Here is a 115,343-nt window from a genome sequence, read left to right as displayed (position 1 = left end):
GGTCATCTGAATGAGGGATTCATGGGCCTTTTTAGGCATCAAAGTCATAATGGAACGAATTTCAGGGGGCAAAATTACGGGAATGCTTTGACAATTCCCGGGGCATGCTGTGGAAGAAGGTTTGGGCGCAGCTCCCGGCGGGAAATTTTTGAAACTAGCCATGGTGGATGGTTTGCGGGCGGTTTTTAAGGCTCCTGAGAAAATTCGGTTTGGGAGGGTAGCAAATTTGTGTAACTTTGCATGACCTTACGGAAGTAATTTACTTGACAGGATACCACCATTACAGTCCCGGCATCACTTCCCTCTTTGGTCAAGTAAAAGAATCAGGAACTTAGTTTTTATGGCAAAATATATCTTCGTTACGGGAGGTGTTACTTCCTCATTGGGTAAAGGAATTATCGCTGCATCCCTTGCTAAATTATTGCAGGCACGTGGCTTTAAAGTGACAATTCAGAAATTTGATCCGTATATCAATGTGGATCCGGGAACATTAAACCCTTACGAGCACGGCGAGTGCTTTGTAACTGAAGATGGCGCAGAAACAGACCTTGACCTTGGTCACTACGAGCGTTTCCTTAATACGCCCACCTCTCAGGCCAACAACGTTACCACGGGCCGTATTTACCAGACTGTTATCAACAAAGAGCGCGAAGGCGCATACCTGGGTAAAACCGTTCAGGTAATCCCTCACATTACTGACGAAATCAAACGCCGCATTCTCCTGCTGGGGAAAGACAATAAATATGATATTGTAATCACCGAGCTGGGTGGAACCGTGGGCGACATTGAGTCACTGCCCTACGTAGAGGCAGTTCGCCAGTTGCAATGGGAACTGGGAGAAGAAGATTGCCTGGTAATTCACCTCACCCTCATCCCTTACCTCCGTGCGGCAAAAGAGCTTAAAACCAAGCCTACGCAGCACTCTGTAAGACTGCTCAGTGAAAATGGCGTTCATCCGGACATCATCGTATGCCGTACCGAAGAACCTATGTACCGTGAGCTGAAGAAGAAAATCGCGCTTTTCTGTAATGTACAGGTAGATGCGGTGATCGAGGCTAACGACGTGGGAACCATCTACGAAGTACCCCTGGAAATGATGCGGGAAAAACTCGACGTCATCACCCTTAAGAAACTGAACCTCCCCGTTGAGAAAGAGCCTGAGCTCACCAAATGGCGCGAGTTCCTCGATAAACTGAAGTATCCCAAAACCAAAGTAACCATCGGTCTCATCGGTAAATACGTGGAATTGCAGGATGCTTATAAATCCATTCTTGAATCATTCATTCATGCCGGTGCGGTAAATGAATGCAAGGTGATAGTGCAAAACATTCACTCTGAGCATATTACGCCCGATAACGTATGTGAGAAACTGAAAAACCTGGATGGCTTACTCGTAGCCCCCGGTTTCGGTCACCGCGGTATTGAAGGCAAAATCACGGCTATCCAGTATGCCCGTGAAAACAGTCTGCCTTTCTTCGGTATCTGCCTCGGCATGCAAATGGCCGTAGTGGAATACGCCCGTAACGTAATGGGCCTTCGTGAGGCACACTCTACCGAAATGAACCCGGAAACTCCTTATCCGGTGATCAACCTCATGGAAGAGCAGAAGAAAGTGACTAAAATGGGCGGTACTATGCGCCTTGGAGCTTATGCATGCGACCTGAAACCAGGCTCACAGGCTTCCGCCATCTATAACGGGGCAACCGCTATTTCTGAGCGCCACCGCCACCGTTATGAGTTTAATAACGACTTCCTCGACCAGTTTGAGAAAACAGGCCTGGTGGCTTCCGGTAAGAATCCGGAAACCGGACTTGTGGAAATGATCGAACTACCCGGTCATCCCTTCTTCGTGGGCGGCCAGTTCCACCCCGAGCTTAAATCCACCGTGGAAAGCCCGGCACCTCTCTTCGTTAGCTTTATTGCGGCTGCAAAAACCTATGCTGAATCCAGGAATGGAAAGGCTAAGCAGCAGGAAGAGAAAGTGGTACATGAATAAATTAATCTTGATGTAAGTACGATTTCTGTTAGCGGGATACTTTAACATTTCCGCTAACAGAAATCATGCATCATACCCGCCTTTATATTACCTTTGCTCCTTAAATTTTAATTTTCGACATGGATAGAAATTCGGTCATTGGTTTTGTGTTACTGGGCGCCCTACTTGTTGGGTACATCTGGTGGAACCAGAAAAGCTCGCAGGACGCAAAAATCGAAAAGGCCCGGCAGGATTCCATCGCTAACCTGAACAAGCCTAAAGCAGAACAAAGTAAGACTGTAGCGCTGGGAGACAGCTCTGCAGCCGTTGCTCCCCATGATTCTGCACGCCTCAGCAGCGAATACGGTCCCTTTACCCACGCGGCCACCGGCGCCGAAGCCACCACCATTCTGGAAAACAAACTGGTGAAAATCACTTTCACCAATAAAGGCGGCCAGCCTAAAGAAATCCAGCTGCTGGAATTCAAATCCTCTGCCGGCCAGCCTCTTATGCTGCAAAAAGGTTCGTTCAACCGTCAGGGTATTAAAGTGCCCCTGGCCAATAACCAATCGCTCAATACTGCAGATGTATTCTTTACCCCCGGTAACCTTGAAAAGCATCCTGATGGCAGCCAGTCTGTCAGCTACCGCCTTTCCACCAGCACCCCGGGTCAGTACATCGAGTATACCTATATGCTGAAAAACGACAGCTACCTTGTAGATTATACCATTAACCTGGTAGGTATGCAGAGTGTCCTGGGCAGCAAAAATGCCGAGCTTCAGTGGAACAGTCAGTCAGACCTCCAGGAGCACAGTATGGAACAGGAGCGCATGAACAACCAGATCCACTGGCGCGATGCTCAGAAAGACCATGACTACTTCACGCTGATGAACACCAGCGAGAAGAAGCTGGCCACTCCGCTGCAATGGGTAAGCTTCAAGCAGCAGTTCTTCAACACCACGCTCATCGCTAAAAAAGATAACTTCGCTTCTGCCGACATTCATTCGAAAGTACCGCAGAGCCCCAATATCGTTGGCCAGCAGATGACCACGCTCTTCATCCCGTACAATGGCGCCGCCAGCTATACCTTCCCCATCGAAGTGTATTACGGCCCCAATAAGTACAAGGCCCTCAAAGCCATGGATATTGAGCTGCAGAAGATCATCCCCCTCGGTACCGGTATTTTCGCTTTCGTGAAATATGTCAACATCTGGATCATCATCCCTGTGTTCGACTTCCTCGGTGGACTTACCTCCAACTACGGTCTGATCATCCTCCTGCTCACCATCTTCATCCGCCTCATCATTGCACCGTTCACTTACCAGAGCTATGTGTCGTCTGCCAAGATGAAAGTGCTGAAGCCTGAACTGGATGAACTGCGTGCCCGTTATAAAGACGATCAGCAGGCCTTTGGTATGGAACAGATGAAGCTTTTCCGCAGTGCCGGTGTGAACCCGCTCGGTGGATGTTTGCCTGCACTGTTGCAGCTGCCCATCCTTGTGGCGATGTACTCCTTCTTCCCCAGCTCCATCGAGCTGCGTCAGGAAAGCTTCCTGTGGGCGAATGACCTTAGCACATACGACTCTATCTATAACTTCGGTTTTGATATTCCGCTGTATGGCGATCACATTTCCCTGTTCACCATCCTGATGACGATCACGAGCCTTATCCTCGCGTTCTACAACAGGGGAATGGCCGACCAGAGCAATCCGGTGATGAAGTATATGCCTTACGTATTCCCGATCATGCTGTTGGGTATCTTCAACAAAATGGCCGCGGCACTCACGTACTATTACTTCCTGAGCAACGTGATCTCGATCCTGCTGCAATGGGTAATTCAGACGTTTATCATCAACCACGATAAGATCCATGCACAGATCCAGGCGAATAAATCCAAACCCCAGTCGAAGTCCAAATGGGCGGAAAAACTGGAGGATATGCAGAAGCGCCAGGCTGAAATGCAGAAAACACGCAAGAAATAATACAACCGTATAACACAAAAAGGCCTCGTTACAACGGGGCCTTTTTTATTTTTACCCGTATGAAGCAGATTGCTATATTGATTATCTGGCTGGCCGCAGCAGGAGCCGCCACCGCACAAGAAACCACCCCTTCACCTGAGCGCATTAAAGCAACGGTTGGTTACCTGGCTTCGGATAAGCTGAAAGGCCGTGGTACCGAAACAAAAGGAGGGGAGAAAGCAGCGAAGTATGTGGAGAAACAGTTCCGCAGCATTGGACTTAAACCCGCCATCGGAGGACAGTATTATCAGCACTTCGTATTTGCACGCGGCAATCATTACAATCTGCGCAGCAAGAACGTGATTGGTTTCATCGACAACGGTGCTGCCCGCACTGTGATCATTGGTGCACACTACGACCATCTGGGGCATGGCGAACTGTTTAACGGCCGCTATCCGAATGAGATTCATAATGGCGCCGACGATAATGCTTCCGGCGTTGCCGGGCTGCTGGAACTGGCCAGGCATTACCAGGGTAATGAAGTGAAGGAGCCTTTTAACTTCCTGTTCATCGCTTTTGGTGGTGAAGAGCTGGGGCTGCATGGCTCGAAGTATTACACCCGTTACCCCATTGATTCATTGGGCAAGGCACATTTCATGCTGAACATGGATATGATTGGCAGGTACGATCCCAAACGCGGTGTTGGCATTGGAGGATATGGTACGGCAGAAGAATGGCCGGCTATTTTTAAGGGTGTGCAGGATGGTGGCATTAAATTCTTCACAGACGGCTCAGGCAAGGGAGGCAGTGATCACCATAGCTTTTTCATAGCAGGCGTACCTGTTCTGTTCCTGCATACCGGCGGCCACGATGATTATCATAAGCCTACAGACGATACCCCTAAAGTGGATGCAGAAGCAGAAGCTGGTATTTTGAAAATAGCGATCCAGCTGATTGATAATTCCATGAAGTATAACCGGCTTACTTATGTGAAGCAGGATTAACCTGAACGGGCATCTTACTCATTGCATGAGCATGATAATAGTTTATATAAAAAAAGAGCGTGTATGTGAATACACGCTCTTTTTTTATAATCAGTTATTGCTTTTTGGTTTGGGAGGCATCTGTGCTTTGGGCTGCTGGCCGGAAGGCTGAGGCTCATCGCGCTTAGGGGCTTTTTCCTTTGGCGCTTCTTTTGGATCCTTTTGTTCCTTGGGAGTATCTTTAGGAGCTTCCTTCGGTTGCTGCTCTACCGGCTCACCGTATGCTCCTACATCAACACTTTCGTAGTCGCTGGCACCGCCATTACCTACGTCTTCCGCTTCTGCACCGGGCTGTATGTTAGACTCGTAGTTGAAATACAGATCGTTGTGCATATTGGCAGGAATCGGGAAGGTAGACTTAGGATCGATGCCAAGCGTTTTGTCTGCATATACTTTCTGCATAAACAATGCGAAGATAGGCAGACCGGTATTAGCACCCTGGCCCAGTGCGGTGCTGCTGAAGCGGAGGTAGTTGTTGTCGCAGCCTACCCAGGCGCCTGCAAGCAATTGCGGTGTGTATCCAAGGAACCAGCCATCGGTGTTATCGTTGGTAGTACCGGTTTTACCCGCTACTTCACCGGGGATGTTGTAACGGAAGCGCATACGTGCACCGGTACCTCCGGGAGCAGTAACGCCTTCCATCATCTTCACCATAGTATAAGCATCTATTTCGCTGATCACTTCCTTCTTCTCCGGAACATATGTTTCGAGGATATTACCAAAACGGTCTTCGATACGGGTAATGTATATGGGAGTAGTGATTACACCACGTGCAGGGAACATGGTGTAAGCTCTCAGCATGTCGTACAGCGAGAGGGTAGATGTACCCAGCGCAATGGACGGATAAGGTTCAATCTTGCTGGACTGGAAGCCGATCTTATCGTTCGCGAAATTGGCGAAAGATTTGGCGCCGAACTGTTTGATGAGGTATGCGCTCACCAGGTTCAGTGATTTGGCCAGTGCACCCGCCATTGAAATGGAGCCGCCCACACTGCCTTCTGAGTTGCGGGAAAGCGTCCAGTTGCCGATGGTAACAGGCTCGTTGGGGAGCATTGTATTGGGATTGAATCCATTCATAAGTGCAAACAGGTACAGGAACGGCTTGAACGTAGAACCTACCTGGCGGGTGGTTTTATATACGTGGTCGTTCTTGAAATACCTGAAGTCGGGGCCGCCTACCCATGCTTTGATCTCTCCGCTTTCAGGGTCCATAGCCATGAAGCCGGACTGTAAGATGGCACGGTGATACTTGATGGAGTCCAGGGGCGTCATTACCGTATCGATGTCATTGATCTCGGTATTGGTATAACTGCGCCAGGAGAAGGCTTTCATTTTAGTTGGTGTGTTGAAAGCCTTTTGTATCTCTTCATCAGTAGCTTCTTCTTCCTTCATGCTCCGGTAGCGGTCGGTATCCTTGATGAAGTTCTGCAGGTCCCTGGAAGCGATGTTGCCATTCCATACTTTGCCGGACTTGATATTAGCCTGCTGCTGGAACTGCTTCTGGAGGTCTTTCAGATGGTGGGCCACAGCTTCCTCTGCATACAGCTGCATGCGGGGATTGATGGTGGTATAAATCTTCAGGCCATCGCGGTAAAGGTTGTATTCAGAACCATCGGGTTTAGTATGTTCCTTGCACCAGGTTTTCAGTTCGCTGCGCAATACTTCGCGGAAGTAGGGGGCCAGGCCTTTGTTATGGTCGAGCTTATTGTAGCGCAGCACAATGGGACGGCCTTTGGCAGAACTGCCATCGGCACTGGTGATGTATCCTTCGCTTACCATGTTATCGATTACGGTATTGCGGCGGTTAAGTGCCATTACCGGGTTACGGCGGGGATTGTACTGTGTGGAGCCTTTCAGCATACCTACCAGCGTAGCGGCCTCTTCAATAGAAAGGCGGGAGGGGTCTTTGCTGAAGAAGGTACGCGCGCCGTTTTCTATGCCGTACACGTTATCGCCGAATGCAACCGTATTGAGGTAAAGCGTGATGATTTCTTTTTTGGTAAGGTTTCTTTCCAGTTTAATGGCGATCACCCATTCCGAAAGCTTCTGGAAAGAGCGGACTACCAGGTTGCGGGAACGGGTTTTACCCTCCCCATCCTGCTGAAGGTTAAGTGCCAGCTGCTGGGTGATGGTAGAAGAGCCACGCTTTTTACCAATCAGGAGGTAGAAAGGAATGGCCGCTGTAGCCTTGGCGTCGATACCGGAGTGACTGTAGAAATTACGGTCTTCCGTAGCGAGAAGTGCATTGATTACGTTGGGAGAAATATCCTTGTAGTCGACATTGGAACGGTCTACCTGCAGGTATTTACCCATAATTGTACCGTCTTCAGCGATCACTTCGGAAGCAAGCGCTGTACGCGGGTTTTCCAGTTCCTCCATGCTGGGCATGTGGCCGATGATCCGGAGATTGATCAACAGGAGGAGGATGAGGAATAAAGACACCCCGCATCCAAAGGTCACCCATAATATTTTTACGGATTTTTTCATATGTTAAAAAGTGTGAAACAGTCTGTTTAGCGCAAAAATATGCATTTTCCCCGCGTTTCATAGGCCGGGTTGCATGAGCTTACTGGTTTGTATTACAAATATTATTCCGTTATGTAGTTGTTGTTGAAGAATGTGCGGTAGCCGTCTATGTCTTTGGTATTATTTAACAGAATGAAGTTTTCGCGTGAAATGATGAACAACCGGTAGTCAGTAGGCCGTATCCGGGGGATAATGGTTTCACTGGCAACGCGGGAAATTTCATCGAAATAATCCAGGGCTTTGTTCTCATCAGGGAACAGGCGGACGATCACCATGATTTCCGTAGGCGTCAGCGCATAGGTGCTGGTTTGCAGCTGGCTGGCCGGGTGCTTGTCGGTATTGTATTTGGTGAACTGGGTCACCGCCTCATCAATCAGTACTTTGGAAACCCGGTCGAAGTGAACCACTACGAAATGGGGGATGGATGCTTTTTCGGCCCCCAGCTGGTACGGTGTTACAGGCTTCGCCGGCGGCGGAGGCGGTATATTGGCTGCTGCTGCGGCGGCGGAATCCAGTTTGGCTTTGAGGGCCAGGGAATCTGCCATATTCGGCTGCGGCGTTTGCCAGGGGTAGCGGATACGGATATTTTCGTCTACCTGCGTTACGCCGCTGCTATCACGGGTAATTTCGAGTTTGGTGAGGTATTCGGTCAGCTGCTGGCGGCGCTCCAGGGCTTCCTGGATGGATTTAGCCTGTGCCAGGATGGCAGCATCGCCCGGGTATTTGGTGATAACGGATGCAATGGCGGCTTTGCCTTCGTCTTCCGTACCGGTTTTGATGATAGCCATGGCTTCCAGCAGGTCGAATTTAGGCTGCAGGGAACTATAGCCAACGGTAGAGTCGGAAATTTTGCGCAGGACGAAAATAGTATCGTAATTCCCTTTCCTGAATTCCTCGTATGCTGCTTCGTAAATAGAAGCCGCTGCCTGGGTTTTAGCTTTGTCTTCGTTATTCTGCAGGCCGTGTGTCAGGATACTGGCGTACTGGGTTCCGGCATGCTGGGTAAGGATCTGTTGTTTGTATTTGGACGCCAGATCATTATGATTCAGCTTGTTATGCCAGGCGTACAGGCTGTACAGCACTTCTACCTTGCGGGGATGATCCGGGAAGCGGTTCAGCAGGGTATCGTAGGTGGAAATACCTTCACGGGTATCGTCCAGCTTATCGTTGTAGAGCTTGCCGAGGTCGTAATAAGCACTTTCCTGGCGGCCACGGGATGCCTGGAGCTTCTCAGGAGTGTCGGGCAGCTGGCCTGCGAGGAGGCTGGTATTGATGCTGTCTGCAGGAAGATCGGCGATAGAAGGGTTGGTATTGCCTGTATTTTCCGTCTGCCCTTCGGGAGTTGTATTATTGTTGTTTCCGGCAAGAAGGGCTCCGGATTGCTGGCTGCGGCGCCAGTTATCACCCAGAGCTCTGTTACCCCAGCGGCGGCGAAACTCGCTGAAACCGGTAGACTTATTATTCTGGTTATAGAAATACCATTCCCCGCCTTCATTACTGGGGCCAAAGGAGGGATTGTTGAAGTTATTGTTCGTGTTAAATCCGGGAGGTGTTTGTGCGGAGGTGCTGCTGCCTTTTTTGCCGCCTTCGGCTGGAGGCGGGGTTTTGGCGGCTTTGATAGCTGCCACCTGCTTCACGAGGAAGGAGTCGCGCATGGCGGGGGAGAGGCTGGCGATTTGCTGAAGGCTGTCTTCGTCGTGGATGATCTGCACTTTCTCAGCTACGGCACCCAGAGTTTCTTTACGGGCATTTACGAGTTCGGCGTCATGGAAATCGGGGCCCATGATGGAGGCGGTACTGTCGTAATAGCGCTGGGCATCGCGGTAGGATTTGCGGAAGTAGTAGATATCCGCCATCCCCTTAAAAGTCAAGGTTTTCTGCAGCATGTTAGCGCTTTCTACACGCAAAGCCTTCTCCAGGTAGCCGATGGCACGTTCCGGATCGTCGTTGGCGCAGAGTACGGCCATATTGTAGTAAATGGCATCCCGGAAGGAGATAAAGCGCTCTTTACGGAGCATGCTTTCAAGGGCTTTGATGCTTTCTTCGAGGCTGCCGCCGTTTATCCTGGTATTGGCTTTGGCGATCTGAACGCGGGCATTGAAGTCGATGGTGGCATCCGGCTTAAGGGAGATCACTTCCCGGAAAGCCGTCATGGCAGAATCGGGTTTGCTATGGTAGGCGTAGAGCTGGCCAAGGATGTAATACATCCGGGCTTTCTGATCACGGCCGCTGTTTCCTTTCTTAATAGCGATTTTCAGGGGCTCTATGGTTTCTGCATACATGCCCTGTTTATAGAATTTCCAGGCCTGCAGTTCGGCCAGCTGCCCGTCGAGGCGGCGGGGGAAGTAGGGGTCGGATTCGAGTATGTTCAGGAGAGACTGGGCTTCGTCATGCTTCTTTTGTTCGATGAGGGTACGAGCCTGCCAGAGGAAGGCATCGTTCCGGGAAGCTTTATGCCTGAATTCGCGGGCATACCAGGTTTTCTCTTTTTCGCGGCTGGAAATGGAGAGGAGATCGTCCTGACTGCGGCCTACCACGGTATTGTATTCCGATTTCTTTTTAGGGGCAAAGGTGGTATTGATGTACTGGAAGGTGTTGAAGGCATTCTCCCAGTCGCCTTTGTAATAGTAGGCCTTTCCCACGAGGAGGTAGCAATCGTCTATCCACCGGCCCCTGGGGTCGTGGATCTGAACGGCTACGGAGGCTTTCTGAACTACGGAGTCGAGTTCGTTGACATCGAGGTTCAGTTTATCTACGGTGAAAGGGTAGAAGGGGAGAAAAACATTATAGTTATCCTGCCGCTGGCGGTTGATGCCGGTAAGCACTTTTTCCAGCTTCAGTTTGGCGTGATAGTAATAGTTATACCGGGTCACGGTATTCTGAACCACCCGGCGGGTGACGGTGAAGGGCTTTGCGGCCATTTTTTCGGACGGGGGGCGCCGGTCTTCCACCTTAAGGGGTTTCTCGGGCCTGGCAGCAGGCTGATCCTGGCCGAAAACCGTAGTGGTGGCAGCGCAAACGAACATCCATCCCACCACTGCGGTGCGTAATAGAGATATTTTAGAACAATGCATGTAAAGCCAGGTCGGTAATAACTTCTTAATTAACTTTTTTATGGGAGAAAATATTTTAAAGATAGGATAATTTTTTTTCGGACTGCGCGTATATAGGCTAACTTGGGGCAAATCGGAAATCGTATTTACAAATTATGAATTTTTGATGGATATTTCGGTAATTTCTTCAATCTTTACATTTTTGCAGAAATATGGCTACGGAAGACAAAAATAAGGGAAGAAGCCTCGACCGGCTGAACCACAAATACCGGCTGGTTATCATGAACGATGATACCTATGAGGAGGTGACGGCTTTCCGTTTATCCCGCATGAGCGTTTACGTGGCGCTGAGCACCCTTTTTGTGCTCCTGGTGGCCATTACAGTAGCCACGGTGGTATTTACCCCGCTGCGGTATTACATCCCCGGATATGGCGACCTGAAGCAGCGGAAGGAATTCCTGCAGCTGAAAATGAGAACAGACTCCCTGGAGCGCGCCATTTCCACCCGCGACCGCTACCTGCAAAACCTTAAAGATGTTATCGGCGGCAACATACAGCTGGATACTACCATGCTGAAAGTCCCTAAAGTTGAGAATAGTACTTATTAAATATTTTTTCACTATCTTAGATTATCTTTATTAAAAGAAAAACCTTCTGACCTATGTTTAACCAAAGTAAGAAAAGTGAAGGCAAGAGCATTATGCCTTCCTCCAACATTAACCTTATTGGCAACGGAACCACTATTCAGGGAGATATTGTGTGTGAAGGGGATATCCGGATCGATGGACAGGTAACAGGCCTGGTTTCTACCAAAGCGAAGATAGTGGTAGGACCGGAAGGGGAGATTCTGGGAGACCTGATCTGCCAAAGCGCGGACATTCTTGGTAAAGTGACCGGAATTATTAAAGTGGATGACCTGTTGTTCCTGAAGGGCAACGCATTCATTAAAGGGGATATTTACACTGCGCATTTTGAAATGGAGCCTACCGTTAAGTTCAATGGCCGCTGCTATATGGACCCGGCTGATGCTCCTCCGGTGCGCACCGTTTCTGAAATCACTGCAGATGTAAAACATGGAAGATCCATCGTTCAGGAAGAAACAGAAACCGTCTAACCTGCTGCTGCGGTATGCCGGGCTGGCCTTCCAGATGATGGCCGGGATCGGTGTGGCGTTATGGCTGGGCTACCTGCTGGATAAAAAAGTGAACATCGGGTTCCCGCTGTTCATGATCATTTTTTCTTTACTCGCTTTAGGCCTACTTTTGTGGCAAATTGTAAAAGATACCAGCAGGCATGACCGATAAATTTATTTTCTGGCTGGCGGCAGTGTTCGCAGCCATTACAGGTACGTTGTTTATATTGAAGGAAGGATGGCTCGCTGCTATGGGCGTGCATTTTCCTATACTCATGATCGGCAACATCGTGCTCGCGCTCGTTACCCTGGTCAGCTATTCCACCAGCCGTAAAGGTCTTACGGCTGAAAACCCGAACGTTTTCGTTCGTTCCGTTTATGCCTCCACGCTGAGCAAACTGATGCTCTGCGTGGTAGGTATCGCGGCTTATGTGATTGCCAACAGGAGCCAGGTCAGCAAAGCCACCATCTTCATCCTGCTGTTCTTTTACCTTGTGTATACCGTGCTGGAAACCTGGCAGCTGTTTCGCGCCAGCCTCAGGCACAAGAAACCAGAGTAACCGTTGAAGCAAGAACATCCTTTACAGGCATTGGCCGCCTACCTGCCCGAAGGCACCTTTGAGCAGGTTATCGCATACATCACCGAATATAAGGTGCATCTCACCATCACCCGCGAGCGCCAGAGCGTACTGGGCGACTACCGCCACCCATACCAGGGCAAAGGCCACCGTATCAGCATCAATGGAGGCCTGAATAAATACGCCTTCCTGCTCACGATGCTCCACGAAATTGCCCATCTCACCACCTTTCTTGTCTACGGCCACAGCGTATCCGCCCACGGCCGCGAATGGAAGAACGAATACGCAAAGATCCTCCGCGAGTTCATCGGCAAAGGCTATATGCCCCACGACGTGGAGAACGCTGTTCGCCAGAGCCTTCACAATCCCGGTGCCACCTCCTGCTCAGACGAAGGCCTCATGCGCGTGCTCATGCGGTACGACCGCCAGAAGGAAAACCACCACCTCGTAGAATCGATTCCCGTGGGTAAATTATTTAAAACCAAAGACGGTCGTGTGTTCCGCCGGGGAGAGAAGATCCGGAAGCGCATCCGCTGCGAGGAAACCGAAACGCGCAGGGTATACCTCTTCAGCCCGGTATATGAAGTGGAACTTGTGGTGGATAACACCAGCATAAAATGAATTCAGGACACACTATTGTGCAAGGTTAGCGATTACACCCAACCGTAATTTTCCGTTGTATGCTCCTTGTAACCTGGGTAAAATTTGCTTGCAATCTGCTTATAATGTGATTGTTACATGCTTTAAATTACTTGTAACCTGCCCATTATTGCCCGCGTATCCTTGTAATCTAATGATAATCAGCGGTGTATTCCCCTTAAATCTTGTTGCATAAGACGCTAATCGGCCTGTAATCGGCCTCTAATTGGCCTGTAATCGGCCTTTGGCCTTTTCGGCTGGTCCTTGAATATGTTTACATAAATTCTTGGGAAATCATGATAATGTTTACATTGATCAAATCTATTCCTGAATATTGTGAAGGTATCCTTTGAAGGTTTTGATTCCGGTATCCTAATCGTGATTTACCATCTGCCGGAACATCATCCATTCCCCCCTTTTGTTTTTCTTCCAGACATTTACGCTTTTCCCGCTACCGGTTCCGCCCGCAGGATCATCTGCCGTATGCCAGCGCACTTTGTAAAACCCATTTTCCAGCACAATACCATTACCGAGCTCTATCATATTGGCATGCAGGATTTGAAGGGAGTCGATCGTCAGATTGTCTGGCCGCTCGTGGCGCACAAAATACGCATGTACGCTATCGATGCCGATGTGCATGTTTTCATAATAAGGCATATAGATGGCATCCTGTGCAAACAGTTTAGCGTGCGATACTCCATCTCTTGCAGTAACAAACCGCTTAATTAACGTGTTGCGTTCCGTAATCTGGGATACTGTTTCATTGTCAGCAGCAGAGGGAGGCGGTGCAGATGGGAAATCAGGGATCTGTGGCAATATAGAGCGCTCAAACCAATTTACGGACCCCCATACTTCCACTATAATCTGCGGGGCCTTTTTATCCCCAAGGTCCCAAACCCTGAGGTATTTGGCACTATAGGTTGCCGTGTCACTTCCTGTTTTCACAAACCTGTGCTGATAGTTGCCGGCTTCAATGGCATTTTGTCCCGCAGACTGAACATCCACAATTTTCCTGTTCAGCTGATTAAACGTAGTGCGGTTCAGCCAATGGGCATAGTAACTCCCGGTGTTTTTATGACCATACAGTATGTTGTGAAACTCAGGCATCACTACCACCTGCGGGGAATAGTATGTAAGCAGTTTTCCCTGCCGGGAATGTTGAAAGGCATCGTCCAGTTGTTGGCCTGCAGAATAAAGCAGAGCCTTTACGTCCTGCTGTGCCAAAGCGGGCCGGAACATGCCCGGTAAAAGCAGATACACTATGAGGAAATAAGGGGTACGCATTGAATAGGGGTTTATGTTAATGTAAGAAATGTAGTGTAGTTTTCCAAACTTACAGACCATTGTCAACAGTCGGAATGGAACATGCAAATAATCGTTGTCAGCGTGCTAAAGGCTTGAATTTGGTATAGATTGTAAATGAAAAAGCTTTTTCACATTATTTCAAAAACAGGGAATTGCTTGCATGGGAAGAACATGGCAAAAGCTGGTAGATTTGATACTAACACATTGATTATTAGTCATTATAAGCGTCTTTTAAGCTCGAAAGGGTTTTGCAAAACCTACTGACATCCTACTGCCATCCTTCAGTGATCCTTCAGTGGTGGTATAGGTTTGAGGGTGTTTGACTGAAGGTTCACTGAAGGATCACTGAAGGATCACTGAAGCATTGAAGTGAATACGCCAATATTTTCAGGAACTTTTTATGTCACAAATACCCCGCCTGATGACCTAATGGGCGTTTGAGGATATTGAGTGTTGATTCGTCGTTTTTGTGAAGTTTGTGTAAATAAAATGCTCTCCGGTGCTGGGTGCCGCCGGGGAAGCAGAGGGGTGGTTGCTGCTATCCTTTCAGTACGTCGATGGAATTGAGCTTTACCGGCGTTCCGGAGCGGATAGACAGGGGAATGTCTGCTGCCTGATCAACACTGCGGATGAGGTCTTCTACCGCTTCGCGGGGCGCGGAAGATTCCAGTTTAACGTCGTACCGGATATTGCGTGCCTGTGCAGGCTCACCAGCCCAGTCGCCATTGACGATTATCTCCACATGCGCCACGGGAATGTCTCGCTTCGCTGCTTCCTGGTACAGGCTGTTGCATACGCTGGCAGCGATCGACATCATAAACAATTCTTCTCCGCTAAACCCTATACCAAGGCCGCCGGCACGGGGCGTACGGTCTATCACCAGGCTGCGGGGCCCTGCCCAGCCTGCGGCTGCGCTCGTTTCATGGATGGTTTTGAGATGTACCTGCATAGTATGTTTAAAGTACGCAAAGTTCAGGGGAATAACAAATCCCCTTTATGCTAAACGTACGCGTTTTCTTCTTCGGTTTTGCGGATGCGAGCCTCCGTCTCCATTTCGAGGATGGCCTTCTTTTCTTTGCGGTGCATGGTGAAGGTGAACTCATGCTGATCGAGCAGATCATCGTAGGGGCCGCGGGGGGAGATGAGCTTTACCAGTACGGGAGCAGTTTCCAGTGCAATGAACAGCAGCATGATGAACCAGTTGGCCCATTGGATGGGGGCGCTCTTTTTAGTGATACGGCCAAGCGCTTCGAGGCGTGAGGCCATACCATCGGGCTTATGACGTTCAAGGGCGGTGAGGCGGCTGGCCAGGCTGTCGTCGTCGGCAGTGATTTCTGCGTTCAGTGCGGCACGTTGTGACTGAAGGGCCTGCAAGGCGAGGGCGGCGCTGTCTGCATCGGCTTTCTTGGCTTTATAGATGGGACCAAGGTTCTTAACGCGTGAGCCGCCGGTACCATCGGCTTCCTGCTGGGCACGGAGTTGTAAAGTATCTACCCGGCTAGTTTGAATCTGTATCTGGGACTGGAGGGCTGCCATCCTGGAGGCCAGTTCGCTTTTGCGGGCGGTGAAGGCGTTGCGGACGAGGGAGTCTTCGGCCTGGCGCTGTTCCTGTTCCATGAGGGTAAGTTCGGCGAGTATTTCCCGTTCGAAGATCTTCAGTTCCAGTGGTTTGGATATCACTACAGCGATCATGACGGCGAGGATGAGGCGGGGGAGGGCCATCCACAGCTCCTTGCCGAAGCGGTCGCGCTTCTTGAGGCTGGAAACGATGTAACGGTCGAGATTGAAGATCATGAGCCCCCACACAAGGGCGAAGCCTATGGCGGCCCAGGGATTACGGAAAACAGTCCATAAGGCATAGCCTGCAGCAATGGCGGCAAACAGGCCCGTAAAGAAAATAGTAGCTCCTATACCGGCGTACTTATTGGTTTCGGAAGGTGCGCGGCGGAGCAGGGGCAGGTGGGCGCCCGAGCAGATAAGGAAGAATTGACGGAGTCGTAACATGCTGTCTTGCTTTTACAGTTGAGCCGTCATGTTTTGCAGTAAGTAAGGATGGACTATAAAAGTAGTCTTTTTTTCGGGCAGGAGTGCATAATTACCGCGGGCGGCGGGGAACAGGGGCTGGCGGTGGAACTGATCGGGAGATGCGGGGAGCAGCAGCCATGTGCCGCTGAAGGGAGTGACACAACGGCGGCCGGGCCAGCGGAATACTGGCTGGCGGATAATGAAAAAGGACGGTCTTATGCAGACCGTCCTTTCCCGGAAAAATATGTGTAATGCTTTCGTTTAAGCGCTTACTGCTTTGTTTACGAGTGCTGCAGCTTCGCTCAGGAGGATGGCGGATTGAACTTTCAGGCCGCTTTCTTCGATGAGGGTTTTAGCTTCGGCAGCGTTGGTGCCCTGCAGGCGAACGATGATGGGAACGTTGATGTTACCGATAGACTGGTAAGCGTCGATCACACCCTGAGCAACACGGTCGCAACGAACGATACCGCCGAAGATGTTGATGAGGATCGCTTTCACTTTCGGATCTTTCAGGATGATGCGGAAGCCGGCTTCTACGGTTTGAGCGTTGGCAGTACCGCCTACGTCCAGGAAGTTAGCGGGTTCACCACCGGAAAGCTTGATCATGTCCATGGTAGCCATGGCCAGACCGGCGCCGTTTACCATGCAACCCACGTTACCGTCGAGCTTCACGAAGTTGAGGTTGTGTTTGCTGGCTTCTACTTCGGTAGGATCTTCTTCGGTGATATCGCGGAGGGCAACGAGTTCGGGGTGGCGGATGAGGGCGTTATCGTCCAGGTTCATCTTACAATCCACCGCGATGATTTTCTCGTCGCTGGTTTTGAAGAGGGGGTTGATTTCGAGCATGGCAGCATCGAGGCCAACGTATGCGTTATACAGGTTGGTTACGAATTTCACCATGTTTTTGAAAGCTTCACCGGAGAGGCCGAAGTTGAAGGCGATTTTACGCGCCTGGAAAGCTTCGAGCTTACCGCCGGGGTATACTCTTTCTTTGAAAATCTTGTCGGGAGTGTTATGCGCCACTTCCTCGATGTCCATACCACCTTCGGTGGAGTACATGATCACGTTCATGCCGGAAGCACGGTCGAGGAGGATGGAGAGGTAGAATTCTTTAATGGGGTTAGCACCGGGATAGTAAACATCCTGTGCAACCAGTACTTTATTGACAACCTTGCCGGCATCGCCGGTCTGGATGGTAACGAGGGTACCGCCGAGAATGTTACCGGCGATGGTTTTTACATCTTCCGCGTTTTTACCCACAGCCACACCACGTTGCTCAGTGCCACGGATCTTGCCTTTACCGCGGCCGCCCGCGTGGATTTGCGCCTTTACAACGGAAAACTCGTTTCCAAACTGTACTTTCAGTTGCTTGTAAGCCTCTGCAGCAGCTTCGGGCGTATCAACCGGGATACCTTCCTGTACTGGTACGTTATATTTTTTCAGCAGTTCTTTAGCCTGGTACTCGTGTAAATTCATCGGAATACAAATTTGGCCGCTAATTTAGGCAATTATTGTTTTAATCCGGGGATTTCTTTGGATAGGGCGGATGATATGCAACGAAGAATTAACTTTGCCGGGCATAAAACCCGGATATGCTGGAACAGATAAACGAATCGAAAGCTTACATACAGCAGTTTACCAAAGAGCGCCCGGCCGTAGGCATCATCCTTGGCAGCGGCCTGGGGAACCTGGCTGGGGAGATCACGGATAAGACGGAGATCCCCTACGACCATATCCCTCATTTTCCGCCGGCAACGGTGGAAGGGCATTCCGGGAAACTGATTCTCGGGAAACTCGGTGGTAAGCCGGTAGTGGCCATGGCAGGCAGGTACCATTATTATGAAGGGCTATCCATGCATCAGGTAACCTTTCCGGTAAGGGTGATGAAAGCCCTCGGTATTGAGACCCTGCTTATTTCCAATGCTGCCGGTGGTATGAATGCAAAATTCCGGGTGGGCGACCTGATGATCATCACCGATCACATCAACCTGCAGCCGGAGCACCCGCTGCGCGGTCCCAACAACGCCGTCCTGGGCCCCCGCTTTCCGGATATGAGTGAGCCTTACAGCAAAGTCCTCATTGCGGAAGCCAAACGCATTGCCGCCGGTAAAAACATACCTTTACACGAAGGGGTGTATGTTGGCGTACAGGGCCCTACCTTCGAAACGCGGGCGGAATATAAATTCATGCACATTATTGGTGGCGACGCCGTGGGCATGAGCACCGTTCCGGAAGTGATCGTAGCTATTCATAGCGGTCTCCGTGTTTTTGCCATGAGCGTGATCACCGACCTGGGCATCCGGGAAGAGGAAAACGTTATCACCCACGAAGAGGTACTGGCGGCAGCCAAATCGGCCGAGCCGCATTTAACTTATATTTTCAGCGAATTGGCCCGGCAATTGTAGCATATGCCGGACCTTACACGAATCATCCCGATGAGGCAATTCTCGATCCTTTTCCTTTTGCTGGTTTGTACCGGCACCGCCCTCAGGGCACAATTCAATACCGGCCGGCTTCCCATGCGCGGTGGCGGCGGAGGCAATACCTCCATGCAGCGCGATACCACGAAGCACGATCATGAGCCCGATACGCTCACACTCCGCTTCCGGTACCTCGGCGAGCCTACCGATTTCACGATCGACTCCTCCATCGCTGACTTTTCTCAGAACTACCTCGGCTATCCCGCTTCCTACATGACCCTGGGTAACAACGGGAACGCTGCCCGTAATCTCATATTTACACCCATCATGACACCCGGCTTCGACGCAGGGTTCCATGCTTACGATATCTACGGCTTCAATCACCAGAAAGCTAAATTCTATAATACCAACCGGCCCTATTCCGAACTGGGTTACCTCATAGGCGCCAAGCAGGAACAGATCATTAACGTACAACATACCCAGAACAGGGGCGAGAAGTTCAACTTCTCCTTCCAGTACAAGAAGATCAACAGCCCTGGTTTTTTCCAGAACGCATCATCGAACCACGATACCTATAATGTAACGGCCAATTACAACAGCCAGGACAAACGCTATCACCTCTTCGTTTCCTATTATCTCAACAAGATCAACGGCGGGGAGAATGGCGGTATCGTTAATGTGGCAGACCTGAAGAACCCGGAGTATACCCAGCAGCGGCTTATCCCCGTACGCCTCGGCGGCTCCAACCCCGGTTCTTCCTCCTTCTTTAACACTGCCATCCCCGTTAAAAGCTATAACCAGGAAGCCAGCATCCTCGTACGCCAGCAATACGACTGGGGTAAAGGAGATACAGTACATGTAAACGATACAACGGAGTATTATAAGTTCGATCCCGTTTTCAGGGTGGAGCATACCTTCACTTACACGGAAAATACTTACCGCTTCCAGGACAGTCAGCCCGATTCTCTGTACTACCGTACTTTCTACGATTTCAATATCCCGCTGGTGAATACAGGTGATACCATCCGCACAAGGCACCGCTGGCGTATTATGAGTAACGACGTATCGCTCATGCAGTTCCCACTGCGGGGTAACCAGGCCCACTTCATCAGGGTGGGGGCAGCTTTTGAGATCATCAAAGGCCAGTTCAATGCAGGAGAGGCATCGTTCAGCAACCTCCGGCTGCATGGTGAGTACCGGAACAAGACGCGCAACCAGCGGTGGGATCTTCAGGCGAGGGGGGAACTTTTTCCGGTTGGAGAGAATGCGGGTGATTATGCCGTTAACGGCCGCCTCAGCCGCTTCCTCAACGAAACATTGGGTAACATCAGCCTGATGGCTTCGAACGTGAACCGCGAACCGTCGTATGTATATAAATACTTCGGCACCGACAGGGGTAAAGTGTGGACGAATAACGCACTGAGTAAGGAAAATATCACCCAGATCCAGTTCAGGGCCGATAACCGCAAACTGAAGTACAATATCACAGCCAATTACTTCCTGTATACCAATTACACCTACTTTTCCAGCTTCACTACCAGCGCCCAAACCAGCTCGCCCTTCAACCTGCTGCAGCTCGTAGGTTACAAGCGCTTCGATGTGAAGAGCTTCACTTTTGATGGTGATGTGGCCTTTCAGCAACTGGCAGGTACTGCCCCTTTGCAGCTGCCTACCTTCTGGGCGCGCCTCCGGGTGGCTTACACTGCTAAACTGTTCAAGAACCTGAACCTTTATACCGGCCTGGAAGGGAAATACAATACGCCGTATTACGCCGACGATTATTCGCCCGTGCTCGGCCAGTGGGTATACCAGAACTTCCAGCAGATCAATAATAAGCCCGACATCGCAGCGTTCGTTCACTTCCGGATCAAATCGCTCAGCGCATTTGTAAGGGGAGAGAACCTCAATACCTTCCTTTGGGATAATAACTTCCATGCGCCTTTTTACCCTTCCAACGACTTTGCGCTCCGCGTAGGCCTCCGCTGGTGGTTCGTGAACTAAGGCCGGAGTGCGTAGAAAAACGTATATTTGTGATATGAAGAAATTCCTCACTATCTGTATTGCACTGCTGTACACGCTGATAACCAGCGGGTTCAGTGTAAACGTGCATTACTGTATGGGGGAACTGGCTTCGGTAGACCTGCACGATTCTCACGACGATGGCTGCAACAAATGCGGCATGCCAACGAAGGGGGATTGCTGTAAGGACGAAGCCCACTTCGTGAAGTACGACGATTCTCACCAGGCTGCCAAAGCCGGGACCGGTTTACCGGCCCCTTCTCCCGCTATTACGGAGCTGATTCAGCCCGAATGGCAGGCAGCCATTACCGCAGCACCCGTATTCTCCGTATGGGCACCTATTAACGCTCCACCGCTATCCGGTATACCCCTTTACAAGCAATTCTGCCTCTTCCTGATTTGATGCGGTTTCCTTTTAGGATAACCGTTATTGAATTTTTATGTATTCAACCGGCCATATGGCCTCAAATCAAGGAAAATGAAAACTATTCTTTTTGCGCTGGCGCTGACCGGCATTACGTTTACCGCCTCCGCCCAACAATATAAAAAAGCTTCTCTTCAGGCAGCAGGCCTCACCTGCGCCATGTGCTCCAACGCAACCCAGAAAGCACTTAAAACCCTGACTTTCGTGGATAAGATCGATACCGATCTCAATGCCACCACCTTCATCCTTCACTTCAAACCCGGCGCCAACGTCAATATCGATCAGATACGCCAGAAAGTGGAAGGTGCAGGCTTCTCTGTAGGCAAACTGGTTATGACCGCCGATTTCAACAATGTGAAAGTGGAAAACGATGCGCATATTCCTTTTGCCGGGCAAACCCTCCACTTCGTGAACGTGAAGCCCCAGACCCTTACGGGTGAAAAGGATGTAACGGTTGTAGACCGCGACTTCCTGCCTTCCAAATCCTTTAAGAAATACGCTGCCCTCACCAAAATGAGCTGCATTAACACCGGTAAAATGGAAGCATGCTGCAGCGAAGGGAAGAAAGGAGCAGGTACCCGGGTTTATCACGTTACTATTTAATCGCTATTCATGCTGAAGCAACTGACAATAATCCTCGCCCTTGCAGGCGCGGGGCTTTCTGCGCAGGCTCAGGAACTGTATGTACAGACTGAGCCCGCCAGTAATATGCCCGCCAATTCTGTTGGCATACGGCTGACTAATAAATTCTATCCCATGGATCATGCCAGCTATACAGGTTACCGCCTGCAGCCGGAACTGATGTTTGGGATCAGCAAAAAGCTGATGGTACATGCCAGCGGGTATTTCGGGAATGTGATGGAAAACCGGTTTAAAGCGGAAGGCGCGAGCCTTTATGCCAAGTATCGTTTTCTTTCCAACGATGATATGCATTCCCACTTCCGGATGGCCGCATTCGCAAAAGGCTCCATCATCAATAATGCCTATGCTCCCCCTATGGGGCCAGACCATGATCATACCGCCGAAGCGTTCAATAACCAGGACCTCGACCTCGATGGCATGACCTCCGGCGTAAGTGCTGGTGTGATAGCCACGCAGCTGGTGCATAAGCTTGCCATTTCGGGCACCCTGGCGTACGACAGGTATATGAACAACATGAAGCATAACCTGCCTTACGTGTCGCGCAATGCAGTGAACTACTCCCTGTCTGCCGGATATCTGCTGCTGCCGCGCAAGTATAAAAGCTATAAGCAAACGAACCTGAACCTGTATGTGGAACTGCTGGGTAAATCAAACCTCGATCAGTTCCGCAGCGGTTATTATGTAGACGTGGCGCCTGCGGTGCAGCTGATCATTAACAGCAATTCGCGCATCGATCTCAGCTACCGTACCCAGTTATTCGGGGATATGGCCCGTATGATGGACAGAAGCTTCCTCGTACGCTACGAGTATAATTTGTATAACATCTTCAAAAAATAGCATGAGCACGGTATTACATATCAAAAACATGGTGTGCCCGCGCTGTATCAAAATGGTGCGGTACGTGCTGGAGCATGAAGGTCAGGAAGTGCAGGATGTAACGCTCGGTAAAGCAGTACTTGATACCAATCCGGATGCGGAAGCCACCCAGCGCATTGCAAAGGCTTTGGAAGAAGAAGGGTTTGTATTGCTGGACGACCGTAAAACGCAGATCGTGGAAGCCATCAAGAACTTTGTGGTGGAAACGGTGCACTATGGCGAGCTGGATGAAATGAATGAGAACTTCTCGACACTGCTTTCCCAGAAACTGCAGAAGGATTATCACATGCTGAGCAAACTGTTTTCGGAAACAGAGAACACTACTATCGAACAGTTTATCATACAGCAAAAGATAGAAAGAGTAAAGGAGTTGCTGGTGTATGGCGAATTAACGCTGAGCGAGATCGCTTACAAGCTGGGCTACAGCAGTGTGGCGCACCTCTCCGGACAGTTCAAGAAAGTGACGGGGCTTACGCCGAGTCATTTCAAACAACTGAAGGAAGAGAAGCGCCGGCCGCTGGACAACATCTGATCAAACTGCATTACTAAATAATTCGGTCTGTGGTACATTCCGCCACAGCCGGGCATCGAAAGCCATACATATGTTGCGTATGTATGGCTTTCCTTTTTGGGTAACGGTTACTTTACCGGGTTCAACATCCACAAGTCCGTCGTGCTCCATTTCCTGCAGGCGCTGGAGGCCTTCGGTGATGGCGTCGCACTCAGTGTCCTGCCGGTTCCAGCTGGTCTCGAAGCGGCACATCAGGTTGAGGATGTGGCCGCGGAGCCGCAGGTCTTCTTTCGTAAGCATATGTCCCCTGAACACGGGGAGTTTGCCCTGCCTTACTTTTTCCTGGTAAGCGGCGAGGGACTTTTCATTTTGTGTGTATGCATTACCGGTATCGCTGATGGCGGAAACGCCGAGGCCTATCAGCAGGGAGGTGCGGTGGTCGGTATATCCCATAAAATTGCGGTGGAGGCTGCCGTTTTCCGCAGCCTTAAACAGCGAATCGTCGGGGAGCGTGAAGTGATCCATCCCTATTTCGGTGTAGAAGTAATTTTCGAGGATGGATTTGCCCATTTCGTACAGTGCGCGTTTTTCATCTCCTGCAGGCAGGTCTTTTTCGCTGAAGAGCCGTTGTCCGTTGCCTTTGATCCAGGGTACGTGTGCATAGCTGTAAAAAGAAATGCGCTCGGGCAGGAGGTGCATGCACTGTATGAATGTGCTTTTAATGCTTTTCAGCGTTTGAAGGGGCAGGCCGTAGATGAGGTCGAAGTTGATGGAAGTGTACCCGATGCAACGTGCTTCTTCCACACAGCGGCGTACATTTTCAAACGGCTGAATGCGGTTGATGATGGTTTGTACATTGACATCCAGATCCTGGATGCCCAGGCTCATCCGCCGGAAACCAAGGTCGTAGAGAGCCTGCATATGCTCTGCTGTGGTGTTATTGGGATGCCCTTCGAAGCTGTGTTCCGCACCGGGCAATACGTCTGCAGTTTCAAAGATGGCATTGAGCAGGCGGGTGAGGTTGGCAGGACTGAAGAAGGTAGGTGTGCCACCGCCAAGATGTACTTCGCGGATGCGAGGGCGCTCCGGGAAATACTCCAGGTACAGCCGCCACTCCTCAAGGATGGTATTGATGTAGGGGATTTCGTGATCGTGGTTAACGGTGATGTATTTATTGCAGCCGCAATAAGTGCAGAGGCGTTCACAGAAGGGGAGGTGGATGTAGAGGCTGATACCATCTTCCCCGTTCAGTGAAGCAAAGGAGGGCCCGAGCCCTTCCAGCCATTCGCTTTCTTGAAATGCACCTGTTTCCCAATAAGGAACGGTGGGATAGCTTGTATAGCGTGGCGCGGCAACCTGGTATTTTTTAAGCAGGGTCATAACACATCATTTATGGCATTTTTCGAAAACTCTTTCTGTATGCGGGTGCATTTCGGGGCTAACATATGGGATGCCGAGGTTGAGGCCCCGGAGAATGAGCAGTACGGCCATGAGGCTTACTACATAAGGCATGGCGCTGCGAATGGCTTTGCGGCCACGCAGGCCGAGGAGCTGGCTGAACCAGGTTACGGCCGCCATGGCAGGTAAAGTGCCTGCACCAAAAGCGCCCATAAACAGCATGCCGCCCCAAATGCTTCCTGATGCCACCGCCCCGGCAATGGCCATGTAAACCATGCCACAGGGAAGTAAGCCATTGAGGAAGCCGATGGCAAATAAAGTACTGGTGCTCCGGCGGCTGAGTAACTGCCCCAGCGCACGCTGCACGAAGCCTATTTTCATGGAAGGCATCAGCTTGCCAAAGAGCACTGCAGCCAGCAACAGCAGGCCGAGGAAAACTGACAGCCATTGCTGCCAGCCACCGAGGTAAAACTGCTGCCCCAGCCAGCCGAATACCATACCCAGCAACATATAGGTAACTACTCTGCCTGCGTTGTATAACAGAATGCCGCCCATTTTTTTCCATCCGCTGAGGTGCTGCACGGGCAGCGTCAGCGCAATGGGGCCACACATCCCGATGCAGTGGAAGCTGCCCAGGAAACCCAGCCCGAGGCCGGAAAGTAGCCATGCGGCGGTCATTACAGTGGTCATTGTACGTAGAATTGCGTTTCCTGGAAATAATCCTTCCCGTTAAACTGCCATTGCATTTTTATGCGGTATGGCCCTTTCTCGAACTGCGCACGGCTCACCAGCAACCTGCCGGTATCGTCGAGTGTGAGTGGGAGGGTAAAGTCTTTGCGGGAATCGGACGGACGGTAGAAGTGTACTTTACCCTGCAACGGCGCGCCTTTCAGCTCGCCGGGGAAAGCTAGTTCAATACTATCGCCCGGCTGGCGCACGCTCACCGGAGCGGACAAATCTCCGGTGTTGTTGCGCGCGTCAATGGTAGATTGATATTTAAGCTCTTCGGCATAGTAATCAGGTGTTACCATATCGATGCGGGTTTGCATACTGCGGGTAACGAGTGTAAGAATGCCTATGGCGAAGAGTACGAATACGATGATGATGGCATGACCCCAGTTCATAATGGTATGTTTTTTATTGGCTTACGGGCCCGAGGAAAGTAGTGTTCTTTTCTCCGATACGTTTACCGTTTTCATATAATCCCACTTTCAGGACTGATTTCCTTTTTTCAATGGCAGTGCGCGGCAGTACGATAAAGAATGTTCCTTCGCCCTGCGCTTCGGCTTTCACATGGATGGGCATACCCACCACTTCTATTTTACCTGCACCGCTTTCTATACGCAGCTCCACCGGTACATCCTGCAGCGTTTTGTTGACGAGCTTTATGCGGTAGAGGTTCGTTACACTGTCTTTCCCGCGCTCCTGGTACAGCATCCCTGCTGTGCGGAGGATAGACCCGTCTACCGGCTTGCGGCTAATGAGCAGAAATGTGATGGCGGTAACGATGAGGGTGAGGATAACCGTATATACTTTCAGCCTGCCCGTAAACCGCAGCGGTTGTTTTTGGGCAATGCCGTTTTCTGAAGCATAGCGGATAAGGCCCTGCGGCCGCCCTACTTTATCCATCATGAAATTGCAGGCATCTATACAGGCGGTGCAGTTCACACATTCCAGCTGCGTGCCGTTGCGGATATCGATACCAGTGGGGCAAACATTCACGCATTGCATGCAGTCGATACAATCTCCCAGATCGTTCGCTTCTTTCTTAAACTTACCGCGCGGCTCACCACGTTCGTAATCGTAGGCAACCACCACGGAGTTCTTGTCGAGCAACACGCTTTGCAGGCGGCCGTAAGGACATACTACAGTGCACACCTGTTCGCGTAAGAAGGCGAATACGGCATAGAACACAAATGAGAACCCGATCATGGCAATGAAGCCCGCGGCATGTGCGCTCATGGGGTCTGTTATAATGGACTGCAGTTCGCGGGTACCAATCACGTAAGCGAGAAAGGTATTGGCGATGATGACGGAGAGGAGAAAGAAGAGGGCATGCTTGCCGGTTTTCTTTATGATCTTTTCCGTATCCCAGGGCGCGCGGTTGAGCATCCGCTGTTTGGCCGCATCTCCTTCAATCCAGTATTCTATCCTTCTGAACAGCATTTCCATGAATATCGTTTGCGGGCATATCCACCCGCAGAATATTCTGCCGAAAGCCATGGTGAATAAAACGATAAACAGGATGAAGGCCACCATGGCGAGACCGAAGATGAAGAAATCCTGCGGCCAGAACACGGCGCCGAAGAGGATGAAGCGGCCTTCCGTTACATTAAAGAGGAACAAGGGCCTGCCGCCAATGTGAATGAACGGCAGGCTGAAGAACAGGAGGAAATAACATGCACTCAGGACCGTTCTGGCGGTATAGAGCCTACCGGACGGTTGCCTGGCATAGATCCATTTTCTTTTTCCTTTCTCGTCGATCGTTGCCAGATGGTCTCTGAATATTTCGTGTTCTTCCATTTTCTTCCTTGTTAATTTATTCTTTCACCTCAGTGCCTTCGGGCGCTTTCGGATTGGCAGGATTAGTGCCTTTGATAGAGTGGATATAAGCGCATAGCTGAGCGATCTGTTTGGGGGAGAAATCTTCTTTCCAGCTCTTCATCCCTTTCTCCGGTACGCCATATTTAATGGTGGAAAAAATCTCGCCTACTTTACCACCGTGTACCCAGAAGTTGTCAGTAAGGTTAGGGCCTACGAGGCCTTGTCCTTCCGGACCGTGGCATGCCGCGCAGTTGGTGGCGAACACTTTTTTACCGGAGGCGATATCATCTGCTTCGGTGAGCAGTTTCACAGTGTTTTCGTCGATGTTGTTGGCGGCATTTTTCAGGTATTCCGCTTTCTGTGCAGCAGCCTGTGCTTCTGCTATCGCCAGTTCCTGCAGCTGAAGGGGAGCCGTTTCTGAAATATGGAAGCGCCATACGTAGATGATGCCGAACACGATACTCAGGTAAAATGCCCAGCGCCACCAGGGAGGTGTGGGATTATTCAGTTCGCGGATACCATCATAGTCGTGCCCGAGATCCACTTCTTCTTCCGAAGCGGCATCGAGGCTGCGTGTATCGTTGAGGCGTTCCATCCAGGTTACACGCGGCTTACCGGGCTTGGCTTCTTTCACGGCTTTGGCTTTCGCTTTGGCCGCTTTTTTCATGCCCTGAATACCGGTGAGAATGCGCAGCGCCTGCAGGAGGAACAGCAGCACCAGGATTTCAAGACCAATAACGGTCAGCAGCATATACAGCGTAGTGTCAGACAGGCCGGAAACCATTGGGCCGGCAACTGTTTTCACAACTTCTTCAGCAGCTTCCTGTGCAAAAGCACCCTGGCCCACGGCCAGTAGTACCAGTATGAGGGGTAGCTTCTTCATGCGGTCGCGGAAAATATCCACGGCGCCGATTACGGTATGCCCGAGTACGCAAATGGCGATCAGCAGCCCTGCGGCGATAGAAATCAGCAGGATGGACACAGGATGCGACAGCTCTCCGTATGGATCAGGAGGCGCACCTGCGGCAGATGCCTGCAGGGTAATGATGGTGAGCAGAAATGTGAGAATGCGTTTCATGGGCTTACTTATTTTCAGGTGCATCGTTTTCGATCGGGAGATGGCTCATGGCGTCCATCGTTTGTTTGTCGGTCCGGAAGGCGAGCCATGCCGCGCCAAGGAAGAAAACGGAGAAGATGATCAGTGATGCCATCGGGTAGATGGTTACGTCTTCTATGCTTTTGAGATAATTGATGAATTTCATGGCAATTAGTTTGAAGCGGTTTCTTTGATGTCTTTACCCATTCTCTGCAGATAAGCGATCAGCGCTACGATCTCTCTGTCGGCAGGGATTTCTAGCTTATCCTTTTTCAGATTGGCAACAATGATATTGGCTTGTTTATCCAGATCTGCTTTGGATTGTGCTTCGTATCCTTCTGCATAAGGCACCCCTATTTTGCGCATCACATTAATCATGGCCGGTGTTTTTCCTCTGTCGATTCGATTGTCGAACAGCCAGGGGTATGCCGGCATGATGGAACCGGGAGACATTGACACGGGGTCGAGCATGTGGTTGTAGTGCCAGGAATCAGGATACTTACCACCTAGCCGCGCCAGATCAGGACCGGTGCGTTTGGAGCCCCACTGGAAAGGGTGATCGTAAATGAACTCACCGGCTTTGGAATACTCCCCGTAGCGGGCCACCTCATCGCGGAAGGGGCGTACCATCTGCGAGTGGCAGGTATAACAGCCTTCGCGGATGTAGATGTCGCGGCCATGGAGTTCCAGCGGAGTATATGGTTTCACACTGCTGATGGTAGGTATGTTACTACGTACCAGGAAGGTGGGCACCAGTTCGAGGATACCGCCGATGCCTACAACGATGAGGCTGAATACGGCCATCTGTACAGGTCTTCTCTCGATCCAGTTATGCCAGTGGCCTTTGTCTTTACTGTTGGCTTCAGGCGCTGCTTTTACCAGTGGTGCGGCTTCTGCAGGTTCGTTGGCAATGAAAGTGCCGCGGCGTACTGTTTTGGTGATGTTAACAATCATAAGGATTACGCCGGAAACATAGAGCAGTCCGCCGAGGGCACGCAGTGCGTACATGGGAACGATGATATTCACCGTTTCGATAAACTGATACTTCAGTGTCCCTTCTTCCGTGAATTGTTTCCACATCATACTCTGTGTGAATGCAGCCCAGTAGAGGGGGATAGCGTAGAATATGATACCGAGGGTACCGATCCAGAAGTGGGCATTGGCCCATTTGCGGGAGTATAATTGTGTGTTGAAGAGGCGCGGCAGCATCCAGTAAAGGATACCGAAAGTGAGGAAACCGTTCCAGCCGAGGGCACCAACGTGTACATGAGCGATGGTCCAGTCGGTATAATGGCTGATGGCGTTCACGTTCTTCAGGGAGAGCATAGGGCCTTCGAAGGTGGCCATACCATAAGCGGTGAGGGCTACCACGAAGAACTTCAGCACAGCATCTTCCCTTACACGGTCCCATGCACCACGCAGGGTGAGGAGGCCGTTAAGCATACCACCCCATGACGGAGCGATGAGCATAATGGAGAATACGGTACCGAGAGATTGCGCCCATTCAGGCAGGGCGGTGTAAAGCAGGTGGTGAGGGCCTGCCCAGATATAGATGAAGATCAGTGCCCAGAAGTGGATGATAGACCAGCGGTAAGAATAAACGGGCCTGTTGGCAGCTTTCGGTACAAAGTAGTACATCAGGCCAAGGTAGGGTGTGGTGAGGAAGAAGGCCACGGCGTTGTGACCGTACCACCACTGTACGAGTGCATCCTGCACACCGGCGTACCAGGAATAGCTCTTGAGAAGCGACAGCGGCATCTCGAAAGAGTTGACGATGTGCAGCATGGCGATGGCTACCCAGGTACCGATGTAAAACCATATGGCAACATACAGGTGGCTGACGCGGCGTTTGAGGATAGTACCCAGCATATTGGCGCCGAATACAACCCAGATAAGGGTAATGGCAATGTCGAACGGCCATTCCAGCTCAGCGTATTCTTTACCGGTAGTGTACCCAAGGAAGAGGGTGAGCGCGCCGCCGGCGATGATGGCCTGCCAGCCCCAGAAGTGGATTTTGCTGAGCAGATCGCTGAACATTCGCGCTTTACAAAGGCGTTGCAGGGAATAATACACCCCCATGAATATGCCGTTACCCACAAATGCGAAAATCACCGCATTGGTGTGTACGGGGCGGAGGCGGCCAAAGGTAATGGGTGCAAAGCCAAGGTTGGCGCCGGGGATAACCAGCTCTATCGCAGCCCACAGGCCCGCCAGCATTCCGATTAAGCCCCAGAAAATGGAGGCATAGGCAAACCATTTGACGGTGCGGTTGTCGTAAGAAAATTTTTCAAGAGACATATGAACGGGTGTTTATTCTTTACTGGTTTTATCGTCGAAAAGCATGCGGTGGGCGGGGGAATAATCGTCGTCGTATTGCCCGTCTTTAACGGACCATATAAAGGCGATCAGGAAGAAGATGGCTACGGCCAGACTGGCACACAGCAGCAGAATGATCACACTCATGATTCGGTGTTTTTGTTAATTATTTTGTAAAAGTATCGTGACGGCGATCCGTAACAGATGATGGGAGTCAAAGCGTCCGATGATGCTCATCAGCGGAGGAACCTCCTGCCGGTATATTCACTCATCCCCCAGGTCAGCAGAATAATACTGATAGAGCTGCTGGGCATGAGAATGGCTGCTGTAAGCGGACTCAGCTTGCCCTGTACCGCGAAAAACAGTCCGGTGAGGTTATAAGCGATCGAATACACGAAACTGATGAGGATAATGCGCTTATTGATCCGGCTCATGCGGATGAAGGATGGCAGCCGGTGCAGTTGCGCAGCCTCCAGAATGCCATCGCTGGCCGGGGTGAAGTTGTTGGAATCTTCGGTAAGACTGATCCCGGCATCGCTCTGGCGCAGTGCGCCGGCATCGTTCAGCCCGTCGCCGATCATGAGCACTTTTTCTCCTTTTTCCTGCAGCTGCACGATATGATCGAGCTTGTCATGCGCCTGCTGGCGGAAGAGCAGGGTGGCATTATCGCCCATCATTTTTCGCAGGTTACCGGCTTCGCCGGGCTGGTCGCCGGAAAGGAGGGTAAGGCCAAAATGATGCTGGAGATGCCCCAGCATTTCAGGGATGCCGGTGCGGTAAGCATGTTCGAGGAGATAATATCCGGCATGATCGCCATTGATATTTACATGCACTACGCTTGCTCCCTTATGTTCCGGCTCGCGGGCACCGGTATATTCTGCACTGCCCAGCTGCACGTGCATCTGATGCACCCAGCCCTGCAGGCCCTGCCCGGTTTGCTCACTGAAACGGTCAATGGTATGAATCACCGGTTTCCCTACAAATTCGCGCACCTGCCTGCTGGCGGGGTGCTGGGAATGAGCGGTTAAAGCCGCTACAGCACTTACCTCGGCATGCGTAAGCTCCCGGCCATGCCAGGATACGGTGGTGCTGGATTTGCCCGTCAGCGTACCGGTTTTATCGAATACGATGTGGGTAATGCCTGCCAGCCTTTCGATAGCCTGCGCATTGCGGAGGTACAGCCGGTGGCGGCTCAGGATTCTGAGCATGTGGCCGTTAGTGAAAGATGCCGCCAATAGCAATGCACATGGGCAGGCAATAATAAGAATCGCAGTTACCGAAGGCCAAATTTTAGCGCTGTCGTAAATACCCCAGTATATAGCAGTAACCGCGGCAATGGTAAGTACCACCCAGGTGAAGTATTGCCCCAGTAAGTGAATGAAGGATGGTTTGCCGGGGTTCTCGCGGCGCAGTTCTTCCCGGTTCCAGAGGCTGGTGAGGTAGCTCTGTGCCACTTCGCGGATGGTGAGGATCTCCATATTACCATCCAGCTGGCGGCCACCGGCGTAAATGATTTCACCCATCTGTTTACGAACGGGAACCGATTCGCCGGTTACAAAGCTGTAATCGATCAGTGCCGATCCTTTTACGAGCAATCCATCGGCCGGTATGAGCTCCTGGTGGTGGATGAGCAGGGTGTCTCCGGTTTTGACATCGGGGAGCTGTGTAGGCTTTTCTTCCCCGTCTTTCATCACGGTAACGGCAATGGGGAAATAAGCCGTGTAATCCCTGTCGAAGGAGAGGCCCCGGTAAGTTTTATCCTGTAACAGGCGGCCAATAAGCATGAACATAACGATGCCGGTCATGGAATCGAAGTATCCGCCGCCGGTGCCGGAGAGCACATCCACTACGCTGCGGGTGAAGGTGACAATGATGGCGAGTACGATCGGCAGGTCGATGTTGAGGAAACCATGTTTGAGACCTTTCCAGGCAGGCATATAGAAGGCCTGTGCACTATAAAAGAAGACCGGAAGAGAGAGAAGGAGATTGAGGTATCTGAAAACCCTGGTCATATTGCCTTCCATATGCCCTTCGCCTGAAAAGTATTCGGGAAACGACAGTAGCATGATATTAGCGAAGCAGAAGCCTGCCACGCCGAGCTGATAAATGAGTTTGCGGTTGGGTGCGGGCTTGCGGGCGCGGAGGTCCTGCAGGCTGATGTATGGTTCATAGCCGATGCTGGTGAGCGTTTCTGCTATTTTTCGTAATGATGTCTGATCGGGACTGTAAACGATACGTGCTTCCTTTTCTGCGAAGTTAACTTCCACCTGCTGTACACCGGGGTCGAGGCGGTGGAGGTTTTCGAGGAGCCAGAGGCAGGAGCTGCAATGGATGTGCGGGATGTGGAAGGTAACGTGAGCCTGCTTCTCATCAGCATACTGCAACAGCTGCTGTTGAGTTCGGGCATCGTCGAGGAAGGCGAATTTATCTTTCCGGACCGGCTGCCGCTGGGCCACGCCTGGCTTGTTGTTGATCTCATAATACCGGCAGAGGCCGTTTTCGTTCAGCAGTTCATAGACGGTCTGGCAACCCTGACAGCAGAACTGTTCGTCCGTGGGACAGGGCTCGCCGCAATGCGCGCATTGGTGGCTTACTTCCTGGGCTTGTTTGATCATGCCTCAAAAGTATCCGCCATTGCGCGCCCGGGCGATGAGTGGGGTCAAGCAGACAGATGATCGTTATCAGCTGCCTTTGATGGAAAGTATGAACCCCGTCACTTGTGCAATCTGTTTATCACTGAGGGATTTACCCCATGCCTGCATCCCTTTTGCAGGAACACCTTCTTTAATGGTTTTGAAGATCTCGTTCACACTGCCGCCGTGCAGCCAGGTATCGTCGGTCAGTTTAGGCCCTACCAGCCCCTGTCCCTGCCCGCCATGGCAAACACCGCATTTACCGCTGAAAATGGCCTTCCCGGCCTTAATATCGGCCTCTTCAGTGAGCTGGGGCACATTATTAGGGTCAATAGCCGGTTCGGGTACAGGTGCAGCTGCTTCGGCCACCACGGGCTGGCGGGATGCCTGCTTTCCTGCTGCGAATACGAGCCCGTAACCCAATACGGCAAATAATATGGAAGTGGTTACCCAGGCCTTCCGGCTTACCCGTATGCCGGTGAGGAAATGCAGGATGGCCAGCAGGGCCAGGATCACCAGTACTTCCAGTATAAGCACGGAGGATAGCGTGGCAAACATATCGTTAGGCAGGCCGGGTATGATACCCACGGCCAGCAACCCTTTGGTAAGTTGACTGTTATTGTTGTTGAGATGCTTGTCGCGGTAAACATCCATCGCGGAAATGACCGTATTCGCAAGCAATACGATGATGAGAAGCAATCCGGCTGCGGTGCAGAGCATCAGTAACGCTACCGGGTGCGTCAGCTCTATCCATTGAGAAAAATTCATAGGTCGTCGTTATTTACCTGAAAGCTACAACCGGTCATCAGTCACAATATTGAGCCACCTCACCTGGTGACCTGATTTTAGTCAGATTCCTGCCGGGAATGTTATAACAGAAGACCATAATTGTATAACACCCGGGCGGTAAGGCGGGGCTACCTTTGCATTATCATTCAAAATGCGCATTATGAAGATTATCAACAGCATACTCCGGTTTCTCGGGGCACTATTCACAAAGAAGAATTGTTGTAAGTAAAACTTATATATGAAACGATTTGCAGGGCTGACGCTTTTGCTCTCAGCCATCACCATATCCGCATTTGCGCAGCATGAGCACCACCAGCCGCAACCCGCGAAGAAAGATACTGTGCCCGCTCACGACCCGCATGCCGGGCACCGGATGAAGGATTCCTCCGCCATGGAGCACCAGGGGCACAGCATGGGCAATATGACGCATGCCTACAGCCTTAACCTGCCCATGAGCAGGAATGGTTCCGGAACAGCCTGGCTGCCCGATAACAGCCCTATGTATATGTACATGACCGGAAACGACCGTACCAACTTCATGTTCCATGGTAATGTGTTCCTCCGCTATACTTCTACCGACTTCACCGCCAAAGGCAGCCGCGGCGCCGCTAAGTTTGATGCGCCCAACTGGCTGATGGGGATGATGAACCACCGGGTAGGGAAGAAAGGGCTGTTTAACGCTACGGTTATGCTGAGCTTCGATAAACTGGTAATGGGCGGGGAAGGTTACCCGCTGCTGTACCAGTCTGGCGAAACCTGGGAAGGGCGCCCGCTGGTAGACCGTCAGCATCCGCACGACCTCTTTGCCGCACTGAGCATTGGGTATACCCATGCCATCAATAAAGACATGGATGTATTCGCGTATTTCGGTTACCCCGGTGAGCCATCCATCAGTGCTCCGGCATTTATGCACCGTGTATCGGCCATGAATAATCCGGATGCACCGCTGGGGCACCACTGGCAGGATGCCACGCATATCACATTCGGTGTGGGTACCCTGGGCTTCCGCTACAAACAGGTGAAAGCAGAGTTTTCCAGCTTCACGGGCCGTGAACCGGATGAGGACCGTTACAACTTCGACAAGCCGAAATTCGACAGCTACGCCTATCGCGTTAGCTACAATCCTTCCCGCCAGTGGGCTTTGCAATTCTCTCAGGCATTCGTAAAAAGCCCGGAGGCTGGTGAACCTGATGAAGATGTTACCCGCACCACTGCTTCCGCCATCCATACCGTTCCGCTGCGTAAACCCGGAAGCTTTATTGCTTCTTCCGCTGTATGGGGCCTCAACTCCAAAAGCGACGGCCACCGTGAGCATGCATTCCTCGCGGAAAGTAACCTTCAGCTGCAAAAGAACGCAGTGTACGGCCGGTACGAGTTCGTAGAAAAATCTACCCACGAACTGCAGCTGGAAGACAAATTCGGTGAGGATAAGTTTGGCGTTCATGCCTTTACGTTAGGATATGCCAGAACTCTGGCCACCGTCTGGAAAACCAACCTCGCCATCGGCGCTCAGGGAACGGTTCATTTCGCCAATACTGCCCTGGATGGTTTGTATGGAAAACAACCCCTCAGCGGCCAGGTGTATCTGCGGATCAGTCCGGCCATGCACCGGTAAAACCTCCAGCAGAATCTCCATACTAAAGTTGTTTCTTCATCCATCCTCCGGCTAATCACCAATGGGGGATGGATGATGTATATCAGTAAGTTCTGCACATCTCTCCTTTGCGGGAAATACGTATTTATGGCCGGTTTCCCCGTATTATGCCGGAATAACACTTTCATAGCAGCACGGTATTTGCTTTTATCACTACATTCGACCGTATTTTTAATCTGAGTCAGGAATGAAGTATCTGAAGTTCATACCGTGGATGTTGCTGATCATCATCACGGCCGCCTGCGGAAACAGGAAGGGCAAGCCCCGCCAGCAGGAAGTTGTGCAGAATGTGCAGCAGCTGGATGAAGTAGTGCCACAACAAATAGCGGAAAGGCTGGAGTATGTGGACGGGAATGAAGGGTGGATGGAAGACAGTGTACCTGTTTTCAGCGCACCCGCTTTGCGGACGGCTTATGCTGCCAGCGCGGGTAAAGCGATCTGGTCAAAGAACGGGGAAGCCATTCCCCAGGCCGATAGCCTGCTCCGCTGGATCGGAAGCGCCCGGCATTATGGACTGAACCCCGCTCACTACCATTCCAATGCCTTACTCGCGGCACAGGAACGCAGGCATACCGATAAAGACGCTCTGCGCGATGCTGCCCTCTGGGCGCAAACGGATGTACTGCTGACGGATGCATTCTTCAAACTCGCTAACCATCTTCACTATGGCATTATCCCGCGCGATAGTATAGCCCTGCGGAAAGATTCTCTGCTGACGGATGATGTACTCAACTCCCTCCTCCGCGATGCCATCAGCGGCAACCGCATCAGCGAAATTTTACAGGCACAGGAACCCGTGCATGAACAATATCATTTACTGAAAGCAGGTGTGGCTGCGTACGAAGAACAATACGGCAACCGCTCCTGGGATACGATAGCGGCCGATTATACCGACACTCTCGCATTCCGCAGGCAACTGGCGGCCAGACTTGTGCAAACAGGCCATTACGATACTTTGCTGAATACCCCGGATGATACTGTAGCACTTAAAAAAGCCATTAAACAATTTCAGCAGGACATTCATCTGTACCCCGATGGTGTTGCCGGCAAGCGCACCATTCAATACCTGAACCGCCAGCCGAAAGACTGGCTGGAGCAGGCGGCTGTGAGCCTCGACCGCTGGCGTAAAATGCCCGATACCCTTCCCGCAAGATATCTCATCGTTAATATACCCGCCTTCCGGCTGCAGGTGTGGGATGATTCTGCCGGCATGGTACTGGAATCGCGGGTAATAGTGGGAACTCCGCGAACCCGTACCCCGCAGCTCAGCTCGGTAATGACCAACTTCGTACTTTATCCTTACTGGCGCGTGCCCTACAGTATTGTGTTCAAAGAAATGCTGCCGCAGATCAAGAAAGACCGTGCTTACCTCACGCAAAAGAACCTCGAAGTGGTGGACCATCACGGCAATATCGTTTCCCCCGATTCCATTGACTGGAATAAGCTGGGGAAAGGGTACTTCCCTTATGTGCTCCGGCAGATGGACGGGCTGGATAACTCCCTGGGGATAATGAAATTCAACTTCGCCAACCGCTTCAGCGTATACCTCCACGATACCAATAACAGAAAACTTTTCGCTAACTCCAACCGTGCGCTCAGCCATGGCTGTGTGAGGGTGCAGGCATGGGACAGTCTGGCCATGTATATGGTGAGCAGCGACCCCAAGCCGGAGATGGCCGACAGTGTGCGTGCCTGGCTGGCCCGGGAAGAGCAGCGGGTGTACTCCCTGCCACGCCGGTTACCCATCTACATCCGTTACTTCTCCACTGAGTACCGCGACGGGAAGCTGCAGTTTTATGAAGATGTATATGGAGAAGATGCGCGTGTACGGCAATACTTCCATTAATCCCGTTCATTCCGTAAATACTACGATTCGCACCGGAGGACTTTGCTAAGGGGGCTATAGCATGCACTTTTGCATGAAAACAACCCCCGATGAAATTCTTTTACACGATGGGCCTGTGTTTATTGGCCATTTTGCAGGCTGCCGGGCAGGAATTGCCCCGGCAAACCGTAAAGGGCCTGATCACCGACCGGTCCACGCATTATCCCCTCCCCGGCGCAGCTATTTCCATACCCACACTCAGCAAGGGAGCCGCTACCAATGAGAAAGGCGAATTCCGCATTACAGAAGTCCCCGTTGGCCGCCATACCATCCAGATAACGATGATGGGCTATGAACCTGTGATCCTGCAGGGAGTGGAAGTGAACGCCGGTAAGGAAACCGTGCTGGAGATTCCGCTTACTGAAACGGTGATAACCCTGAAAGGCGCGGAAATCACCATGAAGCGCAGCGAAGGTCCGGGCAGTTCATTAGCCCTGGCCAGTGCACGCCAGCTCAGTATTGAGGAAGGCATGCGCTATGCCGGCAGCAGAAACGACCCTGCGCGGATGGCACAGAACTTTGCCGGGGTATCGGGCGCCAACGACGGGCGAAACGATATCATCATCCGCGGTAACTCACCCGCTGGCGTGCTCTGGCGTGCGGAAGGGGTGGATATTCCCAACCCCAACCACTACAGCACCTTTGGCGCAACCGGCGGTCCGGTTACCATCCTCAATACCAATACCCTTCGCAACTCCACTTTCCTGACAGGCGCTTTCCCGGCCGATTATGGCAACGCGCTGGCAGGGGCTTTTGATCTGCGCCTGCGTAATGGCAACAAAGACCGTTACGAAATGCTGGCACAGGTAGGCTTCAATGGTTTTGAAGCAGCGGTGGAAGGCCCGCTGGGCAAAAAGGGAGGAGCATCTTTCCTGGTGGATTACCGGTATTCCCTCGTAGCAGCCGTGCATGCATTGGGCCTGAACGTTGGAACAGGAGCAAGTATCCCCAAATACCAGGACCTTACCATGAAAGTAAACGTGCCTACCAAAAAAGCAGGCACCTTCAGCCTCTTTGCCATGGGCGGACTCAGTAATATCCATTTCATTCCCGGAGAAGATTCTACCGATCTGTATAATACAGGCGATTATGAAGTGCTGACTACCTCTAATATGGGTGTGGCAGGGCTTACGCATAGTTTTAACTTCTCACCCAATACATACGGCCGCGCCTTTGCAGCCGTATCTATGGCGGAAAGTAAAATGGATAATTTCGAATCGAAAGATGAGATCCGTGGCAAGCGGAGACTGGATCTGGATTACAACCTTATGAAAACCAGTTTCGGCTACCGGGTGGATCATAAGTTTAATCCGCGCAACCAGTTCAGCGTTGGTGTGTCGGGAGAAAGTATGCAGCTCGATATGCGGAACCGCCGAATCAAAGACGGGGATACCGAACTGAGTGACCTCGTGAACACCAGCAACAATACCTGGCTGGGTAAAAGCTGGATGAACTGGCAGCACCGCGTGAACAACGATCTTACTTTTAACGCAGGTGTTTACGGCCAATATTTTGGACTGAACGAACAGTTCCAGGTAGAGCCGCGTGTGAATATGAAATACGACTTTGCACGGAAGCAGTCTTTCAACCTGGGGCTGGGCATGCATAGCCAGCTGCAGCAGCTGGAAGTGTATTTCAATGAAACGGCCGGAAAGCTCAGTAATAAGGATCTTGCACCCACCCGTGCCCTGCATGCGGTACTGGGTTATGATGCGATGTTAGGTGAACGCCTGCGTTTTAAAGCAGAAACATACTATCAGCATCTGTACGAAGCTCCTGTTGAAATTACATCCTCCTCCTTCAGTTTGCTGAACTATGGGGCAGACTTTGGTTTCCCGGATAAACCGAACCTTTTCAACAATGGGAAAGGCCGCAACTACGGCGTGGAGCTGACGCTGGAGAAATTCCTGCATAAAGGGTTTTATTTCCTCTTTACCCAGAGCCTTTTCAGTTCAAAATATCAGGGCAGCGATAAAATCTGGCGTAATACCGCCTTCAATTCTCAATACGTTACCAACTTCCTCATTGGCCGCGAATGGACGATAAAGCCCGGATTCAGTGTGGGGGCAGATAGTAAGGTGAGTGTAGCCGGCGGGCAATGGTATACCCCGTTCAATGAGCAGGCTACTGTGGCTGCGGGGTATGTAGTGTACCAGGAAGACAAAGCTTTTTCACTCCGGAACGATATGTATTTCCGCTGCGACCTGAAATTCTCCTTCACCTGGGAACTGGGCCGGACCACTCAGAAATTCTTTATAGATTTACAGAACCTGACCGCGAGAAAGAATATCTACACCCGCACGATAGATGTGGAAACCGGCAAGATCAAGCAGGTGAACCAGATAGGTTTATTTCCGAATGTTAACTACCAGTTTACTTTTTAAAGCAAACAGACGAGGCATATGCGCAATAACGAGACGGCTCTCGGATTCAACGACAAATGGTTTGTACTGCTGGGCATCCCCCTGCTGGGGTTCCTGACGCCGATCATGTACCTGGGGGTGCGGTTTACCCGTGAGCCAAGGTATACCTGGCTGGCATTCGCCTTTTCGGTGGCTATCACGGCCCTTTTCTGGATGGGCAACCGCTGGATCATCATTCAGTTCCGGCGTAAGTTTCCGCTGCTGAGCCAGGCACGGAAAAGAATTGCCTTCACCGTCCTGGGAATGTTTGTGTTCACTTTCGCCGTGTCTAACTTCAATGGGGTAACACCTCCGTTCTGGTCTAATATTCAGCTGCCATACCCCGATCTGAATGTGCTGAGTATGATCAACACCCTGCTGATCGCGGGTATCTACGAAGTAATATGGTACCAGGCGCAGTTGCGCCTCTCTATGCACGGGCAGGAAGAATTGCGGAACGAGAGCCTGCAGGCGCAGATCAGGGCGCTGAAAAGCCAGGTAGACCCGCATTTTCTTTTCAATAACCTCAATACCCTCAGCTCCGTAGTACACAGTGACCCCGATAAGGCAGAGCACTTCATCCAGCAGCTGTCTAAACTATACCGGCATATGCTGGAAGTACAGGAAACAACCCTCATTTCCGTGAAGGAAGAGCTGGGGCTGCTGGAAGCATATGTTTATCTTCTTAAAACCCGCTTCGGAGATAACCTGCTGGTAACGATAGATGTACCTGATGCTTATCACGAACGCAAGATCATACCGTTTGCCCTGCAGATCGTAGTGGAAAACGCCATGAAGCACAACATTGTATCGGCCGCGAAACCTTTAAACGTGCGGATTGAAGTAGTGCAGGAAAAGATTGTGGTCACTAATAACCTGCAACGGAAGCTGCACGGGGTTGCATCTACAGGCAAAGGGCTGGAGAACATCAACTCCCGTGTTCGCCTGCTGCGAGGTCAGGAAGTAGAACATGTGATTACCGCCGATCAGTTCATCGTATTATTGCCCATATTTCCATCTGCATGATAAAAGTGGTGATTATAGAAGACGAAGCCCCTGCGGCACAGAAGCTCAAAACACTATTGAGCCGCCACGAAGAAGCCGTGGAAGTGCTTGCCGTGCTGGATAGTGTGGAAGAGTCCGCGAAATGGTTCCGGCATTTTCCCATGCCCGATCTGATTTTTATGGATGTGCAACTGGCAGACGGGCTGAGCCTGGAGATTTTCCGGCAGGTATCCCTCACCGCGCCGGTCATTTTTACCACGGCGTACGACCAGTACATGCTGCAGGCCTTCCGGAATAACGGAATCGAATACCTGCTAAAACCGCTCGATGAAGAAGAGCTGCGGCAGGCGCTGGCCAAGTTCCGCCAGTTCTTCCAGCCCCGGCAGGAAGAAGGCAACGGGCTGGAAGATAAGATCCGGCAGCTGCTACAATACGTGCAGCCGGCACAATACAAAGAACGCTTTCTCGTGAAAACGGGGCAGCAACTATACTATGTGAACACCGCTGATCTTGCCTGTGTATATGCAGAAGGGAAGCTCGTGTTTGCGGTCGACTTTGCAGGGAAGAAGCATGTGATGGAGGATAACCTGGCCACGCTGGAACAGCAATTGTCGCCCAGGGAATTTTACCGGGTGAGCCGTCACCTGATGGTGCATGTGAAAAGCGTACGCCGTGTTCACCCCTGGTTCAGCGGCCGCCTGAAGCTCGATCTGCAGCCTGCGCCGGATGTGGATCTGGAAGTAAGCCGCGACAGGGTAGCGGGCTTCAAGGAATGGCTGGGGAAGTAAAAAGAAATTTTGCTGCCAATACATACCATCTCTTACGAAAAAGGGCTGACGGAAAGAATCCGGTCAGCCCTTTATTATTGATCTGTGGTACGCTTATTTGATCACTTCCGCGAGTTTGGCGGTAAGTGCATCGCCACGGAGATTCTTGGCGATGATTTTACCCTGGGGATCGAGCAGGAAGTTCTGGGGGATGGAGCGCACGGCATACAGCTGTGCAGCAGCATTTTTCCAGAAAGCCAGATCGGAAACCTGGGGCCAGGTAAGACCGTCGTCGGAAATAGCTTTCAGCCATTTGTCTTTTGCATTGGGCTGGTCGAGCGATACGCCGAGGATGGTGAAGTTTTTGTCTTTGTATTCGTTATACGCTTTCACCACATGTGGGTTTTCTGCACGGCAGGGGCCGCACCAGGAAGCCCAGAAATCGATAAGCACATATTTACCGCGGAAAGAGGAGAGGGCGACAGGATTGCCTTCAGGATCGTTCTGGGTAAAGTCGGGAGCGATAGCGCCGAGGGAAACTGCTTTCACTTTTTCCAGCATTTCGGCATACGCTTTACCATCGGGGCTGGATTGTACAGCGGGAGCCAGCTTAGCGAACATGGGCTGGATGGTGTTGTAGTCAGGAGTAGAACCTGCGAATTGCTTCAGCGCATCGAGGCCGGCGAGGGATTTGGTATGCGTTTCAGCGAATTTCTTCATGATCGCATCTTCGTCTTCACCGATTTGCTTGCTTTCTGCCATGAGTACGGACATGAAAGCAGAATCTTTCTTCTGCTCTTCAGTTGAGCCATAGTAACGTGCCATGAGGGCTTTGTTACGCTCGCCGAGGGGCTTCATCTGTGCATCGAGTGCCTGCAGATCGGTGGTGTGGATACCGCCTTTCACAGTAGCCGTCTTCATAGAGTCGGCGCTCTTGATGTTAATGGTGCCGGGCTCGAGGAAGATTTTCACTGATTCGGACTGATGAATAGCACGGCTCACATTTGGGCCGTAGTTCAGGAATACCGTTGCTTTGGTAATACCGGGAACAGTGCCGGAGAAAGAGAATTCACCATTTTTAAGGAAGGAAGAATCGCGTTTCTGCTCACCGTCAACTGAATAAACGAGGTATGACTTAACGGGTTCATTGTAGTTCCCGATCTTGCCTTTTACCGTGTACTTGGTTTGGGCATGAACGAGTGCCGGCAGGAGCAGCACTGCTGGCAGCATCTGAAATCTTTTCATGATTGGTTTGATTTTTACGCTCTAAAAATAGGGAAAGAATTCGGTTGAGGACTTGCCGCCTGTCAAAAAAATGCCAACCGGAAAGGCGCTATCCGCCCTTTTGCTGGCGGTAATGGTTGGGAGACATGCCCATCAGCCGGGTAAAAAACCGGGAAAAGTAATACTGATCGCTCATGCCCACGCTTGCTGCCACCTCCTTGATCCTCAGTTCGGTATACAGGAGCAACTCACATGCTTTCTGCACTTTCAGGTTGTTGAAGTACTCAATGGGCGTATATCCCGTCTTTTTCTTAAACTGGTGTACAAAGTGAGAAACGGAGAGGTTGGCAGACTTTGCCAGTTCCTGCAGCGGCAGCTGGGAGCCGATCTGCTGCTTCATGAGAGCAGTGGCGGCAGCCACGATCTCCCGGCTGTCGGCCTGGTTGTCTGGTGTGTACCGCTCAGGGAATAGGAGAGAGGCAAGAAACTGGCCGAAGCAAAGATTGGCGTAAAAGATGTTGTCGAGGTCATTACCATTCTCCAGCTGCCGGTATATAGACCCGAAAAGGGTGATACGCTGATCCCGCCATGGCACAGTGCTTTTCAGCGATTCGGCTTTATTTTCCAAAGAACGGATCACGGTATCGGATGCACTCCCATCGAAGTGTACCCAGTAAATCGTCCACGGGTCAGCTTCATCCGCACTGTAGGAGTGCGCGGTTTTCCGCGGGATGATGAAGAAGTCTCCGGCACTTACGGAATAAGTTTGCCTGTTGAAACGGGCGCTGCCCTTGCCGTCTACGCAATAAATGAGAATGTGCTGATCCACCCCGTCTGGCCGCACGCGGTGATGGAACCTGGCTTTGGGATAGTATCCCATATCTGTGATGTACAGTGCAGCCATCAGATCGTTTTGGGCGCATTGCTCCTGGAGGATCTTGCGCGGGATAACTACGGCCTGCTGCCCGTCGAAACCATCTTTTTTCTTCATGAAGCTTCAGTTTACATCTCCGTAAGATTATCCATTTATTATTCCTGCTGCACGATGTTCCGGTGTATACAAATATATGATATACAAGGATATTTTTATCAATTACCCTTGCGCTTAGGCAAACCTTTCCGCATCAGCATAAAATCCATCACTTCCCCAATCATATCCATTTTTCATTTTAATACATCGATTTATATTTGATGCCGAACAGCATCAACATTAGACGCAATCAACCAAATTATTAAAATCTCTGGGCTATGAAAGTGATCCACGTTCACTCCATTCCAGGCGGGCAAGTTATTTCCCCGCCTCGTGAACTTTCTTTGTTGCATTATAAGGCTTCGTTACTTAAACTCCTTGTAGGAGCACTGCTTTTTATGTTTCTGCCATTAACTATGGCTGCACAGGAAAATGGTGGGCAGGTTACGATCACCGGTAGCGTGAAAGATTCTTTAGGTGTACGCCTGCCAGGTGTTACCGTATTGGTAGCAGGCGTTACAGGAAAGGGTACCACTACCAACGCAGACGGTAAGTTTGTGCTGGATGTAAGCCCTAACGCCACTCTCCAGTTCACACTCATGGGCTTTGAGACAGTAACAATCCCCCTTGCCGGCAAAAGAACTGTAGACGTTGTACTTCGGGAAAGAGTCAGCCAGCTGACCGACGTGGTTATTACCGCCTATGGTAAAAAGCAACAGCGCGAAGCGATTGTTGGAGCCGTGACCACTGTAAACCCTAAAGATCTTAAAATCCCGTCCAGTAACCTTACTACGGCACTGGCAGGCCAGGTAGCCGGTATGATCGCTTACCAGCGCAGCGGTCAGCCGGGGCAGGACAATGCCACCTTCTTCGTGCGCGGTGTTACTACTTTCGGCTACAAGCAGGATCCCCTTATCCTTATCGATAACGTGGAACTGACGGCCACAGACCTTGCACGGCTGCAGGTAGATGATATCGCCAGTTTTTCTATCCTGAAAGATGCCAGCGCTACATCCCTTTACGGTGCAAGGGGCGCCAACGGTGTTATTCTTGTTACAACGAAAGAGGGAAGAGCCGGAAAAGCGAAGATCAACTTCCGCTTCGAGAACTCTATTTCCCAGGCTACGAAAAACATCGAGATGGCAAATCCTGTGTCGTACATGGAGCTCTACAATGAAGCTATCATGACAAGGGATTCCCTCGGTGCTCCGCGCTATGATCAGAACAAAATCAACCATACCCGCAACGGAGATAACAAATTCGTATACCCGGCGGTAGACTGGATGGCGGAGCTTTTCAAGAAGCGTACCAATAACCAGCGCGCCAACCTCAGCGTAAGCGGTGGCGGTGAAGTGGCCCGGTATTATGTGGCGGGAGCTTTCAACCGGGATAACGGTATACTGAATGTGAACCCTGTCAATAATTTCAATAACAATGTAAGACTGGATAATTACCAGCTCCGTTCCAACGTAAATATCAATCTCACCAAAACTACCGAAATGGTGGTGCGATTATCGGGCAACTTCGATGAGTACACTGGCCCGGTTACACAGGATGCTTCCTATGGTACCGATCTGTATTCACTGGTGATGCATACCAGCCCGGTCGATTTCCCGGCGTTCTTCACCCCCGATTCTTCCACCGTATTCGAAAAGCATATTCTTTTCGGCAACAAACTGCGGGAAGACGGCACCCTTGGCGCTAACCCTTACGCCCAGCTGCTCCGCGGATACAAGAATTTTTCCCGCTCCCGTATGTCTGCACAGGTAGAGTTGACGCAGAACCTGTCGTTCGTTACCCCGGGACTTAATTTCCGCGGGATGGTGACCACTAACCGGTATTCTTTCTTCGACGTGGTGCGCCAGTATAATCCTTTCTTTTACCAGGTGGGAGATTACGACAGGAGAACAGACCAGTTCCGCCTTGTATGGCTGAATAACAAGCCCGGAGAAGCTACGGAATACCTTGGCTTTACACCAGGCAACCGGGTGATTTCCACCTTTGTTTACCTGCAGGGGGTGCTGGATTACAACCGCACCTTCGGGGATCATACGATCAGCAGCACCCTCGTTGGCACCCGCCAGCAAACGCTGAATACGGACGGAACTACCCTGCAGACCTCCCTGCCTTACCGCAATATGGGATTGGCAGGGCGTGCTACTTATTCTTACCTGAGCCGTTACTTCCTGGAGTTTAACTTCGGTTACAATGGCAGTGAGCGTTTTTCCACCAACAACCGCTTCGGTTTCTTTCCCACTATCGGTGCATCATGGGTGATTTCCAATGAGCGGATGTGGGAAGGGCTCCGCGATGTGGTAACGAGGGCTAAGGTGCGTGCGAGCCATGGGCTTGTAGGTAACGATGCTATTGGCTCACAGCGGTTCTTCTACATGTCTGAAGTAAATATGAACTCTGGATATGGCGCCACATTCGGGAGGAATAATGCATACACCCGCAACGGGGTATCCATTTCCAACTACGAAAACCGCGACGTAACCTGGGAAACCTCATATCAAACGAACATCGGGCTGGAACTATCGTTCTTCGATAAGCTCAATTTCATCGGGGAAATCTACCGCCAGCGCCGCACCAATATCCTGCAGGAGCGTGCTTCCATACCCAGCACATCAGGACTTGAGGCCGGAATTAGTGCCAATATCGGCGAGGCTATGTCTCAGGGTGTAGATCTTTCGCTGGATTACAAGCAGAACTTCGGTAAAGATGTATGGGCAGCAGTTCGCGGTAACCTGACGTACGCTACCAATGAATTCAAACAATACGAAGAGCCTAAATTCAATGAACCCTGGCGTTCGCGCATCGGTAATTCCATCAACCAGGTATACGGATTTATCGCGGAAAGATTGTTTGTTGATGACGAAGAAGTAGCCAATTCACCCCGCCAGAACTTTAACGGCTTCGTGACACGTGGTGGCGACATCAAGTATCGCGATGTAAACGGCGACGGGCAAATCACTGAGCGTGATATGGTGCCTATCGGCATGCCCACTGCACCTGAGCTGGTGTATGGCGCAGGTTTCTCCGTTGGTTATAAGAACTTCGACCTGTCTGCTTTCTTCCAGGGCCTTGGCCGGGAATCTTTCTTCATCGATGTATCTGATGTAGACAATGGAGGTACTTACCTGGAAAGCACCATGCCTTTCGTTGGCAACGCGCAGATTTTGAAAGCATATGCGGAGAATCACTGGTCGGAAGAGAATCAGAACATCTATGCCATGATGCCCCGTTTATCCCATACGCATAACTACAACTCCGCGCCCTCGCCTTCAGATAAGGTTACCATTCCCAACACCTGGTTCATGCGTAACGGCGCCTTCCTGCGGTTGAAAAGCCTGGAGGCGGGTTATACCATTCCGAAGCATATCACCAAACGTTATCACATCGAGAATCTGCGTATCTATTTCAACGGACTGAACCTGCATACCTGGAGCGCATTCAAACTGTGGGATCCGGAAATGGCCGGCAAGGGCATGTCTTACCCGGTGCAGAAAGTGTTCAACTTCGGTATCAACGTCAACCTGTAGTGTGTTAAAAATGCAAATCATGAAATTCAATATACGTACCTGGATAGTGGCGGCTGTGCTAATGGCAAGCCTGCCGTCCTGCAAGAAATACCTGGATGTAGTGCCTGACAACGTGGCAACGGTAGATTACGCTTTCCGTAACCGGAATGAAGCGGAGAATTACCTGTTCACCTGCTACGCTACAATGCAAAAGTCTATTTTTTATGCCTGGTCCGATCCGGCTTTCACCACCGGTGGGGAGCTGTTGCACCCGTTCCCGGTAGAGAACAATGCAGACATGGGTTTCCGGATGCTGCGCAGCGGAAATAACGTGCTGTCTGTAGAACTGAACTTCTGGAGCGGCGGTAATGCGGGAGTAAACCTTTATCAGGCTATCCGCCGTTGTAATATTTTCCTTGATAACGTAAGTAAGCCGGTAGACCTGTCTGCCAGCGAAAGAGCGCGGTGGACTGCCGAGGCGAATTTCCTCAAGGCTTACTACCATTATTGGCTGGTACGCATGTACGGGCCGATTGCCGTAATACGCAAAAATCTCCCGGTGAATGCATCTATCGAAGAAGTGCGTGTGAAAAGGGAGCATGTGGATACCGTTTTCAACTACATCGTGCAATTACTGGATGAAGCGGCAGCCGGCCTCCCGCGCATCATCACATCAGAGGCCAGCGAGTTGGGCAGGGTCACCCGTTCAACAGCATTGAGCGTTAAAGCAGAAGTGCTGGCCTGGCAGGCTAGCCCGCTGTTCAATGGTAACCCCGACTACATCAATTTCCGTTCAAAGGAAAATACACCACTGTTTTCTCCAACCGCAGATCCCAATAAATGGGCATTAGCTGCCGAAGCCTGTAAGCTGGCGATAGAGGAAGCACATTCCGTTGGCAGAAAACTTTATCCCTTTGTGCCGCCTGCGAATCTTACCGGCCTGAGCGATTCCACCATGCACCTGCTCGCTTTCCAGGGCGCGGTAACGCACCTTTTCAACGACGAAGTGATCTGGGGAGCCAATGCGGTGAACAGCGACTGGCAATATATCTGCATCCCCAAAATGGCAGCGGAATCTCAAACCAACGATGTGATCTGGGGAAGCCTGTCTGCCCCACTGGCTATCGCTGAACTGTTCTACACGAAAAACGGTGTTCCTCTCAACGAAGACAAGACCTGGGATTATGCCAACCGTTATGTACCACGTGCCAGCGACGATGCACACAGGTATTATATCCGGAACGGGTATCAGACAGCAGGGCTCAACATGAACCGGGAAGTCCGCTTCTACGCCAGCCTTGGCTTCGACGGCAGCAACTGGTTCGGCAACGGAACACTGGACGACGATAACCAGCAATATGTGCAGGGTAAGATGAAACAGGTAAGCGGTGCGGCTATGATCGTTAAAACGAACTCCACCGGCTACTGGCCCAAGAAGCTCGTGCCTTACCAGAGCGAGTTCCTGGCCCGCAGCCTTCCTGTACCATTTGCAGTACCCCGCATCCGCCTCGCTGCCATGTACCTGCTGTATGCGGAAGCGCTGAACGAAACAGGCAACCGTACCGAGGCACTTACCTGGGTAAATAAAGTGAGAGACAGGGCGAAGCTGAAAACGGTGGAAGAGTCCTGGGCCAATTTCTCCAATAACCCCGGGAAGTTCAACAGTAAAGAAGGCCTTCGCCAGATCATTCACCAGGAAAGGCGTATTGAACTGGCCTTCGAAAGCCAGAGCGGCTGGGATATGCGCCGGTGGAAGGAAATGAAGGATTACCTGTCTAAACCCATGCAGGGCTGGAGTGTGTATGAAGAAAGCGTGGCAGGTTACTACCGTCCGCGTACGATCATCACACCGGTATACAATACCCGGGAATATTTATGGCCTCTCAGCGAAGCTGACCTGACCATAAATCCCAACCTTGTGCAAACGCCTTTATGGTAATCGGGGATTCCTTCTTTCAATTAAAATCCAATCAAGATGCAAACTTCACAAACCAAAATATTCGCGCTGCTGAGCCTGCTGGGCATGGCAACCGTATTGGGTAGCTGTTTTAAGGACGACGCTTTCAACGAGCCCACAGATAAAGACGGCGCCCGGCCTGCTCCCGTTACCAATGTACAGGTAACCAATCATAACGGCGGTGCAACCATCACCTATACGCTGCCCAATTCCTCCAACCTGCTGTATGTAAGGGCGAAGTATAAAACCAACGATGCACTTACACGGCAGACGCAGGTTTCTTATTACTCCAATAAAGTGGAAGTAAGCGGCTTTGCCGAGAAGAAAGAATATGAAGTGGTGCTTACAACCGTTTCGCGTGCCGAAGTAGAATCCGAGCCGGTGATCGTAAAGGTGAACCCCGAAACGCCTGTTCACCGTTTGGTGATGCCTACCGTACGGATCGCACCTGACTTTGGCGGTGTCTTCATCGGCTGTGTGAATTCCATCCGTGAAAAGATCGGCGTTATCGTAATTACAAAAGATAAGAACGGAGAATTTAAGCCCATCGAAAACCAGTATACTACTAATGAGCAAATCGGTTTCAGTGTTCGCGGGTATGAAAATGAGCCGCGTGAGTTCGGTGTTTATATCGTAGACCGCTGGGGCAACAGTTCCGATACGTTGTTTGAAACGATCACACCGCTTTTCGAAGAACTTATCGACAAGAACAAGTTTGCGGATATGAGCTCTCCGGGCGATGAGCCTTCTGACTATGGCTGGTTTATCCACTACCTGTGGGATGGTAACAACGATCCTAACAGCACCGGTTTCCACACTACCACAATTGGTGCACTGCCCAAGCACATCACTTTCGATATGGGTGCGAGCTATAATCTGAGCCGCTTTAAAACCTGGCAGCGTGGTGGCGGATGGTACGACTTCTCGCATGGTAACCCTAAGAGATGGCGCGTTTGGGGCACTAATGAAAGGCCTGCGGCAGACGGCAGCTTCACCGGTTGGACGATGCTCGGCGAATATGAAGCCCCTGCTAAACCGTCAGGAAGACCGCCTTACGACAATACCGCGGAGGATCAGGCATTCGGCAGAAACGGATTTGAATTCAACATTCCGGCCGGCTCCCCTAAAGTCCGCTACATCCGTTTCCAGGTGCTGGAAACATGGTCTAACACCAACTTCTGGCATATGGTCGAAATCTCGTTCTGGGGCCAGCAATAACCTAAAACCGACAAACACATGAAACCTATCCATCTTCATAAAACATTTCCCCTGGCAGGCGTTGCCATCATCCTGCTGGGCGTTTTGCCTGCCTGCGATAAACAGGCTACTGACTACAGGGAGTATCTCAATGGCAAGGAAAAAGTGTATCCCGGGTTGATGAAGAACCTGGAGGTATTACCTGGCAAAGAGCGTGTACGCTTCAGCTGGCAGCCCAGTGCAGATCCCAGCATCAAGTCGTACAAAATCACCTGGAACCGTGGAGCATCATCACTGGAAGTGGCGGCCACTTCCCACGATCCGTCGCAAACATTGACGGCCACCGTGAACGGGCTGGCAGAGGATACCTATGATTTTAAGATTTACGCGCAGGACGGGGCAGGCAATATATCCGTACCCATTGAAAAGGCAGGCGTTCGCAGTTATGGCGGGCGCTACCAGAGCGGGCTGGGTAACCGCGGTATTGTTTCCAAATGGTTTGAGGGGGATAAAACGCTCGTCATCCAATGGGCAACTGCCGATACCGTGCACACCGGTTCCCGGATCACATATACCGATCTTGCCGGCCAGGAGCAAACGGTAGATGCCGGAGCAGCAGTAACAGAAACACGGCTGCCTGATTGCCGGGAAGATGAACCGGTAAGCGTACTGTCGGGCTACAAACCCGTGCGCCTGGCAATAGATACTTTTTACGCCCTAAAACCAGATACACTGAAGTTTTAGTTTCCTTCTATTAGCTGTTTGTAATTTCGCCCCCTGTACTTAGTGTCAGGGGGCTTTTTTTATTGAGTGCCTGACAAAAAAAAACGGCCTCCGCAATGGGAGGCCGTTTCTATATCTCAAATGTTGGATTATTTGGCGAGTTTGGCTTTCAGTGCTGTGTCCAGCGCTTCGAGGAACTCCTCGGTGTAGAGGTAGTGTTTGCCATGTTCCACTTTGTTACCGTGGATGCAAACGGCCAGGTCTTTGGTCATTTTACCGCTCTCAACGGTCTCGATGCAAACTGCTTCGAGTGCGTGGCAGAAATTGATCAGTTCCTGGTTACCGTCCAGCTTACCACGGAACTCCAGGCCGCGGGTCCATGCGAAGATGGAGGCGATGGGGTTGGTGGAAGTAGGTTTACCGGCCTGGTGGTCGCGGTAGTGACGGGTAACGGTACCGTGAGCAGCTTCTGCTTCCATTGTTTTGCCATCAGGCGTAACGAGGGTGGAAGTCATGAGGCCGAGGGAGCCAAAGCCCTGTGCAACGGTGTCGGACTGTACGTCGCCATCGTAGTTCTTACAAGCCCATACGAAGTTACCGTTCCATTTCAGCGCAGAAGCCACCATGTCATCGATCAGGCGGTGTTCGTAAGTGAGGCCGTTTTTATCGAACTCAGCTTTGAACTCTTTCTGGTACACGTCTTCAAAGATATCTTTAAAGCGGCCGTCGTATTTCTTAAGGATGGTGTTTTTGGTGCTGAGGTACAGGGGCCATTTTTTCATAAGCGCCTGGTTGAAGCAGGCACGGGCGAAACCGTAGATGGATTCGTCTGTATTGTACATAGCGAGGGCTACGCCGTCGCCTTTGAAGTTGTATACTTCAAACTCCTGTACATCGCCATTCTCGCCTTCAAATTTGATAGTGAGTTTGCCTTTTCCTTTAGTGAGGAAGTCGGTAGCGCGGTACTGGTCGCCGAAAGCGTGGCGGCCGATGCAGATGGGAGCGGTCCAGTTGGGAACAAGACGGGGAACGTTTTTCATCACGATAGGCTCGCGGAAAACGGTACCATCGAGGATGTTACGGATAGTGCCGTTGGGCGACTTCCACATCTGTTTCAGTTTGAACTCTTCTACACGTTGCTCGTCGGGAGTAATAGTGGCGCATTTGATGCCCACGTTGTATTGTTTGATAGCGTTGGCAGCGTCAATAGTCACCTGGTCGTTGGTAGCATCGCGGTGCTCCATGCCCAGATCATAATATTTAATGTCCAGCTCCAGATAGGGTGTGATCAGTTTGTCTTTGATGAACTTCCAGATGATCCGCGTCATTTCGTCGCCATCCAGTTCAACCACAGGGTTTGCAACTTTAATTTTTTGTGACATCGATTTAATGTTTTGTTTTCTTCAATATGCTTTTATGGTCTTTGGTCTTTAATGAGACACGAAATCCCGTTACGGATTACGTTTTTCTATCAAATGATGTTATTTGAATGTCGAAAGATAGTATTATCCTTCAAAAAAACGTAATTGTAACGGGAAAATCGGTGTTAAGGCCTGTTAGAGCTGCTTGATGATCTCGTCTGCGAACTCACTTGTCTTCACGAGCGTGGCGTCGTCCATGAGCTTATAGAAGTCGATGGTAACGCGTTTGCGCATGATGGCGGTGCTGAGGCCGTGGGTAATGATATCTGCTGCTTCCTTCCATCCGAGATATTCCAGCATCATAACGCCGGAGAGGATTACGGAGGATGGGTTCATGGTGTCGGTATTAGCGAAGCGGGGAGCGGTGCCGTGGGTAGCTTCGAACACTGCGTGGCCGGTAGCATAGTTGATGTTGCCGCCGGGTGCGATGCCGATACCGCCTACTGCTGCTGCCAGCGCGTCGGAGATGTAGTCGCCGTTCAGGTTGAGGGTGGCGATCACGGAGTAGTCCTGCGGAGCGAGGAGGATCTGCTGGAGGAAGTTATCGGCGATCACATCGTTTACGATGATTTTGTTATGCGCCCTTGCTACGGCAATTTCTTTGTTAGCCGCATCTTCGCCCTGTTCTTTCTTGGTTTTTTCCCATTGCTCCCAGGTATATACGAATTCACCGAATTCACGTTCGGCCAGTTCGTAACCCCAGTTTTTGAAGCCACCTTCGGTGAACTTCATGATGTTGCCTTTATGCACGATGGAAACGGTGGGTTTCTTGTGCTCGATGGCATATCTGATAGCAGCGCGAACGAGGCGTTCGGTACCTTCTTTCGATACGGGTTTGATGCCGAGGGAAGAAGTTTCCGGGAAACGGATCTTGTTTACGCCGAGTTCTTCTGTGAGGAATTTGAGGAGTTTGTTGGCGCCTTCGGTGCCATACATATATTCGATGCCGGCATAGATGTCTTCCGTGTTTTCGCGGAAAATCACCATATCCACCTTTTCGGGGTGCTTCACGGGGCTGGGTACTTTATTGAACCAGCGAACGGGGCGCACACAGGCGTAAAGGTCCAGTTCCTGGCGCATTGCCACGTTCAGGGAGCGGATACCGCCACCCACAGGCGTGGTCAGCGGGCCTTTGATGGATACCAGGTATTCTTTCAAAGAATCCAAAGTGCTCTTGGGCAGCCATTCGCCCGTTTCCTGGAAGGCTTTCTCACCTGCCAATACTTCTTTCCACTCAATCTTCCGTTCTCCACCATAGGCTTTTTCTACAGCCGCGTCAAATACCCGTACGCTCGCACGCCAGATATCCGGCCCGATGCCGTCACCGATAATAAATGGAATAATGGGATGGGCAGGAACCTTGATCTGCCCGTTGATCATCTGAATTTTTTCTGCCGGCATATTGCTATTTCTTTATTGCACCGCAAAGGTAACACATTTGCAATGGTCCCCGCCACCCGATTTGTGAGAATTAACTTAAATTCGGAGTAGAATTGTATGACCCGTAAATCTGGCGCCATGGAGCAACATATTGTTAGTATTATTGATGTAACCCCCGTTACCCACGATGTAAAACGCTTCAGATTCCAAAAGCCCCCGGGGTATACTTTCGTACCCGGACAGGCTACAGACGTGGCCGTTAACAAGCCGGGATGGGACGATCAGCTTCGGCCATTCACTTTTACGGCACTTAACGACTGGGACCATCTCGAATTCACCATAAAGATCTACGACGACCATGAGGGTGTTACCCACCAGCTGGGGCAGCTCAAAGCCGGGGATGAACTCATCATCCACGAGCCCTGGGGCGCCATCCAGTACCAGGGAGAAGGGGTTTTTATAGCCGGAGGTGCCGGTATTACCCCCTTTATTGCCATTTTCAGGCAATTGCAAAAGGAGGGGGAAGTTGGTAGTAACAAATTGATATTCAGTAATAAAACGCAGGAAGATGTCATTCTCGAAGACGAGCTCCGCTCCATCCTCGGCCCCAATTTCATCAATACCCTTACAGATGAGGCCCGCCCCGGCTACGACCATCACCTCGTGGATGAGGTGTACCTGCGCGACAAGGTTAAAGATTACAGCCAGCACTTTTACCTCTGCGGTCCCGACCCCATGGTGGCCGCCCTGCAGCAACTTATCCGCAAACTTGGCGGTGAAACCATTATTGTGGAACTCTGACCGGTTTCACCGGCATTTTCCCCGCTTTTACCGGTAAATCCACCCCCGCCCGCCTGATCCCTGTTGCCCGGCGTATATGCGCTCCGTATGTTTGTATCATAAATAATCACAAACACTACAATTTATGGGTAACTATAATCGTCGTCAAGATAGTGGAAACGGTAGCGGTCTCTGGGCCGGCGTTATCATTCTCTGTATCGGTCTTTTCATTTTCCTGAAAAAAATGGGGCTTGAGCTGCCTAACTGGCTCTTTTCCTGGCCCATGATCCTCATTGCCGTAGGCTGTATTATGGGTGTAAAAGGTAAGTTTCAGGGTATTGCCTGGTTTATAGTAACCATGGTAGGCTGTATATTCCTTGTAGGCGATATTGTGCCGTTCGACTGGAACCTGCGAAGGTTCGTATGGCCCACCATCCTTATCCTGATCGGTATTTATATCATAGGCCGGTCTACCAGTAAAAAGAGCCAGTATGAGAAGATCTTTTCTGCAGACGATAGTGCCAATTCTGATGACTTCATTCAGGCTACCACTATTTTCAGCGGAACGAATAAAGTAATCCTGTCAAAGAACTTCAAAGGCGGTAATGTGACCACGGTATTCGGGGGCACGGAGCTGAACTTTTCGCAGGCAGATATTGAGGGCGAAGTTTTCCTTGAGATCACAACGCTCTTTGCAGGAGTGGAGATAATAGTGCCTTCCAGCTGGGACGTGCGGGTAGATGTGAACACCGTATTCGGTGGTATCGAAGACAAGCGCATTGTTCCTCCGGCCATTCCTTCGAACAAAACACTGATCCTGAAAGGCTCGTGCACATTCGGAGGGGTTGATCTGAAAAGTTATTAATCCTTTCCTTCCGCCCTTTTTCAACCATCGTTTGCAAGCCCCTTCCATCCATCCATCCTTATAGTCACCGAAAACCTTTTAACATGTACTGGTACGTTGCCAAGATCGTATATCAGATCATTTGCGGCACAGGCGATCACCTTCCGCAATTCGACGAGCAGTTGCGCCTCATCAGCGCCACCAGCAAGCCTGAAGCCTGGAAGAAGGCTGTGCAGATCGGAGAGCAGGAACAGTATGCTTTCCGTAACCAGCGCGAAGAGCTGGTAGAATGGCGCTACATCAATGTGCCTGAGCTGCTGGCGCTCGACGAGCTGAAAGACGGTATGGAGATCTACTCCCGCGTGGAGGAGCCCGACAATGCCAACAGCTATGTAGCGCTCCTGCAAATGAAAGCAGCACAGCTGCAATCGCAGAAGATGTTTGAACTGAATGTTTAATCCGGTAATCTGATCACCATTGGCTACGCATCTTCTAAAAGAAAAGCCCTTCCGCTGGTCGTTCCTCGTTGCCTGCTGCCTGTTTTCCATGCTGCATGGTTTCATCCTCCACTACTGGCTGGGGGTAGACGGGCCCAACGCCTGGATGGACGCCAATATTCATAATATCCTCCTGTTCATCGCGGTGGCCGCCATCACCCAGATGCAGGCTTACTACCGGCCGGTGAGAACACGCTATGTGTACGTGGCCGTTCTCACCGCCGTTATCTCCGTACTCTGGCTGCTGCTGACCCTTGTTATCCTGAAAACAGTATTCGCGAAAGACACGGTGTATGTGCAATGGTTGTCAGACACCGCACCCGTACGCTTCGCATTGGGGTGGCTCGTACTCACCGGCACCGGCTTCCTCAGCTTCTTCCTCTACGAAATGGAAGATCAGCGGCAGGCACTGGCAAGGAAAGATGCAGCGGAGAAGATGGCCCGCGAAGCGGAACTGTATAAGCTCCGCCAGCAGCTGCAGCCGCACTTCCTCTTCAACAGTCTTAACTCCATCAACGCACTGGTTTCCATCCGGCCGGAAGAAGCACGGCAGATGATTCAGCAGCTGAGCGACTTCCTCCGCGGAACGCTCAAACGTGAAGATCAAAGCTGGATACCCCTGCGCGAGGAGCTTCAATACCTCCAGCTGTACCTCGACATTGAAAAGGTACGCTTCCGCCACCGCCTCACCACTGAGGTGATAACGGAGTCCGGCGCTGGAGAGCTGCACATCCCGCCCATGCTCCTGCAGCCTGCCGTGGAAAACGCCATCAAGTTCGGATTATACGATACCATCGATGCCATCAACATACGGATACGTGCCTGGCAGGAACGTGATGTCCTCTTCATTTCCGTAACCAATCCTTTTGATGCGGAGCTGACACAATCTGCAAGAAAGGGAACAGGCTTCGGCCTTAGTTCCATCAGCCGCAGGCTGTATCTGTTATTTGCCCGGCAGGATCTGCTGGAAACTTCCGCCGAAGGCAACCTTTTTACCACACTTATTAAAGTACCGCAACAGCATGATAAAGACCATTCTCATAGATGACGAGCCCCTGGCACGTGAACTGGTCAGGGAATACCTGCGCGACTTTCCGCAGGTAGAAATAGTGGCCGAGTGCAACGACGGCTTCGAAGGCCTCAAAGCCATACAACAACACCAGCCCGATCTCCTGTTTCTCGATATACAGATGCCCAAGATCAACGGGTTCGAAATGCTGGAGCTGGTAGACAAGCTGCCGCAGGTCATCTTCACCACCGCTTTCGAGGAATACGCCCTCCGTGCTTTTGAGGTAAGTGCCGTAGATTATCTGCTGAAGCCTTTCTCCAAAGACCGCTTTGGCAAAGCCCTCCAGAAAATGCTGGATCGCCGTACAGAAGTATCGCCCGAGCTGCTCGACAATGCTTCCCGCGAAATGCCCATGCAGCAAAACAGGGTGGTGGTAAAAATAAACGGTAAGATTAAAATCATTCCCGTGCCCGACATCCATTATCTCGAAGCGGCGGATGATTATGTGAAGATTGTAACGGGAGAGGGATCGTTCCTGAAGAATAAGACCATGGCCTGGTTCGAGAAAATGCTGGACCCGCAGCAATTCATCCGTGTACACCGGTCGTACATCCTCAACATTGCGCAGATCACGCGGATAGACCCTTACGAGAAAGAAAGCTACCTCGCCATATTGCGCGATGGCAGCAAGGTGATGGTGAGTAAAACGGGGTATCCAAAACTGAAAGAAGTACTGGGATTATAGCGTTTCTTTACATATTCATTTTGCATTTGAGAGAGACTGGAACAGCCGTTCCAGTTTTTCTTTTTTAAGGATCTTCTGTCCCTGCCGGCCTTTGGCAATCAGCCTCCCGTTGCAGCGGGCTTCGTAGGAGCAGATGATCTCATGGCCGTTGATGCTTTCGGCAATGGCGGTAAATTCCACGGTAGTGCCTTCCGGCGCGGGGCTGAGATGTTCTACCGTTATGTGTGTGCCGATACCTTCTTCCTCATCATCTTTCATATCCAGCACAAACAGGCGGCCGCACCATTCTGCATCGCGTGCAAGGGCGAAGGTGGCGTATACGGGATGTACATGGCCGCTGTCGAAAGCAGCACAATCTTCGGGACGGACCAGGCGGCTGAAACGCCTTTCATCTCCGGGTTGTACGTTGTTGCGCATGCGTTTATTACTTTTTTATTGTACGACCAGTACAGGAATGTGAACCTTATGCCGCACGTAGTTCACGGTTTCTCCATACAGCCAGTCTTTCAGTCCGGAGTGGCCATGGCCGCCCAGTACAAGAAGGTCGGCCTTTTCGGTGGTTACAATCCGGGCAATTTCTTTGGCACGGTGGCGGTACCCCAGCTGCCCGATAGCTTTTACGCCGCGGTGCGCCAGTAGCCGGATGTATGTATCGAGCTGTTCCTGATCTTTCTGCGTTTCGAAATCGTGGGCATCTTTCCCGAAGTAACGGGCAGAGGCGCTTTCCACGATATGAATAAGTACGTATTCGGTTTGCGGGTTGCCCTGCGCCAGAGCATTGGCAATCACCTGCTCGTCTTGCTGCGAGAAGTCGAGCGCCATGGCAATGCGGTTGTATACCGGTTTCTCGAGGCTGCCGAGAGAGATATTTGCAGGGTGCATCTGTGCAGAGCGCATTTTACGATAGCGGCTCAGCCAGGGGTATATGATGGTGATGATGAGCAGGAATACGAATGTGAGGATCACGAGGATGATAAGTCCGTCTACCCACCAGGGATTATCGGACGTTACAAACGCTTCTGCCTCATTGTACACCATGCGGATGTTGAGATATACCAGCACACTGGAAATGAGCCATGCGGCAGCTTTCACGATGGGCTTGATGGCGAAGGCGCCCATGGTTTGCTTATCGCTCACGAAATGGATGAGGGGGATGATGGCGAAGCCCAGCTGCAGGCTCAATAGTACCTGGCTGAATACCAGCAGTTCCCCGATCTTTTCTTCACCCGCAACGATGATCACGATCAGTGCGGGAATGATAGCCACGAGCCTTGTAATAAGGCGGCGCAGCCAGGGGTTGATGCGCAGGCGGAGGTAACCTTCCATCACGATCTGCCCGGCAAGGGTACCGGTTACGGTAGAGCTTTGGCCGGCGGCGATGAGGGCCACCGCAAAGAGGATGGGGGCCATTTTACTGCCCAGCAGGGGCTCCAGCATGCGGTGTGCTTCGTGCAGGTCGGCAATGTCGGTATGCCCGGCTTTATAGAATACGGTAGCGGCGAGGATAAGGATGGCGGCGTTTACAAAGAAGGCGAGGTTCAGCGCTATGGCCGTATCCGCGAAATTGATACGCAACGCCCGCCGGATGCCGCTTTCAGTTTTACTGATCTTGCGGGTTTGTACCAATGCAGAGTGCAGGTACAGGTTGTGCGGCATTACCGTGGCACCGATAATACCGATGGCGATGTACAGGGCAGTGTCGTCGGGGAGGGCAGGTACCAAACCCTTTACCACTTCGCCCATCGGTGGTTCGGCAATAAGCAGCTGAAAGAGGAAGGAGGTACCTACGATGGCTACCAGGGTGATAATAAACCCTTCCATTTTCCGGATGCCGTAGCGTTGGAGGATGAGCAGCAGGAAGGTATCCAGCACGGTGAGGCTAACGCCCCACATCAGGGGCAGCCCGGTCAGCAGCTGAATACCGATGGCCATGCCCAGAACTTCCGCAAGGTCAGTAGCGGCGATGGCGATTTCTGCGAGGATGTATAATATAAAGTTAACCGGGGCGGGATAGGTTTCGCGGTTGGCCTGTGCCAGATCGCGGCCGCGTACAATACCCAGCCGGGCGCTGAGGCTTTGCAGCAGCAGGGCCATCAGGTTACTCATCAGCAGCACCCAGAGGAGGGTATAGCCGTACCGGCTGCCGCCCGCAAGGTCGGTAGCCCAGTTACCGGGGTCCATGTAACCAACGGAAACGAGGTAGGCCGGACCAAAAAAGGCCAGTATCCTTTTCCATTTGGAGGGCTGGTGCCGGGTGGTGTCTATACTCTGGTGAACTTCGCTGAGTGAGGCGCTTGATTCCTGCGTGTGCATGCTGCCGGTTTACAATGATTTTACCATGATGTTCTTCGATACCTGTTCGCTGAGGGTAAAAGCGGGCTGATTACGGATCTTGACCTCTACGGAGTTATCAAACTCATATCTTTCTATAATATCGAGCTGGGTGCCGAGCCGGATGCCCTTGGCATTGAGGAACTCGAGCAGGGAGGATGACTGGTCGGATACACCGGCCACTTCCAGCCGCCTTGCCGTTGCTTTATCGAGGGATACCAGCGGCTGGCTTTTGGAAATACGCCCCAGTGCATCGGGGATAGGGTCGCCATGAGGGTCGGTTGTGGGGTTACCCAGGAAATTACTCAGGCGGGTAATGAGCTTCTCGCTCCTGACATGCTCCAGCTCCTCGGCAATTTCATGCACCTCGTCCCAGCTGAAGCTCAGTTTATCTACCAGGAAGCACTCCCATAAACGGTGGCGGCGTACGATCTGCAGGGCTATTTTACGGCCTTCAGGGGTTAAACTGATGCCCTGGTACTTCTCATAATCGATCAGCTTCTTCTCTTTCAGCTTCTTTGCCATGTCCGTAACCGATGCCGGCTTGGTATCCAGCTCGTAGGCAATGGCGTTGGTGCTGACTACCGCGTTCCCGTCCTGCAGTTTGTAAATACTCTTAATGTAATTCTCTTCCGCTACCGTCAAGTTCATATCCTCTAAAATATTATTTAGACAAATCTAAATAAAATATCGGGAAAGTAAAAGAACAGGAAGAAATTTGGAATTAATGACTAATTTTCGCCCAATTACGACAAATCACTATGCGGAGCATTCTAATCCTGTTTCTGGCAGCCGGCTTACTGGCAGGTTGCAAATCCAAAAAAACTATTAGCGAAGATGACCGGGAACTGACGTTTGCGGACTTCTCGGGGAAGTTCCCCACTGCGGAAGCGCTGCGGTGGAATGCCGATTCGCTGAAGCAGAAACAGGCGGATAGTCTGGCTTTCAAACCCCGTTACCTGAAACAGTTCCTCCCCGATACATTGGCGAAGGGCATTTTCGGAGCAGCGGAGAAGCCTAAATTCTGGCCCATCGGTAAAGTGAGCCTTTCGGAAGATCTGCAGCTCTATCTTGTAGAAGGCAGTGCCAAATCGGGTGAAGCGGCGTGGATGTGCTTTTATGATAAGAATGGCGCCTTCCTGCAGCGGCACTTAGTAGCCCGTTACATACCGGGTGGCAGCAAGAAAACAGGGTTCTCCGTAGATAAAAAGGGGAATATCCGCATCATCACCGAAACAGGAACGGCCGTAGCCCGGGAAGATGTATTTGCCGCAAACCCCGACGGCAGCATGGCCCTCATCCTCACCAACTCCAACGAGCCTTCCGTAACGGGGCTTTTCAATCCCATCGATACCCTTCCGCGCAAGCATAAGTATTCTGCCAACTATACTGCCGGCGAAGGCAACATCGTTTCCATCCGTGATGGAGAAACGAACAAAGAATTCCTCTTCTTCATTCACTTCACCCGTGATAAGGGTGCCTGTGTGGGTGAGCTGGATGGAACAGGGCGTTTCACGACCGCTACTACCGGACAGTTCCGCGACAAGCAATCGGGCTGCATTGTGGACTTCAAATTCTCCAACAGCCAGATTACCATCAGCGAAACCGCCTGCGGTGCCTACCGCGGCATTAAATGTGCGTTTGAAGGCACGTTTACCAAAAAGCGTAAATAATTCAGATTAATCCAGGTTCCGCTGTACCGTGTCGAGGAAAGAGACGCGGCTGATGAACCGTGCGCCGAGCGAAGCGAGGTGAGGGGTATGTACCTGGCAGTCGATAATTGCCAGCTGGGTACGGTATTGTTGTACAAAGGTGATGAACGCAGCTTTGGAGGCATTGCTTACTGCGGCAAACATACTTTCCCCGAAGAAGCAGCGGCCTATTCTGACGCCGTATAATCCACCCACCAGTTCTGTACCCTGCCAGCATTCCACGCTCATGGCGTATCCCTGTTTGTGCAGGGTGGTATAGGCACGGAGCATATCGCGGGTGATCCAGGTACCGTCCTGTCCTTCGCGGGGTGCAGTACGGCATCGGTCTACCACGGTTTCGAAACATTCGTTGAAAGAGATGCGGAAAGTATCTTTTTTAAGGACCTGCTTCATGCTGCCGGATACTTTGATTTCATCCGGGTACAGTACAAAGCGGGGATCGGGGCTCCACCATAGGATGGGCTTACGATTGTACCAGGGGAAGATGCCGGAGCGGTAAGCGAGGAGGAGGCGTTCGGGAGTCAAATCTCCACCGATGGCAAGCAGCCCGTCCGGCTCCGACATGGATACCGGGGGGAAATACAGCTCATTTTCAGGGAGATAATAGAGGGGCATTTATGATGCTACAGTTTCTTCTATGGTGGCGCTGATGCCACGGTCGAGCAGGGCCTCGCACATGGGCTTCAGTTCGGTGAGGGAACCTTTCTTTACGGCATATTTACCGTTGTAATGAATAATAAGGGCGCATTGTTCTGCCTGTTCTTCCGTGTGCCCGCAAACTTCAACGAGCGACAGAATCACCCAGTCGAAGGTATTTACTTCATCATTCCATACTACCAGGCTGAAAGGGAATTCTTCCGCGGTTTCTACCAGCACATCCTCCGCTTCCTGAACGGATACGCCTGTTCCCGTATAATCCATGTTCGGTTCAATATTTCTGTAAAGTTACATTTTTTTGCATTGGTCCGGGAGTTTGCAGGAATGGTTGTAAATTAACAGCCATGAAACCGAGCGTGCGAGGTTACATCAACCATTGGAATGTAAAAATTAATAGATGAAAGGATTGGTTTTACTCCTGAATATGAGTTTGCCTCTGAAAGACCCGGTGCCCATTTTCAGTCTGGTTTTATTTATTATCCTGCTGGCGCCCATCATCCTGCGGAAGTTCCGCATCCCCAGCATCATCGGGCTTATTCTGGCGGGCATGGCCATTGGAGATCATGGTTTCAGGATTATTGAGCAGGGCAGCATCAAGCTGTTCGGGAATGCGGGTTTACTGTACATTATGTTCCTTGCCGGCCTGGAGCTGGATATGACGGAGTTCCGTAAGAACCGGCACCGCAGCGCTGTATTCGGCGCATTCACCTTTTTTATACCGCTGGCATTGGGGTATGTTTTGTGTACCTATGTACTGCATTTTAACCTCATGGCCACGCTCCTCATCTCCAGCATGTTCGCCACCCATACGCTGGTAGCCTACCCGCTGGCCAGCCGCCTGGGCATCAACAAGAACGAGGCCGTTACCGTAGCAGTAGGGGGCACCATTATTACAGATACCGCAGTGTTGCTGATACTGGCCATCATCACCGGTGCGCAGGAGGGAAACCTCAATACAGCATTCTGGTTACGGCTGGGCATTTCCCTCACCATATTCGCTGTGGTAGTAATGTGGGGCTTCCCCATGATAGGCCGGTGGTTTTTTAAGAAGATAAAAGACGATAAAACTTCGCACTTCATATTTGTACTGGCACTCGTTTTCCTTGCCGCTTTCCTTGCCGAGCTGGCAGGGGTGGAAGGGATCATCGGCGCCTTCCTTGCCGGGCTGGCCCTCAACCAGCTCATCCCTCATACCTCACCGCTTATGAACCGGGTGGAGTTTGTGGGCAATGCTATTTTCATTCCTTTCTTCCTCATATCGGTAGGCATGATCGTGGACCTGAAGGTGCTGCTCAAAGGCCCTGAAGCCCTCATCATCGCCGGTTCCCTTACTGCCATGGCGCTCCTGAGCAAATGGCTGGCGGCCTTCTTCACACAGCTCGTGTTCGGCTACACGCCCACCCAGCGAAACGTGATCTTCGGCCTCAGCAGTGCGCATGCCGCCGCCACCATCGCCGTAGTTTTGATAGGGTTTAATATGGGGATCATCAACGAAAATGTACTGAACGGTACCGTGGTGCTGATCCTCGTTACCTGCATGGTCAGTTCCTTTGTTACCGAAAGCGCCGGCCGTAAGCTGGCACTTGTGGAAGCCGACCGTAAACCGGAGTTCTCCGGCGGACCGGAACGCTTCCTCATCCCCATCGCCCAGCCCGAACGTATGGAGCCACTACTGGATTTTGCCATGATGGTGAAGCAGCCTGGCAACAACGCACCCGTGTATCCGCTGGTGGTAGTGCAGGACGATGAAGAGGCGCGCGAAAAGATCCACCTCAGTAATAAAACTATGGAAAAAGCATTGATCCACGCTGCTGCTTCGGAAACCAACCTGCAGGTGGTAACCCGCGTTGATCTCAATGTGACCGACGGCATCTCCCGCGCGGTGAAGGAACTGCTGATCTCCGACGTGATCCTCGCATGGAGCGAGAAGAACAGCGCTACCGACCGCATCTTCGGAAACATCTTCGGCACCACTACCGATAATGTGCTGCAAAGCGTGTGGGAAACGGTATACGTGTGTCATTTCAGCCAGCCCCTCAATACCACCAAAAAGCTGGTGCTTATTCTGCCCCGGAATGCGGAGTACGAAATAGGCTTCCTGCATTACATGGAAAAGATCGTGCTGCTGGCCAAGCAGGCAGGCGCTAAGATCACAGCCTATTGCGGGAAGAACACCCAAACTGCCATAGAGAAGTTTATCACAGAAGCTAAAGCAAGTGTGGAGATCGGTTTCAGGATATTGGAAAACCCGGAAGATTTCCTCGTTATCGCCCGCAATGTATCGTCAGACGATCTCATGGTAGTGGTACTGGCCCGCAGGGGCACACTTTCCTTCCAGCAATACCTGGAAGGGGTACCGGCAAAAATGAGCCGGCATTTCAAGGAGAACAATATTATCCTCATCTATCCCGAACAGCGGACTGCCGAAAACAGCGAGCCGGGTATGCAGGACGAAGATATTTCGCTCATGCCCATCCAGGAGCAGTTGCGCAACTTCCATAAACTGGGCCGCGCGGTAAAGAAGATATTCAAAGGCAACGGACAGAAGCCCGATGCATAATAAGAAAGGCCGTCTCAACTGAATGAGACGGCCTTTATTTTTTGATTGTTTTTTATACGTTCCGGTAACCGTTATTGTTTGATGATTTTCCTGGTGGTAGTACCGTACTTATTTACGATCTGCACGAGATACATACCAGGCGGTACTTTCGATAAATCCAGTTTAACGGTTTCGCCACCTCTTGCCTCACGGATGTTCACCACATTACCAGCCATATCCGTTACCCGCAGCTGCACGTTAGCTCTCTTTGCATCTCCATCCAGCGCTACATACACAAAAGAACCGGCAGGGTTAGGGAATACACGGACGCCTGACTGGTCTGCCGCAGCTTTTTCAGGTGTTTCAATGCTGGTGATCAGTGCATCAGCAGGGTATACCAGTTTCCGTTCGCCATTATAGCCTACTGCATAAACTGCCGTGGCAGTATCAGGATACAGCACTTTGGTGAAGGAGTTATCGTTACTGCCAGTTCCGTTGATGGCCACATCTACCAGCGTATCATTTTTATATGTTTCAAAAGCTACGGCGTGTTGCCATTGAGCGGCGGCTACAGTTACCACATTGTTGCTGTAGGTAACGCCTGTACCGGCGGTACCGGTAACGGGCTGCAGCAGTCTGAACGAATTCACGCTATTGGCAGAGAGGTAATTGATCACCGGGGAAACGGGAGCCGGGTAGTTTTTGGCTTTGATGGCATTGATAGTAGCCGTCACCTCCTGTTGGGTAATGGTAATCTGTCCGGGTGAATAGTCTTCTACCAGTTCATCTATCGGAGCCAGCAGGCCTGATTTTATGAAGAAGTCGGTAAGGTCTTCCTTCACAACATCGCAGGTGTTGATGATACAGTTTAAGATAAAGTCTTTATTGGTGAGCCCTGCTTCATTGGTGTTGCGTACTTTCTCCAGCATATCGCCCAGCCAGAAAGCCACGTCGGGTTGCGTACCTCCGGGAGCGGGTGTACCGGTGAGCCTTTGCTGTAAGGTGGGCAGGTTTTTGCTGGCGCCTGCGGCCTGATAGTATAATTCCAGCTGCCAGAAAAGCACCAGCCGTTTGAATACATCGGGGTTGGACATGATGTGCCTCTTCTTCACCCAGCTGTGCAGGATAGCGCCATTCATACGGCCGCCTGTGATATCGGGGCGCACATCGTCCGGCGAAACTGCTTCGTTCTCCAGCCTTGAGAAGCCGGGATAGGAGGTGCCCATCCTGTAATCGACCCAAACGGAATAGAGGTTATTGGTTACTTCCGTGGTGCCCGTCCACTTGAATCCGTTCCTTACCTGGTTTACGTGCCCGAATTCGTGGGCAATGCCCCAGGGCGACTCTACCACACCGGCCGCATTGGTAAGGCCATGTTCGCCCCATGTGAGGTCGAAATGCGCACCCCAGCCTCCGGCATACCATCCGCCGTTGTAGGCCGACCATGCGAACATATGATTCTTAGGCACTTTGTTGTACTTGAACAGTCCCATCAGGATGTACTCCGTTTTAACGATGGAGTCGTACACTTCGATCAGTGCCCTGCCCGATTGCGCGGAGTTCGTCAGCATGGGGGCTTTGTGATAGTTCAGGTTTACGTATTTGCCTTTAATATCGAGGGTGGGATAGATCTGGTTTGTGAGGTACTTAAACCAATCCGTATCCGTATCTGTAACCGGATTATAATACCCGTTCACACTGCCGGTGGCAATGTGGATGTTGATATTGGGCAGCGTGGTATCGTTATTATAGTAACTGATATAACCAAGCCCGTCTGCCGTGATATCGATCACATTCAGGCCTTCCGCCAGTGCGTAGCTCTGATCGGTGATAGCGGTAGCATTGCCGAAATCGGTTACCCTGAGCGAAGGTGTGATACCATTGGTGGGCCCTACGAACAGCACGGCTTTGGTGCCTGCTTTAAATGCAATGCCGGTCGGGTTTTCGAAAGGGTTGTAGGTGGAAGTTTTCAGGGAAGCGGCCAATGTATTAACATCTTTGTACACCTGGTACGACTGGTACCTGAATTTCTTATTGTACGTCTGGTTAAAGATGCATTGTGCCAGTGTTTTAAAGAACGGAACAGACATGGTATCGATCCGGGCTTGTGTAACGCCGGGCTTCAGCGCGGAGTACAGGCTGTCGAACATTGTGCTGTAAATGTTGCCGGATGCGGTATTCTTTTTAAAGAACTCCATCTCCGCACAGCTGGCGAAATTACTTTGTCCGCTCAGTACTTTAATGATAACGGATTTGATATTCACCAGCGGAGTAGTGAGCGTGATGCGGGAAGGCGTGCCGCTGAAACCGAGGTTAACGGATTTGGCCAGTACGGCAGGAGAATTGTTGGAAGTTTTATACCATACTTCCACATTCCCGAAATGCCCGTTGCCACTGCCATCCTGCCGGGGAGTATATACGATATAGTCTACCCGGTTATTCTGTTGCAGATTATAGGTCATGGTAATGGGGAAGCCGCCGCCTGCCCAAGAGGAGTGGTAGAAGGTGCTCTTGTTGTTGTCTGTTGTTTTATCGATCCCCTCGGCGGCACTGTTAGCTGCCGGGGATACGGATGCACTGGATACCGTCATCTTTGTATCCATGAGGCCGGCAAGCCCTGTGCCTGGGTTGGAGCAGTCTACCGGAATAACCGCCGGGTTAGGCGACCAGAATTTCATTTCCGCGCAGCTGGAGAAGTTACCGGTAGCCTGTGTAACAACGAAGCGTACATAGGCAGGCGTATCGGCCCCGCTGCCGGGGAGGTTGATCACCTTGATGGTGTTATCGTTTGCCCAGGTATAGTCTCCCACTTTCACGAAAGCGGTATTCGCCTTGCGTGTGTAGAGAGCTACTTTCTGCCATACGCCGTTGAGGCCGCTGGTTCTGGGAACGTATTCGATCTTGTTGATGTTGCTGACGCCATTGAAGTAAAAATCAACGGTATCGGGGATAGCGTTCAGGCTCCAGTCGGAGTGATAAGTGGTGGCAACATCGCCATCGAAACATTTGCTGAGTTCCGCTCCGGGCTGGGCTGGCCGTGGAGATGTAGCGTAGATGGGATTTACCTGGTACTGCGCAGCCGTGGTACTGCATAGTCCTATCCCTAAGAGTAGCATAGAAATATATCTCATAAATAAATGGTTAAGTGCATCTTCATACAAACTAAATCCGCTACACTGCTCAGGGGAGCAATGTGCGTGCCGGGTCACCATAACTTTATCACAGAGGGGAAACTTCCTGATTCAATAATTAGCTTATCATACTTTAGATCTCGGTTCTGCAGGGTTCTCTTCAGGAGGGTTTCTTTCCCTAATATATCACATTTTTATTAAATCTGGTAACCTGTCATTTCCCGGCAAGGAAATCGCCGTCTATGATCAGGAGGGTTACGCCGCTTTGGGTACGGGAGCGGTGGATGCTTTCGTTGTCGGAAACGATGTATGTCATGCCGGTTTGAAGGGTGTATGTTTCCCCGTTTTTCAGTTCACTGTCGAAGCTGCCCTGCAGGCAATGAACGATATGGCCTTTGGCACACCAGTGATCTGCGAGGTAACCGGGAGAGTAGGTAACGATGCGAAGGCGGAGGCCGGGGTATTGCATGGTTTGCCACTGTGCATTACCGGTTTCTCCGGGGTGCAGGGTGGGGGCGATGGTGTTCCAGTTGATGGTGGTAAATGGAATGGACATGATACAGGATATTGGGGGTGGCTAAAACGAAAAAAGTCCTGGCAAATACTGCAAGGACTTTTTTGTGTGGGAGCTGGCGGATTCGAACCGTCGACCCTCTGCTTGTAAGGCAGATGCTCTGAACCAGCTGAGCTAAGCTCCCTTTTTGTTGAACGCTTGTCGTTCGATGGGAGTGCAAATATATAGACAAATATTTCAAAAACAATCAGCTGCGCAGATATTTTTTTTAGTGATTTATGTTATAAAGTAGAAAGCCCGCTGCGGTAGCGGACTTTCTACTTTATTCCGTTTCTGATTCAGTTAAAAGCAACGCATCTTCATCATGTAATGAAGGATGAAAAATTTCTAACATCACATAAAAAGAAGCCAGTGCAAATACAGAAAACAATCATGCAAAGGGCAGTACTTCGAACAGCGATGATATCGTGATGATGATATTCAGTATCACGATGAGATGCACTGCCTTCCGGTGATTATGATGCAGGATATATACCTGCACTTTTTAAGAATTACATCGCGGCGACGATAAGCGAGAAACGAATGAACTTACATTTTTTCCGATCTGATCTGTAAGCCGGAAAGCATAAGGCAAGATGTAAATATTACGTTTACTTTCCGCAAATAATGGTGCGAATGCCAGCAACGCTTTCCGGGAATGGTTACCCTTTTTCCGGAAGTGGTAAACCCTTTGCCGGACCTTGCAGATTCAAACAGCATAGAACAATGAGAGAAATTTTTAAGTGGACTGCAGGCGTAATGGCCTCGGCAATGATTTTTGCAGCATGTTCCAAAGACGAGAAAGCGCCTGTGCAAACCGGGAATTACAACAAGCTGATTACCGTGGCTAATTTCAATGGAGATACCACTACCAGCAAGATCATGATCTATTTCAGCCTTGAAAAGGAAAAGGCCGGTTCTCCGAAAAACCTGCTGAGCGCCGATTGGGATATTTCTTTCGGAGGCAATGCCAACTCTTCCATAGCGGGTAACTTCGGTGCCAACACCGCGGAAAACACCACTGCCGGAAAGGGCGGTCCGGGTAAAGGCGGTGTGCTGATCATCGATAAACCGTTCGACCAGGTAACCCGCGTGCCCGAGGGTGCCTTGTTCAATACCACTTCCGGCGGCGCAGGCCTCGATACTGCCGGCTTCTTCGGTACCACCACCGGCTGGTGCGTATACGACTTTGCAGGTACCCTGCGTGCCACCAAAGGCATCGGGGGCAACAATGCCACTACGCAGAAGCACACCGTATGGGCACGGCCAGACCGTACCATTATCGTGCGCACTGCCAACGGATTATATGCCAAGCTGAAAGTAACCAGTATGTATAAAGATGCACCTGCAGAACCGGTAACCGCTACCGCGCGGCCCTTCTTCCACTTCCAGTATGTACTGGCAGCGCCAGGCTCAACAGACTTTACAATCAAATGAGAACCTTCCTATTAATATTCTGCTAAAACCGACGATTAACAAGTAACGTCCCGCTTCGCCGGGACGTTTTGTTTTGTGGGTAGGTTGCAGCTACAATTGTACCGTAACATTATTAACCATTTCCCTGCTGTTGGGATACTGTACCTGTAAGAAATGCTTACTGTAAGGGTACTGTATGTATATAAATAGCCCCCTGTTCGGCTACAGTAGTGGGTTTGACAGGCTTTTATATACAGTTGATATACATTAACCCTTCTTTAAACCTACAGTATACCTTGTTTACAGACAGGTTTGTGCCGGGATGAATACTGTCTTTTCAAACGATTAGAATAGGATTACAGGCAGGTATCTACGGGTCGTCTCCGTGACAACCAGGGGAGAACTGGCAATTAAGTGCGTCGATTAGGTGGACTTGATGCGGAGGCGATGCGGAAGTGATGCGGAGGCGGGGTGAAGGTGGTGGCAGGCTGAGAAAGAGAAGAACGGGCGCCTGTAGCACATGGGATTGGCTGGCGGAGGAAGGGCCTGCCGAGTAGATTTGGGTTCAAAACTGATTGATAATAAACTTCTTACAACAAAAACGCCCTGTTATGGCTATGGGCTATTCCCATTGTATGAGGGTTTGCCTGTTTTGAGCAGGTACGGTTTGCGTGGCGGGTACCCTTAAATCATGCGAAAATGGGTTTGTGTGGGGTTTTACTATGGTGGAGGGTGACTGCTGAGCCTGCTCTTCCACAACGGCTATAATATCCGCAGCTCCGAAATGCCGGTCACGGATATCAAAATCGTCTTTAAACAGCTGCAACTGTAATACCACCAGCAATGTGCCTTTACCGGGTACATTGACCCGCATATCGGCTCCTTCGAAGTGCTGGAAAGGTTCGGTCAGGTTAATTTTAAGCAGGGCTGTATCGGTTCCTGTAACGGTGCGGGTGCTGAAGTCTATACGGGTAGCAATCACCTTTAGCTCCATGCGTTCGGCATCGCCATAGCCCTGCATGTGCTGGGGAGGGATGTGCAGCCTGCCGTCTTTGGTGACTACTGCCTGTTTGCCGAAGTACTTATCCAGCCCTGTGTAGCCATTGAAGCGGAAGTTGACCAGGCCAGCGTGGTTGTTTCTGCCAGCCTCCAGGATGTAGCTGTTGAGGCGGTTTACCAGCACACGATCCGGGAAGATATTTAATTCATGAGCAATGGCATGCCGGATAAGGGCGCCTTTGCGGCTGGCGGCGCCGAATAACTTTGCAGCGCGGCGGGTGTTATCCGTTTGTCTGACGGTTTTGGGCACCGAGCGTAAACAGTGCCTGCCGTTGCGCTCGTACGAGATAATGTTGCCGAGCCGGCCTTTAAATGGAATGAGAGAATCTAAGATTGCCATAACAATGCGTTTTTTTGTTGGTGCTGAAAGTACGAAATGCACACCAGTGCTATGGCAGGGCGGATTGGAGGATGTCTAATGCCTTCAGCTTACTGGTTACCGAACAACGAAAGCCGAAGGCTGTCAGACTGAATATTTTCGAAGCGGATTGTTATGGGGGATAGAGGTTTTCGAAAACTGCCATTTCCCCGAAAAAGGAAAAGTGTTTTGACTCATACAAACGTATGGGCATAAAAAAAGCCCCGCAGTATTGCGAGGCTTTTTGTGGGAGCTGGCGGATTCGAACCGTCGACCCTCTGCTTGTAAGGCAGATGCTCTGAACCAGCTGAGCTAAGCTCCCTTTTTGTGAACGCTTTTCGTTCGTTGGGATTGCAAAGGTAGGATCTTTTTGTACAATGCCAAATTTTTTTTGAAAAAAATTGAGCGGCCGTCTTTACACCCATAGAATCCAGCCGCCGTATTGTAGTTTTTTACTAATTTGGGCTGCTGATATTTAATGTCAGAATGGCCTGTAATGCAACTACACCGGGGGCAGCCGGAATCTGTTTATTGTTATCAGAACAGGCATACCAACATACATCATGAGAGCAGTGAATATATATGACGGTGTGGAGGATAGCGCCCTGGTAGATCAATTGGGGAAGGGCGACTGGAAGGCGTTCAATGCCATTTATTCACGTTACGCCGGGCTGCTGCACAATTACGCTTTCAATATCCTCATGGATGAAGATGAATGTACCGATGTGGTGCAGGACATCTTCGTTTGGCTATGGGAAAACCGCGAAAAACTCAATATTAACCATCTCAAAGGCTACCTCCTTGCCGCAGTTAAATACAAACTCACCCGCCACATCGTTTCCAGTAAAAGGAAAGCCGATATCCTGAAAGCGGTTCCACCGCCTGCAGAACACTTTGTGGAAGAAAATATCGAGATCAAGGAACTCCGTGCCGCCATCCACGATTTTATCGGCACACTCCCCCCGCAGGCCCGGAAGATCTTCCGGATGAGCCGGGAACAATACCTCTCCAACAAAGAAATTGGCCTTGAACTGGGCCTTTCCGAAAAAACTGTCCGTAACCAGATGACCATCACCCTCAAAAAACTGAAGGTGTACCTGGGCCGCCTTTCCTTCTGGACAAACATGCTTTAAAATATTTTTTGCCACAGATTGGGACATCCGCCTTTTTGATGTCCCTTATATATCAAACACCCGGACTAAAGGGTCCTGCCAAAGAAGGATTATGATGAACCAAGATGAATTGCTCGGGGTAATGGAACGCGTTGCTGACGGTACGGCTACCGGAGATGATCTGCAGCTGTATAACGACTGGTGCAATGCCATGCAGGCCGGAAAGCAGGATGGCATACATCCATCGTTCCCGGAAAAAAGCGAAGCCATATTCCGGTCTATCGAAAGCAGGGTCCGCCACAACAGGAACATCCGCTACCGCAAATGGACGGCTGCCGCGGCATCGCTGCTGCTGCTCATCAGCATAGGGGCCGCCTTCTGGCTGAAACAACATTCGTCATCCCCCTCCAGCAATGCGGCCGGTAATATGGCAGACAGTACCATCAGGCCCGGTAGCAGCGGTGCGGTACTGGTATTAGCAGATGGGAGTGAAGTGGAGCTGGGTGCTCAGCAAAAAGGACAAATCGGGGAGCAGGACGGTTCCCGGATCAACAAAAGCTCCGACAGCGGACTGGTATATGTGTTTAACGGACAGGGCAGCGAGGCAGGCACCGTGCAGTATAATACCCTCATCACACCCAACGGCAAACAGTTCCAGGTACAATTACCGGATGGCACTAAGATCTGGATCAACGCCGGTTCATCGCTCCGGTTCCCTGTAAACTTCGATAATCAGCAAAACAGAGAGGTGCAGCTGAACGGGGAGGCTTATTTCGAAGTGGCTAAAGACGTGCATAAGCCATTTGTAGTAGTTACAAAACGCGAAAGGGTGGAAGTACTGGGCACGCATTTTAATATCGACAGCTACGATGGAATTTCCATATCCAAAACCACTCTCGTGGAAGGGGCCGTACGGGTAAACCGCCAGATGGAACTCCGCCCGGGAGAGCAGGCTGCGGTGCAGCAATCCGGGAAAATAGACCGGAAGAGCATAAATACGGCCAATGTAATTGCCTGGAAAAACGGGTACTTCTCTTTTGCCGGCGAAAGCATTCAGGAAATTATGCCACGGCTGGCGCGGTGGTATAACCTGGAAGTGGTGTATGAGGCAGGGCTGCCGGCAGATAAAATGGAGGTATCCATGTCGCGCTCAAGGAGCATAACGGAAGTGCTGGATTACCTGCAAAGCACCAAACTGATCAAATTCGAAGTAAACGGACGGCGAGTGACCGTATCGCGTTATTGAATATTCCGCTAAACAACCAAATCTGTACAATCATGACATCATCCACGACAGCAACTGCCTGATAAGCGCCGTTTAACCGGCAGGTACATCAGCTTTAATCGAACTATTACTCACTGATCATTTAGTAAAACAGTATGAAGTTAAACTATCAACCAAAGAGCCGCCATTGCGGTTCGGGGCTTGCCATGCGTGGCGGAGCCATATGGAGGAAGGTGATGCCTATCATCCTTTTCCTGAGCATTATGCACCTGAGTGTGGCCGCTGCCCGGGCACAGAAAATCACCCTTCATTTAAAGAATGTATCCTTCAAAAGCGCCCTTGAAGCCATTAAAGCGCAAAGCGGGTACGATCTGGTGCTGGTGCAGAGTCATCTCGAAGGCACCCGTCCCGTTTCGGCAGATATCGTGAACGGCAGTGTACAGCAGGCACTTGAAATGGTCACTAAAGGCCAGCCGGTAGATTTTGAGATCAAACAGAACGTCATTATCCTGCAACGCAGGGAGCCTGCCAAAACCATTCCTGCAAAGCCTGCCGCCATACCGGTAACCGGCCGCATACACGATGCTAAAGGAGGCCCGCTGCCCGGTGTTACCATCCAGGTAAAAGGGACATCCAACGGTACGCGTACCGATGAATCCGGCAACTTTAAATTGGATGCAGATCAAGGGAGCGTGCTGGTAGTGAGCTTCATCGGCTACGAAACCCGTGAGATCGTTTTTAATGGCGAGCCCACACTCGATATCACCCTGCAGGTATCTGAAAGCGCCCTGAACGAAGTGGTGGTGGTAGGGTACGGTACACAGAAACGTAAGAACGTGACCGGCTCGGTGGCTTCCGTGAAAATGAATGAAGTCAATACCGCTACCAATACCAACTTCACCCAGGCACTGGCAGGCCGTGCCGCCGGTGTAAACGTGGTGCAGACAACCGGACAGCCCGGTGCAGGCGTTTCCGTGCAGATCCGGAGCAACGCTTCCTTTGCTTCCGAAGGACCGCTGTATGTGGTAGACGGTGTGATCGTGAACGATAATGCCGGTGAACCGGAAACCAATACCCGCTACGGTGGTTCCGGTGTAAACCGCTCTCCATTGAACTTCCTTAACCCCAACGATATTGAGACCATCGACATCCTGAAAGATGCGAGCGCCACCGCCATTTACGGTGCCCGTGCTGCCGGAGGGGTGGTACTCATCACAACTAAAAAAGGGAAATCCGGCAGTCCCAGCCTGCAATACGATTTCAGCCATGCCTTTCAGCAGGCACTGCCTTACTTCGATATCCTCGATACGAAAGATTACATGGAGCAGCGTAATAAAATCCTCCGGGAGAAGTGGATGCTCGACAACAAGATCGCTCCTTATGGTAATACAGACCCTTCCACCGTTACGCCTTTCGTGCCCAAATACACACAGCAGCAGATCGATGGACAGGCGGAGCAGCCTAATGCCATTGATGCCATCATGCGCAAAGGGTTTACCCAGCAGCATAATATTTCCATGTCGGGTACTTCCAACAAAACCCGCTACTATGTTTCCGGTAACTATCTGGGTCAGGAAGGTGTGCTGAAGCATTCCGGGTATACTCGTTACTCCGGCAAGATTAGCCTGGAGCAGGGGATAGGTGAGAAGATTAAAGCAGGCGTGAATGTGATTGCCACCGGTTCCAAAGCTGAGAATGGCAACATGGGTACCGGAGTTTATGAAAACTCGGGCATGATCGGTGCAGCCTTTTACCACCCGCCCACCATTCCCTTCCAGGATGCGCAGGGCAATTACCCCATCAATCCCGATTACCAGAATACCCCCAACCCGCTCTCGTTCCTCACTATTACAGACGATACTAAAGCCAGCCGCCTCCTGACTTCAGGGTTCGCGGAATGGACAATCATCCCCGGTCTTACCGCCCGCGGTAGCCTCAGTTACGACCAGAGCACGGCCAAGCGCTCCACCTACTTCCCCCGTACCTTCCTGTACGGTGCAAGAGCCGAAGGGCAGGCAGGTATCCTTGAAAACAATGCTACTTCCAAATTGTCGGAATACACGCTCAGCTACGTGAAAGACCTGGCGGGCAACAGCCGCATCAATGCAGTAGTGGGCCATTCGTACCAGCTTACGGATAAAGACGGTTTCAATGCCGGCAACGACCACTTCCCTACAGATAACTTCCTTTATTACAACATAGGACTGGGTACGGCATTGCGCCCGACCGTAGGCTCTTATCGTAATTCCACCCGCATCTGGAAGTCGTATTTTGCCAGAGCTATTTATGAGCTCAACGGTAAATACATCTTCTCCGCCTCCGTTCGGCGCGATGGTGCATCGCACTTCGCTAAGAATAAGAAATGGGGCACCTTCCCCGGAGTGTCTGCAGCATGGATCATCTCGGAAGAAAACTTCCTGAAATCCGTACCAGTCATCAGTTTCCTCAAACTGCGCACCGGTTATGGCTCGGTAGGTAATGCCAACATCGGCAGCAGCGCCTTCACGTATTTCGAGAACAATTCTCCTTTCGTGATCGGCGGTACCAATCTGCCCGGGGTGCGCCTCGCACAGATCGCCAACCCCAATCTTACCTGGGAAACGCAAACGGAGTTTAACGCCGGTCTGGATTTCGGCTTCCTGAGCGACAGGGTGAGCGGTTCATTTGATTTCTTCAGCAGGCGCTTCACCAACCTGCTGAGTCGCGTACCGCTGGCTACCGACTTCCCTGTATCCTCCTTCGCTTCCAATGCCGGTACTACCAGGAGCACGGGCTGGGAAGTAAGTCTTCAGTCCAAGAACCTCGTGAATGCGAACGGTCTTAACTGGAACACTACCATCAACTTCTCGCATTACACCAACAGCTGGGTAGAGCGCTCTGCCGCGGCACTGAAATCGCTGCCGAAGTATGTGGACCCTAAAGGTAATTTCAACGGACAGTACGGCTATGTATCTGACGGTATTTACGACCCCGCCGGCATGAAAGCTCCTGCCTGGATGCCGGGCATCCTTCCGGGAGACGTGATCATTAAAGACCTCAATGGCTACGATGCCAGCGGTAATCTTACCGGTAAGCCCGACGGACAGCTTTCTACGGCCGATATGGTGCAGATTCATACCAACAACGATCCTACCGGTAATGGACAGCCTGTTCCCAACTTCAGCTTCGGTATTAACAACCAGTTCAGCTATAAAAACTTCGACCTGTCGGTTTACATGTACGGCCTGATCCAGAAGAAATTCAACAGCGACCTGTCTAATACCGCCGATGTATACGCTAAGCTGGGCGCCTTTGGCTGGAACGTACTGTCTGTTTCGAAAGACCGCTGGGCGTACGATAACCGCGGTGGCAGCCTGCCTACCGGCCTGAATTCAGCATACAGCGGCTTCGCAGGTAACTCCGACTTCTGGGTGGAGGATGCTACTTTCCTCCGTTGCCGCGACATCACGCTGGGCTACCGCCTGCCTGCAGGACTTCTGCAGCGGCAGAACACCATCAAAACCGCGCGTCTGTTCGTGAACGTACAGAACCCGTTCATCATCACCGGATATAAAGGCATTGATCCTGAGCTGCAGAATTTCTATGCTTACCCGATGACGAAATCATTTACCCTCGGCGCCAGTATTGGTTTTTAATCACTGTTGAAACAAAAAACTACGGACATGAAACGCAAAACGACCTATAATAAACTGCTGGTGGCGGCAATTGGCCTCCTTACGCTGTCCGCCTGCGAAAAGTCGCTCGATGAAGTGACCTACGATAAATTCGGGGAAACTTCTTTCTATAAAACTCCTGAAGATGCCAAGCTCGCCGTAACGGCGGTATATTCCAGCCTAAACCCCGACGGGTATGCTATCTGGGGAGTGGGTTATCCCAGCCTCGTAGCACAATCCAGTGCTTCTACCGATGAAATGGTATGTTCCTGGGGCTGGCCCGGATGGGAGCGGTTTAACCAGCTGAACCTGTCAGAAACTTTCCCCGGCGATGCCCTGTTTCTCTTCTACACCCGCCTTGTGCCAGCCATCACCAACGCTACCATCGCCATCGATAAGATAGGCGGGATGAACATGGCGAACGAGGCATTGAAGAAGCGGTATGTGGGAGAACTGAAGGCATTGCGTGCGCATTACGCCTCCATCCTGTATAATTACTATGGCCCTGTGCCCCTGCGGCTCAATGCTGCAGAGGCATCCAATCCTGATTCCAGGCCTATTCCCCGTCCTTCCCAGCAGGAAATGGTAGCACAGATAGAAAAGGATTTTAAAGAAGCCGTGGAAGCATTGCCGAAAGCAACCGAACTCACCGGTTCCGATTATGGACGCTTTACGAAAGACGCCGCCCTGATGGGACTCGTGAAACTCTATATGCACGAAAAAAGGTGGACTGAAGTGATCACCACCTGCCGCACCCTGATGACCATGGGGCACTCGCTGCAGGAAAATTATGCAGACATCTTTACCTATGCCAACAACGGGAATAACCAGGAAGTACTCTTTGCCGTATCTACCCGTATGGATGCAAATTCCGGTAACCTCTGGCTGGCACATGCCCTTCCCGGGAATTATGAAGACCCTACCGGCAAAGCGCTCACGCAATGGGGCGGCTACAAAATGCCATGGGCTACATACGATAAATTTGATCAGGCAGACAAGCGGCTGGAACGCCTGCTGGCTAAATGGACCCTTGCAGACGGTACCGTGTTCGATGCAAGAGCCAATAACTACATCGGCGCCATCCCCATGAAATACAGCATAGATCCGAATGCTACGGGAGAAAACCATGGTGTGAACATCATCGTATGGCGTTATGCGGATGTATTGCTCTCCCTCGCGGAAGCAATCAACGAAGTATCCGGGCCTACTGAAGAAGCATATAACCTTGTGAAAGCAGTGAGGTTAAGAGCTGATTTAGGCGGGCTCCCTGCCAACCTGTCGAAAGACCAGTTCAGGAATAAACTGATGGATGAGCGCCTGTTTGAATTCTGGTGCGAAGGCGGTATCAGGAGAGAAGATCTCATCCGCTGGGGTACTTACATTAAACGCGCTAAAGATGCCGGTTCTACTTTCGCCAAAGATGAATTCCGCTACTGGCCGCTGCCCCGCAAAGTAATAGACGAAACCAACGGAATAGTGAAGCAGAACCCGGGCTACAATTAATAGAAACGCTCCCACTGTCGTCTTTATAAAACCCGGCAATTCCCGGCCTCTGTGCCGGGAATTGTATTTTTACCATCATTAAGTGAATGCCATGACTTTTGTACGGATACTTTGTACGTTGCTGTTTTTACTGGCAGTAAATATTCACACCACTTTAGCCACCGGCCCGCAACCCGCAGAAGAATTGCGTTTGCTGGGCACACGCAGCTGGATACGGGCAGATTGGAAGCCTGTTGACGGTAAGGTTCGCCTGTATTGGTCTGCAGGCGCTAAGCGCCCGAAACTACCCAATGCTACGGTGGCAGAAGGAGCTTCGCGCTTTTATATCCGTAATGTACAGCCAGAAACTGTGTACAATATATGGCTGGAGTATTCCGATAGGAAGGGCCGCCGGAAATTCATCAAAGGCAATGCCACTACCGGGAAAGCCTGGGTACATGACTCTGCCGATGTGAAGGAACTAAGTGCTAACCCCAGTTCCCGCGCGGTGCCTGCCGGTATGGAGGTATTCTGGCAGGATGAGTTCAGCGACAGCCTGCTTAATCTGAATAAGTGGACAACCAATTACTTTTCCCAGCTCAATTATCTGGATACGGATTCGCGTAATGAAATGAAGACGGGCACGCTGCCGCAACCTGCTTATGTGCTCAATGGTTCCACTATTGATCTGTATGTGAGTGATTCGCTGCCGGTGCGGTTGTTTTCGAAGAAAGGGAACCAGAAGATTTCTTCTATCCAGACCTACGACTGGCAAACCAATGAGAACCTGCTGGATAACAGCCGTGGCGGATACTTTGAAGTGAAAGTGAAAAGAAGCAGCACCGGTAACCCCAAAGGATTGAATACCGCCTTCTGGTTCGATTCTCCCGGGCCTGATATCCGTTATTATCTCGAAGAAGGAACAGCCGTGGAAGGCATAAAAGGTATCCGCCCGAAAGGACAGGTATTTGAAATAGATGTGTTCGAATATATAAACGCACAGTTTGTGCTGCACGGGCATGTAGATAAAAACGGGAAGTTCCTGCGCAACCTCAATACGCATATCGCGGAAGGCTACATCCATCGCGATCAATGGGTAACGCACGGCATCCTCTGGACACCAGCCAGTATAAAGCACTACATCAATGGGGATCTTATCCGTGAGTATACAGACAAGAACAAGATCTACTCCCCGAACCATTTCATGAATGTATTTCTCGGAACATATGGTTCAGACGGTAATGTGAATATGGAAGTGGATTACATCCGCTACTACCAGTGGCCACTGGCTAATGGTAACGAGCTGCCCGGTACCGGATTTGAAGAAGGGGAGGGCCTGGGCCCATGGGAAGGAAGTGGCCGGATTGAAGCCGGTGCAGGTATCGGCAACAGCAAAGGGATGGTATTGCAGCCCGGCGAAAAAATCATGCAGTATGTATACCTCAGTAACAACACCCGTTACCAGTTAGCCTGTCATGTGAAGGGAGAAAGTACAGTGAAAGCAGTTGTTTCCGACGTTGCCGTAGTGAATGGGGCATTGACTGCCATCGCCACCCTTGAAGGGAAAGGCACGGCCGTTTTCAGTAAGAACAGCGGCGTGTTTACAACAGGCATTGAACCGGAAGGGCATAAGAAAACGGTTTGCTTCTTATTCGAGAACACGGGTACTACACCCATCACGCTTGATGACGTTACAGTTACCAGGTAGTTTACGGAAACAGGGAGTTTAGCGCAGTTCCCAATCCACTAATCTGTTGCTCCATTCTTCGCGGAAAGGAGTGGAGATTTTGATGTAGTTGTCGGTATAACCATCCATCATGCCATCTTTCCCGTGCGATTCGAAAAGTACTTTGCGCGTTTGGCCGGTATGCTGCTCCGTGAAGAACGACATTTTTTTGTGGCTCAGGTTGCGCAATGCCTTGTTCCGTTCGTTGCGAACGTTAACGGGAACAACCGGGTTAATGGTGAGGGCATGGGTATTGTCGCGCTCACTGTAAGTGAATACGTGTAAGTAGGAGATATCGAGACCGTGGAGGAAGTCGTATGTTACCTGGAAATGGGCATCGCTTTCTGAGGGGAAGCCCACAATAACATCTACCCCGATAGCGCAATGAGGCATCTTTTCCTTGATGCGTGCTACTTTTTCGGTATACAGCTCACGGCGGTAGCGGCGGCGCATCAGTGCGAGGATGTCGTTACTGCCGCTCTGCAATGGTATGTGGAAGTGGGGCATGAACTTATTGCTCTGTGCCACGAAATCGATGATTTCGTCGGTCAGCAGGTTGGGTTCGATGCTGGAGATGCGGTAGCGTTCAATACCATCTACCTTATCCAGTTCCCGGATAAGATCGTAGAAAGATTCTTCCCTTCTTTTTCCTCCTTCGAAGCCTTTCCCGAAATCACCGAGGTTTACGCCGGTGAGTACGATTTCTTTTACGCCATTGCCCGCCAGTTCATGGACATTACCCAGTACGTTGGCGATACTGTCGCTCCGGGATATGCCCCGTGCCATGGGGATGGTGCAGAAGGAGCAGGTATAATCACAGCCATCCTGCACCTTGAGGAAGGTACGGGTACGGTCGTTCAGGGAATAGCTGGAATGGAAGGTGTTAACGTCTTCAATGTCGCAGGAGCATACTTTGGCGCCGTTATCACCTTTGGTGAGCTCGCGGATATGGTCTGCAATATTGAATTTTTCGGCAGCGCCGAGTACCAGGTCTACACCCGGGATGCTGGCGATCTCCGTGGGTTTGAGCTGGGCATAGCAGCCGGTAATAACTACCATGGAGCCGGGGGAGCGGCGCTGAATGCGGCGTACGAGGTGCCGGCATTCCTTATCGGCATTATCGGTAACGGAACAGGTGTTGATCACATATACATCTGCTATATCGTCAAATTCCTTCCGCACGAAACCGTCCTTTTCCATCATCCGCCCGATGGTGGATGTCTCCGAAAAGTTCAGTTTACAGCCTAATGTGTGAAATGCCACTGATTTTGTACCTGTCATAAGGATGGCAAAGGTACGACATCCCGGGATTTTTCCGGCTATTGATATATGAAAAGAACGATATGTATGGCCCGCCCTTGAAAAGCTCCCCGGGATACAGTAACTTGCCGGTTTTATGCGTGTATTATCGAAAATCCTGAAGGGCATTTATGTTGTGTACGCCGCAGTGATCTGGCTGGCCATAATGCTCGTGATACTTCTGCCCATCGTGGCCGTGTCTTTCCTGGGAAAAGTGAAGGGAGGGAACCTGGTATTCTATTTCCTGCGTTTCTGGGCGCATGTATGGTTCCCGGCCGTGGGCATCATCGTAACCCGTAAATGGATCACCCCCCGCACCAAAGAACCCTGTATTTACCTCGCTAACCACGCCAGTTACCTCGATGCGGCCCTTGCCGTTAAGGTAATGCCCCTGCCTTTCCGCCCTCTAGGGAAGAGCGAACTCTCCAAAGTGCCCCTTTTCGGCATGATTTACAGCCGTTCAGTGGTTCCGGTAGACCGTTCCAGCGCCCGTGGCCGGGTACAGTCTGTCCGCGATATGATGTTCATGCTCCAGCACAAAGTGAGCCTCCTCATCTTCCCCGAAGGCACTACCAACAATTCCGATCAGCCGCTGCTGCCCTTCCACCAGGGGGCTTTCCGTATAGCAATAGAAACCCAGACGGCCATCCGGCCCGTGATATATGTAGATTGCCGCGCCCGCCTGGCCGAGCTGGATCCTATGAGCTTCAACCCCGGCCGTTGCCGCGTGGTATTTATGGAGCCGGTACCGGTTAAAGGCCTCACCATTGAAGACGTACCCGCCCTCCGTCAGAAAGTATATGACCTGATGGATGCCGAACTGCGCAAATACAGGGAGTTTCCGGCGCTCCAGCCCGCATGAAATACGCCGATGTCATATTGCCCTTAGCTCTGCCGCGGAATTACACCTACGCCGTACCCCCTGAGATGGAAGGTTCCATCCAGCCCGGCTCCCGTGTGGCCGTTCAACTCGGTAAAGCAAAACGGTATGCAGGCATCGTGAAAAGCATCCACGAGCTGCCCCCTTCGGCCTATAAAACCAAACCCATCCAGGATGTGCTCGATAAAGACCCTGTGGTGTACCCCACCCAGCTGGCCTTCTGGGAATGGATAGCGCAGTATTACATGTGCAACGAAGGCGATGTGCTCAATGCCGCCCTCCCCGCACACCTCAAGCTCTCCAGCGAAACGGTACTGCTGTATAACGACGCCTATGGCGACGATTTCACTGATCTCAACGACCACGAATACCTTATTGCCGAAGCCCTCCAGATCCGTAAGGAACTCCGCATCGGCGAAGTACAACTCATTCTCGACCGCCTCGATATCTATTCCGTCATTAAACAACTCATCGAAAAGCAGGTATGCCTCGTTTACGAAGAGCTGAAGGAATCCTATAAGGCCAAACTGGAGAACTATGTGATCCTGAGCCCCGCATATGAAACAGACGAGGCGCTGGCTCCCCTGTTCGATGAACTGGCACGCGCTCCCAAACAGATGGAATTGCTCCTGGCATATCTCCACCTCGTAAGGTCGCAGGGCGCCGTCGTACAAAGTGAACTCCTGAAGAAATCAGGCGCCTCCGCTGCCCAGCTGAAAGGCCTGGTAGACAAGGGTGTTCTTAAAGTAGAGAAACGACAGGTAGACAGGGTGCCGCTTGGCAAACTGGAAACACTGGTTGATTTTGAACTGAGTCCTGCCCAGGAAAAAGCCCTTGCCGAAATTCGGAACGGCTTCCAGGATAAACAGGTGGCCCTGCTGCACGGCGTTACCTCCAGCGGTAAAACGCAGATCTACGTAAAGCTCATCGAGGATGCACTGGCTTCTGGCAAACAGGTATTATACCTCCTCCCGGAAATAGCGCTTACCGCACAGATCATCCGCAGGCTGCAGAAGCACTTTGCAGGACAGGTAGGCATCTATCATTCCCGCTTCTCGAACAACGAGCGCGTGGAGATATGGAACAAAGTAAAAAGCGGGGAGATCCGCATTGTGCTGGGCGCACGATCCAGCCTGCTGTTGCCCTTCCGCGACATTGGCCTCATCATCCTCGACGAAGAACACGACCCTTCCTTTAAACAACACGAACCCGCCCCACGCTACCATGCGCGGGACGCGGCTATATATTACGCCAGTCTTTTCAAAGCCAAAGTACTCCTGGGCTCTGCCACCCCCGCGCTGGAAAGCTACTTCAACGCCAAACAGGGCAAATATGCCCTCGTGGAATTGCAGGAACGCTACGGCGGTATAGACATGCCCGACATCGAAATCGTGGACATGAAGAAGGAACTGGCGCTGAAAGAAGTGGTGAGCAATTTTACTTCGGTGCTGCGCAAGCAGATCGAACAATCGCTGGCGGATAAGAAACAGGTGATCCTTTTCCAAAACCGCCGCGGATACGCCCCCTTTATCATCTGCACCACCTGCGGCTGGATACCCAACTGCAAACAGTGCGATGTATCCCTCACATATCATAAGTACCAGGATAAGCTCAGCTGCCACTATTGCGGTACGCGATATCCTTACATTCACATATGCGGTGCCTGCGGCAGTCAAACGCTGCAGACAAAAAATTTCGGTACCGAAAAGATCGAGGAAGACCTGGTGGCGCTGTTTCCCAAAGCACGCATCGCCCGTATGGATCTCGACGCTATCCGGAATAAGGACAGTCATAACAAAATGATCCAGCTGCTGGAACAACGGGAGATCGATATCCTTGTGGGCACGCAGATGGTGGTGAAAGGACTGGATTTCGAGAATGTAAACCTCGTGGGCATCCTCAGTGCCGACAGTCTGCTAAGCTACCCCGACTTCCGGGTGAACGAGCGTGCCTTCCAGCTGATGGAGCAGGTAAGCGGCCGCTCCGGGCGAAGGGACGGGAAAGGCAAAGTAGTGATCCAGGCCAGTAATACGCGGCATCCTATCCTGCAATTTGTGGTGGAGCATAACTACCGCAAGATGTATGAAAGCGAGATCGCGGAGCGGGAGCAATTCGGTTATCCGCCGTTTTACCGGCTCATGAAAATTACTTTGAAGCATAAGCAGCAGCAAACGGTTGAACAGGCCGCCATGGTGCTGGGCAACTGGCTGAAGCCGCAACTGGGCCACCAGCTGGTAGGGCCTGCCGCGCCGCTGGTAACCCGTGTGAGAGGTTTCTATCTGCAGGAAATGCTAATTAAGCTGCCGAAGGATAGTAAGAAGATCACGCAAATAAAGCAGCTGGCGAAGGAGATGTTCCTGCAGCTCACTATAGAAAAGCAGTTCCGCTCCGTCATCATCATCCCGGATGTAGACTGTGTGTAAATGTTAAGTCTGGTGGAAGAGAATGTAATGCACACCGGTTTTCCCGCTTTCTGATAATTCCCGCATTTTACCGGCTACATTTTCCGCTTTTACCGGACGGTATTTGCGCCATCTGCCGCGCATAAGAAAGCTGAAAACAGGCATGAGCATGATCGCGATCTGTTCACCAAAGCGTACTTCTTTCCGGTTGCCGGTGAGGAAGCTGGGCTGGTAAATAAAGAGTGAGGGGAATTGTAACGCACGCAGTGCCGCTTCTGTACGGCCTTTGGTGCGGAGGTAGAAGTTTTTGGAAGAGGCCTGTGCGCCGATGGAAGAAACGAGGTGGAACTGGGTGATCCCGTTTTTCCTGGCGATGGTGCCACAGCGAACCGGAATTGCATAGTCAACAGCATTAAATGCTTCCTGGCTGCCGGCTTTTTTGATAGTGGTACCGATACAGCAGAACAGTACATCGCCGTGAAGGACAGACTCCAGGGCCATATCATCCGTGAAGTCTACCACTACCTGCTCCAGCCGCCCGTCGCGCAGGGGGAGGGGTTTGCGCAGCAGCGCTTTTACTTTTGTGAACTGGCTGTTTTTCAGGAGATCCTGTACCAGTAGAGAACCAATGAGGCCTGTGGCCCCGATCACAATTGCTGTTCCCCGCATATGAATGTTGATTATATTTGTTCCGTTATTAAAGATAGGACATTTGAACACTTGCATATGAGGGTATTAGAAAATGTTTCGCTCCGGCCTTACAACACATTTGGTATAGATGCCGTATCCCGGTATTTCGCTTCCTTCCATTCCCGCGAACAGCTGGAAACCCTGCTGCTGGATCCGCAGTACGCCACCCTGCCCCGGCTCATCCTCGGCGGCGGCAGCAACATCCTGCTCACCAAAGATTTTGATGGTATCATTTTAAAGAATGAAATCAAAGGAATTACTTCCATCCGGGAAGATGCTGATTATGTGTACGTAAAAGCCGGCGCCGGTGAAAACTGGCACCAGTTTGTGATGGACTGCATCGCGAAAGGGCTCGGCGGACTGGAAAACCTTTCCCTCATCCCCGGCAACGTAGGTGCCAGCCCCATGCAAAACATCGGGGCATATGGCGTGGAAATCAAGGATGTTTTCCATGAGCTGGAAGCATTTCATCTGCACGACAGGGAAGTGCGTGTGTTCGACCGGGAAGCCTGTGCTTTCGGGTACCGCGAAAGCGTGTTCAAGCATCAGTATAAAGATCAGTTCGCCATACTTAATGTTACTTACCGGCTCTCCAAAAAGCCGGTATTCAATACCAGCTACGGCGCCATTGAGCAGGAGCTGGAGCGTATGGGCGCAAAGGAACTGACGATCCGGAATATCAGCCAGGCCGTTATCAATATCCGTTCTTCCAAACTCCCTAATCCTGCGGAGATCGGTAATGCCGGCAGCTTCTTCAAGAATCCGGAAGTAACTGCCGAAACATATGAATCACTGAAACTTGCCTTCCCTAACATAGTGGCTTACCCGCTGGCCAATGGGCATTTCAAACTGGCTGCAGGCTGGCTCATAGAGCAGGCCGGCTGGAAAGGATACCGTAACGGTGATGCAGGCGTACACGAACGCCAGGCGCTGGTGCTCGTTAACTACGGGCATGCGGCAGGGGAAGATATCGTGGAATTGTCGTGGAAGGTGGTAGACAGTGTGAAGGAGAAATTCGGCGTGGTACTCGAGCGCGAAGTCAATATCATTTAGTTTTTGCGGCAATATGGCGGATGATTTTATCCGCATGTTCACGGGAGTTCTCGATGAACCATACGTGCGTGTTCATACCCCCGCAAACCACACCGGCAAGGTAGATGCCGGGCATATTGGTTTCCATCGTGTCTTCGTTATACACAGGCTCCTTTACCCCGTCGGCCGACAGCTGGATGCCTGCATTCTCCAGGAAATGGAAATCGGGCTGATAGCCCGTGGTGGCAATCACGAAATCGTTCGGGATGGTGATAACCCCTTCGGGTGTAAGGATATCTGCTTCCTGCTCCCGGATGCCTGCAAGTGTTGAATGGAAATAGGCTTTGATGCTCCCTTCTTTTATCCGGTTCTCTATATCCGGTTTTACCCAATATTTTACCCGCCTCCCGATCCCTTCTTCCCGGATTACCATAGTTACATCGGCCCCTTTGCGGTAGGTTTCCAGCGCGGCATCTACAGCGGAATTATTAGCGCCAACCACGATCACTTTGCGCGTGGCGTAATAGTGGGGGTCTTTGTAGTAGTGGGTTACTTTGGGAAGGTCTTCCCCGGGAATGCGGAGCAGGTTGGGAATATCGTAGAAGCCTGTAGCCACCACGATGTTTGCGGCTTCGTACACTGCTTTATCCGTGATCACGGTATAGCCGGTGTCTGCAGGTTTGATGGTAACTACTTTTTCAAACAGGTGGATGCAGACGTTTTTACTCACGGCTACACGGCGGTAATATTCGAGTGCTTCGGGCCGGGTGGGCTTGGCATTGTTGGAAACGAAAGGGATACCGCCTATCTCCAGTTTTTCGCTGGTGGAGAAGAAGGTCATGTTGATGGGGTACCGGTAGAGGGAATTCACGAGGCAGCCCTTTTCGATCACCACATAATCCAGTCCCTGTTGCTGCGCTGCCAGTGCGCAGGCGAGGCCAATGGGGCCGCCGCCCACGATCAGTAATGCTACCTTTTTTGCCATATGCTAATGTACGCCATTTTGTTCCAGTGAATCGAGCAGCCGGAAGAGGGGGGCCGTGGCTGCCCTGGTATGATGCAGGCCCTGGCGAAGTACTTCGACACTTTGTACCCATTTGCTTTCCTGCAGATCGTGCCCGCAGGCTTCAATCATACCTTCCAGCGAAGCCGGCGTCATCTCCATATGGAATTGCAGACCTACGGCGTTGTTTCCGAACTGAAAAGCCTGGTTCCTTGTAACGGGCGATTCCGCCAGAAGTACGGCCCCTTCGGGCAGGTCGAAGGTATCGCCATGCCAGTGGCAAACGGTGAGCGTATCGGGCGCCCAGGGGGCTTTAAACGCAACGGGGAACCAGCCTATCTCTTTTTCGGTGTTCGGGTATACTTTGGCACCGAGGGAGGCAGCCAGTAATTGGGAGCCGAGGCATACACCGAGAACGGGCTTACCGGATTCTACCGCGTCGTTGATAAAGGCGATCTCGTTACGGAGCCAGGGGTATTTATCGGTTTCATTCACACTCATCGGTCCGCCCATGATTACGAGCATATCCACATCGGCCGCGGCGGGCAGGGGATCGTTGTCATAGAAACGGGTGTATTCAAGGGTATGGCCCCTCTCTTCCGCCCATTCCGCAATGGCGGCGGGCCCTTCAAAAAATGCGTGCTGGAAAATACGGATGCGCATTGCTGTGTCAGAGTTGATAATGATAGAATTTTTTGTCTACCGGCATGATGTAAGGCCCGTCGGGGATTACGTTTCTTTCCACCTGCACAAATCCGTTCTTTTCATAGAAGCGGTGGGCGGCGTGGAGTATTTCGGCGGTGCCGAGGTAGATGTCGGAATATTCATGTGTTCGTGCCCATTCCTTCAGGGCTTCCAGCAGCCGGAGGGCAACACCGTGTTCGCGGCCACGGTAGTCCTGGTGAACGAACATCTTACGAAGGGCGCCTTTTCCTTCGCCAAGATCCATCAGTGAAATGGTGCCGATGAGCCGGCCGTTATGTTCCGCAATCCAGAAGTTACTGATACCCTGCTGGTACACACCAGGGATATCGGCGAGGTCGGGCTGCTGCTCTCGGGTTACGGGCAGTCCAAATTCCTTTTGCTGGATGTGGAGGATGAAATCATAGATCTGCCCCGCATATTCAGGGGAGAAAGGTTGCACGTTGATCATTGTTCTTCGGGGTTTTAACCATTCCCCGGGATGGCTTTGAGTCCGTCGTCAGGGAACCGGATGTCCATGTCATTTGCAATATCTCTGGGCAGGGATTTGGTGGTTTTAGCATCCAGATCCCTGATCTGTTCAAGTTTACCGATAATGGTATCGCCCTTGCGTTTACCTTCTTTCAGGCGGTTCATGGCTTCGGTATAGGCCATGCCTGCTTTGTTGATATGCTCTCCCATGCCCTGCATTTCTTCGAGGAAAAGGATGAACTTATCGTACAGGAGGCCGCACTGGCGGAAAATCTCGTCCACATTCCTTGCCCTGTTTTCATGCTGCCACAGCTGCCGCACGATCTTGAACGTGGCTACGAGGGTGGAAGGGGTGATCAGTACTACTTTCTTGCTGAGGGCACGGTTGAAGATTTCCGGACTTTCGTTCAGTGCCAAAGTGAGGGCGGGTTCAAAGTGCATGAACATGAATACGAAGTCGGGAGATTTGAGAGTGCCGAGGCGCTGGTAGTTGCGGGCGCCGAGCTCGTCGATATGTTCGTTGATGCTGCGTACGAGTTGTTTGATATGGAGCTTCTTTTCTTCGGGGTCCTGTGTGTTGAAATAAGCCACATAGGAATTGAGGCTCACCTTGCTGTCGATAATGAGATGCTTGCCGTCGGGCAGTTTAAGGATGAAGTCGGGCCGGTAATTGCGGGCTTCCTCGCGGTCGCGGTGTACTTCTTCGCTGGTGTAGTCGATGTATTTCTGCAGCCCTTCCGATTCGAGGATGAGCCGCAGGCGGTCTTCCCCCCAGTTGCCCTGTACTTTTACATCGGATTTGAGGGCGCTGGCGAGGCGCTGTGCATCTTCACTGAGGCGGATATTGAGCTGCTGGAGGGATTCGATTTCTTTTTTCAGGGAGGTGAGGTCCTGGATATCTTCCTTGCGCGTGGCTTCAATGGTTTTGCGGAACTGCCCGATATCCGACTGCAGGGGAGCCAGTAAATGATCGAGGGAAAGCTTGTTGGTTTCGAGGAAATCGCGGCTTTTCTGGCGGAGGATGTCGTTAGCGAGGTTGGAGAACTCCTGGCGGTTGCTTTCGTGTATCTGCTTCAATTGCTCTCCCATCTGCGAAAGCTGCTCTTTTTCTTTATCTGCGGCGGCCACACGGGCAAGGAGTGTGCGGATCTCGGTTTCCTTTGTTTTCAGGTCCTGATCGCGCTGGTGTAGTGTAAAGAGGGTGCTGTCGTACATTTCGCGGGTTACATATCCTTCGTCTACCTGTTCCCGGCTCAGCCGCTGGGCCAGTTCGTGCTTCGGTACATAAAAACGGCGAAGGAGGAGCCAGCCGCCCAGGCCGCCGGCAAACAGCCCTGCCATCAGTACGAAAAGGAGGGTTAATGTCATATCATTCAAAGTTAATGAATCATCGCGAAGCGGCGCGGGCCGGATTATGCACAGGTGTGCATAAAACAAAAAAGGTCCGGGTTATGCACCCGGACCGTCTCAAACATATCTCTAAAGTTGACTTTACATGAAGTGGTAGCGCACGAAAGCTTCCATGGCGGCGTACTTCTGCAGGCCCAGTTTGTCGTACATGTCCGCAGTGTTGGCATTACGCTCTTCAGCGCGCTGCCAGAACTCGCGGGCGTCGGCACCCTGGAAGGGAACCACGTCTTTCTGGCTCTGGTGAATGAAGATACCGAGGCGTTTCTGCATGATCTGGTCGGGGCTCATGGGCACGGCCATTTCGATCTCGTGGATATCCCATTCCTGCCATGCGCCTTTGTACAGCCAAACCCAGCAATCTTTCGCCCAATCGTCATTCTTCACGATTTCGAGTGCTGCGAAGATCACGTCGAGGCAAACCTTGTGGGTGCCATGCGGGTCTGCGAGGTCGCCTGCGCAGTAAATCTGCTGGGGCTTCAGTTCGCGGAGGAGTTCTACGGTCAGCTTCACGTCTTCAGGACCCATGGGTTTCTTTTCCACGAGGCCTGTTTCGTAGAAGGGCAGGTTCTGGAAGTGCGCATGATCGTCGCCTACGCCTACGTAGCGGCAGGTAGCTTTCGCTTCACCACGGCGGATCAGGCCTTTGATGGCACGGATCTCAGGGGTGTCTTTCTGGCTGGGCTTCTTGCTGGCGATGAAAGATTTCGCGTCTTCCAGGATCTGGGAGCTTTTGCTGCGGTCGATGTCGAACATGCCTTCGAAACCTACGGCGAAGTCGATAAAGCGGAGAACGAACTCATCGGTTACCGCGATGTTGCCGGAAGTCTGGTAAGCTACATGCACATCGTGGCCCTGCTCGTGCAGACGGATGAAGGTGCCGCCCATGGAGATGATATCATCATCGGGGTGGGGGCTGAAGATGAGGGCGCGTTTCTTTGCCGGTGTGGAGCGTTCCGGATGGTTAGGAAGCTGTGCACCGGGTTTGCCGCCGGGCCAGCCGGTAATGGTATCGCGGATAGCGTTGAATTCCTTGATATTCAGCTCATATGCGGAACCGTACTGTACGATCAGATCGTTCAGGCCGTTGTTATTATAATCCTTATCGGTGAGCATGAGGATGGGCTTGTTCAGCTTCAGCGCGAGGCTTGTTACTGCCTTGCGGGTGAGCAGGGGCGTCCATTCACAGTCGCCGGTGAGCCAGGGTTCCTTGTTACGGGTAAGCTCCGCTGCAGCCTGCTCATCGATCACGAATTTGCAGTTGGGGTGCTGTTGCAGAAGGGAAGCAGGTACCTGATCGGTGCTGCTGCCTTCTACGGAGCGGCGTACGATTTTGGCTTTGTGCTGGCCCCAGGCGAGGAGGATCACCTTTTTAGCCTTCATGATGGTGCCGATGCCGGCGGTAATGGCTAAACGGGGTACCTGGCTCATGTTGGAGAACTCGTAGGCATTCGCGAGGCGGGTGCTGTTATCCAGCGTTACCAGGCGGGTGTGGGAGTTTACATTGGAACCGGGTTCGTTGAAGCCGATGTGGCCGTTGTTACCGATACCCAGGATCTGGATGTCGATACCGCCAACGGTTTCGATCTTACGCTCGTAAGCTTCCGCGTACTGCTTGATCTGCTCTTTGGGAACAGTGCCGTCGGGGATATTGTAATTCTCGGTGGGAATGTCGATGTGATTGAACAAATGCTCTTTCATAAAGCGGTTGTAGCTCTGCAGGGCATCCGGTTCGATAGGGTAGTACTCGTCGAGGTTAAAGGTTACCACGTTTTTAAAGCTGAGGCCTTCTTCTTTGTGGAGGCGAACCAGCTCTGCATAAAGGTACTTCGGAGTGGATCCGGTGGCAAGACCTAATACGGCAGGTTCATTAGCAGCCTGCTTTTCACGTATAAGAGCAGCGATCTCCCTGGCTACGGCTTTGGAGCCTTCCTTCGCGTCAGGGTGGATGTCCACGGAAATCTGTTCGAAACTGTCGATCAGTTCAATTTCCTGGTGATTGATGGTCATTGTTCTGTTTTTTAATGCGTTTTCAAAAACGAGCCGGAAAATTAAATAAAATACAGGGAATGTTCTCGAAAATTTATGATTAACTATTTCCGGCCCCGTTTCTCCTTCTTAAATCCAAATGCATGGCAGCTCCGTAATTACTATCAACCTCCTGTTAACAAACCGGCAGACCACCTCCCTTACGGAGCGGCACCGGGGCAGGCGGGGTAACCTCAATAACCAGTCAGTAACCAATCATTTACAACGAAAACCACATGATGAACAAACTGATCCTTTTGGCAGCCAGTGCCACCTTCCTGCTGGGAATGGGTATTTCTCAACATGACAGATCTGGCCAGCCGGTAATCACCTCCGAAAGGGAAGCCAAATGGGTTAAATCCAGAACAGGCGCCTGGGCCGCGTATAAAGACGGTAAAAGCTACTGGTATAAGCTGGACAAAAATGCCCGCCTCTGGTGGAGCCCCAATGGCCGCGACTGGTCTGAAGTACCAGAAGGCATGTGGGCCGATAAACAGAATAAATGGCTGAAAATAGGGGAAGGGAAGTTGTGGTGGACCAACGATGATGGTAAAAACTTTGAAGAAGTGCCCGAATGGAAATGGCAGGGCCCCCGCGGGGAATGGTACAAATTCGATGCAAAATGGACTCTTTGGGTCACCAGATAAAGATTTTCATAGCGTCATAGGGAATATTTATTAATTGAGTCACGAATAGCATACAGATGAAGAAACAAGTCCGCCGCTCTTGAACGGTGGTCTGAAAGAAAAAAAGCCGGATCGTAAGATCCGGCTTTTTCATTACTGCACGATCAGCTCGTCTATAAAGAGCCATGCAGGCTCTCCTTTGCCCGGTGCACCATCCGGTATCCTGTCCAGCGCACGGAGGGTGAACTTCACATACCGCCCTTTCACATCAGTAAGGCCCACACGCCAGCGTACTATGCCATTGCCACCCGGCTCTTTCCGCAGCAGCACTTCTTTGAAATGCTTACCGTCTTCGGAAACTTCCACCTTCATCTCTTTGGGCGGATAAATCCATTGTTCCCTGTTGGCGAGGTAGTTGAGGCCCACCTGCGTAATCTGAGTGCTGTCGCCCAGATCAACTACCGCTACGGCCGTACCGCCGCTCCAGGCAGTCCACTGGTTATCGTTGAACTCCGGCACACCTTCAATCCCGTTTACAAGGGTGAATGCGCCCGGATTGTAGTTCTGGTGCGGTGTACGCGGCAGCTCCGGCGTTCTTCCCAGCGCCTTATGGAAAAGGAACCGCTGCTGCCATTCGTTGCCATAAGGCTTGCTATCCTGCAACACAATAGCCCGGATGGTACCGGTTTGGGTTACCGGGATGGGGCCGGTATAGGCAGTGGCGTTCATATCGGGTGCCGAGCTGTCTGTGGTAAACACAACCTTACCACCATCCAGCTTTGCATCGAGGCGTACCTGTACGCCGTTTTTGCCGTTGCTCTCCACGGTGGGGCGCACTTCAAATACATGCTTGGCATAGTTCACGCCTTTCTTCTCGAGGCGGGGGAGGTGGCGCTTCAGCCTTTCGAGGAAGCCGTCGAAATCTTTCTTCTCTTTGGGCGACCACAGCACTTCCGCCAGCGCTACCGCACGGGGATATACCATGTATTCCGCATGCTCCGGACTGCCGATATATTCCGTCCACAGGTTAGCCTGTGCTCCCTTAATGTAAGATGCTTCTTTAGGTGTAAGCCCTTCAGGCACCGGATCGTATCCATATACCTTGCTTACCGGCGTAAAGCCGCCGATGGCGAGGGGCTCGTTCTTGCCCTGCGACTGGTAATGGTCGAAGTACACGAAGCCACCGGGTGTCATGATTACATCGTGATGCTGCTTAGCCGCTGCTATGCCGCCTTCGATACCCCGCCAGCTCATTACGGTAGCGTTAGGGGCAAGGCCTCCTTCGAGGATCTCATCCCAGCCAATAATCTGACGGCCTTTTTCATTCAGCCACTTTTCCATCCGGCGGATGAAATAGCTCTGAAGGGCATGGCCGTCTTTCAGGCCTTCCGCTTTCATACGGGCCTGGCATTTGGGGCATTTATCCCAGCGCACCTTGGGGCATTCATCGCCACCGATGTGGATGTAAGTGGAAGGGAAAAGGATCATGACCTCTTCCAGAACGTTTTGCAGGAACTGGAAAGTGGAGTCGTTGCCTGCGCAGAACACATCGTCGAGCACGCCCCATTTGGTGCCTACCGCATACGGTCCGCCGGTACATCCCAGGTTGGGATATGCTGCGAGTGCTGCGAGGGCATGGCCCGGCATTTCGATTTCAGGGATCACGGTAACATGGCGCTCTGCCGCGTAAGCCACTACTTCCTTGATATCTTCCTGCGTATAAAAACCACCATATGGTTTACCATCGAATTTGTTGTCGGCATACCGGCCTTCCATGGTTTCTTTCCTTCTGCTGGCGATCTCCTGGAGTTTGGGGTAGCGCTTGATTTCGATGCGCCAGCCCTGATCGTCTGTCAGGTGCCAGTGGAAGGTATTCATTTTGTGCATCGACAGCAGGTCGATGTACTTTTTAACGAAAGAAACGGGGAAGAAGTGACGGCATACATCGAGGTGGAGGCCTCTGTATGCGAATCGCGGCTGGTCGGAGATGTTGACTCCCGGCAGCCAGTAGGCCGGTGCTGATTGTACGGGCATCAGCTGGATGAGGGTTTGCATGCCGTAAAAAGTACCGGCTGCATCGTCGCCCTCGATGGTTATGAGATCTTTCCCGACTTTAAGCTGGTACGCTTCTGCAATGGCCTTTTCCCCGGCAGGGCGGGTGCTGAACACGATGGCGTTCATGCTGCCACTATCTTTTACCTGTAACTCAAAGCCGCTGAGGGAGCTGAACCACTCATTGAATAGCCCGGCAGTTTGCCGGTCGGCCTCTGTGGCTGCTACGAGTACGGTTTGCTTGTCGAGCAGGAAGGAGTCTGCCGTTTCAGTGAGCCTGGCGGGCAGGGGAATGAGCTGTACGGGCGTTTTAGGCGCCGCGCCTTCCGGCCCGCGGGTATTGCAGGCAGCGAGGCCCGCAAGTGCGAATAGAGAAAGGAATACCGATTTAATGGTCATGTCTGTTTAAGGTTTATTTCCGGATGCAGCAGCCTTTAGCGCCTGACTCTCTTTTTCGAGCGCGGCTACTTTATCCTTCAGCTTATCATTTTCTTTTTTCAGTTCGATAAGATACAACGTTATTTCTTCGATTTTCTGCATCTGGATCTTTTGCATTTCTCCAATGTCGAGTCCTTTCTTTTCAATTTCAGTGGCAGAAGGCACATCGGGCAGTCTGCGCTCACGGAGGATATGTGCTTCAACCTGGAGCAGTGGCCGGAGGTCAAAGGCAGGATCGAACACATAATCGGGCCAGCCTGTCTGGGTAACTTTTACTTTTTTGGCGGTGATATCGCCGTTAACGGCCAGGAGACTTTGGGGAGTGGTGGTACCGATACCGACCTTCCCGTCGTGGTTTATATGCATATGCACGATAGGATCCACATAGCCTGCGTTGGAAGCCGGATTGGTAAGGAATTGCATATAGGTATCCCATGAACCACCCCGGTAAGAACGGATCATTGTTTTACCTGCATTCTGAAACTCAAATGAAATATCACGTTTGCTGTCAACACCTGCCGGCTGATTCGGGCCTAAGATCACTACTTTATTATATTTTGAATTAATGTTACTTCCAAAAATGGGATTAGGTGATACGATGCCTGTCTTAACATTCAGTACTCCGGTATTATCCAGATGCATAATCAATCTTTCATCGGTATTGTAACTAATGGCAGTATTGTTATGAGCCAGCCAGCGAAATCTGAACCCGCTGAGTGAATCACCATAAATGCCGTAATTAATTGAACCTGTAGATTCATGGATAAGCCCGGACCGGAAATTTGACGACCAGAAGCCGGGTTTAATCGTGTTGACGTAGGTGCTGTTCAGCCGGACTTCGGAAAATTCTCCGGGAGAGAGTTGGGCAAAAGCAGTTCCGCATGCAAGCATGGGCAACAATAAAATGATGATCTTTTTCATAGAAAAAAGGGAGGGTTTTTTTGACCCTCCCAAATTACTATTCTATAATTATTTCGTCTGCAAAAATATGCCCGTGTTCTCCTTTGCCGGGATGCCAGTCGGGGATTACGCCGATGGATTTAGCTACCACCTTCACATAACGTGCTTTGGCGTTCACAGGAAGGCTCAGTGTTTGAATGAAGCTGCCGTATTCACGCTCGGAGAATTCGTTCTTCACCACTCCGGCAGATTTGAATTGCTTCCCATCGTCGGAAAGGAAGAACTCTACCTGCGAAGGGTACCATATCCATGAGCCGAGATCCTGCAACACGCCGAGGCCCAGTTTCTGCAGCTGGCGCGGTGCTTTCAGGTCCACAATAGCTTCCAGATCACCCGGGTAATGGCTCTGCCATGCACCCAGGCGGAAATCTTCCAGTCCGCGGATACCATCGATCAACCCATCCGGACCGCCCGCTGTGAATTGGGGATGGATCTTAGACAATACCTGGATGGTTTTGTCGGTTGGGATGAGATAGAACGGCGTTTGCATCACCTGGCTGTATTTGCCATTGCGGAAGGCCACGGCTTTGAGTCGTGCAGATAGCTTCAGCGTAATGGGGCCGGTGTATTTTTTTGATTTATTATCCGGATTGCTGCCATCAAGCGTGTAGTAGATGGCGGTATTGGGTTCCACTGCTTTCAGCGTTACCTGCATGGAATGCTTGAAACGGTCGGATGCAGAAACTGCATAAGGAACTGCCACGATAAGATCTTCGGTAATGGCACTTACAGGAACGTTGGCGCCTGTTGCCCATGTTTTATCGGGTGTGCCGCTCATATCGAACGTCATTTCACCGCCCGCCATGATGGTGCTGTGAGGGATGGCAGAAATGCGGAGGTTTTCTGTTTTGCCATCTTCGCTTTTCACGCTCACGCCTTTCACATAAAAGTTTTTCGGGCTCAGGTTACGGGCTTTGATGGTGAAGGTTTTGCCGCTTTCGAGGTGGATCTTCACTTCATCGAAAGTGGGCGTGCCAATGGCATACTGTCCGTCGCCGGGGCGCACTGGGTAAATGCCCATGGCGCTCATGATATACCAGGCGCTCATCTGTCCGCAGTCTTCGTTACCGCTCAAACCATCAGGTGCATTGTGGTACATGGTGTTCATAACCTGGTGGATCAGTTCCTGTGTTCTCCAGGGCTGACCGGCGTAATTGAAAAGGTAAGCGATGTGGTGGCTGGGTTCGTTACCATGTGCGTATTGACCGATCAGGCCGGTAATGTCGCTCTGGTGGCGGCCGGAGAGTTTGTCTTCTGTAGAGAAAAGATGATTCAGTTTATAGATGAATTTTTCTCTTCCGCCATTCAGCTTCATCAGTCCGCTTACGTCTTGCGGGGCGTAGAAGCTATACTGCCAGCTGTTGGCTTCGGTGAAGAAGTTATTTACTTCCGTGGGTACGAAAGGCGTCATCCAGCGGCCGCCGATCTTTCCGCGCATGAAGCCGGTAGAAGCGTCGTAGATGTTTTTATAGGATTGTGCGCGGCGCATGTAGCGGTCATACACTTCGGTGTCTCCCAGCATTTTGCCCATCTGCGCGATGCACCAGTCGTCGTACGAGTATTCCAGCGTGCGGGAAACGGATTCGGGCTGCGTATCCATACTGAGATAACCCTGGCGGATGTAGTCCTGCATACCAAAGCGTGTACCTTCCGCATAGCTGCGCATGGCTTCCAGCGCATATTTTGAATCGAATCCGCGAATGCCTTTCTGGTAAGCATCCACAATTACGGGTACGGAATGGTAGCCGATCATGCAGAAAGTTTCGTTACCGCTGAGCTCCCATACGGGAAGCATACCGCCGTTTTTATATTGGGCGAGGAAGGTATTGATCCAGTCGTTGGTTTTATGCTGATTGATGATGGTCATGAGCGGGTGCAGCGCGCGGTGAGTATCCCACAGGCTGAACACGCTGTAGTTTTCGAAGCCTTCCGCTTTATGGATCTTGAGGTCGGTACCGCGGTACTGGCCATCCACATCCATGTAGAGGTTGGGATTGAGGCAGGCGTGGTACAGTGCAGAATAGAACATGGTTTGCTGGTCTTCCGTTCCGCCTTTCACTTCAATTTTACCCAGCTCTTTATTCCAGGCGCTGGTAGCAGCGGCAAGCGTACCGTCGAAGTCGAAGCCGGGCATTTCTGCATCGAGGTTTCTGAGGGCACCATCTTCACTCACGCCGCTGATGGCTACTTTCACGAGCAGTGGCTGCTGAACACCGAAGGTGAAGTATGCTTTGATGTTACGGCCTTCCGCCTCATTCAGTTTTCCTTTGGCAGTGTCGCCGAGGGCAACGGTATGTCTGGTGAACGGACGGCTGAATTTCATCGCAAAGAACAGTATCTGTTCCTTAGCCCAGCTGGTGGAAACACGCATGCCTACCACGGTAGAGTCGTTGATTACTTTCAGGCTGGAATGCTTTACGATATCGCGGTGGTAGAGGTCGAGCAGTACATGCCCTTCTTTCGCTGAAGCGGGGAATTCGTATTTGTGCAGTCCTACGCGTTTGGTAGCGGTGAGACTGGCGCGGATGTCATATTTGTCGAGCTTTACGCTGTAAAAGCCTGCATAAGCTTTTTCATTAGCGTGAGAGAAGGGGGAAGCGTATGCTTCGTTGCTCCAGGAAGGCTGGCCGGTTACGGGCATGAGGAGTACATCGCAGTAATCTTCAATACCTGTGCCGCTGAGGTGCGTGTGGGAGAAGCCATACATCACGGAATCGGTGTAATGATATCCGGAGCAGCCGTCCCAGCCTTTAAGGCGTGTATCCGGACTAAGCTGAACCATGCCGAAGGGCATACTTGGGCCGGGGTAGGTATGTCCGTGGCCGCCTGTGCCGATAAAGGGATTTACTTTATGCGCATAGTCTTTTTGCTGTGCATGCGCAACAGATGCCAGCCCTACAGCCAGCAATACCATCCATTTTTTCATTCACTGTTTATTTTAAATCCACCCGCCGGCGCTATGGCATAGATGCAGTCCGGTCGGAAAAAGCTAAAATACAGAAAATGATTCGCTAAAACGTTTTAGTGATATGGAAAATGATGAATGGAGGGGATGGTAGGGCATAAAAAAGCCTCCGGTCAAATTCCGGAGGCATAACTTATTTGTTTATCAAACGATTATTTAATGAGTAGTTCCGCAATTACCGGGCGGTGGTCGGAAGCAACGGTTTCTTCCACAACTTCCGATTTGCTAACATGCCAGCGGCCTTTGCCCGACAGCAGGATGTAATCCAGCTTCTGCGTAGGCTTATCGGACGGCCAGGTGGGGCCCAGCTTCTCCGTTGCATCGGTGAAATGGGCTTTCAGCTGGGTAATCTCCTTTGAAGCCGGAAGGGCGTTCAGGTCGCCTGCCAGGATCAGGGGAACGGTGGAGCGCTGGAGCTGCCCCAGCACGAGCTGGATCTGCGCAAGACGGTCTGTAGGGTCTTCCACATGGTCCAGATGTGCACTGGCGAAGCGCAGGAGGCTGTCGCCCGGCAGCTGGACTGTAACCACCGCGGCTGAGCGGGGCTCACCTTCTTTCCCTTTAGAGGGTAGGGCAAGGGTGTAGGCCGACTGAATAGGGTATCTCGAAAGCACCCCGTTGCCGTACCCGCCGCCATCATAATCCATGGCTTTTCCGAAATAGATGTACATGCCTGTAGCATCTGCCAGTTCTTTCAGAATATCGGCATTACCGATGCGGTTGGTAGCGGAATCCACTTCCTGAAGGGCTACCAGATCAGGATTGGTGGCGAGGATCACGGTGGCAATGCCCTGGATGTCCAGTTTGCCGCTCATGTTCTCTGCATGATGGATGTTATAGGTCATTACTTTTATGACCTGGCCCTGTACCTGCGCTTTTGCGGTAAGCGCGCCAACCGAGAAAATCAGATATAGAATAATTCGCTGCATACAGTGGTTAAAAGGGATCCGGCGGATCGGCAACTGGCCGGGTTCTGCCGGATCGCAACTATTTAAAAATGCTCTTCACGTTACGGCCGATCCAGCTCTGCGGGGTTTTCAACCCTAAGATATAAGCTATCGTTGCGGCCGTATCATACGTCATGATACTTTCTTTGACTTCATTGTTCTTTTTAATCCCTTTCCCCGTAAATACCCAGGGTATCTCCATCTCTACCATTGTTTTTCCGCCATGGCCCTTGTTGATGCCACCGTGGTCCGAAGATAAGATGATAACGCTGTTATCCCACATGCCGGCGTCTTTTACTGCCTGCAGAATCTTCCCTAATAAAACATCGTTCTTGTGCACTTGTTCATAGTAGGGCGGAATGTTATGCCCGATTTCGTGACCCACTCCGTCTGGCTGATCGAAATGGATGAACAGGAAGTCTGGCTTCTTTTCCTTCAGATACGCGATGGCCACTTCTGTGGTAGCACTGTCGGTAGGGCAGTTCTGATCCTTGTTTACTGCTTTTTTCGGGAACAGGTAACCAATGCCTCCCCAGGAATAGATCACACCAGTTTCCGCATTAGGCTTTTGTTCGCGGATCAGGGTGAACAGGGAAGGGAAGAGGCCGTACTGGTCCAGCTCACGGGGCTGCACCTCAGGAGTTTTGCTGCCCCATTCGGTGAAGCCATGCAGTTCAGGACCTGCACCCATAATCATGGACGCCCAGTTTACCGCGCTGGAGGAAGGCAATACACTGCGGGCTTTCAGCGACCAGCTGCCGTCTGCCATCATCTGCTTCATCACGGGATTATCGGCTTTTTCCATCGCATAGGCTCCCAATCCGTCCATACCGATAAGGATCACGTGTTTTACGCCCTTTACCTGCGCCTTTGCGCCAAGGGCCATACACAACAATAAAGCTAAGTAGCGAGCTTTCTTCATGTTTGGTCTAATTTAAAATTTATTTAATGTATCAGCAATGCTGCTTTTTTCACAAATAAGGAATGTGGATAAAAGTAGTGTATGAAACGGGTGTTTTGTTTAATATTTATACACATGTAGTAGATTTTATATAGCCGGGGTATACAAATGCTTGCCGGATATACATAAAAAAGGGAAGCGAGGGGCTTCCCGTGCTTATCAAAAAGCAGGTAATCAGGAATTGAGGCCTTTCTCGGCGCCCTGGCGGATAGCGCTTACGATTGTGGCCTGTGTTACCGAAATACCGTATTCCGGCACCCCGGGGATGCCACCCATGCTCACATTGGGATTACGGTATTGCATGCGGCTGTCAATAAAATCCCGGGCGGTGGAATGGTATTCCGTAGCGCCGGAAGCTTTTGCGAGAGCTTCAGCATTGTGTGCGCGGAGGCCTGAGCCTGCCATAATACGGATACGCCCTGCGGCTTTTTCAACCAGCTCCCGGATGAGAGAGGCGCCTTCCATGGCAGTATTCCGCTGGCCGGAAGTGAGGATACGCTCGCATCCGGATGCGATGATATCTTCCAATGCCTGAAATGCATCGTCGGTCATATCAAAAGCCCGGTGGAAAGTGACGCCCATGGGCTTTGCTGCTTCCACCAGTTCGCGGGTGCGGGGCAAATCTACTTTACCATCTGCAGTAAGGAGGCCAATTACCACTCCATCACAGCCGAGCTGCTTACATACTTCGATATCTTTTTTCATGATAGCGAACTCGGTATCGTCGTACAGGAAATCTCCCCCACGCGGGCGGATGATAGGATAGATCTTCAGGCTGCATTGCTCCCTCACGGCAGCGATCATGGCATGACTGGGAGTAGTGCCGCCTTCGAGGAGGTTGTCGCACAGTTCGATACGGTCTGCCCCGCCTTCCTGGGCGGCGATGCAGGAGGCCACGGAGGTGGCGCATATTTCCAGTGTGATGTTCTTCAACGTCGAGGTTTTTTGCAAAAATAGGGATCGGCTACCAGCAGGGCGCCGGGTAGCCGATCAAATTATCTGGTAATCAGTTTACTGAAAGTAATATTTCCCTTTGATGAGTGTTTCTTCACTGGCTCCGGTAGTGCAGGCATAGCTGAATCCGGGATGCAGGCAGTAAGCGCCATGTTCGCCTTTCTTATTGAGGGCGAGGAAGCCGATCTGGATCTCTTTGGCCTTGGCGGGCTTCTTTTTCACAATGCGCAACACTGCTTCTTTGCAGGCTGCTTCGGGAGAATAACCCTGGCGCATCAGCTCAACTACGAGGAAGCTGCCCACTACGCGGATCACTTCTTCTCCAACACCGGTGGCTGTTGCAGCACCCACTTCGTTATCTACATATAAGCCGGCTCCGATAATGGGAGAGTCGCCTACACGGCCATGCATTTTAAATGCCATACCACTGGTGGTGCATGCCCCGGAGAGGTTGCCCGCAGCGTCGAGGGCTACCATGCCGATGGTATCGTGGTTCCAGGCGTTGCCGGGCAGGCGCAGCGGATTAAATGCCGTGGTGCCTTTGCCTTCGTACGACTGGTTTTCGATATTGATAACTGGTTTATACTCTGCTTTTTTCAACCATTCTTTCCACGCCTTTTCTGATTCAGGTGTGAGGAGGTTTTCTTTCTGAAATCCGTTTTCCAGTGCAAACTGGAGGGCACCATCGCCCACGAGCATTACGTGGGGTGTTTTCTCCATTACTTTGCGAGCTACGGAAATAGGGTGCTTGATATGCTCGAGGGCAGCTACGGAACCACAGTTCCCCAGCTCGTCCATGATGCAGGCATCCAGGGTAACGCGGCCGTCCCGGTCGGGGAAGCCGCCATAGCCTACGGTTTGGTTCTTTGGATCGGCTTCAGGCACATGTACACCGGCTTCAACGGCGTCGAGTGCACGGCCGCCTTTGCCCAATACATCCCAGGCAGCGCGGTTGGCATCAATACCGAAGTCCCAGGTAGATACTACGACAGGCTTACGGGCTGAGCCGCTGCGGGATGATGCTACAGCCGGTATGCCATCCAGCGAAAGCGCTGCGGCGCCCAGTGCGGCGGTTTTCAAAAAGTTCCTTCTGCTCTTCATACTACACGGTTTGAAAACGGATATTAATCTTTCATTTCCCAGGCCATGGCGCTGGCGCCGAGGATGGCGGCGTCGCTTTCCTTGAGCTCGGAGAAAAGCAATTTAACTTTATTCTGGAAGATGGGCAGGAGGTTAACTTCCATATGCTCCCGAACGGGGCGCATGATAAGGTCGCCTGCCTGTGTGAGGCCACCAAAAAGCACAATGGCTTCGGGGCTGGAGAACATTACGAAGTTGGCGAGCGCTTCTCCAAGCACCTTACCGGTGAACTCGTAGATTTCTATGGCCAGCTTATCGCCTTTGATGGCGGCTTCGTAAATGAGCTTGGAATCAATTTCTTCCCGGCTGTGGTTGCGGAGCATGCTTTCCAGTTCGGGATGTGCTTCCAGCAGTTCAAGAGCGGTGTTGGTAACACCGGTGGCGGATGCGTAAGATTCCAGGGAGCCACGTGCGCCCGTTCCGGGATGGAGGCGGCCGCCGGGCACTACAATCACGTGGCCAAGTTCGCCGGCAAAACCGTCGTGGCCATATATCAGCTGGCCGTTAGCAACGATGCCGCTGCCTACGCCGGTGCCGAGGGTGATAGTAATGAAATCTTTCATGCCACGGGCAGAACCGTAGGTCATTTCACCAAGTGCCGCCGCATTGGCGTCGTTGGTTAATACTGTTGGGAGGCCAAAGAGGTCTTCCAGCATTTGCGCCAGGGGCACGATGCCTTTCCAGCGCAGATTAGGAGCGTATTCGATGTTACCGGTGTAGTAGTTACCGTTGGGGGCACCTACGCCGATACCGCGGATGTTCTCAATACCGCCAACCTGATCGATCAGCTTGGTAAGCCGCCCGTGCAGCTCTTCGAGAAACATGGTTACTTCTTCGTGTGCTTTGGTTGACATGCGGTCCTGGCAAAGGATGTTGCCACGACGGTCTACAATACCGAATTTAGTGTTCGTTCCACCGATATCAATGCCCACCGCTAGTTGCTGACTCATAGTCTATTCCTTGGGAGTTTAAAATTGATTTTACGCGTAATGCGAAGAATGCCAGGTATGCGAAACATGCCACAGGCACGATGTAAGATAAATGAATGCCGATTGTGTCAGCGATACCGCCCTGTAACGGGGGGATAAGTGCTCCGCCGAGGATCATCATGATCAGGAAAGAAGAACCCTGGCCAGTGTATTTACCGAGGCCGGCAATGGAGAGGCTGAAGATGCAGGGCCACATCACGGAGCAGAAAAGGCCGCCGCTGATGAAAGCGAAGGTAGCTACTGCACCGGAGGTGAACAGGCCTATGATCATTGCAGCAGTACCCATGATACCGAAAGTGAGCAGCGTCTTGGCAGGTTTTTCCTGTCCGTAGAAGAAGCCTGCGATCTGGATTACAATACAGATAGCGAAGGGATACAGTATAGTAATGTCATTGCCTTTCATAGCGTTGGCACCGAGGATAACGGCGTAAGCGATGAAGGGTACCACTACAGAAAGCACCTGCCGTGCAGTTTTGGAAATGTTGAATACAGAGATGGCGCCAGTCCAGCGGCCAATCATAAGGCCACCCCAGAAAATCGAGATATAGGGGCTGATTTCGGATTCATGCAAGCCTTCCAGTGTAAGGAATCCTGGTGTTTTCAGCAACTCGCCGAGGTTGGAGGAAGCACTTACTTCCACACCCACATAAACGAAAATGGCGATCATGCCCATAATCAGCTGAGGGTATTTCATTGCGCCCCAGCCATCGCCATTAGAGCGGGCGGTGAACTGGCTGTAGAACAGGATCACGAGGATACCGATAATACCGGCGATGAAGTAGGGCAGCGGATGGGTGGTTACACCTGTTCCGATCGCGATTACCACGAACATCAGGGTGATGCCGAGGAGAGAGCGGGTGGCTTTGGGAGAAGATTCGAAATGATCGTCTTCTGTACCCTTCGGCATTTTAGTGGCTGCGAAGATAGCAGCGGCAGCCAGAAAGAGGCCTACGAGGGTAATATATAATATGTTGATCTTGCTCAGATCAGTATCTCCTGATGCGCCGGATACTTTGGCGGAACCGAAAAGGAGAATGCTTACGATAATGGGACCGATGGTGGTACCGAAGGAGTTGACACCACCTGCGAGGTTAAGACGGTGTGCGCCGCCTGCAGGGTCGCCAAGGAGGATGGCGAAGGGATTGGCAGCAGTTTGCTGCAGGGAGAAACCAAGGGCTACAATGAAGTAGGCGCCAAGGATGAGGTAGAAGGCAGCAGTTTTATCAGCCATACCCAGACCAAGGTTTACCGCGCCGATGGTGGCAGCGGCTCCAACGCCGGAGATAAGGAGACCATATATGATGCCTTTTTTAAATCCGATCCTGTTCAGGATATCTACCCCCTTCATTGCGGAAAGCAAATAGAGGATGAGCGACCCTACGAAGTAGGCGCCGTAAAACGCAAAGTCGATCAGCTGCGACTGAATCTGCGTCAGTCCGAAGTGCGCTTTACAGAACGGGATCAGTATGCTGTTGGAGGCTGCAACGAAGCCCCAGAAAAAGAAAACTAGCACCAGTACGGAAAACGATGGATGCGTACCCTGTTTTTGTGGCGTGGACATATACCGTTAAATTTTGGTAAAATTAGGGTCTAAATGTATAATTAATTTTTTGAGAAAAGGACAAAAACTGCTCGGAATGTTGCATTATTTTACATTGCTCAAACGTTTTAGCTAATATATTTATGAATTTAGCGAATTGTTCATTATGTTCGTGGCATTCTTGAACAATCAACCTTTGCAGCTAATGAGTAGCAAAACCATTACTATGACCGCTCCGCAGGAAGGAGGGTACAAACAGGCCATGTTAATTATTGGGGGTCTGTTCGCCGTTTTCGGCTTCGTGACCTGGCTGAACGCTTCACTGATACAGTTTCTTCAGCTTTTGTGTGATCTGACTGATTCACAGGCTTTAATGGTTACATTCGCATTCTACATCCCATACTTCCTCTGGTCCCTCCCTTCTTCCGTAGTCCTCAAAAAGCTCGGCTTTAAGAATGGTATGGCTATTGGTCTTGTTGTAATGGCCATCGGTTCCATCGTTTTCATTCCTGCTGCTAACAGCAAAAGCTTCATCCTGTTCCTGGTGGGCCTCTTCATCCAGGGTGCAGGCCTTTCCCTGCTGCAAACCGCCACTAACCCTTATGTGAGCATCCTCGGGCCCATCGAAAGTGCTGCACAGCGTATTTCCATAATGGGTATCTGTAATAAACTGGCAGGTGTGATCAGCCCCCTGATCCTTTCTTCCATCCTCCTGAAGAATGCTACAGAAGTAGAAATTAAAATCAAATCTACTACCGATGCTGTCGTTAAATCCCAGCTGCTCGACGAGCTGGCCGGCCGTGTGATCATGCCTTACATCGTGCTCACCCTGTTCCTCCTCATTGTTGCATTCCTTATCCGCCGCTCTACCCTGCCTGAAATCGAAGCAGAAGAAACCGACAGCTCAGGCGCTTCCGTTCCTGCACGCAGCTCCCTCGGCAAGTACCCTTACCTCTGGCTGGGTGCCCTCTGTATCTTCGTTTACGTAGGTGTGGAAGTAATGGCCGGCGACGTAATCGGTACCTATGGCAAGAGCGTTGGTCTCAGTGCTGATGCTGCTAAATACTTTAGCTCCTTCACACTCGGTTCCATGCTGGTGGGTTATGTGATCGGTATCTTCACCATCCCTAAATATCTCTCACAGGATATGGCCCTCAGAGGTTCTGCCGTACTCGGTATCCTCTTTACCGTAGGCGCTTACCTTACCGATGGTTCTACTGCAGTTACCTGCATCGCCCTCCTCGGTTTTGCTAACGCCCTCATGTGGCCCGCTATCTTCCCCCTCGCTATCGAAGGCCTGGGTAAATACACCAAGATCGGTTCCGCTATCCTGGTAATGGGTATCGCCGGTGGTGCCATCCTCCCGCAGATATATACCGGCCTGTATGAAGAGTCCAGCCTGCTTGGCTTTGCCCTGCATTCCGACGGCGTTACGTTTAAATCCGCCTTCCTCTACGCCATGGTGCCCTGCTATATCTACATCCTGTTCTTCGCCCTTAAAGGCCATATGATCGGTAAGGTTAGAGCTGCTAAATAATTACTTTTGCTAAGTATACCGAAAGGGCTGTCGTAAGACGGCCCTTTTTAGTTACGTCACCTTTCAACCAGTTAATATCCTACCGGATTCGTGTTTTTCATCCTTCGGTCATCCTTCGGTCATCCTTCGGTGATCCTTCGGTCATCCCCCAGGGAAGCACCCCGTTTACCGAAGGATCACCGAAGGATGACCGAACAATGGTAGTGCAAATGATTGATATTGAATTCTTTGTGAAATGCCCGAAAACAGTGCGAAAGCGGTGGTTCTGATAGTATATTAGCATGTGCGAATCTTGCCGGCGAAACCCGCATCCTTTTGATTACTCCTGTTTTTTATTACTTTTAGGTGTAAAATATACCCTTATAATGATAGCCACAGCCACCAAGGAGTTTCGCCAGCGTTTTAACAGGGAGCCCATTATCATCAGCTCCCCGGGAAGGATCAACCTGATCGGAGAACATACCGACTATAACGAAGGGTTCGTATTGCCCGCCGCCATCGACAAGCGTATCATCTACGCCATTGCTCTCAACGGCACCGACACCTGCAATGCGTACGCCATGTTCAGTGGTGAATCTGCCTCCTTTTCCCTTCACAACATTGAACCCGGTGGCGACTGGATCAACTACCTCAAAGGCGTGGTTTACCACCTGCAGCAAAAAGGCCATGAAGTAAAAGGGTTCGATTGTGTTATCACCGGCGATATCCCTATTGGTGCCGGTATGAGCAGTTCTGCTGCCGTTGAAGGGGGCCTGGCCGTAGCGCTCGATCATCTCCTTGGATTTAATCTTACCCGTATGGAAATGGCCCGAATCGGTCAGCTCGCAGAACATACCTTCCCCGGTGTGAAATGCGGCATTATGGACCAGTTCGCGAACCTGCACGGGCGTAAAGACAGTGTGATGCTGCTCGACTGCCGCAGCCTCGATTATCAGTACTTCCCGTTCAGTTTTTCTTCAGAAGTGAAAGTGGTACTTGTTAACTCGATGGTTCATCACTCCCTCGCATCTTCTGAATACAACGTGCGCCGCGCACAATGTGAAGAAGGGGTGAAGATCCTCCAACAGGTATACCCCTCTGCCAACAGCCTGCGCGATCTCACTTCAGCACAGGTACAGCAACAGCAACACCTGCTTCCAGCTAAAGTATACGACCGCTGCCTGTACGTTACACAGGAGAATGAACGTGTGGAGAAAGCCTGTGCACATCTGCAGCGTAACGAGCTGAAAGAGGCCGGTGCCCTGATGTTTGCTTCGCATGAAGGGCTTAGCAAACTGTATGAAGTATCGTGCCCGGAACTTGACTTCCTCGCCCAGCTGGCATCACAGCGCCCCGAAGTGGCAGGCGCCCGTATGATGGGTGGCGGTTTCGGCGGTTGCACCATCAACCTCGTTGAAACCGGAAAAGTGGATGCTTTCTGCGAATTCGTACAGGAGCAGTTCCGCCAGCGCTATGGTGTATCACCGGAAATCTATATTACTTCAATCGAAGACGGCGCCAAAGTAGAATTGGCTGTGGAAGCCGTTGCATAAAATATTCACCAGGTATTAAAAAAGCCGGCTGCAATTGCGCCGGCTTTTTTTTATTGAGACAGTTGTTGTGTTATTGCGGAGGGGCAAGGTCTACCGTAAGCCCGATACGCAGTGTATTGGACAAAGGATTGCGGTTGGCTCCATTGCCTGAAGGCACTACGTAGGAGAGGTTCATGGCTACCATGCGGTAACGCCCGCCTACACCGGCCGTGATCTCCTGAATCCTGCCTTCGTTTTTGTTACCGGAGATATACCCTACTCGTGCATTGAATGCATTGCGATAGGAATATTCCGCACCACCCGATACGCGCCAGGTATTGTTGCCGAACGACTGGAACCAGGCTGCCATAGCGCCGGTTTCATAGTATTCCTTTACATCATCCATGGCAGGTACCATCAGCTTATTTACTTCAGCACCTAACATAATGCGATGATCTTCCTGCATTACAAAAGTATAAGCGCCACCCAGTCCTAAGTTAGCAGGGAGGAATTCTTTCTGATCAGAATCGCCTCTATAGGCAATGCGCGAACCGAGATTACTCAGCGCGAAACCTGCGGTAAAGCCCTGCCCTTCATCATTGAGGCCGGAATAATACAGCGAGATGTCGCCGGCAACTGCCATAGCGGCTTTGTAGCGGATGGCATTGAGGTTACCGCGTACGAGGCTGGAACTGATGTAGCGGAAAGCCACACCGATACCGAAGCGCTCACTCAGTTTGCGTGCGTATCCCAGATCAAATGCCATTTCGCGGGGATAAGATGTTTTCAGTTCCTGCCCATTGTGATCCGTCAGGGGAAGGTTACCCAGGCTGAAGTAACGGATGTTCGCGGAAATAGCCTGACCTCCGCCCAATTGGTAATAACCGCCGGCATGCAGCATATACACATCCTTGGTTACATCCCGCATCCAGGGACTGTAGTTCACCGCCAGTGAGCCAATACTGTCTGCAAAGGGTGTTTTGGCAAGGTTCCACAGGCCGCTGTTGGCATCTGCACTGGTAGCCAGTCCCATATTGCCCATGCCGGAGGCGCGTGCATCAGGAGATATGCGAAGAAAGGGTACGGCGGATGAGGTGATGTTCACAGGATCGGTCGATTGTCCGCTGGCGGCACCTGCGCTGGCCAGCAGCAGTGCGGCGAAGGTATTGCGGATCAGGTAAGTCTTTTTCATGAAGAGTATTTTTGAAAGCCGGGCCACACAGGCCCGGCTGTTTATTTAGTTAATCGCTACGTTTTGGGTTTGACTGGTTTTTTCGCCATTGATATGCAGTACATACATGCCGGTTGGGATGCGGGATACATCCAGCTGCATGGTATTGCTGCCTGCATCGAGCCGTTTGTAGAGCTGTGATACCCGCTGGCCCGAAGTGGAATACAGGATCACATTAGCACCCTGTGCTTCATTTACATACACCCTGATCTGTAAGGTGCTGCGGCTGCTACACCAGGCTTTCACATCGTCTTTCGGTTTGTTGATAACCGTGAGGATGCCTTGTACCAGCCTGATGTTGTAGTTGGCTGCGGCGCCACCGGTGATTTGGATGGGGTATTTCCCTGCAGGACTGTTTTCATTTGCCAGCGTATGCAGTGCAACAGGAGTGGTAAGTACACCAGCGTTCTCGTTGAGCACAAAGCCCTGGTAAGAAGCTGTCAGCGGAGGATTGGCAGTACCGGTCACTTTCGATTTGTTGTCTGCAGTGATGGTGAGCTGTGCTTTTCCTACGGTGAATGTGCGGCTTACAGGAGCTGCAGCCAGCCAGTCATTATTACCTGCCTGTTCAGCAGTAATCGTAGTTGTACCTGTACCGGTAATATGGATCTGCCCGTTTACGATTGTGGCTACAGCAGGAGCAGTGCTGGTGTAGGAGATTGTCAGACCTGATGTAGCTGTGGCGGCAGGGTTCACGTCAGCATCGCCGTAAATGCGGGGAGCAGGTGCTGCAAACTGGATTGTTTGCGCCTGTGCGCGGGGAGTAACAGTAAGCGTTCCTGCTACATAAGTAAAGCGGTAATTATCAGCAACCGCTGCGGAAGCGGTGATAGGATAATTGCCGGGTGCTGAAGTGCGTGTAGCGTTGGTAGTTACAACCGGAAGTGTTTGGATATCACCCGCATCATCTCCGTTCAGGAAGCCTGTGTAGTTGACGGTGAGCGCCGGATTGTCGGTGCCTTCCACTTTGGTTTTGTTATCTGCAGTAACGGTGAGCGGAGCCTTTTCAACATCGAAGGCCTGAGTGGCGGCAGCGGCTGCCAGCCAGTCGTTATTACCATCCTGCTCGGCGCGGATGGATGCGCGGCCTGCTTTCAGGATGGTTACCTGTGTGCCGTTGATGCTGATGATTGCAGGTGTTTCGTTCACATACCGTACCGCGAGGCTGGAAGTGGCGGTAGCAGTAAGCGCGAATGCAGCATTACCATATTGCCTGTTTGCCAGTGCCGGGAAGTTGATGGTTTGCGGCTGTTTAGGACGGGCAGTCACAGTAAGTGTGCCATTCACGTACACGAACGTGTAGTTGGCAGCTACGGCGCCGGAAGCCCGGATTACATAATTCCCAACGGGAGACTGCAGCGTAGCAGTTGTGTTGATTACTGGCTGCGTTGTGAACACATTAAAGTTCTCATTTTTCACGAAACCTGCGTAGGTGACAGTCAGTGTAGGGTTTGCCGTGCCCTGCACTTTGGTTTTGTTTTCCGCAGTAACGGTCAGCTGTACCTTGTTCACCATAAAGCTGCGCGCAATGGGAGCTGCGGCGAGGTAATCGGTATTGCCATCCTGACTGGCGCGGATGGTTACAGTACCAGCCTTCAGGATATGGATCTGTCCGTTTGTGATAGTGGCCACATCGGGAGTGAGTGAGGTAAAGCTTACGGGAAGATTGGAAGTGGCTGTAGCGGTAATCCCGAAGTCAGCATCTCCGTACGTTACGTTGGTAAGCGTGGGGAAGTTGATGGTTTGTGGTTGTTTAGGTTTTGCGGTTACAGTGAATACCCCGTTTACATATGTCATCACGTAGTTGGCGGCAATGGCAGAACCGGGGAAGATGTCGTACTGCCCGGCCGGAGTGCTATTGGTAACGTTCGTTGTCGGTGTTGCCTGCTGTGTGAGTACGGCTGCGGATTCACCATTTACAAACCCGGTGTATCTAACGGTCAGTGGGGGATTGTTCTGTCCTTCCACTTTCGTTTTGTTATCTGCCCTTACTTCCAGCGGAGCGCGTTGTACGGCGAAGGTGCGGGAAGTTTCCAGTGCGGCCTCATAATCGTTGTTACCTGCCTGGTTTGCGAAAACCACTGCAGTACCGGTTCCAATGATGCGTATTTGTCCGCCTGCGATGGATACAACAGTTGGTGTGGTGGTACGGTATGTTACAGGAAGACCTGAGCTGGCGGTGGCACCGGCAGCAAAGGCAGCATTGCCATATGTTTTATCGGTGATTGTTGCGAACGTGATAGTTTGCTGCAGTTTAGGACGAGGCTGTACCAGCAGCGATCCGGCAGTCATGGTAATGTTGTAGTTACCGGAAGTAGCACCGGTTACCGTGATGGGATAGGTGCCGGGTAAAGATGCTCTGGTGGCGGTAGTGACCAGTTGTGCCGCAGTAGTGAGCACAGTGGGCTGCTCGTTGTAAACAAGACCAATGTACCGTGCAGTAAGCGCCGGTACGGCATTACCCTGGGTCATGATCTTATCTTCGGCGAGAATGGTAAGGTCGGCTTTATTGATGGTAATGGTTTGTTCCACTCCGGGAGCATCTTCCCAGGTTTGATCACCCGGACAATTAGCCGTGATCTTTGCCGTTCCTGCACCTTTTATCTGGATCTGCCCGTTTACGATCTGGGCTACATTAGTGTTGCCACTGGTGAAGAAAACAGGTAATCCTGATGTTGCAGTTGCCTGAGGTGTAACATGTGCCATGCCGTAACGAAGCGCAGCAATAGTAGGGAAAGTGATGGTTTGTGGTGTACGTGGCGGTGGCTGAATGGTCAGGATGCCGGTACGGTGGGTGATGTTATAGTTAGTTCCGCTGGCGCCACTGATGTTGATGGTATAATCACCGGGAGGCGAAGCTGCAGTGGCCGAAGTGGAAAGAATGGGCATATTGGTGAGTACCGATGCAGTTTCTCCCAAAACGAAGCCATTGTAGGAAGCGGAAAGGGTGGGGATATTAGCCCCGTATGGTTTTGTTTGATTGACGGCGGTGATAATAAGGGGTGCCCTGTTGATGGTAAGCGTTTTGCTGACAGGCGGGGCCGGTGCGTAAGTGGCGTCTCCTGCCTGTTTAGCCGTTACCGTAATGGTACCACTGCGCAGGATGTGGATTTTACCATTTACGATTTCCACATAATTTGTATGGCTGAACTCATAAGTTACCGGAAGCCCGGAGCTGGCGGTGGCCTGCGGATCGAAGTCCGGATTGCCATATGTCTGGGCCGGCATATCGGGGAAAGTGATGGTTTGGGTAGAGCCGGTAGTTGTAGCCTGGCCGGTTAAAGGTACAGGCGTATAGAAGTATTGATTGGGTGTGATTTCATATATCGCAAAGTGGTAGTTGGTACCCGCGGTAAGTCCTGTTGCCGTGTATTCGTCGGTAGATGTATAGCCAAGGATAAAATTGCCGTTGCCAAGCCCGTGGCCTCCGCCATAGCTGGATCCGTCTGTGGGATGCACATCTACCGGTGCGCCGATCCTATAGGTGATCAGCCTTCTGTTACCACCGCCTGCCGTGAATTTCAGCTTTATGCCGGTATGGGTAATTTCCGGGAAGGTAAGGTTGCTGGCCTGCGGACGGGCATAATCGATCGTGGTACCACTGCCATCCGTCATCGGCGCTGCGGTATAGTAGAAGGGTTCGCCATTAATCTCGTTATAGTTGATCACCCGGAAGTGATAAGTAGTATTGGGATCGAGTGTGTTAACGGTAGGAGCGTTCCAGGTGTCTGCATGGATAACAAATTCGCCGGGAGCAATTTCTTCCCCGTCGGCAAATTTCCAGCTTGGCCGGTAAACTTTTTTATCTACCGGAACTGCGGTTACCGGTGAACCTTTTTTGGCTATTACCAGCAGTTTTGTTCCATTCCCCATGTTACAGTATACACGCATCGTGGTGAGCGCGCGCAAGTCGATGCTCAGATCTTTGGGATGTGTGGTGGGGTGGGCTTGTGTGGCGGCACTAACTGTTTGCCCGGGTTTCAGGTAAATGGGGTTTACAGTGCCGTTTGCTTCAAAAATAGCGAAGTGGTAGGTGATACCGGGTTGGAGCTGTGTAATTGTAGTTTGTGATGTATAGTTTCCATCCAACATTACAAAGTTACCATTGCCGATTTCTTGTCCGCGCCCAAACTGGGTGCTGCCGGTATAAGTTTTAAAATCTTCAGGGGTTACATCTACCGGCGCATTTGCTTTGCCGATAAGGATGCGGTTGTTACCATCGCCTTTGGTCCAGTTCAATGTTAGCTGGAAAGCGCGGAGGTCTGTAGCGGTAAAGTTAGTAATGCCGGTAGTAGGCGCTATTAGCGTGGAGCTCGAACCTTCCGCGAAGGAGGATGTGAGATAATTTGTAGTACCGGCATCTTCATATTCGAAAGCACGGAAATGGTAGGTGGCACCGGGTTCGAGGCCGGTTACATAACTCATCCAGTCGGTGCCGGCATAAATTACAAATTCATCCGTTCCGAGTTTAGACCCTTTCCCGAATTCCATATTGGGCGTATAGGTGACGCCATCCTGTGGAACGGTGGTTACGGGGCTTCCCTTTCTGCCAATGAGGATACGCTTGGTACCATCTCCTGCGGGGAAGAGTATACGGAACTGTTTGGTGTCGCGCGAGTCGGCATATAAGCTTGTGGGTGCTTTGGAAGGTTCCGCAAGCGTGGTGAATGAGGCGGTGGCAGCAGGCCTTGCGAAAGCAGGTGCTGACCAGCCATTGAATTCATAAGCCGCCACATGG

89 protein-coding genes and 2 tRNA genes (2 of these 91 cut by a window edge) are annotated in these 115,343 nt (G+C 51.4%); 42 read left to right on the top strand and 49 right to left on the bottom strand.

Annotated features, from left to right (window positions below; all coding sequences use genetic code 11):
- On the bottom strand, positions 1 to 48 hold the beginning of the coding sequence (locus DEV76_RS09565) for an acyl-CoA thioesterase (RefSeq protein WP_109697648.1). It extends 474 nt beyond the left edge of the window; only the first 48 of its 522 coding nucleotides appear in the window; the start codon lies at positions 46 to 48; its stop codon lies off the left edge, out of view.
- Between the two features lie 292 nt (positions 49 to 340).
- Here DEV76_RS09565 and DEV76_RS09560 point away from each other — a divergent pair, with 292 nt between their 5' ends.
- The 3 genes from DEV76_RS09560 to DEV76_RS09550 all read left to right on the top strand — a co-directional run bounded on the left by DEV76_RS09560 (position 341) and on the right by DEV76_RS09550 (position 4,940).
- Positions 341 to 1,996, top strand: coding sequence for a CTP synthase (locus DEV76_RS09560; protein ID WP_109697647.1), 1,656 nt, complete (start codon positions 341 to 343; stop codon positions 1,994 to 1,996).
- Between the two features lie 119 nt (positions 1,997 to 2,115).
- The gene (gene yidC, locus DEV76_RS09555; protein WP_109697646.1) at positions 2,116 to 3,957 is read left to right on the top strand and encodes a membrane protein insertase YidC; all 1,842 of its coding nucleotides are present in this window, start codon (positions 2,116 to 2,118) and stop codon (positions 3,955 to 3,957) included.
- A gap of 59 nt (positions 3,958 to 4,016) precedes the next feature.
- Positions 4,017 to 4,940, top strand: coding sequence for a M20/M25/M40 family metallo-hydrolase (locus tag DEV76_RS09550; protein ID WP_109697645.1), 924 nt, complete (start codon positions 4,017 to 4,019; stop codon positions 4,938 to 4,940).
- Positions 4,941 to 5,030: 90 nt separating this feature from the next.
- Here the strand turns inward: DEV76_RS09550 and DEV76_RS09545 are convergent, their stop codons facing one another.
- Complete coding sequence (locus tag DEV76_RS09545; RefSeq protein ID WP_109697644.1) at positions 5,031 to 7,466, bottom strand: transglycosylase domain-containing protein; 2,436 nt, start codon at positions 7,464 to 7,466, stop codon at positions 5,031 to 5,033.
- Positions 7,467 to 7,567: 101 nt separating this feature from the next.
- Entirely contained in the window at positions 7,568 to 10,579 is a 3,012-nt protein-coding gene (gene porW, locus DEV76_RS09540) for a type IX secretion system periplasmic lipoprotein PorW/SprE (RefSeq protein ID WP_109697643.1), read from the bottom strand.
- A gap of 191 nt (positions 10,580 to 10,770) precedes the next feature.
- Between porW and DEV76_RS09535 the strand changes: the two genes are divergently transcribed.
- Genes DEV76_RS09535 through DEV76_RS09515 form a run of 5 tightly spaced genes read left to right on the top strand, consistent with a single transcriptional unit; the run spans position 10,771 to position 12,889 of the window.
- The gene (locus DEV76_RS09535) at positions 10,771 to 11,166 is read left to right on the top strand and encodes a hypothetical protein (protein ID WP_109697642.1); all 396 of its coding nucleotides are present in this window, start codon (positions 10,771 to 10,773) and stop codon (positions 11,164 to 11,166) included.
- Positions 11,167 to 11,219: 53 nt separating this feature from the next.
- Positions 11,220 to 11,672 (top strand): bactofilin family protein, encoded by a 453-nt coding sequence (locus DEV76_RS09530; protein WP_198651999.1) that lies wholly within the window; start codon positions 11,220 to 11,222, stop codon positions 11,670 to 11,672.
- Positions 11,632 to 11,862, top strand: coding sequence for an AtpZ/AtpI family protein (locus DEV76_RS09525; protein WP_109697641.1), 231 nt, complete (start codon positions 11,632 to 11,634; stop codon positions 11,860 to 11,862). Before DEV76_RS09530 ends, DEV76_RS09525 begins: the two co-directional genes overlap by 41 nt.
- A complete protein-coding gene (locus DEV76_RS09520) occupies positions 11,852 to 12,250 on the top strand; it encodes a hypothetical protein (protein ID WP_109697640.1) in 399 nt (132 codons plus the stop codon). The genes DEV76_RS09525 and DEV76_RS09520 overlap by 11 nt, the downstream gene beginning before the upstream one ends.
- Before the next feature lie 3 nt (positions 12,251 to 12,253).
- Complete coding sequence (locus tag DEV76_RS09515) at positions 12,254 to 12,889, top strand: SprT-like domain-containing protein (RefSeq protein WP_109697639.1); 636 nt, start codon at positions 12,254 to 12,256, stop codon at positions 12,887 to 12,889.
- A gap of 390 nt (positions 12,890 to 13,279) precedes the next feature.
- On the opposite strand, the gene DEV76_RS09510 is transcribed toward DEV76_RS09515, so the two are convergent.
- From DEV76_RS09510 to sucC, 4 genes are all read right to left on the bottom strand, one after another.
- Positions 13,280 to 14,191, bottom strand: coding sequence for a Cif family virulence factor (locus DEV76_RS09510; protein ID WP_109697638.1), 912 nt, complete (start codon positions 14,189 to 14,191; stop codon positions 13,280 to 13,282).
- A 559-nt stretch (positions 14,192 to 14,750) separates the two neighbouring features.
- On the bottom strand, positions 14,751 to 15,161 hold the full coding sequence (locus DEV76_RS09505; RefSeq protein ID WP_109697637.1) for an OsmC family protein: 411 nt from the start codon (positions 15,159 to 15,161) through the stop codon (positions 14,751 to 14,753).
- Between the two features lie 50 nt (positions 15,162 to 15,211).
- Entirely contained in the window at positions 15,212 to 16,216 is a 1,005-nt protein-coding gene (locus tag DEV76_RS09500; protein ID WP_109697636.1) for a DUF4407 domain-containing protein, read from the bottom strand.
- Positions 16,217 to 16,498: 282 nt separating this feature from the next.
- On the bottom strand, positions 16,499 to 17,713 hold the full coding sequence (gene sucC / locus DEV76_RS09490) for an ADP-forming succinate--CoA ligase subunit beta (RefSeq protein WP_109697634.1): 1,215 nt from the start codon (positions 17,711 to 17,713) through the stop codon (positions 16,499 to 16,501).
- A gap of 116 nt (positions 17,714 to 17,829) precedes the next feature.
- Between sucC and DEV76_RS09485 the strand changes: the two genes are divergently transcribed.
- The 6 genes from DEV76_RS09485 to DEV76_RS09460 all read left to right on the top strand — a co-directional run bounded on the left by DEV76_RS09485 (position 17,830) and on the right by DEV76_RS09460 (position 23,150).
- Positions 17,830 to 18,642: a purine-nucleoside phosphorylase gene (locus DEV76_RS09485; RefSeq protein WP_109697633.1), complete on the top strand. Its 813-nt coding sequence runs from the start codon at positions 17,830 to 17,832 to the stop codon at positions 18,640 to 18,642.
- 30 nt (positions 18,643 to 18,672) lie between these two features.
- Positions 18,673 to 20,658 (top strand): putative porin, encoded by a 1,986-nt coding sequence (locus tag DEV76_RS09480; protein WP_157962797.1) that lies wholly within the window; start codon positions 18,673 to 18,675, stop codon positions 20,656 to 20,658.
- Positions 20,659 to 20,692: 34 nt separating this feature from the next.
- Entirely contained in the window at positions 20,693 to 21,079 is a 387-nt protein-coding gene (locus tag DEV76_RS09475; protein ID WP_109697631.1) for an HYC_CC_PP family protein, read from the top strand.
- Positions 21,080 to 21,154: 75 nt separating this feature from the next.
- The gene (locus DEV76_RS09470; protein ID WP_157962796.1) at positions 21,155 to 21,703 is read left to right on the top strand and encodes a heavy-metal-associated domain-containing protein; all 549 of its coding nucleotides are present in this window, start codon (positions 21,155 to 21,157) and stop codon (positions 21,701 to 21,703) included.
- A 9-nt stretch (positions 21,704 to 21,712) separates the two neighbouring features.
- A complete protein-coding gene (locus DEV76_RS09465; protein ID WP_109697629.1) occupies positions 21,713 to 22,579 on the top strand; it encodes a hypothetical protein in 867 nt (288 codons plus the stop codon).
- Between the two features lies 1 nt (position 22,580).
- Entirely contained in the window at positions 22,581 to 23,150 is a 570-nt protein-coding gene (locus tag DEV76_RS09460) for an AraC family transcriptional regulator (RefSeq protein ID WP_109697628.1), read from the top strand.
- On the opposite strand, the gene hemN is transcribed toward DEV76_RS09460, so the two are convergent.
- The 10 genes from hemN to DEV76_RS09410 all read right to left on the bottom strand — a co-directional run bounded on the left by hemN (position 23,151) and on the right by DEV76_RS09410 (position 33,884).
- Positions 23,151 to 24,509, bottom strand: a complete 1,359-nt coding sequence (hemN, locus tag DEV76_RS09455; protein ID WP_109697627.1) for an oxygen-independent coproporphyrinogen III oxidase — start codon at positions 24,507 to 24,509, stop codon at positions 23,151 to 23,153.
- 6 nt (positions 24,510 to 24,515) lie between these two features.
- Positions 24,516 to 25,217: a sulfite exporter TauE/SafE family protein gene (locus DEV76_RS09450; RefSeq protein ID WP_198651998.1), complete on the bottom strand. Its 702-nt coding sequence runs from the start codon at positions 25,215 to 25,217 to the stop codon at positions 24,516 to 24,518.
- The gene (locus DEV76_RS09445) at positions 25,214 to 25,651 is read right to left on the bottom strand and encodes a FixH family protein (RefSeq protein ID WP_109697626.1); all 438 of its coding nucleotides are present in this window, start codon (positions 25,649 to 25,651) and stop codon (positions 25,214 to 25,216) included. Before DEV76_RS09445 ends, DEV76_RS09450 begins: the two co-directional genes overlap by 4 nt.
- A 13-nt stretch (positions 25,652 to 25,664) precedes the next feature.
- Positions 25,665 to 27,050, bottom strand: a complete 1,386-nt coding sequence (gene ccoG, locus DEV76_RS09440) for a cytochrome c oxidase accessory protein CcoG (RefSeq protein WP_109697625.1) — start codon at positions 27,048 to 27,050, stop codon at positions 25,665 to 25,667.
- 16 nt (positions 27,051 to 27,066) lie between these two features.
- Complete coding sequence (locus DEV76_RS09435; protein ID WP_198651997.1) at positions 27,067 to 28,149, bottom strand: cbb3-type cytochrome c oxidase N-terminal domain-containing protein; 1,083 nt, start codon at positions 28,147 to 28,149, stop codon at positions 27,067 to 27,069.
- Between the two features lie 4 nt (positions 28,150 to 28,153).
- A complete protein-coding gene (locus DEV76_RS09430) occupies positions 28,154 to 28,333 on the bottom strand; it encodes a CcoQ/FixQ family Cbb3-type cytochrome c oxidase assembly chaperone (protein ID WP_109697623.1) in 180 nt (59 codons plus the stop codon).
- Positions 28,334 to 28,338: 5 nt separating this feature from the next.
- On the bottom strand, positions 28,339 to 30,465 hold the full coding sequence (ccoN, locus tag DEV76_RS09425) for a cytochrome-c oxidase, cbb3-type subunit I (protein WP_109697622.1): 2,127 nt from the start codon (positions 30,463 to 30,465) through the stop codon (positions 28,339 to 28,341).
- Positions 30,466 to 30,477: 12 nt separating this feature from the next.
- The gene (ccoS, locus tag DEV76_RS09420) at positions 30,478 to 30,630 is read right to left on the bottom strand and encodes a cbb3-type cytochrome oxidase assembly protein CcoS (RefSeq protein WP_109697621.1); all 153 of its coding nucleotides are present in this window, start codon (positions 30,628 to 30,630) and stop codon (positions 30,478 to 30,480) included.
- An 89-nt stretch (positions 30,631 to 30,719) separates the two neighbouring features.
- Positions 30,720 to 33,098: a heavy metal translocating P-type ATPase gene (locus tag DEV76_RS09415; RefSeq protein WP_109697620.1), complete on the bottom strand. Its 2,379-nt coding sequence runs from the start codon at positions 33,096 to 33,098 to the stop codon at positions 30,720 to 30,722.
- A gap of 66 nt (positions 33,099 to 33,164) precedes the next feature.
- The gene (locus DEV76_RS09410; protein ID WP_109697619.1) at positions 33,165 to 33,884 is read right to left on the bottom strand and encodes a c-type cytochrome; all 720 of its coding nucleotides are present in this window, start codon (positions 33,882 to 33,884) and stop codon (positions 33,165 to 33,167) included.
- A 259-nt stretch (positions 33,885 to 34,143) separates the two neighbouring features.
- Between DEV76_RS09410 and DEV76_RS09405 the strand changes: the two genes are divergently transcribed.
- The 5 genes from DEV76_RS09405 to DEV76_RS09385 all read left to right on the top strand — a co-directional run bounded on the left by DEV76_RS09405 (position 34,144) and on the right by DEV76_RS09385 (position 41,639).
- A complete protein-coding gene (locus DEV76_RS09405) occupies positions 34,144 to 35,520 on the top strand; it encodes a hypothetical protein (RefSeq protein ID WP_109697618.1) in 1,377 nt (458 codons plus the stop codon).
- Positions 35,521 to 35,746: 226 nt separating this feature from the next.
- Entirely contained in the window at positions 35,747 to 37,405 is a 1,659-nt protein-coding gene (locus DEV76_RS09400; protein WP_109697617.1) for a L,D-transpeptidase family protein, read from the top strand.
- Positions 37,406 to 37,494: 89 nt separating this feature from the next.
- Entirely contained in the window at positions 37,495 to 39,828 is a 2,334-nt protein-coding gene (locus DEV76_RS09395) for a TonB-dependent receptor (protein ID WP_109697616.1), read from the top strand.
- Positions 39,829 to 39,846: 18 nt separating this feature from the next.
- Entirely contained in the window at positions 39,847 to 40,872 is a 1,026-nt protein-coding gene (locus tag DEV76_RS09390) for a sensor histidine kinase (protein ID WP_109697615.1), read from the top strand.
- The gene (locus DEV76_RS09385) at positions 40,869 to 41,639 is read left to right on the top strand and encodes a LytR/AlgR family response regulator transcription factor (protein ID WP_109697614.1); all 771 of its coding nucleotides are present in this window, start codon (positions 40,869 to 40,871) and stop codon (positions 41,637 to 41,639) included. Before DEV76_RS09390 ends, DEV76_RS09385 begins: the two co-directional genes overlap by 4 nt.
- 93 nt (positions 41,640 to 41,732) lie before the next feature.
- Here the strand turns inward: DEV76_RS09385 and DEV76_RS09380 are convergent, their stop codons facing one another.
- Both DEV76_RS09380 and DEV76_RS09375 read right to left on the bottom strand, forming a co-directional pair.
- Positions 41,733 to 42,863, bottom strand: coding sequence for a TlpA disulfide reductase family protein (locus DEV76_RS09380; RefSeq protein WP_109697613.1), 1,131 nt, complete (start codon positions 42,861 to 42,863; stop codon positions 41,733 to 41,735).
- An 88-nt stretch (positions 42,864 to 42,951) separates the two neighbouring features.
- Positions 42,952 to 43,833: an AraC family transcriptional regulator gene (locus DEV76_RS09375; RefSeq protein ID WP_109697612.1), complete on the bottom strand. Its 882-nt coding sequence runs from the start codon at positions 43,831 to 43,833 to the stop codon at positions 42,952 to 42,954.
- Between the two features lie 395 nt (positions 43,834 to 44,228).
- Between DEV76_RS09375 and DEV76_RS09370 the strand changes: the two genes are divergently transcribed.
- Genes DEV76_RS09370 through DEV76_RS09355 form a run of 4 tightly spaced genes read left to right on the top strand, consistent with a single transcriptional unit; the run spans position 44,229 to position 51,231 of the window.
- Positions 44,229 to 47,354: a SusC/RagA family TonB-linked outer membrane protein gene (locus DEV76_RS09370; RefSeq protein ID WP_232826916.1), complete on the top strand. Its 3,126-nt coding sequence runs from the start codon at positions 44,229 to 44,231 to the stop codon at positions 47,352 to 47,354.
- A gap of 19 nt (positions 47,355 to 47,373) precedes the next feature.
- Entirely contained in the window at positions 47,374 to 49,272 is a 1,899-nt protein-coding gene (locus DEV76_RS09365; RefSeq protein WP_109697611.1) for a RagB/SusD family nutrient uptake outer membrane protein, read from the top strand.
- 36 nt (positions 49,273 to 49,308) lie between these two features.
- On the top strand, positions 49,309 to 50,508 hold the full coding sequence (locus DEV76_RS09360) for a DUF5000 domain-containing lipoprotein (RefSeq protein ID WP_109697610.1): 1,200 nt from the start codon (positions 49,309 to 49,311) through the stop codon (positions 50,506 to 50,508).
- 18 nt (positions 50,509 to 50,526) lie between these two features.
- On the top strand, positions 50,527 to 51,231 hold the full coding sequence (locus DEV76_RS09355) for a DUF4998 domain-containing protein (protein WP_109697609.1): 705 nt from the start codon (positions 50,527 to 50,529) through the stop codon (positions 51,229 to 51,231).
- A gap of 128 nt (positions 51,232 to 51,359) precedes the next feature.
- Here DEV76_RS09355 and DEV76_RS09350 read toward each other — a convergent pair whose 3' ends face one another.
- Positions 51,360 to 52,592, bottom strand: a complete 1,233-nt coding sequence (locus DEV76_RS09350; protein ID WP_109697608.1) for an NADP-dependent isocitrate dehydrogenase — start codon at positions 52,590 to 52,592, stop codon at positions 51,360 to 51,362.
- A 174-nt stretch (positions 52,593 to 52,766) separates the two neighbouring features.
- Positions 52,767 to 54,032 carry an NADP-dependent isocitrate dehydrogenase gene (gene icd / locus DEV76_RS09345; protein ID WP_109697607.1) on the bottom strand — a complete coding sequence of 422 codons (1,266 nt, stop codon included), beginning with the start codon at positions 54,030 to 54,032 and terminating at the stop codon, positions 52,767 to 52,769.
- Positions 54,033 to 54,128: 96 nt separating this feature from the next.
- On the opposite strand from icd, the gene DEV76_RS09340 reads away from it, so the two are divergent.
- The 5 genes from DEV76_RS09340 to DEV76_RS09320 all read left to right on the top strand — a co-directional run bounded on the left by DEV76_RS09340 (position 54,129) and on the right by DEV76_RS09320 (position 57,886).
- Positions 54,129 to 54,812, top strand: coding sequence for an FAD-binding oxidoreductase (locus tag DEV76_RS09340; RefSeq protein WP_232826915.1), 684 nt, complete (start codon positions 54,129 to 54,131; stop codon positions 54,810 to 54,812).
- Positions 54,813 to 54,936: 124 nt separating this feature from the next.
- Positions 54,937 to 55,656 carry a LiaF transmembrane domain-containing protein gene (locus tag DEV76_RS09335; RefSeq protein WP_109697606.1) on the top strand — a complete coding sequence of 240 codons (720 nt, stop codon included), beginning with the start codon at positions 54,937 to 54,939 and terminating at the stop codon, positions 55,654 to 55,656.
- An 83-nt stretch (positions 55,657 to 55,739) separates the two neighbouring features.
- Complete coding sequence (locus DEV76_RS09330; RefSeq protein ID WP_109697605.1) at positions 55,740 to 56,093, top strand: DUF4288 domain-containing protein; 354 nt, start codon at positions 55,740 to 55,742, stop codon at positions 56,091 to 56,093.
- A 19-nt stretch (positions 56,094 to 56,112) separates the two neighbouring features.
- Positions 56,113 to 57,180, top strand: a complete 1,068-nt coding sequence (locus DEV76_RS09325; protein WP_198651996.1) for a sensor histidine kinase — start codon at positions 56,113 to 56,115, stop codon at positions 57,178 to 57,180.
- Positions 57,155 to 57,886, top strand: a complete 732-nt coding sequence (locus DEV76_RS09320) for a LytR/AlgR family response regulator transcription factor (protein WP_109697603.1) — start codon at positions 57,155 to 57,157, stop codon at positions 57,884 to 57,886. Before DEV76_RS09325 ends, DEV76_RS09320 begins: the two co-directional genes overlap by 26 nt.
- A gap of 15 nt (positions 57,887 to 57,901) precedes the next feature.
- Here the strand turns inward: DEV76_RS09320 and DEV76_RS09315 are convergent, their stop codons facing one another.
- From DEV76_RS09315 to DEV76_RS09305, 3 genes are read right to left on the bottom strand one after another with little or no spacing between them, the layout of a single operon-like run.
- Positions 57,902 to 58,303: a thioesterase family protein gene (locus DEV76_RS09315; RefSeq protein ID WP_109697602.1), complete on the bottom strand. Its 402-nt coding sequence runs from the start codon at positions 58,301 to 58,303 to the stop codon at positions 57,902 to 57,904.
- Between the two features lie 15 nt (positions 58,304 to 58,318).
- Positions 58,319 to 60,199 carry an Nramp family divalent metal transporter gene (locus tag DEV76_RS09310; protein WP_109697601.1) on the bottom strand — a complete coding sequence of 627 codons (1,881 nt, stop codon included), beginning with the start codon at positions 60,197 to 60,199 and terminating at the stop codon, positions 58,319 to 58,321.
- 9 nt (positions 60,200 to 60,208) lie between these two features.
- Positions 60,209 to 60,868, bottom strand: coding sequence for a metal-dependent transcriptional regulator (locus DEV76_RS09305; RefSeq protein WP_198651995.1), 660 nt, complete (start codon positions 60,866 to 60,868; stop codon positions 60,209 to 60,211).
- A gap of 110 nt (positions 60,869 to 60,978) precedes the next feature.
- On the opposite strand from DEV76_RS09305, the gene DEV76_RS09300 reads away from it, so the two are divergent.
- Entirely contained in the window at positions 60,979 to 61,890 is a 912-nt protein-coding gene (locus DEV76_RS09300) for a hypothetical protein (protein ID WP_109697600.1), read from the top strand.
- A 6-nt stretch (positions 61,891 to 61,896) separates the two neighbouring features.
- Here the strand turns inward: DEV76_RS09300 and aat are convergent, their stop codons facing one another.
- Positions 61,897 to 62,544, bottom strand: coding sequence for a leucyl/phenylalanyl-tRNA--protein transferase (aat, locus tag DEV76_RS09295; protein WP_109697599.1), 648 nt, complete (start codon positions 62,542 to 62,544; stop codon positions 61,897 to 61,899).
- The gene (locus DEV76_RS09290) at positions 62,545 to 62,850 is read right to left on the bottom strand and encodes an ATP-dependent Clp protease adaptor ClpS (protein ID WP_109697598.1); all 306 of its coding nucleotides are present in this window, start codon (positions 62,848 to 62,850) and stop codon (positions 62,545 to 62,547) included. It lies immediately after the preceding gene.
- A gap of 133 nt (positions 62,851 to 62,983) precedes the next feature.
- Between DEV76_RS09290 and DEV76_RS09285 the strand changes: the two genes are divergently transcribed.
- Positions 62,984 to 65,146 carry a cation:proton antiporter gene (locus tag DEV76_RS09285; RefSeq protein ID WP_109697597.1) on the top strand — a complete coding sequence of 721 codons (2,163 nt, stop codon included), beginning with the start codon at positions 62,984 to 62,986 and terminating at the stop codon, positions 65,144 to 65,146.
- A gap of 71 nt (positions 65,147 to 65,217) precedes the next feature.
- On the opposite strand, the gene DEV76_RS09280 is transcribed toward DEV76_RS09285, so the two are convergent.
- From DEV76_RS09280 to DEV76_RS09270, 3 genes are all read right to left on the bottom strand, one after another.
- Entirely contained in the window at positions 65,218 to 68,256 is a 3,039-nt protein-coding gene (locus DEV76_RS09280) for a M60 family metallopeptidase (protein ID WP_198651994.1), read from the bottom strand.
- Between the two features lie 214 nt (positions 68,257 to 68,470).
- Positions 68,471 to 68,812: a DHCW motif cupin fold protein gene (locus DEV76_RS09275; protein ID WP_109697595.1), complete on the bottom strand. Its 342-nt coding sequence runs from the start codon at positions 68,810 to 68,812 to the stop codon at positions 68,471 to 68,473.
- Between the two features lie 67 nt (positions 68,813 to 68,879).
- A tRNA-Val gene (locus tag DEV76_RS09270) sits at positions 68,880 to 68,954 on the bottom strand.
- A gap of 581 nt (positions 68,955 to 69,535) precedes the next feature.
- Between DEV76_RS09270 and DEV76_RS09265 the strand changes: the two genes are divergently transcribed.
- A complete protein-coding gene (locus DEV76_RS09265) occupies positions 69,536 to 70,246 on the top strand; it encodes an HmuY family protein (protein ID WP_109697594.1) in 711 nt (236 codons plus the stop codon).
- 601 nt (positions 70,247 to 70,847) lie between these two features.
- Here the strand turns inward: DEV76_RS09265 and DEV76_RS09260 are convergent.
- Together DEV76_RS09260 and DEV76_RS09255 are read right to left on the bottom strand one after the other, a co-directional pair.
- Positions 70,848 to 71,624 carry a hypothetical protein gene (locus DEV76_RS09260; RefSeq protein WP_109697593.1) on the bottom strand — a complete coding sequence of 259 codons (777 nt, stop codon included), beginning with the start codon at positions 71,622 to 71,624 and terminating at the stop codon, positions 70,848 to 70,850.
- 265 nt (positions 71,625 to 71,889) lie between these two features.
- Positions 71,890 to 71,964 (bottom strand) — tRNA-Val (locus tag DEV76_RS09255).
- Positions 71,965 to 72,205: 241 nt separating this feature from the next.
- Between DEV76_RS09255 and DEV76_RS09250 the strand changes: the two genes are divergently transcribed.
- The 5 genes from DEV76_RS09250 (at position 72,206) to DEV76_RS09230 (ending at position 80,822) form a co-directional block, all read left to right on the top strand.
- Entirely contained in the window at positions 72,206 to 72,775 is a 570-nt protein-coding gene (locus DEV76_RS09250; RefSeq protein WP_109697592.1) for an RNA polymerase sigma-70 factor, read from the top strand.
- Between the two features lie 91 nt (positions 72,776 to 72,866).
- Positions 72,867 to 74,000, top strand: a complete 1,134-nt coding sequence (locus tag DEV76_RS09245) for a FecR family protein (RefSeq protein ID WP_109697591.1) — start codon at positions 72,867 to 72,869, stop codon at positions 73,998 to 74,000.
- Positions 74,001 to 74,134: 134 nt separating this feature from the next.
- A complete protein-coding gene (locus DEV76_RS09240) occupies positions 74,135 to 77,614 on the top strand; it encodes a TonB-dependent receptor (protein ID WP_109697590.1) in 3,480 nt (1,159 codons plus the stop codon).
- A 27-nt stretch (positions 77,615 to 77,641) separates the two neighbouring features.
- Positions 77,642 to 79,135 carry a RagB/SusD family nutrient uptake outer membrane protein gene (locus DEV76_RS09235; protein ID WP_109697731.1) on the top strand — a complete coding sequence of 498 codons (1,494 nt, stop codon included), beginning with the start codon at positions 77,642 to 77,644 and terminating at the stop codon, positions 79,133 to 79,135.
- A gap of 91 nt (positions 79,136 to 79,226) precedes the next feature.
- The gene (locus DEV76_RS09230) at positions 79,227 to 80,822 is read left to right on the top strand and encodes a glycoside hydrolase family 16 protein (RefSeq protein WP_109697589.1); all 1,596 of its coding nucleotides are present in this window, start codon (positions 79,227 to 79,229) and stop codon (positions 80,820 to 80,822) included.
- An 18-nt stretch (positions 80,823 to 80,840) separates the two neighbouring features.
- Here DEV76_RS09230 and mtaB read toward each other — a convergent pair whose 3' ends face one another.
- Positions 80,841 to 82,121 carry a tRNA (N(6)-L-threonylcarbamoyladenosine(37)-C(2))-methylthiotransferase MtaB gene (gene mtaB / locus DEV76_RS09225; RefSeq protein ID WP_109697588.1) on the bottom strand — a complete coding sequence of 427 codons (1,281 nt, stop codon included), beginning with the start codon at positions 82,119 to 82,121 and terminating at the stop codon, positions 80,841 to 80,843.
- Positions 82,122 to 82,236: 115 nt separating this feature from the next.
- Between mtaB and DEV76_RS09220 the strand changes: the two genes are divergently transcribed.
- Both DEV76_RS09220 and priA read left to right on the top strand, forming a co-directional pair.
- Positions 82,237 to 83,001 (top strand): lysophospholipid acyltransferase family protein, encoded by a 765-nt coding sequence (locus DEV76_RS09220; protein ID WP_109697587.1) that lies wholly within the window; start codon positions 82,237 to 82,239, stop codon positions 82,999 to 83,001.
- A complete protein-coding gene (priA, locus tag DEV76_RS09215) occupies positions 82,998 to 85,442 on the top strand; it encodes a replication restart helicase PriA (protein ID WP_109697586.1) in 2,445 nt (814 codons plus the stop codon). The genes DEV76_RS09220 and priA overlap by 4 nt, the downstream gene beginning before the upstream one ends.
- A 3-nt stretch (positions 85,443 to 85,445) precedes the next feature.
- On the opposite strand, the gene DEV76_RS09210 is transcribed toward priA, so the two are convergent.
- Positions 85,446 to 86,090, bottom strand: coding sequence for an NAD(P)H-binding protein (locus tag DEV76_RS09210; protein WP_157962795.1), 645 nt, complete (start codon positions 86,088 to 86,090; stop codon positions 85,446 to 85,448).
- Positions 86,091 to 86,147: 57 nt separating this feature from the next.
- Here DEV76_RS09210 and murB point away from each other — a divergent pair, with 57 nt between their 5' ends.
- On the top strand, positions 86,148 to 87,164 hold the full coding sequence (gene murB, locus DEV76_RS09205) for a UDP-N-acetylmuramate dehydrogenase (protein ID WP_109697584.1): 1,017 nt from the start codon (positions 86,148 to 86,150) through the stop codon (positions 87,162 to 87,164).
- Here murB and DEV76_RS09200 read toward each other — a convergent pair.
- From DEV76_RS09200 to nagB, 5 genes are all read right to left on the bottom strand, one after another.
- Entirely contained in the window at positions 87,157 to 88,128 is a 972-nt protein-coding gene (locus DEV76_RS09200) for a YpdA family putative bacillithiol disulfide reductase (RefSeq protein ID WP_109697583.1), read from the bottom strand. The genes murB and DEV76_RS09200 overlap by 8 nt on opposite strands.
- 3 nt (positions 88,129 to 88,131) lie before the next feature.
- Entirely contained in the window at positions 88,132 to 88,809 is a 678-nt protein-coding gene (locus DEV76_RS09195; protein ID WP_109697582.1) for a type 1 glutamine amidotransferase, read from the bottom strand.
- A gap of 7 nt (positions 88,810 to 88,816) precedes the next feature.
- The gene (locus DEV76_RS09190) at positions 88,817 to 89,299 is read right to left on the bottom strand and encodes a GNAT family N-acetyltransferase (protein ID WP_109697581.1); all 483 of its coding nucleotides are present in this window, start codon (positions 89,297 to 89,299) and stop codon (positions 88,817 to 88,819) included.
- A gap of 14 nt (positions 89,300 to 89,313) precedes the next feature.
- Complete coding sequence (locus tag DEV76_RS09185; protein ID WP_109697580.1) at positions 89,314 to 90,687, bottom strand: DNA recombination protein RmuC; 1,374 nt, start codon at positions 90,685 to 90,687, stop codon at positions 89,314 to 89,316.
- Between the two features lie 123 nt (positions 90,688 to 90,810).
- Positions 90,811 to 92,736 (bottom strand): glucosamine-6-phosphate deaminase, encoded by a 1,926-nt coding sequence (gene nagB, locus DEV76_RS09180; RefSeq protein WP_109697579.1) that lies wholly within the window; start codon positions 92,734 to 92,736, stop codon positions 90,811 to 90,813.
- 254 nt (positions 92,737 to 92,990) lie between these two features.
- Between nagB and DEV76_RS09175 the strand changes: the two genes are divergently transcribed.
- Positions 92,991 to 93,401 carry a hypothetical protein gene (locus DEV76_RS09175; protein WP_109697578.1) on the top strand — a complete coding sequence of 137 codons (411 nt, stop codon included), beginning with the start codon at positions 92,991 to 92,993 and terminating at the stop codon, positions 93,399 to 93,401.
- A 132-nt stretch (positions 93,402 to 93,533) separates the two neighbouring features.
- Here the strand turns inward: DEV76_RS09175 and DEV76_RS09170 are convergent, their stop codons facing one another.
- The 9 genes from DEV76_RS09170 to DEV76_RS09130 all read right to left on the bottom strand — a co-directional run bounded on the left by DEV76_RS09170 (position 93,534) and on the right by DEV76_RS09130 (position 106,347).
- A complete protein-coding gene (locus DEV76_RS09170) occupies positions 93,534 to 95,831 on the bottom strand; it encodes a glycoside hydrolase family 20 protein (RefSeq protein WP_109697577.1) in 2,298 nt (765 codons plus the stop codon).
- A 6-nt stretch (positions 95,832 to 95,837) separates the two neighbouring features.
- Positions 95,838 to 96,791: a bZIP transcription factor gene (locus DEV76_RS09165; protein ID WP_109697576.1), complete on the bottom strand. Its 954-nt coding sequence runs from the start codon at positions 96,789 to 96,791 to the stop codon at positions 95,838 to 95,840.
- A gap of 37 nt (positions 96,792 to 96,828) precedes the next feature.
- Positions 96,829 to 99,756, bottom strand: coding sequence for a GH92 family glycosyl hydrolase (locus tag DEV76_RS09160; protein WP_198651993.1), 2,928 nt, complete (start codon positions 99,754 to 99,756; stop codon positions 96,829 to 96,831).
- Between the two features lie 191 nt (positions 99,757 to 99,947).
- Positions 99,948 to 100,724, bottom strand: coding sequence for an endonuclease/exonuclease/phosphatase family protein (locus DEV76_RS09155; RefSeq protein ID WP_157962794.1), 777 nt, complete (start codon positions 100,722 to 100,724; stop codon positions 99,948 to 99,950).
- A 58-nt stretch (positions 100,725 to 100,782) separates the two neighbouring features.
- Positions 100,783 to 101,664 carry an alkaline phosphatase gene (locus tag DEV76_RS09150; RefSeq protein ID WP_109697574.1) on the bottom strand — a complete coding sequence of 294 codons (882 nt, stop codon included), beginning with the start codon at positions 101,662 to 101,664 and terminating at the stop codon, positions 100,783 to 100,785.
- Positions 101,665 to 101,877: 213 nt separating this feature from the next.
- A complete protein-coding gene (locus DEV76_RS09145) occupies positions 101,878 to 102,636 on the bottom strand; it encodes a copper homeostasis protein CutC (protein ID WP_109697573.1) in 759 nt (252 codons plus the stop codon).
- Positions 102,637 to 102,714: 78 nt separating this feature from the next.
- Entirely contained in the window at positions 102,715 to 103,758 is a 1,044-nt protein-coding gene (locus DEV76_RS09140) for a N(4)-(beta-N-acetylglucosaminyl)-L-asparaginase (protein ID WP_109697572.1), read from the bottom strand.
- Between the two features lie 23 nt (positions 103,759 to 103,781).
- The gene (locus tag DEV76_RS09135) at positions 103,782 to 104,747 is read right to left on the bottom strand and encodes an ROK family protein (protein WP_109697571.1); all 966 of its coding nucleotides are present in this window, start codon (positions 104,745 to 104,747) and stop codon (positions 103,782 to 103,784) included.
- Positions 104,719 to 106,347 (bottom strand): MFS transporter, encoded by a 1,629-nt coding sequence (locus tag DEV76_RS09130; protein WP_109697570.1) that lies wholly within the window; start codon positions 106,345 to 106,347, stop codon positions 104,719 to 104,721. Before DEV76_RS09130 ends, DEV76_RS09135 begins: the two co-directional genes overlap by 29 nt.
- Before the next feature lie 205 nt (positions 106,348 to 106,552).
- Between DEV76_RS09130 and DEV76_RS09125 the strand changes: the two genes are divergently transcribed.
- Both DEV76_RS09125 and galK read left to right on the top strand, forming a co-directional pair.
- On the top strand, positions 106,553 to 107,863 hold the full coding sequence (locus DEV76_RS09125; RefSeq protein ID WP_232826913.1) for a sugar MFS transporter: 1,311 nt from the start codon (positions 106,553 to 106,555) through the stop codon (positions 107,861 to 107,863).
- A gap of 365 nt (positions 107,864 to 108,228) precedes the next feature.
- Complete coding sequence (gene galK, locus DEV76_RS09120; protein WP_109697568.1) at positions 108,229 to 109,395, top strand: galactokinase; 1,167 nt, start codon at positions 108,229 to 108,231, stop codon at positions 109,393 to 109,395.
- Between the two features lie 70 nt (positions 109,396 to 109,465).
- On the opposite strand, the gene porV is transcribed toward galK, so the two are convergent.
- Together porV and DEV76_RS09110 are read right to left on the bottom strand one after the other, a co-directional pair.
- A complete protein-coding gene (gene porV, locus DEV76_RS09115) occupies positions 109,466 to 110,566 on the bottom strand; it encodes a type IX secretion system outer membrane channel protein PorV (protein ID WP_109697567.1) in 1,101 nt (366 codons plus the stop codon).
- Between the two features lie 45 nt (positions 110,567 to 110,611).
- On the bottom strand, positions 110,612 to 115,343 hold the 3' portion of the coding sequence (locus DEV76_RS09110; RefSeq protein WP_109697566.1) for an MBG domain-containing protein. 701 nt of this gene lie beyond the right edge of the window; only the last 4,732 of its 5,433 coding nucleotides appear in the window; the start codon falls outside the window, past its right edge; it ends in the stop codon at positions 110,612 to 110,614.

The organism is Chitinophaga deserti (genome assembly GCF_003149455.1).
In the GTDB taxonomy this organism is placed as follows: Bacteria; Bacteroidota; Bacteroidia; order Chitinophagales; family Chitinophagaceae; genus Chitinophaga; species Chitinophaga deserti.
The sequence above is the reverse complement of the archived record's forward strand: the minus strand, read 5'-3'. Positions and strand labels throughout refer to the sequence as shown.

What these genes read in the sequence shown, in the direction of transcription:
- DEV76_RS09220 (WP_109697587.1), top strand. Translation starts at nt 82,237, where the DNA reads ATGCGTGTATTATCGAAAATCCTGAAGGGCATTTATGTTGTGTACGCC.
- DEV76_RS09385 (WP_109697614.1), top strand. Translation starts at nt 40,869, where the DNA reads ATGATAAAAGTGGTGATTATAGAAGACGAAGCCCCTGCGGCACAGAAG.
- DEV76_RS09520 (WP_109697640.1), top strand. Translation starts at nt 11,852, where the DNA reads ATGACCGATAAATTTATTTTCTGGCTGGCGGCAGTGTTCGCAGCCATT.
- hemN (WP_109697627.1), bottom strand. Translation starts at nt 24,509, where the DNA reads ATGACCCTGCTTAAAAAATACCAGGTTGCCGCGCCACGCTATACAAGC.
- DEV76_RS09340 (WP_232826915.1), top strand. Translation starts at nt 54,129, where the DNA reads ATGACCCGTAAATCTGGCGCCATGGAGCAACATATTGTTAGTATTATT.
- yidC (WP_109697646.1), top strand. Translation starts at nt 2,116, where the DNA reads ATGGATAGAAATTCGGTCATTGGTTTTGTGTTACTGGGCGCCCTACTT.
- DEV76_RS09460 (WP_109697628.1), top strand. Translation starts at nt 22,581, where the DNA reads ATGAGCACGGTATTACATATCAAAAACATGGTGTGCCCGCGCTGTATC.
- icd (WP_109697607.1), bottom strand. Translation starts at nt 54,032, where the DNA reads ATGCCGGCAGAAAAAATTCAGATGATCAACGGGCAGATCAAGGTTCCT.
- DEV76_RS09535 (WP_109697642.1), top strand. Translation starts at nt 10,771, where the DNA reads ATGGCTACGGAAGACAAAAATAAGGGAAGAAGCCTCGACCGGCTGAAC.
- DEV76_RS09550 (WP_109697645.1), top strand. Translation starts at nt 4,017, where the DNA reads ATGAAGCAGATTGCTATATTGATTATCTGGCTGGCCGCAGCAGGAGCC.
- DEV76_RS09470 (WP_157962796.1), top strand. Translation starts at nt 21,155, where the DNA reads ATGAAAACTATTCTTTTTGCGCTGGCGCTGACCGGCATTACGTTTACC.
- DEV76_RS09280 (WP_198651994.1), bottom strand. Translation starts at nt 68,256, where the DNA reads ATGAGATATATTTCTATGCTACTCTTAGGGATAGGACTATGCAGTACC.
- DEV76_RS09365 (WP_109697611.1), top strand. Translation starts at nt 47,374, where the DNA reads ATGAAATTCAATATACGTACCTGGATAGTGGCGGCTGTGCTAATGGCA.
- DEV76_RS09125 (WP_232826913.1), top strand. Translation starts at nt 106,553, where the DNA reads ATGACCGCTCCGCAGGAAGGAGGGTACAAACAGGCCATGTTAATTATT.
- DEV76_RS09445 (WP_109697626.1), bottom strand. Translation starts at nt 25,651, where the DNA reads ATGAACTGGGGTCATGCCATCATCATCGTATTCGTACTCTTCGCCATA.
- DEV76_RS09380 (WP_109697613.1), bottom strand. Translation starts at nt 42,863, where the DNA reads ATGAAAAGATTTCAGATGCTGCCAGCAGTGCTGCTCCTGCCGGCACTC.
- DEV76_RS09400 (WP_109697617.1), top strand. Translation starts at nt 35,747, where the DNA reads ATGAAGTATCTGAAGTTCATACCGTGGATGTTGCTGATCATCATCACG.
- DEV76_RS09430 (WP_109697623.1), bottom strand. Translation starts at nt 28,333, where the DNA reads ATGAAATTCATCAATTATCTCAAAAGCATAGAAGACGTAACCATCTAC.
- DEV76_RS09305 (WP_198651995.1), bottom strand. Translation starts at nt 60,868, where the DNA reads ATGAACTTGACGGTAGCGGAAGAGAATTACATTAAGAGTATTTACAAA.
- DEV76_RS09360 (WP_109697610.1), top strand. Translation starts at nt 49,309, where the DNA reads ATGCAAACTTCACAAACCAAAATATTCGCGCTGCTGAGCCTGCTGGGC.
- DEV76_RS09200 (WP_109697583.1), bottom strand. Translation starts at nt 88,128, where the DNA reads ATGGCAAAAAAGGTAGCATTACTGATCGTGGGCGGCGGCCCCATTGGC.
- porW (WP_109697643.1), bottom strand. Translation starts at nt 10,579, where the DNA reads ATGCATTGTTCTAAAATATCTCTATTACGCACCGCAGTGGTGGGATGG.
- aat (WP_109697599.1), bottom strand. Translation starts at nt 62,544, where the DNA reads ATGCCCCTCTATTATCTCCCTGAAAATGAGCTGTATTTCCCCCCGGTA.
- porV (WP_109697567.1), bottom strand. Translation starts at nt 110,566, where the DNA reads ATGAAAAAGACTTACCTGATCCGCAATACCTTCGCCGCACTGCTGCTG.
- mtaB (WP_109697588.1), bottom strand. Translation starts at nt 82,121, where the DNA reads ATGACAGGTACAAAATCAGTGGCATTTCACACATTAGGCTGTAAACTG.
- DEV76_RS09510 (WP_109697638.1), bottom strand. Translation starts at nt 14,191, where the DNA reads ATGCGTACCCCTTATTTCCTCATAGTGTATCTGCTTTTACCGGGCATG.
- sucC (WP_109697634.1), bottom strand. Translation starts at nt 17,713, where the DNA reads ATGAATTTACACGAGTACCAGGCTAAAGAACTGCTGAAAAAATATAAC.
- DEV76_RS09390 (WP_109697615.1), top strand. Translation starts at nt 39,847, where the DNA reads ATGCGCAATAACGAGACGGCTCTCGGATTCAACGACAAATGGTTTGTA.
- DEV76_RS09315 (WP_109697602.1), bottom strand. Translation starts at nt 58,303, where the DNA reads ATGCGCAACAACGTACAACCCGGAGATGAAAGGCGTTTCAGCCGCCTG.
- DEV76_RS09235 (WP_109697731.1), top strand. Translation starts at nt 77,642, where the DNA reads ATGAAACGCAAAACGACCTATAATAAACTGCTGGTGGCGGCAATTGGC.
- DEV76_RS09150 (WP_109697574.1), bottom strand. Translation starts at nt 101,664, where the DNA reads ATGAAGAAAGCTCGCTACTTAGCTTTATTGTTGTGTATGGCCCTTGGC.
- DEV76_RS09165 (WP_109697576.1), bottom strand. Translation starts at nt 96,791, where the DNA reads ATGAAAAAGATCATCATTTTATTGTTGCCCATGCTTGCATGCGGAACT.
- DEV76_RS09130 (WP_109697570.1), bottom strand. Translation starts at nt 106,347, where the DNA reads ATGTCCACGCCACAAAAACAGGGTACGCATCCATCGTTTTCCGTACTG.
- DEV76_RS09450 (WP_198651998.1), bottom strand. Translation starts at nt 25,217, where the DNA reads ATGACCACTGTAATGACCGCCGCATGGCTACTTTCCGGCCTCGGGCTG.
- DEV76_RS09465 (WP_109697629.1), top strand. Translation starts at nt 21,713, where the DNA reads ATGCTGAAGCAACTGACAATAATCCTCGCCCTTGCAGGCGCGGGGCTT.
- DEV76_RS09155 (WP_157962794.1), bottom strand. Translation starts at nt 100,724, where the DNA reads ATGCAGCGAATTATTCTATATCTGATTTTCTCGGTTGGCGCGCTTACC.
- DEV76_RS09410 (WP_109697619.1), bottom strand. Translation starts at nt 33,884, where the DNA reads ATGAATTTTTCTCAATGGATAGAGCTGACGCACCCGGTAGCGTTACTG.
- DEV76_RS09240 (WP_109697590.1), top strand. Translation starts at nt 74,135, where the DNA reads ATGAAGTTAAACTATCAACCAAAGAGCCGCCATTGCGGTTCGGGGCTT.
- DEV76_RS09250 (WP_109697592.1), top strand. Translation starts at nt 72,206, where the DNA reads ATGAGAGCAGTGAATATATATGACGGTGTGGAGGATAGCGCCCTGGTA.
- DEV76_RS09525 (WP_109697641.1), top strand. Translation starts at nt 11,632, where the DNA reads ATGGAAGATCCATCGTTCAGGAAGAAACAGAAACCGTCTAACCTGCTG.
- DEV76_RS09260 (WP_109697593.1), bottom strand. Translation starts at nt 71,624, where the DNA reads ATGGCAATCTTAGATTCTCTCATTCCATTTAAAGGCCGGCTCGGCAAC.
- nagB (WP_109697579.1), bottom strand. Translation starts at nt 92,736, where the DNA reads ATGACCATCAATCACCAGGAAATTGAACTGATCGACAGTTTCGAACAG.
- priA (WP_109697586.1), top strand. Translation starts at nt 82,998, where the DNA reads ATGAAATACGCCGATGTCATATTGCCCTTAGCTCTGCCGCGGAATTAC.
- DEV76_RS09560 (WP_109697647.1), top strand. Translation starts at nt 341, where the DNA reads ATGGCAAAATATATCTTCGTTACGGGAGGTGTTACTTCCTCATTGGGT.
- DEV76_RS09475 (WP_109697631.1), top strand. Translation starts at nt 20,693, where the DNA reads ATGAAGAAATTCCTCACTATCTGTATTGCACTGCTGTACACGCTGATA.
- DEV76_RS09300 (WP_109697600.1), top strand. Translation starts at nt 60,979, where the DNA reads ATGCGGAGCATTCTAATCCTGTTTCTGGCAGCCGGCTTACTGGCAGGT.
- DEV76_RS09530 (WP_198651999.1), top strand. Translation starts at nt 11,220, where the DNA reads ATGTTTAACCAAAGTAAGAAAAGTGAAGGCAAGAGCATTATGCCTTCC.
- DEV76_RS09355 (WP_109697609.1), top strand. Translation starts at nt 50,527, where the DNA reads ATGAAACCTATCCATCTTCATAAAACATTTCCCCTGGCAGGCGTTGCC.
- DEV76_RS09320 (WP_109697603.1), top strand. Translation starts at nt 57,155, where the DNA reads ATGATAAAGACCATTCTCATAGATGACGAGCCCCTGGCACGTGAACTG.
- DEV76_RS09310 (WP_109697601.1), bottom strand. Translation starts at nt 60,199, where the DNA reads ATGCACACGCAGGAATCAAGCGCCTCACTCAGCGAAGTTCACCAGAGT.
- DEV76_RS09350 (WP_109697608.1), bottom strand. Translation starts at nt 52,592, where the DNA reads ATGTCACAAAAAATTAAAGTTGCAAACCCTGTGGTTGAACTGGATGGC.
- DEV76_RS09405 (WP_109697618.1), top strand. Translation starts at nt 34,144, where the DNA reads ATGAAACGATTTGCAGGGCTGACGCTTTTGCTCTCAGCCATCACCATA.
- DEV76_RS09210 (WP_157962795.1), bottom strand. Translation starts at nt 86,090, where the DNA reads ATGCGGGGAACAGCAATTGTGATCGGGGCCACAGGCCTCATTGGTTCT.
- DEV76_RS09190 (WP_109697581.1), bottom strand. Translation starts at nt 89,299, where the DNA reads ATGATCAACGTGCAACCTTTCTCCCCTGAATATGCGGGGCAGATCTAT.
- DEV76_RS09175 (WP_109697578.1), top strand. Translation starts at nt 92,991, where the DNA reads ATGATGAACAAACTGATCCTTTTGGCAGCCAGTGCCACCTTCCTGCTG.
- DEV76_RS09435 (WP_198651997.1), bottom strand. Translation starts at nt 28,149, where the DNA reads ATGAAACGCATTCTCACATTTCTGCTCACCATCATTACCCTGCAGGCA.
- DEV76_RS09370 (WP_232826916.1), top strand. Translation starts at nt 44,229, where the DNA reads ATGGCTGCACAGGAAAATGGTGGGCAGGTTACGATCACCGGTAGCGTG.
- DEV76_RS09290 (WP_109697598.1), bottom strand. Translation starts at nt 62,850, where the DNA reads ATGGATTATACGGGAACAGGCGTATCCGTTCAGGAAGCGGAGGATGTG.
- DEV76_RS09480 (WP_157962797.1), top strand. Translation starts at nt 18,673, where the DNA reads ATGAGGCAATTCTCGATCCTTTTCCTTTTGCTGGTTTGTACCGGCACC.
- DEV76_RS09195 (WP_109697582.1), bottom strand. Translation starts at nt 88,809, where the DNA reads ATGCGCATCCGTATTTTCCAGCACGCATTTTTTGAAGGGCCCGCCGCC.
- DEV76_RS09135 (WP_109697571.1), bottom strand. Translation starts at nt 104,747, where the DNA reads ATGAGTCAGCAACTAGCGGTGGGCATTGATATCGGTGGAACGAACACT.
- ccoN (WP_109697622.1), bottom strand. Translation starts at nt 30,465, where the DNA reads ATGTCTCTTGAAAAATTTTCTTACGACAACCGCACCGTCAAATGGTTT.
- DEV76_RS09500 (WP_109697636.1), bottom strand. Translation starts at nt 16,216, where the DNA reads ATGTTACGACTCCGTCAATTCTTCCTTATCTGCTCGGGCGCCCACCTG.
- DEV76_RS09395 (WP_109697616.1), top strand. Translation starts at nt 37,495, where the DNA reads ATGAAATTCTTTTACACGATGGGCCTGTGTTTATTGGCCATTTTGCAG.
- ccoG (WP_109697625.1), bottom strand. Translation starts at nt 27,050, where the DNA reads ATGGAAGAACACGAAATATTCAGAGACCATCTGGCAACGATCGACGAG.
- murB (WP_109697584.1), top strand. Translation starts at nt 86,148, where the DNA reads ATGAGGGTATTAGAAAATGTTTCGCTCCGGCCTTACAACACATTTGGT.
- ccoS (WP_109697621.1), bottom strand. Translation starts at nt 30,630, where the DNA reads ATGAGTGTGATCATTCTGCTGCTGTGTGCCAGTCTGGCCGTAGCCATC.
- DEV76_RS09335 (WP_109697606.1), top strand. Translation starts at nt 54,937, where the DNA reads ATGGGTAACTATAATCGTCGTCAAGATAGTGGAAACGGTAGCGGTCTC.
- DEV76_RS09230 (WP_109697589.1), top strand. Translation starts at nt 79,227, where the DNA reads ATGACTTTTGTACGGATACTTTGTACGTTGCTGTTTTTACTGGCAGTA.
- DEV76_RS09330 (WP_109697605.1), top strand. Translation starts at nt 55,740, where the DNA reads ATGTACTGGTACGTTGCCAAGATCGTATATCAGATCATTTGCGGCACA.
- DEV76_RS09170 (WP_109697577.1), bottom strand. Translation starts at nt 95,831, where the DNA reads ATGACCATTAAATCGGTATTCCTTTCTCTATTCGCACTTGCGGGCCTC.
- DEV76_RS09275 (WP_109697595.1), bottom strand. Translation starts at nt 68,812, where the DNA reads ATGTCCATTCCATTTACCACCATCAACTGGAACACCATCGCCCCCACC.
- DEV76_RS09245 (WP_109697591.1), top strand. Translation starts at nt 72,867, where the DNA reads ATGATGAACCAAGATGAATTGCTCGGGGTAATGGAACGCGTTGCTGAC.
- DEV76_RS09485 (WP_109697633.1), top strand. Translation starts at nt 17,830, where the DNA reads ATGCTGGAACAGATAAACGAATCGAAAGCTTACATACAGCAGTTTACC.
- DEV76_RS09185 (WP_109697580.1), bottom strand. Translation starts at nt 90,687, where the DNA reads ATGACATTAACCCTCCTTTTCGTACTGATGGCAGGGCTGTTTGCCGGC.
- DEV76_RS09375 (WP_109697612.1), bottom strand. Translation starts at nt 43,833, where the DNA reads ATGAAGAAAAAAGATGGTTTCGACGGGCAGCAGGCCGTAGTTATCCCG.
- DEV76_RS09265 (WP_109697594.1), top strand. Translation starts at nt 69,536, where the DNA reads ATGAGAGAAATTTTTAAGTGGACTGCAGGCGTAATGGCCTCGGCAATG.
- galK (WP_109697568.1), top strand. Translation starts at nt 108,229, where the DNA reads ATGATAGCCACAGCCACCAAGGAGTTTCGCCAGCGTTTTAACAGGGAG.
- DEV76_RS09160 (WP_198651993.1), bottom strand. Translation starts at nt 99,756, where the DNA reads ATGAAAAAATGGATGGTATTGCTGGCTGTAGGGCTGGCATCTGTTGCG.
- DEV76_RS09285 (WP_109697597.1), top strand. Translation starts at nt 62,984, where the DNA reads ATGAAAGGATTGGTTTTACTCCTGAATATGAGTTTGCCTCTGAAAGAC.
- DEV76_RS09415 (WP_109697620.1), bottom strand. Translation starts at nt 33,098, where the DNA reads ATGATCAAACAAGCCCAGGAAGTAAGCCACCAATGCGCGCATTGCGGC.
- DEV76_RS09505 (WP_109697637.1), bottom strand. Translation starts at nt 15,161, where the DNA reads ATGCAGGTACATCTCAAAACCATCCATGAAACGAGCGCAGCCGCAGGC.
- DEV76_RS09545 (WP_109697644.1), bottom strand. Translation starts at nt 7,466, where the DNA reads ATGAAAAAATCCGTAAAAATATTATGGGTGACCTTTGGATGCGGGGTG.
- DEV76_RS09140 (WP_109697572.1), bottom strand. Translation starts at nt 103,758, where the DNA reads ATGAAGAGCAGAAGGAACTTTTTGAAAACCGCCGCACTGGGCGCCGCA.